Source organism: Viridibacillus sp. NPDC096237, assembly GCF_050278625.1.
In the GTDB taxonomy this organism is placed as follows: Bacteria; Bacillota; Bacilli; order Bacillales_A; family Planococcaceae; genus Viridibacillus.
Map to the genome: position 1 here is coordinate 1 of NZ_JBNNTI010000002.1, position 89,624 is coordinate 89,624.

Sequence of the window (89,624 nt, forward strand, 5' to 3'; positions counted from 1 at the left end):
TATTCGGTCGCACAGCAAACTAGGCTATCAAAGTCCGGTCGCTTATAAAAACTTAGCCCTTAAAAAAGTTGTTTGATTTAGTGTTGACATACCATTCTTCATAGTGTCCAAGTGTGTGAAGTATTTCATCTCGTTGTTTTACACTTAACTTGCTGAATACGTCGACATCATTTACAATCCCGTTAAGGTATTCTCCGTATTTGTTTAATTTTCTATAGTTTTCTAAGTAATCATCCGTACTATCTAAAATTGAATTTATGTCACCCGTATAATTAGCACTGTATAGAGCTAATGTCACACTATGTCTTTCCATATAATCAATATAATGTAACTCGGCAGGGGTGAATTTCTTTACTACATTACTACGTTTAGCGTTTCCACCGTCAGTTCACTGTGTTGGAAATTCAATTCTTTCGCATTAAAATAATATCTTGTAGTGATAGTAGTCATAAATTTTATGTTTGAACGGTCTGAATGTATTTTTGATTTTGCATAATGTAAATGACGTTCTACCTTTGTTCTATTAATTTTTTTCTTTTTTAATTCCGTCTCTATTATTTTGAATTCATCCGTTACTGGTTTTGTTGGGTATGTTTTATTTTGATTTGCAAATTTACGGTAGCTATTAGGGTAGTGTTCTTCGATATTCTTTCGTCACTCGTATTTTCACGAAACAATCATTATACCAAAGAATGTACAATCTAATTGACTAGTTTTATGTTCTACGTAACACCTTTTCAAAATACTATTCATTACAACACACTCATTTTTTTAAAACTTAATTTATCATCTTCTTCAATAAAAAAGAAAGCCCGGGTTCCCCTAAAAAATAGCGATCAATTAAAGTATTTTTATCTACTAAAATGGTTAATTTTATATAATATATCACTTTTTTTAATTATAACTAAAAAATAGAAAATTGTGTTCTATATGGTTATATCTTTTTCTAGAACAATCCAAATCATAAATATTGAACTAACCTGCACCTTGAGTTGAATAAGGAAAAAGATCCGTCTGAACAGCTCAAAGAACTTCTACTAATGCACCCCGTTAGTTGAATAACACAGTTTTATTAAATGAAATCCCGAAATAGCTATATTTTATAATAACCTGATTGATTGCTTCACTATGAAAAACACTAATCCCATAAATATCATCCTTTTTAGAAGCAGTGCCATCATCTAATTTTTTATAGGTAGCAGCAGGAGATGTGTTTGCCTTAATTGATACATCCTCTATATTCTTAAAACCATATTTTTTTGACTCATTATTATTATCCGTTATGATGAAACCTTGTAAAGCATTACTAACTTGTACTTTTGTTTTTGATGGCTTTTCATTATTATTTACTGATACTTCTATTATTTTCACTTCACGAAAGCCTTTATTACCAATTCCAATAACAACTGATTTATTACCAACAGCTGTACCAAGCGTACCTATTTCCAAAGGTGGATTAATTAACACGAAGGAATAAACACCACCAAAAGCTAATGCTAAAATTAGAACAGTAACCCAATGTTTCTTTTTCAAATTTTCTCCTCCTGCTTCCATCTGCCCCTATAGTTGAATAAAAAAAGAGCTGACTGAACAGCCCCAACAATCTTCCACTAATGCACCATTAGTTAAAGAACTTTGATAATACAAATGAGCCTCATAGCTGAAAGAAACAACCTCATAATGCCTTATAAGCTTTTTTCAACAAAACCACTCTAATTTTATGCATATGTATAATAAAGTTATGATGACGAATGAATTGAATTCAACGATTCAGCACGTTTAATACTTTCTTTCAAATAAATAGGTGCTATTGGGTGGCTTAATATCTCTTCAGTAGTTAACCATAATACTTTTTCTACCTCATCAGGACTTTTAGGAAATGCCTCACCAGAGTAATGTTCGCAAAGAAAAACAATATTTACTACATTTTCACCCGTACCAATTACAAAAGACGTACTTTGTACATAATTTAGCTTATCTTTTACTTTTACACCGACTTCTTCTAAAATTTCACGTTTCACTGTTCTTTCTAATATATCGGAGGAGTTCCCTTCTATATTTACCTCGCCTCCAACAAGAGAAAGCATACCACCAGCGTGTTCTTCTTTTTCACTTCTTTCAACTATTAGCCACTTATCCTTTTTCCTTATGGCACCTTCAACATTTACAATAAACATTTCTGAATTACCCCCAATAAATTCATTTTTCTTACTCCTTTAAAACCTACTAATTCCTGCTCTGTTTTAATCTTCTTTTGTGCTAATCTAAATCTAGCCCTTTGCTTAATAACTCCCCTTAACATTACCACTCCTACAAACAAAATACCTTATTACCCCAATATACTGCACCTTTAGTTGAACAAGGAATTGAACGCTTACAAAGGTTTAGTCAATCTCGACTTTTAATTAGACTTCCCTTTTATTAATGTTAGGATTTGATAACCATCCGAGGGAAGTCCTGCATAAGGTTTCAACCATTTAGGATAGATAATAGGAATACTCGTAAATATAAACAGGATGAGATTAAAATAAGTAATTCCATTTAAAAAGTTATTGGTTTCATAATACGTTACTTCTAAAGATGTGAGATAAGCACCCACAAATAGCAAAAAAGATACGATTGGACCACCTGCCATAAACATGATATTTTGAAATCTTGAAAGAGTATTCCTATTTTTCACGGAACAGAATCCAAAATATGCCCACTTTACATGGAAATTTATACTTCCAATTCTAAAATTTTGCTTATTTTTATCATTCGAAGCACCAAGATATACATACGACTTTCCCTTAGAAAATAGAGTGAAGCCAATAGCGTGGCCCACTTCATGTAATAGTACGGAAACAGGTATTCCTATTAAATAAACAAGAATAAATGAAATCATTTTCAATCACCTCTTAAATTTATATACGCTAAAATCTAGTTTCAGACCAATCTGTAAGTATACTCCAAGTAGCTTAGTTTTTTCTTATTCAACTAATAATACGACACCTAGTGCGTGACCTATTTCGTGAAGTAGTACAGATATAGGTATTCACAACCCACTTAGTGTTATTTTTATTACTTCGTTTATGACTCTCATTAAGCCAAGGACGTTAATTTCAAACCAACAGATGGCATATTTACCTGATTTTATAAAAATTACCTATCAATTTACTCATTCTCACTATAACATACAGTATAAATACTGGTAATTTTTTAAATAATTTGCTTCTATGAATTTAAAAAAATCGCCAATTGGACTTGGCAAAGTCTGAAAACGGTATGAAAGTTAATGCTGGAACTTAACAAAAGACATTCAGTATGTGAGCATTCCGAATGCCTTTTGTAGACAAACTGAAATCCCTAGCCTCTAAAGAGATTAGGGATTTCAGTGTACCTATTTTTAAAACTATCACGGTTTCACAATTAATTTGGAAACTGTTTTTGATTCTTGCTTTTTACCTCCTCACTATTCGTATCACTATACATTGCCGTACCTAATCCGCCAGTTTTTGCAAGCACTGCTTTTATTTCATTGTAAGACAAACCGGACTCTGCATTTTTTCTTTTTACCTCATCAATATCTGTTCCAGCAGACGTAAAATTGCCCCCGTTGTTATTATCCATAAAAACACCTCCATTTTGGTATGCCTTTATGTTCCCTCAAGGAAAGATTATTATGAGTGAAATGTATGGATCGCTGAAATCAATTGACCGTTTTTTTACTCTTGTCGATTCTATGGTATTCGGAAATTTGAATTACCCGAACAATACTTGTATGTAGCTCGTGATAGATACCTCTACTATCCGTGAACGTTACATACTGTTCTCTCTCACTTTGAATTAGTGCTTCTGCTTTTTCTTGAGATTCCACATGGATAAACCTTCTAATGTAATGCTCTTCATCAAAGAAGTACGTTATTTTGAATTCTTTCATGATTGTTTTTCTCCTCAAGTTTTTTTCACTATTATTCAATCAATTTTTATTTTTCGACTTCTTCTCTAGGTTATCCATAATGAAACACTTAACTCCATTTTTTTGTTGTTTTATTGGCTATTTTTCTATTTTAACAACATCAATCTGTCTTTTTGATTGGAAAAACGGTTAAAAAACTAATGTTAGCTAATAGTAATTTTCTTCCTGAATGGTTCATTTTCTTTTTGCATATTCTTCTTCTATTTTTTTCTTTATATTTTCATAACGTTGGCGTAAATCTTCTTTCACTACTTTATCTTTTATCTTCTCAATTAACAATTCTACATCCTTAATATCTGTTAAACCTTGTTCTAAGACATCTTTCTTAGCATTTTCCCAAGTAATTTTTTCAAATTTTATTATTTCTTCTGTTGCCTTTATTTGTGCCTCATTTTCGGCTGCTTTTAAGTCCTTTATTTTTTTGACTAAGTCATCAAGAAGTTTCTTTTCATTAGATACTTTATCTTGCGCTGCTTTTGATAATTTATCATATGCTTCTAAAGCAGCTTTCACTTCAGCTTCATTTTCAATCCCAGCTTTTTCTACAGTTAATGCTAGTGCTTTTGCATGTGCTTCACGAAAAACTTTTACAGCTGCTGTCGCTTCTGCTTCTGTATCTTGTGCTACTTTATAGCGATTAATTTCCTTTTTTTGCGCTGCTAAATTTGCAAGGTTTGCAAAATCAGCTTCTGTCGCACCTTTTGCTATAGCTGCTTTTACTGCTGTGTCTGCTGCATTATATTGTGTTTCTGCTTTTTCTAACTTTGTTGCATCATCAATTGATTTGTCTGTATAGAATGTGAGAGCTAATAAATTTGTTGTTGCATCTTTAATAGCCGCTTTTTTCACTTCTTCGTAGCGATTTATTTCTTTTCCTTGCGCTTCTAATTTTGAATAGTTTGAGCCGAAATCTGATACTGACGCACCTTTTGCTATTGCTGCTTTTACTGCTATGTTTGCTGCATCGTATTGTGATTTAGCTATTGTTAAACTTGTCGAATCCTTTATTGATTCAACAACTGTAAATTTGAGGTTCCCTAATTCATTTACTGCTTTTGTAATTGCTACTTCTTTCGATTCTTTTGCTTCATAGCGGTCAATCTCCACTTTTTGATCTGCTAATTTCCAATAGTTCGTTCCAAAATCTGACGTTACTGCACCTTTCGCTCTTGCGGCATCTACTGCTGTTTTCGCTGCATCATATTGTAATTTAGCCGTTGTTAAATTGGTTGCATAACGAATTGAATTTACAGCTGCATATTCAAGTCTTGCTAATTCTGTCGTTGCTTTTGTAATTGTTACTTCTTTCGATTCTTTTGCTTCATAGCGGTCAATCTCTGTTTTTTGATCTGCTAATTTCCAATAGTTCGTTCCAAAATCTGACGTTACTGCACCTTTCGCTCTTGCAGCATCTACTGCTGTTTTTGCTGCATCATATTGTAATTTAGCCGTTGTTAAATTGGTTGCATAACGAATTGAATTTACAGCCGTATATTCAAGTCTTGCTAATTCATTTGTTGCTTTATTAATTGCTACTTCTTTCGTATCTCTTCCTTCATATCGGTCAATCTCTCTCCACTGAGCTGCTAATCTCCAATAATTTACACCGAATTCTGACGTTACTGCACCTCTCGCTACTGCGACATCAACTGCTACTTTTGCTTCGTTATATTGCCTTCTAGCATCTACTAAATTTGTTACATGATTAATTGTGTACACTTCATAAAATTTTAAAGCTTCTAATTTAGCTATCGCTTCGTTTACGACTGAATAATAACTACCTGGGCCTGAATTTATCGTACCTGTTTGTCTTCCGTTATCTACTATAATTATTTGTCCACCTGGTATTGTAATCGTACCGTTTGCCACTCTTTTTCCAGCGTACCATAAACCATTGTATTGGATCACACCTTCATTTAATCTTGCACCGTTGTACAAATCGCCATCGAATATTCTAAGTACTGTATTCAATGCACCATTAATGTATAAATGTCCAGTGTTCGGGTGAAGTCCTGTAAATGCCGTCCCATTTAAGTAAAATACGCCTTCATACGTACCATTCGCTTTTTTCCCATTTGAATAATATATGTCTACTACTAAACCTGTATAGGCTTTACCCTTTAAGTAGTAAGTCCCTTTATATGTGCCAGTTGCCTTAGAACCATTTTTATAGTAAATGCTGTTTGCTATACCCGAATAAATTTTACCTTTTAAATAATATCTTCCTTTATATATACCAGTTGCCTTTTTTCCATTTTTGTAATAGGTATTACCTTTTGTACCAGTGAATAACTCTCCGTTTTTATATACTTTTCCTTTATAAGTTACCGTGCCTTTTACTACTTTTTTAGTAGCTTTGAAAACTAATATTCCATTAGAAATTTTGTAATTTGTTGCCGCTGAGGCATCTTCAGCTCCACCTACTACTGCACCTGTAATAATTGCCGCGCCTAACGATAATGATATTAACGGTTTAATAAATCTCAAATTATACTTTCCCATTCTAATCTCCTCCACTTTTCAACTACGCAGAATTTAAAAGCATACAACCAATCAACATTGACCAAATACGGTATTTTATGAATCGGCGAATACAAAAATGCCTAATGTGTATATAATCATGCTCAAAGTTTAAATTAGTTTGAAAATAAGATGCAGATTGAAATTTAATTAGAATGGAATCATATTCATTTTTTAAGATTTTAAAGTCACCTTGTTAGGCAGTTTATTACAACAAAAAAACGTAGCCAGAAAAGACTAGGCCACATTTAGCACATGTCTTTTCGACTACGTATTTTAAAATGGTTAAGGTTCGCTTAGTTTGCAACCTTCATCTCGGCATAAGCACCTGGAGATTTTTTTGTTTTGCTTTTTAGGACAACATAATATTTCGTGCCAGGTTTTAACTTATCATTTGGTGTTAGTTTCAATTGTTTTTTCGATGTATTTTGAACTTTAATGGACTGTTGTTTACCACCAATTTGTAATAAAGATACTTTCGCTTTTTTCATAGTGCTCCAGTTCATCTTCGTACTACTTTTAACGGTGATCGTTTTTTGAGCTGCTGTCAGATTAATACTTGAGAGCTTGTTGTAACTTTTCAATTGGTTTTTTAAGAAATCGCTGTGGCTGTACTCTACTTCTTTACCAATTGGTGTTGTGATATTTGGTTTGATGCCTATTTTCTGTATTTTTTTGCCGTTTGGTCCTGTGAATTCCCCAACGGTCAATTTCAATTGGCTGCCGTCTTTTAAAGGAAGTACTACCTGCATAACACCTTTGCCATATGTAGTTTGGCCGTATATTGTTGCCGCTTTTTGGTCTTTTAATGATGCTACTGTCATTTCAGAAGCACTTGCTGAATAGGCATCCGTTAAAATTGATACAGGTGCGTTCCATCTTACTTTTTGCTTCACTGGATCCATAGAATAAGTGTCGACTTTGTCTTTTAACAAATAACCAACTTTGGCTTTTGGAAATAATCCTATGACATCTCCTGCTGCTGTTATATAACCGCCACCATTACTTCTTAAGTCAAAAATCCATCCCTTCATACCAGGCATTGACTTGATTGCTTTTTGAATTTCTTTGCCACTATTCTCTGCAAAACTATTAAGACGTACAAAACCAATATTACCAGCTAGTTTTTCTGTTTCAACATTTGGTATATTGATAACTTTTCGCGTTAACGTTTTATTAAATGTACTGTTAGTTGTAGAACGATATATAGTTACAGTTACTTCGGTGTTTTCTTTCCCCGTAAGTAGCCCCCATACAGTTTGAAATGCTTCCCCTTTTAAATCTTTGTCTCCCACTGCTTGTATAATATCTCCTGCTTGCAATCCTGCTTTATCAGCTGGGCCACCTTGCATAATGGAGGTAATAACCACTCCATTTGGATTTTCTTCGAACATTACTCCAATCCCTACCAACTTCATATCAATTGCATTTGCAAATTCCTCATATTCATCTTTCGTCATATAAACTGAATATGGATCTAACTGGCTTGTCATTTCTTGAATTGTCTTACTATTTAACGCTGATTTTGATACATTCGGATAATAATATTTCTTCACTAATTCCTTAGCCTCATCCAGTGGTTCCGCTGCATACGCAACAGACGTCGTAAAGAAAACAAACAAGGCAATAAGACTCAACACATAAAAGCGTAATTTTTTCATAGTATCCCTCTTATAATAGTAAATTTTATAGACTATTTTACACCTATGAAAGGAAAAAAGATACTAATATAGTATATTTTTTCTGGTTTTTAGAAATTTATCCTGTTGTAAAAATCCTAACGATCGAAAAAATTAGGAGCTAGATGTTAATACAGTTGATTCTGAGCCTCTTTTTCAACTTATCTATTACAAATGTAAAAGAGCTCTGTGTAACAACACAAAGCCCTTCCATTTAATTCAAGTGATTTCCTATCCTACTATACTTATTTCTTAACAGTGACCACTTTCGCTTTACCTACATTCCCTGCCTTGTCTTTTGAATATATAGATAACTTTGAATTGGCTTTCTGTTTTTTAATAGCTACTGAGAAAGTTCCTTTCTTAGTTACTGTCGCTAATCCAATAATCTTATTGCCAGCTTTCACATAGACTTTAGAGCCAACTTCTGCTTTCCCTGTTACCTTTGTAGACGTCGTTTTCACTACATTTATTGAAGGTGTTTTTGGTGCAGTCTTGTCTACTACTGTAATTTTCTGAGAATCACTTGTATTACCAGCATCATCTGTTGCTGTTAAAGTTAGTATGTTCCCAGCTTTTTGAGTATTGATGTTAATAGAAAATGCACCGTTTTTATCCGAATAGCCAGTACCAATAAATTTTCCACCAGCTTTAATAGTTACTTTTACTTCAGCTTCTGTTGTTCCGTTTACTTTACGATCTTTATCAGTGACTCTCTTGACAACTGGTTTAGTTGGAGGTGTTTTATCCTCAACTATAATTGTTGTTTCTGAGCTCACTTTATCAGAAGCACTTGCAGTTACATAAAGAATTGTTCCTGCTTTAATCTTCTTATTTAATGGAATAGAAAAAGTACCATCTGCTTTAGTAACGGTTTGTCCGTAGAAATTATTTTTATCCGTTACTTTTACCAAAGTACCTGCATCAGCTGCACCTTTAATTTCCATACTCTCAGATGTCACTACGTTTACTTCTGGCGCATGTGGTGTCACCGTTGGGTCTGGCACAGGTGTTGGATCCAACGGAATTTTTGGATCTGGTTTTGGTGTTGGAACTACAGGCGTTGTTGGGTTTGGATCTGGTTTCGGTTTTGGATCTACTGGATTAACTGGATCTGGTTTCGGTTTTGGGTCTACTGGATTAACTGGATCTGGTGTAGTTTTTGAAGCAACAATTTCGAAAGAATTCGTTTTTGCAGTAATACTTTTATCCTCCAAATTAACTGAAGCAGTATACATGCCTACTTTAGATTTTGAGGAATCATAACTAAAGCTATATGTGCCGTCTTTAGTAGTTTTGATTGTATTATCTGTAATAACCTTTTCTCCATCTCTTTCGATAGTAATATTAACAGTCTCACTGTCGACAGGCTTATTATCAAGTATAACTTTTCCAGTTAGTTTTACCTTTTCGCCAAGTTCATATTTAGATTTGTCACTTTGCACACTTATGCTCTTTTTGGAGACTGGATTTGTATTCGTTACTTCAAAAGTAGTGATAGCAGGGCTTGCATTTTTTGCAGTAATTTGAATCGTATAAGATCCGCTTTCGTATCTTTTAGGAAATATAATTTTAGATATATTGCCGTTCCCATCTATTTCGGAATCTTTCCATTGGTAGGTTTCAACGACTGTATCCCCTTTTTTGACTTGCATAAGAGGAGCAGTTCCCGTTCCTGCTTTCCCATCCTTTAATACCATTCCCGAAATATTTATCCTATCTCCAGAAGTATATTGTTCGGCATTAGTATTTACTGTAATCGTTACACTACTAGCTGCAAAGGCAGGGAAAACTGCATTTAAAAATAAGAAAGTAGCTATTAAACTAGTGATTAGGCTTTTTTTCAAAACATTCACTCCCATATTGGTAGATAAGAAGATGGGAGGCAATTTCTGCCTCCCCCTCTCATTCTTTTATTAGTTAACTGTAAATGATTCTAATTTGCTTGAATCGGCTAGCGGAATAGGATTGTCATCGTTATCCCATACAAACACTTCCACTGTGTATTTACCTTTATCAAATGTTTCTAGTGGGATATCTACTCCAAAACGACTTCTCGATTTGCTATTAATCTCCTTAGAATTCACTTCTTTAAAGTAAACAACTGCGCCCTCTTCATCTTTAACTTGGAAGGCAACTGTAGGATTCAATGTATTTTTCCCTTGATTTTTTAAGTTTGTTTTGATGCTGACACTGCTATCTGTTGTGAAGGAATTAGCCTTTTCACCTTTTGAATCAGTTGTTGAAATGGATTCAACGCTTACAAAATAATTTGAAACCTTAAAATTAGTTTCAAGCTTTTCACTATCAGCACTACCAGCAGCGCCAATTAATAATTTGTAATCACCTGTCTTAGACAAAATATCAGGTGTAAAAGTACCTTCATACGTTTCACCTTCATACGTTTCTAAATCTAGTACTTTTCCTTCTGGATCAATAACTTTAGCTTCCCACACAATTGATTCTGAAGCCTCCGCACGAATATTCGCAGGATTTTCAACTGTTACATCACCACCGCCATTTGAAAGTTCTAATGATTTTACAAATGGTGCATTTAAAACAGCCCCTTTATAAATTGATATAGTTTTCTTAGTCAAATGACCCGCGAGATCTGTAACTTCGAAAACAACATCATTTCTTCCCTCATCTAATACTAATTGAACTTGTTGATCGTGTGTTAAAGCTCTCATTGCATATGGCTCTTTGAAATCATTTGTATATTCTTCGCTACCATTTACTAATAAGCGTAGCTCATCAAAGTTATCTGCAACTGTTACTGTGACAATTGGATCCACACCTTTTGTTGTTTCATTAGGTTTTTCACTTTCAGTTGTTCCATTAGGCTCTTTACTTCCTGGTTCTTCCTTAGGTTTTTCACTCTCAGTTGCATCATTAGGTTTTTTACTTCCTGCTTCTTCATTAGATTTTTCACCTTCAGAAGGGACAACAGGATCTTTACTCTCAGTACCTTCTTTAGGTTCTTTATTTTCATTAGATTCTTTATTTTCTTTAGGATCTTTACTTTCTGGTTTCTTAATAGAACCTTCATCACCAGTAGCAACAAAATTATTAGCTGGTAGGTTACTTACAGAAAGTGTAGGTGCTTGTGTATCTATCATTACTTGTCTTCTAAATTCAATTTTATTGCCAACTTTATCTGCCCCTTCAATATAAATATCATGGACACCATCTTCTGTGAATGTAATATGTGTGGCAAATTCATGCTTTTTTGTCACTTCGTTGTACTTTGTTTTTACATCTTGTGAAGTAGGATTTAATTTTTCGCCCTTGATTTTCAAGTAATCTACTTGAGATGCATCTGTTACATAACCAGAGAAAGGTACTTCACGAGTATCATAAACACCTTGTGCTTCTGGTGTATCAGATATGATAAATGGAATTGTGTTATCTCCAGGACCTGATATATCTTGTCCACTATGATTATTCGCATAGTCATATGCTACAACTTTGATTTTCCCTTCACCCTCAATTTTCCCTACGTTCAATTTAAATTCACTACTTGTACCAGGATTTACTGAACCTGAGAGTTTACCATCTACATAAACTTCAATATATTGTAATCCACTACCTTTATCAGTAGCATTGAAAGAAAGAGTACCCGTTTTTTTGCTGAAAGATAGTTTTGAAACAACCGGTGCTGTGTTATCAACAATGACAGGAATTTTAGTTACTTGTTGTTCTTTACCGCCAAAATCGACCTGTGTTTTTACTTGATAATAATATGTTCCATCAGCAGCCACTTTGTTACTCAGTTTTCCATCCCATTCTGTATAGCTTGGTTTATATGAATAGATAGAGCTAGCTGATTTACCATTGTGATAATTTTTGCGCTGTTCTTTATCAGTTCGAAGCTTGCGTAATATTTTACCAGTTTCATCAGTAATAGCGTATTCAACAGTTTTACTATTCCGCAAGAAAGAAAGAACTGGAGCTACCGCTTCATTTTTGCCATCTCCATTTGGAGAAATAGCAATTAAGCTTTTACTATATTTTTTAGTAAATGGATTGTATCCAAGATAATAACCTTCTTGATCTAACATTCCTGATTTTTTATAATAAGAACCCGTGTCAAAGATCATTTGATCTAATACTGGTGGCTTATTCCAATCGCCTTTAAAGCCTAGGTAAGGAACAGATAAGTCCGGGAATACTATGTCCTGTGATTTATTTGTAAGCGTGATAAATCCTTCAACGAAGTAACCGTTCTTTTGAATGTTTTCTAATGCTGTATTAGCCTTACTAAGATCTACTTCAACAGTAATATCTTTAGATTTCCCAGCAAATAATGTAACCTGCGGCGTATCAATCGTTACTACTGCGTCTTTAATAACTTGTTCCTTTATAGCATTGCTTGCTGTTTCTTCTGAACCTGAAGTCGCATCAGTTAAAACAGAGGCGTCTACATTATAAGTAACTTTTTCATCGCTAAAGTTTGTAGCCGTAACAGTCATGCTGAACTTGTCCTTGCCAATTTCCTTCAGTTCAATTTTACCTTCTTTTGTATCCTTCGCTTCAACATATACTGGAGTTGTAACTGCAGCATTCAATTGCATTAACCCCGCACCTTGTAAACGCGGTGAGTAAGCAATATTATCATTTGATGCATCCGTTACAATTTTAGCGGTATTCATCAGTAATGTTTTCGCACGTTTCACTTTTTCTACACCTTTTAAACCTGGGAACAATTCTTGAACCTTTTCCAAGACAAGTGCTGCACCACCTGATACATGTGGAGCTGCCATCGATGTCCCACTCATGACACCATACTTATCATCATTTAAAGTCGAGTAGATTTGTCCGCCTGGAGCAGTAATCTCAGGTTTCATCTCAAGGCCGGGTGAGACGCCCCAAGAACTAAAGTTCGACATTTTCCCAGCAGAGCCATTGATGACTGTAGTCATTTTTCCACTAAACTCCACTTTACCGACTCCACCTGCTGCTTTAAGTTTTGTTTCCAAAGTGGTACCATCTGCTACACTTAAAGTAACGAATGGAATAGTTGGATTATTTAACGCCATACTGACATAATCACCATGTGCTGCGGTTCCTCTAATAATGACACCTGCTGCACCTGCTTTTTCAGCTTGTAGTTGAATTTCTCCATAATTAGGATTTGCAGCTGATCTGACTGCGAATACCACTTTCCCTTTTACATTTTTACCAGTATATTGAGCTTGACCGCCATCACCAACGTAGATAACATCTTTTCCAACACCTTTGCCAAATACTTCAAGAGGCAATGGGGAAGATTGCTTTTTATAAGCAATTGGAAAAGTTTCAGAACCAATTTTCAGTGACATCTGATCCAAAGTAAGCTTGTCATTCTCAAGAGATGCAACCGATATTGAACTAGGTGCAAGACTAGGAGCTCCAACAAGTCCAATATCAGGATTTGTTGCTAAGGGATTTTCTGTATAATTAGCTCCAAACTGACTTGAATTACCGGCAGAAATGGACATTAATACACCATTCTCTACTGCTCTTTCAACGGCTTTTTGTTCTAGACTATCTGAATCAGCAAAGCCTGCTGTTGAGCCTAAACTCATATTCAAGACATCTGCACCAAGAATAATTCCATCATCAATAGCTTTGATATAAATATCTCCAAATGTTGATGGCATCGCTGGGTCATTACCGAACACTTTAAGTGCCAATAACTGAGCCTGTGGTGCTATCCCTTTAATACCATTTCCATTTTCATCGCCGTTTGCTCCTACAGTACCTCCTACATGCATACCATGCATTGAGGCATCAGGACCAAGATCTAGAATTTCACTGTTTTTATCGGCATAGTTATAGCCGTAAGGGACCTTAACATTGTAAAATTGCCCAGGAAGTTTACCTGCTTGAACTAGGCCACTCACTTTTGTTTTAGTTAATTTATGTTTGGTATCATCCTGTAATTGCATATCTTTATGTTCATAGTCAATTCCTGTATCAATAATACCTACAACCATGCCTTTCCCATCATAACCAGCATTCCAAGTTTGAATTGCTTCTACCATATCTTTACTCGAGAGCATGGTAGGTTTTTCAGTCGGTCTTTTGTATTCATTTACAATGCTCACCGCTTCAACATTCGGCAGTTTTTCAAGCTCTTCAATTTGACTATATTCAATTTCTCCACTGACTCCATTGACAACAGTAGTGAATGTATTTTCCACTTCAAATTCAATTTTTTCTTCTTTTACATCCGAGATAAATTCAGAATGCTCTTCCTTCACATCTTTTTGCAATTCTGTTTTCTTCTCTGTCTCTAAATCTTTATATCTAATACCCCTTTTAGTAGAGTAGTTGATAGCTGGGTCTCCTTCTAACTCAACGATTACCCTTACAATATCACTATCCTTATAATCATAAGAGACATCTTCAATTTTTTTGTCGGATTTTTGGATTTTAACTAACTTGTCGATTTCACTCGTTTCAGCTTTTGTAATATTAGTACCAAAAGCAACATTAGAAACCGTTAATAGAGAAACCAAACCAATTACTACACTCTTTCTAAATCTTCGAATTTTCTTCATTCGCTTCTCCCCTTTTTCAAATAATGGAATAATGAACCCCTCCGCTCCTCTCTACTAAAATAAACCTAGCAATTTAATTTCAACTATTTTACTAGGTATACAAAATGTAGCATTACAAATTTAGCTAGTAAATAGCGAAATTTGTAATATTTTGAATATTCCAAAATATATTTACATTCATTAAAATATTTCTTTTACATTTATTTTCTTTATAAATTCAAATTGTTCAATAATGCATTATATTAATTACTTTAAAAAGAAAATATCAGAAGGCTATCACAGAAAATATGAGAATATTAGAGGATTTTCTACTTTTTTCGCTATTTTTCTACATTAAAAATAGCCATGACTTAATCGACATGACTACAGATATTTCATAACTATTTAATTGACTTAATCGCTTCTTTTTTTGATTTCTGTTATATGGTTAACCGACAAAATAGCTGTTTCATAATTTCTAGCGGATGTGCTATTGAAGCAGTCTGATTTAGATGCACATTAATTGAATTTCTTGCCAATATTTGTAGTTATTGTTACGATGGATAGGGCATTAAAAGACAACTATTTCAATGGTTTTGAAGGAGGAAAACGATTAATGAATGCAACCAAAATATGTACCGGCGTTATGGCAGCGGGACTGGCAATTTCTCTATTACTGTCGCCGGTAAATGTCTCTGCTACCTCGCAGAAGAACACAGAACTGAAGCAAAATATTCGAGAAATTAAATCTCTAACGTCAAAGGATTACAAGGATTTAGAGTTTCTAAAACCTTTACTGAAGGATAAAACCGTCGTTAGCCTCGGTGAAAACTTCCATCGCGTCGCAGAATACAGCAGTATCAAAACAAGACTGATCAAATATTTGCATGAAGAGCTTGATTTTGATGTCATTGCTTTTGAGGCAGGGCTTGGCGATTCCTTTGCCGCTTATGAGAATGCCAATTCTTTGACTTCTAAAGAAATGATGGAGCGCTCTATTTTTCCGATATGGCATTCCAAAGAGACGCTTGGTTTATTCGATTATATTAAGAAGCAGCGGGAATCAGACAAGCCCTTATACCTTGCCGGTTATGATATGCAGTTTACGTCGGGGCATTTAACGCAATTTATTGGGAATTGGATTTCCAAGGTAGATAAAGATCAAGGGAAAAATTATGTAGAATTTGAAATGCAAGGGCTAACCGATTTCTATACAGTCTTCAACAAATATGGCATGGATAACGATAATAATCCTCAAGCCAAGAAGGAAATTAAGAAAGTGAAAGATGAATACGAACCGAAATACGAGGCATTGATTCAGTTCATAAAAGATAACAAGGAACAGCTTGCTGCGGCATATCCTAAAAATCCTCAAATGGTTAATATCGCAGTGAAAACGCTGGAAGATCGCATCAAGTTTATCGAAATGGGGATGTACAGTACTAAGGAAAGTTATGAATTCAGAGATCGTATCATGGCTGACAACGTAGAGTGGTTAATGAAAGTAATGTACCCAGGTAAAAAGGTAATTTTATGGGCGCATAACGACCATCTTGCGAAGAATACTTCCAAGATAACTACGAAAGAACAGGGAAAATGGATAAACAGCTTCACTAGTATGGGAGAACTGCTTCACAAAAAGCTAAAAGATAAGGAATATGTGATGGGTCTGTATATGAATAGCGGAAAGGCAAGTACGATTACGACTCAGAAACTCTTCAATATCAAGCCGATGCCTAAGGGAAGCTTAGAACATCTGATGATGCAGAGTGGCTATAAGGTTGCATTCGCCGATCTATCCACGCACAAATCATCGAATAAAAATAACGCTTGGATGTTCAATCCAATTTATGCTGCTGAGGACGGAATGACATCCGAGATTGTTAAGCCGATGTCGATGAGGTTTGTTCCTAAAGAACAGTATGACGGCATTATCGTCTTTGATAAAGTGAAAGAGCCGACTACGAAGTACTAACGATATAGAACTCAATTGCTTTAGTCCGAAGCTATAAATTAGGTAAAGGTTAAACAGCGATTGATACAAGTAATATGATGGATTTAGCTGCATATTTTAATGGATTCTAGTAACAAATAAAAATAGTCGAATATGAAGTGAGTTTTAAAAAGTTAGATTGAACTGTTCCTTTATAAATGGACAGTTTAATAAAAGCTATTTACGCTGATTAAATCCCCATTTATTGACTCCGGTATTGTGCCGGAGTCATTTTCTTTAAACTTAACTGTGGCACTGATTGATTTGGGTTATGGTACCGATTGATTCTTATGATTAAGAAATTTTTTTCTTTTGATCCTTTTTGAAAGGACTGTCGTGAGTTTCCCTACCCAAATCATTGAGTCACTTCTTCAATTATTTCTCCATTTTTCATCCAAACAGTACTCAATTATTCAGAATTTTCATACAATATAATATCAATCATTAAGTACTCACCACCTTTTTTATCTACACAATTAGCAGATGATACGAGAGCTTCAAAAAGTAAGTTCTTCATTGCATTCGCTGGTATTAAGTCCGTATCCAATTCATCCCGATACAATTCTACTGTTTCATACCAATATCCTTTAAACCTACTTCTTCCTTAGTAACCTTTTCTAGAGCTAGCAAAAAGCGTCCTAGAGTCGTCACCTTATTCACCTTCCCTTTCAATCACATTTTGTTTTTGAAGCTCTTTTCCCTTCAATTCATTCCTCCTCCAATAAAAATAGCCTTAATACCAATGGTATTAAGGCTACTGCTTCAATCATGATTATGATATATATTTGAAATCTCACTTATTACGGCAAACAGAAAATCCCCAATCTCCGAAGAGATTAGGGGATAATTTGTATCAATTGTTCAAACTAACACGTTAGTTTGATGACACCTATTGATAATTATTATTTTGGTAGGTTAGTAACAACATCTTGAACTTCTGCTACTGTTAAGTCTTTACCATTATTTAATGATTTTTTAAGTGCTACTGCTGCTTTTACTTTGTCAAAGTTATAAATATCAACACCAGTAACTCCTGCAGCGTTATAGTCATTTATAGTTGCTGAACCATCATTGATTTTTTTAAGTGAAGCAACAGAAGCAAGTTTATCAACTTCAGTTTGGATATCTGTTTTTGTTAAATCTTTGCCAGTTGCTTTTTTTGCTGCTTCTACTGCTGCGTTTACTGCTGCTACAGTTTGACCTTTTAAATCAACACCTGCTTTAGAGTAATCTGCTGCTACTGCTGTACCTTTATTGATAGTTACGATTGCTGCAGCTTCAACAAGTTTATCAACTTCAGCTTGGATTTGAGCTTTTGTTAAGTCAGCACCTGTACCTTTTGCTGCAACTACTGCTACGTTTACTGCTGCTACAGTTTGACCTTTTAAATCAACACCTGCTTTAGTGTAATCTGCTGCTTCTGCTTTACCAGCATTGATAGTTTTGATTGCTGCTGTTTCACTTGCTGCTCCAGCAAGTTTATTAATTTCAGCTTGGATTTGAGCTTTTGTTAAGTCAGCACCTGCACCTTTTGCTGCTTTTACTGCTGCGTTTACATCCGCTACTTCTTGACCTTTTAAATCAATACCTGCTTTAGTGTAATCTGCTGCTTCTGCTTTATCAGCATTAATTTTTGTGATTACTGCTGCGAATTCTGTTTTAGCTGTATTAATTGTAGTAGATACAAAGATAGAGCTTACAGTTTTATTAGTATTACGCTCAGCAAAGATAGTATTTAAAACATATGCTTGTTCATCAACTGATAATGTTCTGTAGTTATCTACTTCTTCAAGTGCGTCTTCGATTCCATCTTTATTTGTAGCAGCATTGATTTTAGCTAGTACTTCTGAACTTACATAAGCACCTTCATCTAATCCTTTGATGAATTGGATAGACTCTGAAACATTTCCAATACTTACTTGTGAAGCAGATGCATTAACTGTTACGTCAGCTGATAAATCACCTTTAGATTTCACAGTAATTTTAGCCGATCCATCAGCCTCTGCTTTGATAGTGATTGACTTAGTAGAACCTTGTGGTACAGTTGTACCGTTTACTTCTACATCAGCATATCTAGCAGCAACTTCGAATGTTACGTCGAATCTACCAGTTAAACCGTTATAAGAAAGTGCATATGGGAAACCATTTTGGTCAACTGATTGGAAAGTAAATACTGCAGGTTTGTTTGCAGCTACTTTTTTATCAGTATCATCAACTTTAAGTGTAGCTTTTGATACAGTTGCATTTACAAAGTAAGTAGTTTCAGCAACTTTTTGTAGATCAGCTGGATCTAATCCTGCTTTATCGCCATTTTCAATATATACAGTTGGTGTTGCATATCCATCACGTTCACCTGTAACTTTGAATGTAGCTTGACCTTTATCACCAGTTACTTTAATTGCAAATGTAGTATTTTCATTTGCAGTTGTTACATTTTCACCTTTTACAGTTGAAATATTAACTTTTTTGTCTTGGCTGTAGTTTCCTTTTACAAATGTTACATAAGCTGTAGTACCTGCTGGTGCTAATTTACCATCTTTACCAGTAATAGTTGCAGTATAAGTACGTCCACCTTTACCTGTACCGTTTGGATTAGATGTAAGAGAACTATCTGCAGCAGCATTAGCTGAATCAGCAGCTACTACATCAATTGATTGAGTATGGTTAAGAGCGAATGTTACAGGAGCTGCAGCTGCTTGTAATTCTGTAGCACCTAATTTGTTATCGCCTGACCATGTATCTTCATTAGAAGTAACATTGTTATCTTTATATTTGCCATCTGCAAATGCGATAGGAGTAACAGTACCACTTGTACCTGTTAAAGTAAATGTTGCTTCACCTTTAGAATCAAGTTTTACTTTTACATATTGTACTCCACCAGTTGTTACTTGAGATGGATACTTAGCACCATTGTTACGGATATTAGCGTCAGTAACATCTACTGTACGAACTAATTTATCTGGAGCTACATTAACGTTTTCTTTGTATGCAATGTTGATATAACCATTTGCATTTTCAGCAGAAACGATTTTGTAAACTTTTTTAGCACCGTTAGCTAAAGAATTTCCTTCAGTTACTTCTGAAAGAGTTAAACGAGCTACATTACCCCAGTAAACTTTAGCAGCAGTAGTTTTCACTGATGCGTTACCAGTTGGGTAAGCTTCTACAGTATCATCTGTACCTGCAACATATTGAGTGTAAGAGTAAGAAGCTACACCGTTAGCATCAGTAAATGCTTCAGCAGTGATTTTCTTTCCGAAGTTACCTACAGAAGTATCAGCAGAGTTAGTGATGTTGAAAGTTACAGCGATACCTTCTTTAGATTGTCCAGCTGGAACTTCCACTTGAGTTTTAACAGTTACTTCTTTACCGATAATTCCTTGTAATGAAGGAGTTTGGTTAGTAATAGCTGTTGGTAATACGTTAGATACACCTTTGAATGTACGTGATTTCACGCCATCAAGTGCTACAGTGTAAGTTTTACCGCCAGTTTGAGCAGCAGTTGTTAAAACGATAACTTTATCGTCAGTTTGTTTAACTGCAGCGTTAGTAACTTCTAAGCCTTCGATTTTGAAACGTCCAGCTGAGATATCGCTAGCTTTTTGAGCTTCTGCGAATGTTACTTCAACAGTTGTGTTGTTAATAGCTTTAGCTGCATCAACTACAGTTTTCACTACAACGCCGTCTTTGTATAATTTTTGTACGCCTTTGTAAGTTACGATACCGTTAGCGTATTTACCTTTGATAAATAGTTTACCAGAGTTTTTACCAAGACCTGTTAGTAATTTACCATCTTGGTACCATTTTTTAGAAGAACCGCTTCCTACCCAGCCGCTACCTTTTTTACCAGCTTTGTAGTATACGTTTTTGTAAAGGCCAGTGCCTTTTTTACCTGTTTTGTAATAAGTATTTTTGTAAAGACCAGTGAATTTCTTACCGTTCTTGTAAAGAATACCTTTGTAAGATTTGTAACCTTTCACCGCTTTACCTGATTTTGCAGATACCAATTTACCTTTAGAAACTTTTACAGTTGCTGCTTTTGCGAAAGCTGTATCAGCAGCACCAGATACTGCGAATGATCCTGTTAATACTGCTGCACCGATTGCTAGTGATGCGACAGGTTTTACTAATTTTAGATTGAATTTACCCATTATTAAAAAATCCTCCCTTATTGGATATGATTAGCATTTCGCTGTTTTTTTTTGTTCATCAGCTAATCATGCTTAGCCTAATTATCGTCCATAAATAAGAGAATTTCCACCCTTTTTTCTTCCATAGATTTGTAGATAATAGTGACTTTAATACTATAATGATATTTTTATCAATATTATTAGTAAAATTGAGATATATTAGCAGTTTCTTACAAGTTCTATGGTTTTATTACAATTCCAACTGTAAAGTTAGTTATATACTACCAATTGAGGTATATTTTTAATAAAATACTTAAATTTTTACCATTACCTTAACTGCCAGTTACTCTATTGTAATATACGATACATACTCCAATAGAAGCTGTCCGCCCTACTCTGCATCCTTATCGATCTCATTGCTACTATTTGAATTGAGTTTCTTCCTATTATATAGATATATTTCTAGTAATCTTCCGCATATTAGTAAGCGCTTTCACTTTATGGTTTATAATTTATATGAATCTTCTTTTAATAGCATGCCTATAATTCCATTACAAATATTACAGCCTGTATGAGATTTATTACAGGCTGTAATATTCTTTCAGCACCACTAGTGGCGCCGATTCCTACTTCATAGTATTCACTTTTATCGTATAAGGTGCTTTATCGTAATCAGATGAAGTTCCAAAATATACTCCACTTGATACATTTACATAGTACGTTCCTTTATCAACCGTTACGGTTCCTGTATGAGTTAACGTATTGTTTAATGTTTTCATCTTCAGCCCTTTGATTGTTTGTTTCTTGCCATTTTGTAGAGTAATTTTAAAAGGTGCTTTTAGTTGTTTCTTTACTGTAATTTGAAGCTTTGTCTTTTTTGGTACGATGACTTTATAGTAATCTTTCATATCATACATCTTGATGTCGGCTTTATATGTGTTTCCAAGCTTGATCGGTGTTGCAGTACTTATCGTGTTATTGTTTTCTTTTTCGTAGTTGGATGCTGCATTGAAGGATACTTTGAATTTTACTTTCTCTACATTTCCTTCTGTGAAGGCGAATACATAGTATGTACCTTTTTTGACACCGACCGAATCTGCCATGACTGATTTATTATAATGGGCTTCTTTTGAACTGATGGCGTAGCTAATAATAGGTGAATTCACTTTAGGATTTATTATACCTACGTTTTTTAAGCTACTCATCAGGAACAAAGTGAATTCTTTGTTTTTCGGGGACTCGATTTGAAGCTTTGCAACCCCATCCTTAGGTATTTTCACTTTGTACATATTCCCGCCTTCTTTGTTTTTATCCATGATTAATGTTTTTGTTAACGTTTTGTTTAGTGGGATGCTTTCATAATATTCCTCAGCATGGCTTATATTACTGTTTAGACATACAGATATAATAACCATCACCGCCATCATTACCATGTACTTCATCATTTTCATTTCTTTCATCTCCAATCTATTTTGTTCGTTTTTTATTATACTAGGAATTTGTGTTTAGACCAATATTATCCATGTTAATAATTTGGTTGGAGTTGGTGGATTGTTGCGCTATTTGCTGTGATTGTTGCACTAACTGAGGTGATTGTTGCGTTAAGTCCGACGATTGTTGCGCTAACTCGATTGATTGTTATTTAGCAGAATATTCACATCCTAATAGGTGATGATTTTACGCTAAATGAGCAACTTGCACTGTTAGGATCTACTTTTAGCAAAAAAGATTGGAAAGACGCTATTTATGTCGGCCTTTTGGGTATTTGAGCTATGGAAGGTTTTGATTGTTGGGCTAATATTGAGATTGTTGCAGTATATCCATGTCCTTTTAGTGCGTTATTTGGTGTAATTTGCGGAGTTTTGGTGGGCGAGGATGTATTTGGCTCTTTATATAATAAAAGCCCCCTTGTGATTGTAAGGGGGCTCATACATTAGAATGTTGTTAATAGGCTTCCACTGACCCATAGTTTTTTGCCTGATTTAGGGGCATAGACTTGGTACCATGTGTCTTTTCCTACTGTTTCTTTTTTCTTGTTGCCGAAAATTGTGTAAACGTGTTTAAGTGGCGCGTTATTTGGCACTACTTCTTGAATTGTATTACTTGATGTGGCACCTGCACTTGAGCGTAGGTTTGATTCGTCTTTTGTGAATGATAGATTGTCTAGCGTAATCTCGTCTGTGCGTACCCAGCCTTGTGTGCCATTGTATGAGATACGTAACCAGCGTGTGTTTTTGCCGCTGTTGTTTTTAAAGTCGCGTACATCTGTATGGTAAGCCTTTAATGTGATCACTTGTGCTTTGCCGTAAGTACCGATCTTTTTAGAATACGCGTAAGGCATATAATAGATGCTTAAGCTACTCGCTGAGACTGTTGCTGTTACTTCAGTTGGTAATTTTACGAATTGTACTGGTTGTGCTTTAGACTCTGGCAGAATATGATCATATTCTTTTGGTGCTGTCATAACTTTTGTGCTCGCTGTTTTACTGCTGTAATCAGATGAACTATAAGCTTTCATCTGTGCCATTAGATTGGCGATTTTACGACTCCATTCTTTGTCTGTCGCATATTTTACATTCATACCTAATAATGTCGGACCATTGTAATAGGCACCTGAAGTAGTTAAGTAATCACGATAGATTTTAAATGCATAGGCATTTAAGCCGTCTTTTCCTGTTGGAAAGTACTTCGCACATGTAAAGGCACATGTGTCATAAGCTTGGAAGCCAAAGTAGTTGTTTTTATACTGTGAGATGGCTGAACCGCCCCAACCTGTTTCTAATATTGCGTGAGCTAACATGAACTGTGCGTTAATACCTGCTTCATTTTGAATTTCTAAGAATGATGGTACTAGCTTGTATAGTACATTGTCTGTCGTTTTTCCTTTACTAATAAGGAATGAACGCATTTGAGTTGCTGTTAGGTCTGTTGATTTTCTTAAGTTTACTGCAATGTATGGATTTGTTTCTACGTACGCTGAATTGATCCATACTGTTTTGTTTGATAATGTTCCTTGATACCAAGTACTTGAGCCGACTTTTTCAGTGCGCGTAACTTTGAACGCTTTTGCACGGTGGTTACTTAAATTGTAGACGACGTTATTTGTTGTACCGTAAGGAATGTTATATGCACTGCTTGTCCCTGCAATGTAAGTCGTGAATTTAGTTGTATTAACTAGTGAATTATTGTAAGTATTTACATCACTTGATTCTACCCAACCGATTACAGTTGTTGTAGTACCGTTTGTGCGGCTAATTTGATAGTATTCTTGATCTTCGAATGACGCTTCTTTTTTAATATAGAATGTTTCGTTTGTGTATGTGCTATTTGCTAAGATGTAGTCTTCTTGTTTTGTGATATCTTTGTAGATTTTCACTGTTTTACTTGAGAGGCGACCAAGGTAGTTCACATCAGTTTCTTCTGGTTTTGCTGCTACTTTCACATATGCCTTTGTATATTTTGATGAAATCCATATTGTTTTTGTACCGATTTTACCTTGGTACCAATCTGTATTACCTATTCTTTCCGTTTTTGTTACGACAAATTTTGCGTTTTTATATTTTGTTAGGGTTTTGATGGCAATATCATTTGTGCCGCCCCAAATTTTCGTATAGGCTGAGCCAGTTCCTGTTAAAGAAAGGGTTTTAGATTTTGTGCTGATGGCTTTATGGTTATAAGCTTTTGCATCTGTTGATTTAATCCAGCCGATAACTCCTGATGTTGCACTTTCTTTCGTGCTTAGTAGATAGTATTTGCTACCTTTATATGTAGCTTTCTTTTTAACATATAAAACGGTGTTGATATTGCTTGTACCTGCTTTTGTATATGTTGATGCTTTAGTGATATCTTTGAAAATTTTAGCTGAACTACTATTAACTTTAGCTACGAAGCTGACGTTAGTTTCTACTGGTTTTTCTGATGGGACTGCGGAAGTATCGACAGTTGGCTTTGTTGATAGACGGCTATTGTGAATCCAAACTGTTTTACCGTTTAGCTTACCTTGGTACCATTTACTTGTTGAAGTAATCGTTGTTGTAGCTGAGAATTTAACGTTTTTATATTTTTTTAGTGATGTGTAGATAGCCTCTGTGCTTCCCCATGGGCTACCATATCCTCTACCCGTACCTTTTAAGTAGAACGTTTGGGCTTTTGTAGAAGTAACGCTGTAGTTTCGGATTTTAAGGTCTGTTGATTTTACCCAACCTAGTTGTGTTTTTTTCGTATCTCCGAATTTGTAGATGGCATAGTATGTAACACCGCTTGTTGTCGCTTTTTTATCGCTCATCATTACTTGCTTTGTTTGAGCTGTTGTTGCGGCTTTGCTTGTAGACTTCGCATCTGGTTGTTTATAGATTTTCACTTTTGTAGATTTGATAACTGAGATTTTGCTGATTGCTGTTGTTTTGTAGCTTTCCGCAGCTTGGGCGCCGTTAGCTCCCATGACGAAAATAGCTAGTAGTAATGTGCAAATGAGAGTCCATGTGTGTTTTTTTATCATTTTCTACTTCCTTTCTTTTTTCACTTTAATAGATTCATATTAACGTTAGATACTTTGGAAACGTATTGATGCTGAAGGGCAACCTATGAAGTGCTCTGTTGTCTGCATACAATGGCCGGTTTTATATAGAACAATAGACTTTTGCCTTATATAAACGAGGTTACTAGATTACATGCATTCCATTATATAGCAAATTATATTAAAATTGTGTTGTAATACTTAAATTAGTTCTTTTTCACCACATCTTATGACTTATGTAATTGTCGATATGTTTAAGAAAAGGAGATAATTTGTATCCAAATGTATTAACTTGTCTGATGTGTATATCGACCTATCAGCATTCTCGTTAAGTATAGCTTATTAATAATAGAGATTGTCTTTACGATTATGTTACAAAATTGTGGAATGGTATTTGTTGTTCATCGTTTTTTATTATTTTATGATGTTTTTTGGTTTAAAAAAAGAGCTGCCAGGGGCAACTCTTAGTTTTCTTGTGTATATAGATTGTGATTTTCATTCACAACGTCTTGTAGTAATTTTGACCACTTTTCATAGTAGCACTTCGATGTATAATCTTTTAGCACAGTGTTACGTGCTTCTTTCCCCATTTTCACTACTAAATCATGGTTATTTAATAGATGAATGATTTTCTCCGCTAATTGCTCACGGTCACCATTTGGGACAAGATAGCCATTTACACCGTCTTCGATCACTTGAGATGGACCATAGTTGATGTCATAGCTAATAACTGGTGTCTCATTTGCAAGGGATTCTAGCATCGCCAAGCTGAAACCTTCGTACGCTGAAGTAACGAGTGAAATAGATGATGCAGCTAGTACTTCATGCACTTTATTTGTGTAACCTTTAAGCTCCACACTGTTTTCTAACTTGAGGTCTTGGATCAGTTTATTTAGCGACTCCTCTTCATTGCCATTGCCATAAATGTTCAACTTCGCATCTGGGACTTGTGCTACGACTAGTGAAAAAGCTTTAATCGCTTCGTCTAATCGTTTTTCAGAGCTATAACGCGCTATCATTGACACAAGCTTGGGATCCTTTTTGACGTTCAAATCATTCACATCCACACAGTTTGGAATGACATGGATATTACCACGGTTACCAATTTCTTTGTGTAGATCAAGGCGTTGTTGCTCCGTAAGCACGACAATCGGATACCCTTTTGGAATGACATCGAGTTTTGCTTGGTACACTGATCTATATGGACTACCCAATTCGTATGGTGCCGAGAAATGATTTGAGTGTAGCATATAAATTTTGTAGACAAGTTCATCATCAATTGATGTCACTCGCGTTGTTGGTGCAGAGCCATCACAAATGATGATTGGTTTGACAACTTCTACGCGACACATTTCGTTTAGCCAGAAATCATGGAATTCTTTGCTAGACGGGAAGTATTCGACCTTATCATAATCTGGACTGAATAAGTATACTTTTTGAAGCTTGCCACTTTTGTTGTTATACCAAAGTGATAAGAAGCAAAAACCATCTTCCGTATAGAAACGCTCCTGGTTCTTTTTGTTGTTACTTGGATGATAAAGGACTTCGCGTTGAAGGAATCCCGTATGATGAAATTCTTCGCGACGTGTGCGTACTCGGTTATCATCAAAGTAATCGATAAAGTTGATTGTGCCATCTGCATGCCACTTTTTGTACTTTATATATGTACCGTTTTGGAAGTAGCGTGCGAATTCTCCACCATCTTCTACCCAATATCCTTCTTCGAATTTCTTTATTTGCTGTTCGAATTTGGCTTGCATTGCAGGTGACATCGTATTCTTCGAAAATTTTCTTCTATAGTAATCATAGATGTTTGTTATTTTTGCGCTTTTCGGAAGTTGCCCTGATAGCTTCAGTTCTTTTTCAATGATGTCATAGTTAAATTTGAAATCCATTGTTAGGAGTTCAATATCGTATTCATCATTAGCAAAAAGGCTGGCGCGCTTGAGCATAACTTTGTTGATGCCGCCTTTTTCGATGTCCATATCCCATGCTGTCATGAAGATTTTTCTTTTCATTAGGGGTTCACATCCTTTCTAGTGCTCTTATTTATTTCTTTTTTTTCGATCCATATTTACGACGGTCTGCAAGCTTTTGTTGGAAAGCCTTTTGATCTTCGTATGATAGCTTGTTGTAATGTTTGATGAAATCATTGTAGTTTTTCATAACAATGTTCGTTGGGCCGAATTCTCTTAGTTGCCCGCCTTCAATCCAAGCAATCTTGTTACAGAAGCTCGTTACTTGTCTTAAATTATGGCTGACGAAGAAGATCGTTTTACCGCGTTTTTTGTATTCATTCATCTTGGCTAGTGATTTGTCCGCGAAGGTTTGGTCTCCTACAGATAACGCTTCATCGATGACAATAATATCAGGGTCTGCTGTGACACTGATAGCGAATCCTAGTTTGGACTTCATACCACTAGAGTATTTTTTGACGGGTTGATAGATGAAGTCACCTAGTTCTGAGAATTCGACAATTTTTGGTGTTACTTCAGCAATTTTTTCTTTGCTATAGCCCATTAATAGACATTTGAATTCGATATTTTCGATTCCTGTTAGTTGGTTGTTTAAACCTGCATTAATGGCGATGACATTGACCTCACCTTTGGCAACGATTTCACCTGATGAAGGAGGAATAATACCGCCAATAATATTACTAAGGGTAGATTTACCAGAGCCATTTATACCTACTAGCCCTACTACATCTCCTGCTTCAACGGCAAATGATATGCCATCGATAGCATTGAAATCAGAGCCCATTTTCCCCGGGAAAAGTAAATCGCCGATTTGTTCTTTTTTTGATCTATACATACGATATTTTTTTGTTACATTTTTTATAATGACTGATTCTGCCATGTTTTATGTCCTCCATATTACTTTTAAATAAAGTCAGAGAAACGGTTTCTGAATTTATAGTGTGCTGATGAACCTATGATCAATAGGACGAGAATAAGTCCCCAGTTATATAACGTTAATTGCCAGTGCTCAACAACATACCAATTGTTATACAGTAGTGATGCGCGGTATCCATTTGCTAAATAAAAGAATGGATTTAACGCCAATAAACCTTGTAGCCATTCAGGGAAATTCCCACTACGGTCCCATAAGATTGGTGATAAGAAGAACATCCCTTGTAAAACGGATTGGATAAGCATCTGTACATCACGAACTACGACTGTCAGTGTTGAAGTTAATAGTGTAATACTAAATGCAAAAATATAACTCATCACTAGGAAGTAAATAAGTTGAATATAATAAATACTTGGGGCGTAACCCTTGATCCAAAAAACGACCATAATGCCGCCCACTAATGCTAAGTGACCGTAAAACTTCCCAGTAATGATGTAGCTCGGTAGCACGGATAACGGGAAGTTCATCTTGGCGACCATGGAATACTTTTGATAAATTGATTTTGACCCATTTAATATAGCTTTATTGATAAAGAACCACATTGAGATCCCTGCAAGCATCCAGTAGACATAGGGCACTCCGTCCAATGTTGATTTCCCACGTAATCCTACGCCGAAGACAACCCAGTACATGGCCATTTGTATTGCTGGATTAAGAACTTCCCAGATGAAGCCCAGATAGTTATTCTGATTATCAATCTTTAGTTGGAACTTTGCTAGTCTTTGTACCATATAAAAAGACGATATTTGTTCTTTAACGATTTTAATAAGTGCGTTCATATTGTTTTTTCCTCAATTCCTCGAATTTCATTAAGGGATGATTTTATCGCATTGTTTCGTTTAATTGATAGCTTAGGTGTTGAATTATCGATTATCAGGACGCTATTGTTTTCGAAAAGATGCTTTCCACTTTTTGGCGATACTATATTCCATCGTTATATAGCTTTTTAAAAAGTCTTAAAAGTGTATAATAACGGCATTTTATGACGCCAAATATTTTATATATTACCATAAAAACATACATCATAGTATATCATATAATAGCCTTTTATTCTGTTTTGAAAACGTAAATACTTGAGAGAATCTTACAGTTGTGTTGATGGGGTGTAAAGTTTTGTTTGGGTGGGGTTTTTTGGGGTTGGGTGCTACTCGCGGGGGCTTTGGCGCTACTCGTGCGGGCTTTGGCGCTACTCGCGCGGGCTTTGGCGCTACTCGCGGCGGCTTTGGCGCTACTCGCGGCGGCTTTGGCGCTGCTCGCGGGGGCTTTGGCGCTACTCGCGGGGTTTGGCGCTACTCGCGGCGGCTTTGGCGCTACTCGCGGCGGCTTTGGCGCTGCTCGCGCGGGGTTTGGCGCTACTCGCGGGGGCTTTGGCGCTGCTCGCGGGGGCTTTGGCGCTGCTCGCGCGGGGTTTGGCGCTACTCGCGGGGGCTTTGGCGCTGCTCGCGGGGGCTTTGGCGCTACTCAGGCTTATCTTTCCCCTTATGAATTCTAAAAGAAAATGCGAGGAGAGAATAGTAAATTTTCTCCTCGCATTTTTTATGTTTGGTGTTATTTTTTGAAGACTTGGTTGACTACGCGTTCTGAGGCTTTGCCGTCTTCCCATTCGCAGAAACGTTCTGCAAAGCGGTCGAATTGTTCTTTTGAGTGGTGGCCATCAGTTAGGGCACGTCCGATTTCAGTAAATAGCTCGTCCTGATCTTTGACGATTAGTCCTGGTGCGTCTGCTTCGATGTCGATGTAGAAGCCACGTAAGCGGTCGCGGTAATCTTCAAGATCGTACATATAGAAGATAATTGGGCGATCTAGGATAGCATAGTCAAAGAATACAGATGAATAGTCAGTGATTAAAAGGTCGCTGACTAAGTAAAGGTCTGCAATGTCATAATAGTTTGAAACGTCTTTGATGAAATCGCCGTATTGAGCAAAGTCGAAGCTCTCCGATACTAAGTAGTGCATGCGAGCAAGTAGGACGAAATCGTCGCCGTATTGCTCTTTTAGTTTTTGTATATCGAATTGGAATTCGAATTTATATTTCCCTTTTTTGAAGAACTGGTCATCACGCCATGTTGGTGCGTAAAGAACGATTTTCTTGCCTTCAGGGATGTTTAATGACTTACGGATTTTCTCGATTTTGCTTGGGTCCGTGTTTTGTAAAGCATCATTTCGTGGGTATCCTGATTCGATCACTTTGCCTTTGAAATGGAATGCACGTGCTAGAATTTCTCCTGAATACGCATTTGGCGCGATTAAGTAGTTCCAGTTTTTTGACTCAGCAATAATGTTTTTGCGATATTTATTTGTTTTAGTACCTGGCATAAATACTTCTTCAATGTCGGTACCCAGTTTTTTCAGCGGTGTACCATGCCAAGTTTGTAGATACGTCGTTTCTTTCGGTCTTGGCATCCATTTTGGTAAGCGGACGTTGTTGACCCAGTATTCTGCACGAGGAAAATTCAGTAGCCATTTTAATGAGAAACGTCTCATGTATGGAACACCCATTTCTTCAAATAGAGGTATACTGTCTTTTGTCACGCTCCAGATTAGTTTGAATTCTGGATTATTTTCTTTCATGTATTCATAAATTGCACGCGGATTATCGCTATAACGTTTTCCGTGGAAACTTTCAAATACGACTAAATTCTTCTTTCTAGATGTTCTAGATAGGAATCTAAATGCTTTTGTAATTAGCTTTTTAGTGTATTTACTTTTCTTTATTTTCTTAAACAACTGAATCCACTCTTTCTTTTCATATTTACATTCTATGTGTTTTAAGTTCATTTATCCCAAGCTATATTTTATCATTAAGCATTAGAAGAAAAAACCATTAAACGTTTTATTTTTTGCTATTCGACATAGCAATCTACCGCTTATATTATTTGTTGACATGACCTTAAACTAATTTATCTACCATTTAAGAATCAGCGTATTATATACGGTAACCATCATTGAAACAAATTTCCCTTTATTACACCTCTTTATTAAGTTCACGGCACTATTTCATATTAATATTTGTTATGTATTATTAAATTTTTTTAACAAATAATTTTGTAAATGTTCCATCTTACTTATTAATTTTTCGACATATATATACTTCTACGATAATACCATACGACAATATTATTCAGTATAATTTTTCTAGTTTTATCGATAAAACTTTCTGTGTTATACAACTATTATTTCAGTTATACTTAATAGAAGTTATTGTATATAATTTCTCAATTATAATACATCTCACATTTTGGTAATCAAACATCAATATACGAATAGTCGTACGAATGTAGAAGGATTTCTTTATGATTATACATTGAATTGTAGAAAAATAGGTGAATGAATGTTAAAGGAATTTATTATATTTATATATTTATTTTTAAATAGGATTGTCTTTGGGATTTTTAAGTTCTGTCCACAAAAGAATAAAATTGTTTTTTTATGTGACTTTGGGGATAATGCGCGATTTGTCATACGTGAGTTGCAGTCACGTGGGTTTAAAGAGGTTTATGTACTGAAGACTGGTAAATGTAAAGATGACTTCTCCGATTTAGGCTTACCTACCGGGCATGTGGTGGATTTCCATACCTCTAATATTGGTGACTATTTGAAAGGTTTATATCATTTAGCAACGGGAAGTAAGGTATTAGTTGATAATTACTTTGCCATTTTAAGTGCAACGCCGTTTCGCCAAGGTGTCGAATGTATTCAACTCTGGCATGCAGCTGGCGCGATTAAGAAATTTGCGCTTCAAGATCCAAGTATTATGTTCCGTTCACCTGCAGCTGTAAAGCGATTTGAGAAGGTTTATGGACGAATGACGAAAGTAATTATCGGTTCCGATGAAATGGTACCTATTTTCATGTCTGCGTTCGGAATGCGCCAAGATCAATTTTTGCGTTTTGGGATTCCTCGAACAGACTTTTACTTTAAACAAGAGGAAGAGACTATTGCGAGAAGTGAAATTCATGAGTTATATCCTCAGTTAGCTGGGAAAAAGGTGGTTTTATATGCACCGACTTTTCGAGATCAACAACTGTTAGAACAAAAAATTCCTTTGAATTTTGTAGAAATCTTGGATTCACTTGGAGAAGATTTTGCAATGGTGATTAAGTTACACCCAGCTGTTGCTCATAATGCTGAGTCAATTTCCCACCCTGCTATTGTTTCTATTGCTAATGATGTACCTGTTTCCAAATTGCTGTTTGTGACAGATTATTTGATCAGTGACTATTCTTCGATTCCATTTGAATTTGCTCTACTAGGTAAACCGCAAATTTTCTATCCTTATGATTTAGAAGCATATGAAATGGAACGCGGTTTCTGGACGGACTATGAACAATTGGTGCCTGGTCCAGTAGTTTCAAATGATGAAGAACTAGTTTATGTTCTATTGAATCATGAATTTAATCAAGAGCAGGTTGGGGCTTTTTCAAATGATTGGAACGCTTATTCTGATGGGCATGCTAGTGAAAGATTGGCAATTTATTTGATGAAGTAAGTATTCAGCGACGAGCTTCCTTTGGGAACCTTATTTTAGTTCTTGTCGTTTCTTATTCTATTAAGACTTTTTAAGAAGATTTTCTATGGAAATGAATTTGGCATTTCTAGTTAAATATAATATAATACCATTTAGTATTATGTATGGAGGCACACTATGAAAAAAGTAATTACGTATGGTACATTTGATTTACTTCATGTGGGACATGTTAATATTCTTCGACGTGCGAAAGCATTAGGAGATTATCTTGTTGTTGCTATTTCTTCTGATGAATTCAATGCTTTAAAAGGGAAAAAAGCTTACTATAGTTTTGAGGACCGTAAGACTATACTTGAGGCAATCAAGTATGTTGATGAAGTAATTCCGGAAGATAATTGGGAACAAAAAGTTCTAGACGTGAATGAACATAATATCGACACATTTGTTATGGGCCACGACTGGGAAGGTAAATTCGATTTCCTAAAGGATCATTGCGAAGTAATTTACTTACCTCGTACGGAAGGTATTTCTACAACTAAGATAAAAAAAGATTTAAATGCTCAAGTAACTAAATAAGTATTTCGTTTTAACAAACCACCTGCTCTGTATTGGAGAGGTGGTTTTTGTCTTGTATAGGGGAAAACAAAAAGGCCGCCTTAGCGACCTTTTAATTTTGTGATGTTATTTTATTAAAAAGGTTGGTCCATAGCTCGTATTGAAGTTCAGGCGAATATTTTGTTTGAACAGTACGGTGTGCATTTTCTCCCATTCTTTTTGCCTCGTCCTGATTTTCTAAAAGGTAGACGATCTTTTCCGCTAATTGCTCGCGGTCTTTGTTTGGGACAGCATAACCATTCTTTCCAGCTGGGGCGAATTCATCTAAATAATAGTTAGTATCGTAAATGATTACTGGTGTTTTATTAGCAAATGACTCTAATGCTACCATGCTAAAGCCTTCGTATTTTGATGTTAGGACTGTAACAGTAGCTTTTGCTAATACCTCGTCTATTTTCCTTGTATAGCCTTTTAGTTCGATATTTTTCCTTAGTTTCAATTTTCGAATTAGTGCTGCTAATGCACTTCGTTTCGAACCTTCCCCGTAGATATCGAGCTTTGCATCAGGTACCTCTTGAACAACTTTAGCAAAGGCACGAATCGCTTCTCCCACTGCTTTTCCTTCATCTAATCTTGCTACAACTGTAACTAGTAGTGGGTCTTTTTGAGCCGTATCTACCTCTCTCACTTCAATTGCATTTGGAATGACATAGATGTTGTTGTAGTCACCAAATTGCTTAATAATATCTTCTTTTTGCTTTTCGGTTAGGACAACTACAGAATCGCCATTCTCTAAATTCTCTAGCATACCTTTATGATGTTCTTTGAGCTCGCTACCGTAAATATATGGTGCCTCAAAATGATTTGTATGAATCGTATAGATACGGTTCGCTATGCCTGATTCCATGCTGCGAACTTTGCTTGCTGTGCCCGCTCCGTCGCAGATGACAATTGGCTTTTTAGGCTCATTTTTGCATAGTTCGTTTAACCAATGTACATGGAATTCTTTGTTATTGGAAAAACTTAATACTTTCTTTGATTCTGGATGGAATAGATATATTTTCTGTTGCTTACCCGTTTTATGGTTGTACCATCTCGAAAGATAACAAAAACCATCTGGTGTGTAGTAAAGCACTTGGTTAAGCTCGCTATTAGACACATGATAATAGAGTGTACGGGCAATGTAGCCATCGTTATGGAATTCATCACGTTTAATGTGAATATGTTCGGATGTGTAATAGTCGATGTGTTTCAGTTTTTGATCCTTGTCCCACGCCTTGCATTTTATATATGTACCATTTTGGAAGTAGTGCGCTTCTTCTCCGCTATCTTCTACTTGAAATCCTGGTTCAAATTTTTCGCTAGCTAGACGATAGCTTTCAATACTTTCAGCAGTTGGTTCGCTTGTTGTGTAGCTATTTTTATAGTAATCATGAATGTTCGTAATTTTAACGTTTTCGGCAAGTCTGCCTTCTTTTTTTAGTTGTACTTCTATTTCAGAATAATTATCTTTGTAGTCTAGTGTGATCAGTTCAGAGTGATAGTCAACGTTATTTAATAAGCTTGCTCGTTTGTACATGACACTATTAACGCCATATTTAGCTACGTCAATGTCCCAAACGACCATGAATATTTTTTTCATTATTTCACTACTTTCTTTTTGGGTGTGTTTGTTAAGGTCTACTATACTCTGTTTTCGACTCTGAATTCAATTATTTTCAAGTTAGCAGTATGTTTTTGCATTGCTCATGATAAATGCCAAGTGAGATAGATTCACTTGGCATTTTGGGTTTGTCGTATATTATAGTGTTTGGATGAAGGCTTCGATACGATCAAGGCCTTCTTTTAATGTTGAAGGAGCATATGCGTAAGTGATGCGAAGGTAGCCTTCACCATATGGTGTGAAAACTGAACCAGGAATGGCACCAACGCCCCCCTCTTTCATAAGACGCAATGCAAATTCTTGAGATGATAAGCCGAACTTTTTGATAGATGGGAAAATGTAAAATGCACCTGTTGGTTTTTGAACTTCAATCCCCATTGCTATTAAGCGATTATAAACGTAGTCACGACGGGCAATATACTGTTTGTTCATCTCAGCTGGAATCTCTTTGCAGTTTGTAAGTGCTTCAATAGCAGCGTGTTGGCTAGGAAGCGCTGCACAGATTGCATTGTAAGCGTGGATTTTCACGACTTCTTTTAATAACTTTGCAGATGTCATAAGGAATCCAATACGCCAGCCTGTCATTGAGTGTGATTTTGATAAGCCGTGAATTAAGAACAATTTGTCTTTTAGCTCAGGATAAGAGCCAAATGAGCGGTGTTCTCCTTCGAATGTGTTTTCACTGTAAATTTCATCTGAGATGATAAAGACGTCTTGGTTAGCCAGTACGGTTGCTAATGCGTCCATTTGATCATGGGAGATCGTTGCTCCTGTTGGATTTGACGGGAAGTTAAATAATACGGCTTTCGTTTTAGGTGTGATTAGTTTTTCTAGACGTTCTGCAGACGGTTGGAAGTTGGTGTCTGTTGTATCTAGGTAAACTGCTTTTGCACCGCAAAATTGGATAATTGGTTCGTATCCTGAGTAAATTGGTGCTGGTAGGATGATTTCATCCCCTTCTTCGAAGATTGTACGGAATACAGAATCAATTGCCTGACTTGCCCCATTGGTGATGATAATTTCGTCTGTAGCATTATAATGACAATCGTATTTTTCTTTGAAGAACGCTACTGCCGCTTCGCGAAGTTCGATGAGACCAGCGTTAAGTGAGTATGTTGTAAGGTTTTGTTCAATTGAACGGATACCCGCTTGTTTGATTGAGTCTGGAGTTGGAAAGTCTGGTTGGCCAATTGTTAAGTTGACGGCATCAGGATAGTTGACAAGTTGATTTGAGAATTGACGTATTCCGGGTAAACCACCCTTTTGAGCTTTCGGGTTAAGGAATAAAGACATTTGGTGTTCCTTCTTTCATAAGATTAGCATTTTTATTTCTTTCTCCTTATTATACTCTTATATTCTGAAAACTTAAATATCTTATTTCATATTTTGGGGATTTTTGATTTTTTAGGATGTCTTGGGAGTGGGGGGATTTGGCTACTCGCTCGGGCTTTGGCGCTACTCGGCCCGGTTTTGGCGCTACTCGGTTCGGTTTTGGCGCTATTCGGCCCGGCTTTGGCGCTACTCGGATCGGCTTTGGCGCTGCTCGGCCCGGCTTTGGCGCTACTCGGATCGGCTTTGGCGCTACTCGGCCCGGCTTTGGCGCTACTCGCTGGCTTTGGCGTTACTCGGTTCGGCTTTGGCGCTACTCGCTGGCTTTGGCGCTACTCGCTCGGGCTTTGGCGCTACTCGGATCGGCTTTGGCGCTACTCGGCCCGGCTTTGGCGCTACTCGGTTCGGTTTTAGCGCTACTCGCTGGCTTTGGCGCTACTCGGATTGGCTTTGGCGCTACTCGCTGGCTTTGGCGCTACTCGCTCGGGCTTTGGCGCTACTCGGCCCGGCTTTGGCGCTACTCGCTGGCTTTGACGCTACTCGGATTGGCTTTAGCGCTGCTCGCTCGGGCTTTGGCGCTACTCGGTTCGGTTTTAGCGCTACTTAACTAGTTAGCTTTATTTAGAAACTATTGCTTATTAGATTAATTTTCTTTGAACAATGGCTTTCTATAATCATAATGATATGTTCGAGATCTGGTATGCCCGGTGGGAGTTAGGTTCATTTGTTTTAGTAGGTTTGTTATTCGGTTTTTGTTGTCGATTTGTAGGTATTGACTACATTCTTTGTGGGTTATGCTTGATTTGAAGAGCCAGAACCAGTCTAGCATTGCTAGTTTGATTGCGTTATCGATATTTTTGCCGCAGGTTTGGCATTTCCATGTTCGTTGGGAGTAACGGCGACCTTGTCCACCACAGCTACAGATGATGCCAGTTTTTAGTTGGTCTAAAGGAATGCTATGTTTTTTTATTAGTGGAAATGCGTTGTATGGTTTGTTGCTACTCTTGATTTTATTAATAATGTGTTGAAATTGACTTGTTGAAATCACAGTAGGGCGTTTATTTAATTCTTGGAGGTAAAGTGGTACTTCTTTTGGGCCTAGTAATTTAATTTGTGTTGGTGGGATCTCGATGTGTGTGCGTTTGTTTGGTAATACGATTGCTTTAAATATTGGTAATTGAATGCCTACTTGGTGTTGCAACCAGTATTCAAAGCTGTCGACTGTTCGTAAAATTTGTTGTTGAGGACATACGTATGTGGTGCTTTTGCCATCGATTGTTTGGATTAGTTGGTAGGGGTTTTCTAAGAATTTTAATGTTCCTCTTAGATGTTTTACTTCAAGGATGCAAATATAGCTTGATGTGATTATCAAAGAGTCTATTTGAATTAGTCTGTTTGGAGATGCTTGAATTTCAACATTTGGGAGAGTTTGAAATGGGAGAGTAAAATGTGTTTCTTGGATCAATTGGTCGACTCTACATTCTCCATTGTATCCTGCTAGGATGTTGTCCCATTCTTTTTGCAAGTCTACGGTTTTCAGGAATGTTGGGAAGAGTCTCATCAGTAACCTAGGATATGCTGACAGTATTATTGGTTTTTGTCGTGGTTCAAAAATTATTATTGCTCCTTTCTTCTATGATTTTACTTACTATTATATCTTTTTGTGTAATATATTACAATTACAAGAGTATAAAAAAAGCCAGCTGCTAATGCGGCTGGCAGGATGATTAATGATTTAGGACGACTGATAGGAAGTCTTGTGCACGTTTTGAGTCTGGGTTGGTGAAGAATTTTTCTGGTGGTGCGACCTCGACGATTTTACCATCGGCCATGAAAACGATTTGGTCACAGATTTCTTTAGCGAAGCCCATTTCATGAGTTACGACTACCATTGTCATACCACCTTTCGCAAGTTTTCGGATGGCGTCGAGTACTTCTTTGACCATTTCTGGGTCAAGGGCCGATGTCGGCTCGTCAAAGAGCATGATTTGTGGATCCATTGCAAGTGCACGTGCGATCGCTACACGTTGTTGTTGGCCACCTGATAGGCGCCCAGGGTAGGCATCGAATTTGTCTCCTAGCCCTAGAGATATTAGCAGTTCTTTGCCACGTTTTTCGGCCTCAGCTTTAGAGAGACCTTTTACTTTAATTGGCGAGATTGTGACATTTTCGAGTGCTGATAAGAACGGATATAAATTGAAGCTTTGGAATACGAAGCCGATGTTCGTACGAGCTTTGTTAATGTCCGTTTTTTTGTCGTGGATAGAAGTTCCGTCCACGATTATCTCACCAGTGTCGATTGCTTCTAGGGCATTTATTGTACGGATTAAAGTTGATTTACCTGCTCCACTTGGCCCAATTAGTGCGACAACATTTGATTTTGGTACTTCTAGGTCGATGTCAGTTAGTACATGATGATTGCCGAAACTTTTATTAACATTTTTGATAGAAATCATAATTCGTATTTCCCTTCTTATTGTTCATTTTTCAGCATACGTTTTTCGATTTGACGAATGATTAAAGATAAGCTGAAAGTCATGATGAAGTAAACAAGCGCAACGAATGTCCAAATTTCTATATAACGGAATGATGTTGCGGCTAAATTTTTTGCTTTTAACGTTAAATCTACACCTGCAATAACAGAAATTAACGAAGAGTCTTTAATTAGAATGATAAATTGTGATGCCATTGGCGGTAAGATTCTTCTGAATGCTTGAGGCAATATGATGTAGCGCATTGCTTGAAAATTTGACATCCCCGCTGAACGTGCCGCTTCCATTTGACCTTTAGGAACAGCTTGGATACCAGAACGAACGATTTCAGCAAGGAATGCACCTGAGAAAGTTGCTAGACCCACGATTGAACCCCAATACGATCCTAATGAGAAAAATTGCCCTAATCCGAAGTAAATCCACATTAATAAAACTAGTAATGGTACCCCACGCATGATTTCTACATATGCACTTGATATAAAACGAATAATCGGGTTTCGTGAAATACGTCCGATTCCGAAGATTACCCCTAAAGGAATACTTAATAATAGTGAGATTGCTGATATTTCTAATGTTAGTAAGGCACCTTGTATGAAGACGTCCATATTATTTGGAATGACGCTCCAGTCTAGTTGAATGTCCATGAAAATGTCCTCCTTGATCATTTACTGTGATCGTTTTTTTCGATGAAAGACTACAACGACGTCAGCAAACACAACAGAGCAATATACTCCCCTTATGTTTAGCTACGCCGTTTGTAATGTTTCAAAGTACAGTTTTTTCTATTATTCTTTAACTGTTTTTAACCATTCGCTATTTTCGAACCATTTTGCACGAGATTCTAATTCAGCTGGGCTGTCGATGTATGAGTGTAAGAATGAGTTTAACCATTGTACTGATTCGAAATCATTTTTTTGTACTGCAAGACCCAAGTTATCTGAAGAGATGACGCCTTCAAGTTTCTTCACTTTCCCTACATGTTGGAGGTTGTAAACTTGGATAGCTGGTTCGTCATAGATTACTGCATCAACTTGTCCAGATTGAAGTGCAAGTGCTGCTGCTGGGAAGTCTTCATAATCTTTAATTTCTGCATTTTTAAACATGCTTTTTGAAATTAATGAACCAGTTGTTGCAATTTGAGCTGCAATTTTGGTTCCTTTTTTATCTAGGTCATCAAATGACTTTATATCGTTGTTTTTTGATTGAAGCATGATGCCTTGTCCTGTTTTGTAGTAAGGATTTGCAAAGCTGACTGCTAATGCACGTTCCCCTGTAATAGACATACCAGCGAAAATCATATCGATTTCACCAGTTTGAAGAGCTGGAACAAGACCGTCGAATCCGTATTGTTTTACTTCTAACTTAACACCTAAGTTATCTGCAATTGCTTGAGCAACGTCGATGTCATAACCGATGAATTTTCCTTTTGAATCGACCATCTCAAATGGGAAGTAACCAGGGTTTGTACCAATAACTAGTTTTTTTGCTTTGATAATTTTTTGAATAGTTGAGTTGTTATCGCTTTTTCCTGCAGATGACCCTGTGTCGCCACCATTGCCACATCCTGCAACTACTAACATCGTAATCATTAATAATGCCGCTAACCATTTCTTCATAATATATACCTCACTTTATTTAATTTTTAGAGTAAGCTGATAAATTGAAGTATAATTTATTTTTATTCATGTGTCTACATAAAAATTAGTATATTGTAAGTTTTTTAGACATTTTAATAGATTTATCGGATTTTTATTCATTTTTATGCAGAATGCATGTATATTACTTTATGCAATGGTTGTTAGTAGGGAGCTTGTTAATTTGGGGATTTTTTCAGGGCTTGGGGGGTTTAGCGCTTCTTGGGCTTCCTTTGGCGCTACTCACTCTCTCTTTAGCGCTACTCGCTCTCTCTTTAGCGCTACTCGCTCTCTCTTTGGCGCTACTCGCTCCCTTTAGCGCTACTCGCTCTCTCTTTGGCGCTACTCATTCTCCCTTTGGCGCTACTCACTCTCCCTTTGGCGCTACTCGGCCCCTTTAGCGCTACTCGCTCTCCCTTTAGCGCTACTCGCTCTCTCTTTGGCGCTACTTCCTCTCTCTTTGGCGCTACTCGGGCTTCCTTTAGCGCTACTCGCTCTCCCTTTGGCGCTACTCGGGCTTCCTTTAGCGCTACTCGCTCTCCCTTTGGCGCTACTCGGGCTCCCTTTGGCGCTACTCGCTCCCTTTGGCGCTACTCGCTCTCCCTTTGGCGCTACTCATTCTCCCTTTAGCGCTACTCATTCTCCCTTTGGCGCTACTCACTCTCCCTTTGGCGCTACTCGGCCCCTTTAGCGCTACTCGCTCCCTTTAGCGCTACTCGCTCTCCCTTTAGCGCTACTCGCTCTCTCTTTGGCGCTACTCGCTCTCTCTTTAGCGCTACTCGGGCTTCCTTTGGCGCTACTCGCTCTCTCTTTGGCGCTACTCGTTCCCTTTAGCGCTACTCGCTCCCTTTAGTGCTAGCGTTTTGTATTTGGTGGGCGTAGTAGTTCTAGGATGGATTGTGCTCGTTGGTTGTGTAAGCTTAAGGCGTATTGGGCTGCTTGTTGAAGTATGTTGGCTTTGACGAAGTTCATCATTTCTTTGGCCATGTCTGTATCACGGATGCGGGATTCAGCAGCGGTTAGGTTTTCTGCCATATTGACTGAGTTGTTGTAGGCGTGTTCGAGACGATTTTGATAGGCTCCTAGGCGTGAGCGCTCGCTGGATACTTTGTTGATGGCTGAGTCTAGTTTTGAGAGAGCTGAATCGGCATTTTCTCGGTTGTCGATGGATAGACCATCGATACCGAGGCTTGCACCACTCATATCGTTTATGTATATGTCGATTGTTTGACCTGAGTTGGCACCTGCTTGGATTTTCAAAGGATCAGTTGATGCGATACCGTTGAGAAGCTTTTTTGTATTGAATTCTGTGTCGGTTGATGTTCTTGAAATTTCTTTTTTTAGCTCTTGGAATTCTAGGTCCAGTTGACGACGATCTTCGTCAGTAAATGTGCCAGTTGAGGCTTGAATAGAAAGTTCTCGCATACGTTGAAGCATAGCGTGTGTTTCGTTGAGCGCTCCTTCAGCTGTTTGGATCATCCCAATTCCATCTTGAATATTCTTGCCGGCCATGTTGAGGCCGCGAATTTGGGCCCGCATTTTCTCAGAAATGGCTAGACCTGCAGGATCGTCGCCTGCTCGGTTAATACGGTAGCCTGTTGAAAGGCGTTCAAGTGCTTTACTCGCCATATTCCAGTTGTTATTCATGCTTTTTAACATCGAGAGTCCTTGTGAATACCAATCACCTATCCTCATATCCCTCAGTCCTTTTATTGTTTTCTATTTATATCGGATTTTACATTAATTCCTTTATTAGGTAATTCCGATTCTAGTTTATAAGTAGAAAGAAATAAGATGTTTAAAGTTTAAGTGATTTGACTAAGCTTTATATAAATAAATACTATCGGTATTCATCGAAAGGGGATGCAGGAAATTGAAGACTCAAAAAAATGTGAAGCTGGATTTCTATGATGTTGTTATAAATGTATTTGGGATTTTTATTGCACTATTAATTATTTTTGTATATGTGTTAACACATTGAGGGTATGTTAAAAGCACCTATCGTTTGATTGAATGATAGGTGCTTTCTATGTGGTTTGTTTATTCAATTGAAAATCCTCCGTTAGTACGATGCTATAGTTTGTTTGTTAGTATGATAAATAGGGTTTCATCTCGAACTGCGAGTGCTTGATCTATGAGACGAAGCTTGTTTTCTTGTTCAAGTTGAGTGATTAGGTCAACTACTTCCTTATTTGTACTAGTGAATTGCACTTTATTGTCCTTTTCCTTATTCAGCTCGAGGGAGTCATATATTAGTTGCAAATGATCATGAATGTTAGATACGGTCAATAACTGATATAACGGTAAGCGTATGAAACGACTACCTTTTTGGAAAACAAATACTTCTGATAAATTTTCAATTTGTAGATTATTTAGGTTGATAACGATTTCCTTGCCCTCTACTGGGACAAAATGATATAACTCTTCTTCCTTTATTATGGAGAAATATTGATAAGCAAATACTAGCTTTAGCCGATTCCCTTCTTTCTTAGTATAAAAAGGTTCCATTCTTTGTACATGTAACATGTAAGTCACTCCTTTTTATAGAATTTTCAGTTTATTCATATAGTACCATTATATGCTCATTGAGTGCATATAAAAAGCAAAAGAACAAATTTCTTTTGCTTTTATAATTTATCTTTTTTTCTTCCTTCCGTATGTAAAAAAATAAAAAGTATTCGGCTCAGCGATTACATATATAGTTGATAATATAGTTTTTAAGTTTTCCTCGCTTTGCTCATAAGGCATTGTACGTTGATATAGAAAGATGTGCTTTCTGGTTAAGTCCACACTAACTGTATCAAAAAAATGATTATCAATGTAAATGTCGTGGCGTTCTTCATAACTTCCCTCTGAAGAAATGATGACTTTTTTAGATTTATTCTTAGGTGCATAAACTAAATACCATTTAAAGGATTTAACTGAATGTATGGAAGATCTTAAATCAGGAATACGTATTAAATAACGTGCCAACTAATCACCACCCTAATTTTCTTATTTATTCCAATATTTAGTTTATATATATTCTCACATTATTCTCCAAAGAATTCAATAACATAATGAATAAGTACCCTGTTTTATTGTTTTCTTTCCTATTTTAGCTGTTTGTTTGTAATAAAATCAGACTTTCTTCACTATTTATCAATTCACACTATATGCTATTAGCAGCTTATTTTAGGTGAAAATAATATTATTCTTGTTTGATTAAGTATATAAAAAAATAAAGACTGTCCTTATGCATTTACGGATGACCTGAAATAGCCGTATAATGAAAGGAACGATTTTTTTTCAGGAGCGGAATGTATGAATACAAATATTTCAGAAATTGCCAAAAAATACGAAGAGGCTATTCGCAATAATATGGCTGCTATTGAATTAGAGCTGAATTCATCAGTTCCCGAGGATGAAGAGCTTGTCAGAAGAGCAGCTTTTTTAGCACGCCATAATTATGTGAAGATTTCTTCATATAGTGAAGCACTTAATATACTTCATTTTGTTGTACAGGATGCTACTCCTGCTACGGCAACGCTATATATAAACGATGATTTATTTACATGTGATTGTCGTAATAAGAAATGGTGCCGCCATAAATTAGCGGCAATGTTCGTGTTATATCAATATGTTGATTCACTGTCTGGTTGGCTCGAGAATTTTCGTTCTCAGAAGTTAAATCAGCTTTCTTTATTTAAAGATGAGCGCACGCCTGATAGTTGGCTTAAGCTTGTGGAGAATATTTACAAAGTAAATTTATATAATCAGCAATCATTAAACCCTTATTTAATAGAGAGTATTTTCACTGATATGCAGTCTCAGATTGCAAAATATACCCCATTAGAACGTGAATGGCGTAGTTTATATCAACTATTTACGCATATGGCACTTCTATCTCATACTTGGAAGCACCTACATCCAGCTAATGAGTCAGCCCGCTCATATATGATCAATTTTATTGAGCAAGAGAGCCAAGTATTAAAAGAGGCTATTCGTTTAACTGCTAGTAAATCCCGTCTTTTTGCTACGGATCCATTTTATGATACATTGCAGCAAATGACGCATTATTTCCTTGTCAAACAAGAAGGTTATTTTGAAGAGCGTTTGTACATTTACACATTGTTATGGGAGTCTATGTTTAATGAGAAAAAACGACGCGAGCTTGAACTTGAAATGCTTCGTGCAGAAAAGGATTTTTCAAGTGATGTAAATGTAGAAAGCATTCGAGCGATGTTCTTTCTTATGCTGAAAAAGTATGATGATTTACAACAATCATTAACACGAATTAAAGTCGATGAGTTATTAGTATGGCTTGATTTGGCTTACTTTGCTGACCGCAATGAGGATTCAGAAGCGTTACAAATGATTGTGCGTGCGATGCTTCCACTGTTAGATGAATTTATCAATAGTTGGCTATCAACACGATATCGCTCTAATTTTGTCAATACTTTTAATCGTCTTTGTTCGAAAATTGACTTGACTGATGAAGAGGCAGAGTTGCTCTTTACGGCTTCCGGGATGTATGGAATGCAACCATTTTCACATTATTTAATTGAAAAGGAACGATATTTAGAATGGGCTGCTCTTCACCATCGCTTCCCGTCTTCAATAGCTTATTTGGAGTTATGTGGTGTGAAAGATGTGTTGGAATATAAACCTGAAGTTCTACTTCCTCTTTATCATGCACTTGCATTAGAAGAAGTTTCTCAAAAATCGAGACAGCATTATAAACAAGCTGTAAGAGTTTGGAAAAAAATGAAGGCTGCTGCGAAGAAAAGTGCAAAAAATGAATATTGGAATCAATATGTCGAAACACTTCGACAACAATATAAACGATTACGAGCTTTACAAGAAGAGATCGAGAAAGGAAACTTGAAGCTATGACAACTATTTCAAACGTGCCATCTACTTTCATGAAATCCATCACGCTTGGCATTCAAACCGAATCCAATCAGTCGTTCATGTTACAAGCTTTTAAATCAGATGGACAACCAATGTATACACATGAATGGCTTCCTTTTCTCTTTTTCCACTACGAGGCTACTTTTTATGGTTTAACAGCTAATCATTCGGACGAATATGTTACGTTAACACCCCTTGAAATGGTTGAATTATTTTCTAATCAAGAGCAACATCCATTTGTTCAGTACGAAGGTGTCGACATGGCATCAGCGAAATGGCTGACTGCAGCAAATGAAGCCTCTACTTACTGGTATTCTCCTCGCCTATGGGATGCAATTTCACTCGATGAAGAAGAACAAAAGTTGGAGCTAAAGATTTCATTAGATGAAACAGCTACAAACTTACTAGAAAATGCATTAATGCAAAAAATGGTGGAGGCTGGTTTGCTTTTTGCAGATTTACCTCCATTATTACCTTTCTTCCGAAATGGTGGTTGGCCAATTACAACCAAAAATGTTCATGATGAAATTTTCGTGGCATTGCGTTTACGTGAACCAGAGGAATTGTCTGAGGATTGGGTTTTAGAAACTGTTATTCGTGGGAAGAAAAGTTCAAATTATTGGGCTCCACCTATGCGCAAGCGCGCTTTGAAAATCGAAAACGCGCTGCCTGATAAGTGGAAGCAACATGCTGATGGAATAGAAAAGCTACAAGATCAAATGTCTAATTTATTGCATATGCATGATTATATGGATAATGCAGATACAAGTTTATTCTTGTCATTAACATTAACGGATGCAGATGTTAGACAGTTTTTACGTGCAGATTTCATTCGCTTACAAGCACTTGGTTTTGAAATCATTTTACCTGCTTGGTTAAAAGATATAAAAGATTCTCGCGTGAAAGTACGAGCTAGTGCTAGCACTGCTTCAAATTATAAATCAGCTGCTGGTTTACAAGAAATCCTAACGTTTAATTGGAAATTGTCCTTGAACGGTCAAGAACTAACCATGGAGCAATTTCAACAAATGGTCAATGATAATCGTGAATTTATTCGTGCTGGTACAGAATGGGTACGGGTGGATGCGGCTTGGATGCAAGAGATCCGTAAACTAATGGATAAAGCTGAAAATGAGAATTGGACCGTTCGTGATTTGCTATTCCAGGAGTTGCCTGAAGAACTTGTTGTACCAGTGGAAGAGGATGAGGATGATTCTGTGGATGATCCATTCTTCCAATTTGAAATTCAGAAGTCATTGAAGGACTATGTGAAAAAGCTACAAGATAAAAAAGGTTTGCCGTCTGTTCCTGTATCAGACAAGCTACAAGCTTCTTTACGTCCTTATCAACAGGAAGGTTATGAATGGTTGACCTTCATGCGTGACCAGCAGTTTGGAGCTTGTTTAGCCGATGATATGGGACTTGGCAAAACGGTTCAACTTATTTCATATTTATGTCATGTCTATGAAGTTGAAAAGCCACCGACTTTAATCATTTGCCCGACTTCTGTTTTAGGTAACTGGCAAAAAGAAATTGAACGATTTGCACCTTCATTAGAAGTCTACTTACATTACGGCGCAGGTCGTTTGAAGGAAGATGCACTAGTTAATTACTTAAAAGAGCAATCCCCTCAAGTTGTGTTGACAACGTACGGAACTGTTACACAGGATGCCGATAGTCTTGAAAAATTAAATTGGGCTTGTATTGCGCTTGATGAAGCTCAAAACATTAAAAATATGCAAACAAAGCAATCTAGAGCGATTCGCAAATTGCATGGTGAGCATCATATTGCGTTAACAGGGACACCTGTTGAAAACCGTTTATCTGAGTTATGGGCTATTTTCGACTTTATATACAAAGGTTACTTAGGTAGCATTCGTCGCTTCCAAGAAGATTTTATTGCTCCAATTGAGCGTGATGATTCTGAAGCTCATAAGCAAAAATTACGTAAAAAAATTCAACCCTTCCTATTACGTCGAACAAAGCAAGATCCTGCACTTTTGCTGAACTTACCTGATAAACTTGAACAGCTTGAATACTGTCCATTAACACAGGAACAAGCTGTGCTTTACGAAAGCTTTATCCAAGAAACAATGCATAAGCTCGAAACATTAACTGGGTTTGAACGTAAAGGTTTGATTTTGAAAATGCTTAGTAAATTAAAACAGTTATGTAATCACCCCGCTCTGTATTTAAAAGAACCTTTTGATAATGCAGCTGACATGCTACCGCGTTCTGAAAAGTTAGATCGTCTTGTAACACTTGGATCTGAAATTGCCGGTAACAATGAACAATGCTTAATTTTCACTCAGTATATCGGTATGGGCCACTTACTACAACATTGTTTCTCTGAACTTTATGATATAGATGTACCGTTCTTAACAGGTAGTATGCCTAAGCAACAGCGCGATCATTTCGTCGAATCTTTCCAAAAAGGTGAATTCCCGATTTTCATCTTATCTTTAAAAGCTGGTGGAACCGGCCTAAACTTAACGGCAGCCAATCACGTTCTGCATGCGGACCGTTGGTGGAATCCCGCCGTGGAAAACCAAGCGACAGACCGCGCATACCGTATTGGACAAACTCAATTTGTACATGTTCATAAGTTCATCACGACAGGGACTATTGAAGAGAAAATAGATACCCTTTTAACAGAGAAACAAGCATTATCAGAAGATCTCATCCAATCGAGTCAATGGATTACTGAACTAAAAGATGAAGAAATTCTTGATCTACTATCTTTCAATTTTAACTAAATTTTTATCGATAAAATCCGGCTATTATTTTGATAGCCGGATTTTTTTTATCTCTCCCGTTAGATACAATCGTGATTTCTACTTCTTGCTTTCCCTTCTCAGTCAGATGAAATTTCAAAACAAACCTTCATCCGTACATTAGTCGATTTACTTAATCCGATGTTAATACCATAATATATAAAACATTTCTCCATGAGGGTGGTAGATTATTTGTAAGTTTGATAAAGAAATTATGTGCCTATTGGTGCGGTCTTTCAATAGGGATATGGATTAAACAATCGGTAATTTTTCTTTTTCAGTATTTGGAAGATGGAATTCTTTTGTGAATTCTGCTGCTACGGATGCTTGCTGTGATGCCAGACCTGCTTCTGAAGCAACTCCACCTTCCCTGTCTTTCAAAACGAGAAAACGGACTTCTTCTCCAATGACTTCCGTTATATAGGTTCTTTTGCCATCCTCCTTTTGATAAGATCGTGATTGTAAGCGGCCACTAACCCCTATTAGTGATCCTTTGCCACAATACTTCACAACATTATCTGCCAGCCTTCCCCATGCTGTACAGAAGACGAAATCAGCTTCTATTTCTCCGTTTTGATTTTTGTAGTTTCGATTAACAGCAAGAATAAAGTTAGTTTGGACCCTCCCTTCTTGTAACTTTCGTAGTTCAGGATCTTTTGTAATCCTTCCTACTAACGAAACTTGATTCAATGTACCACCTCCTTTTGCTTGAATATAAGTCCATCTTATTCGGGATAGAGTATTTGCGCAAAGTCTAAAATATAGGTTTTCGGCTATTTTTGGCATATGTAATTCGCTTTTTAAGCGTGTCAATTTAAGTTCTTTCCTGTAAACTGTTGTCTTATATAGGTTTTCTATTTTACAAAGACTGTCCAAAAGTGAAATTTGGGACATTTAGGAATATGTTATAATAGACATATTACATTACATAAAGGATGGTGATTGTTTTTAGTGAAGACGTTTAAAATGCTCTCTTTGGAATTGTTACAGGATGGCTTGTTGAAGTCATTTCCTTTAACAGATGGCATCATTATCAATCAGGAAAATAGCCATAAATCATGGATTTTGGAAATGTATATGGATCGCCGGTATAAAGCTGTATTTGAGCCTTATTTAGGAACCGACGAGATTTTAGAAGTGCGCGCAGTTATTTCTTATCCAGACAATGAACCAGCGGCCTTTAGAGTAGTAGTAAATGCTGTAAAGGAAATAGACAATCAAATTTCCGTATTAATGAAGGGAACACTTAAAACAATACGTCGTCAGTATGCGGAGCAACTACTGTCTAAGCTAATTGAGGATGGCTTTGAAGGTGAAGCTCTTTTGAATCAATTTAAAACAGATATGAAAAATAGACCACGAATAACACCATAAAAATGATAAAAACTCGGCATATATACTATGCCGAGTTTTTTGCTAATCTTTATTATCTATTGATTTTGCGATCCTCGACGATTTCTTCATCTGTTGTTACATTCTCGTCTATGACTTTCTCTTCTACGACTCCATGCTTACCTGGTACTGTTTCATTCACGCGTTCTTCATGAACGTCTGGTGTAACGTTTTCTACGCCATGACGAACATTATCCTCAACACGCTCCATCGGCGTTTCGTTTCTTAGAGGCTCGTTTGCTTTGTTAGTATTACAGCCTACGAGTAAAAGTGAACCAAGCAATATTACTGCTACAGGTTTAATCCACATAAAAAAGTTCCCTCCTTTCTGCATTGTCATATCCATCACACACTATACGTGCGATATAACATATCTTGCCCCGAAAGAAGGAAACTATCCTTGAAAAAAGTTATTTGATTTTTATTTTATGCTTTTTGCTTTGGTCCGATTGCAAATAAAATATCTGCTTCGCAAACTAGCTCGCCGTCAACTGTTGCTTTGGCATGCCCTTTTCCCATTACACCACGAAGTTTTATAAATTCAACTTCTAGACGAAGTTGATCTCCAGGGATTACTTGACGCTTAAAACGAGCATTATCAATTCCTGTTAAGAAAGCTAATCTTCCTTTGAACTCTTCAGACTTCAACAAAGCTACTCCACCAACCTGTGCAAGTGCTTCAATAATCAAAACACCTGGCATCACAGGATATCCTGGGAAATGCCCATTGAAAAATTCTTCATTGATTGAAACGTTTTTTAATCCTACCGCCCTTTTACCTTCTTCAAGTTCAAGAATACGGTCTACAAGTAAAAATGGATAACGATGAGGTAAAATCGCTTGAATTTGATTTGCAGTTAACATTTTAATCCTCCTAATATGAAAGTCGCTGTGGAAATTATGATTATTTGTCCACAACACCGTTCATAATATCAAATATATGGCGCCATGTGGAGATTTTAAATGTATCTAATGCATCGCCTTCACCAATAACACTATAACCGATCATAGCACCTGATACAGCAGCTATGACAAGCAAAATGACTACGACAAGGATTCTTATCCCGATTGGGTATAGTCGCAAGTTCGACCACCATTTCATATTAACTTCTTCTTTAACCTCTCTCTCGATTTTTGCTTCTTTACGAGTCATCGGCTTTGAAGTATTTAGTTTAGTCGTGTTTTCTTTCATATTGTTTGTCATAACTTGTTTTTCTCCTCTGTTCAGGTAGGTTGCTTTATCGAATGCCGTTAATAAGACCTAACATTTGATCCGATAAAGTAATCGTTCTAGCATTAAATTGATAAGAACGTTGCGTATTAATGAGTTCAGTCATTTCTTTAGATGTATCAACGTTCGACATTTCTAAAGAGCCGTTTTGTAAACCAATCTCAGTACGGTCTGCACCTTGTAAATTACGAAGAACTTCAGCTTCTGTCACTCCTAATTCGTTTAAGTTAGCAGGAAGCCCAATGTATGTACCAGAAATATGTTCCATTAATTGGGGACGTTGAAGCTCAGTAACAGCAAGTTCTACTGTACGTTGTGAACCGTCATCAAAAGTAATTTTCAGCTCACCATTGTCTTTCATATTAAAATCTTTTACATTTTCAGGAAAAATAATTGGATTCCCATCAGCGCCAGCAACTGGATAGCCATCTGCATTTACTAGCATGGCATTGTTATAATCATCGGTAGATATATATAAATCACCTTGGCGTGTATATACTGTACGGTCACCATTTTCACCATCTGGCATGATGATATTCAAATATTGCTTTGGCTTTGTGAAAGAAAAGTCGAGTGAGCGTTCTGTTGTTTGTATACTGCCCTGTTTCCAAACCGTCTGTGCTTGGGCTAGTTGTGCCCCAACACCCATACGAATTCCTATTGGAGATTGGCGCTCGGTCTTATCAAGCTTATCATTGTTGAATTGTTGATATAATAGTTCGCCAAACTTTGCTTCCTTAGCTTTGAAACCATGCGTATTACTATTTGCTAAGTTGTTACCAATCGTATCTAGTTGTTGTTGCAATTGTGTCATCGTGTTGGAAGCGGAAATCATTGTACGTAGCATATCATAGCCCTCCTATGTATTTCAAAAATACTGATTCTGTTACACTTTTCCAATTTCATTAACGGCTTTATCCATACTACGATCATAGGCCTGTAATACCTTCTGATTTGCTTCAAATGCACGATAAGCTGTCAGCATTTCTGTCATTGTTTTACTAGCATCAACATTTGAGCGTTCAATATAACCTTGTTTTAAATTGAAGCTGACACCATTTACTGTGTATGCAGATGGTAAATTTTCACCGTTATACGTACGATATAGTCCGTTATCTTGCTTTTGAAGTGTATCTGGCTGTGCTGCGTATGATACGCCGATACGTGCTACTTCCTGCTCTCCAGCGACGATGATACGACCGTCTTCTGTAATCTGATAGTCATCATTTTGCAACTGTATGCGCTGACCTCCATCAGATAAAACATAAAGACCTTGTGCATTTGTTAAATAGCCTTGTGGATCCAAAGTGAAATTACCGTTACGTGTATACGTTTCGCCTTCTGTTGGGTGCTCTAAACGGAAGAAAATTGCGCCTTTAGCGCCTGTTTCTGCATCTGTCGGTAATTGGTTATCAACTAAAGCGACATCAGTTGTTAAATCAGTGGCTGTAATTTGACCTTGTGAATAGTCTGGTAATGTTTCTTGCATGTATACGCCTGCATTTAATGCACCAATCTGATTGTTGGCTGTTGTATTAAGACCACTCTCTGTATTCGTACCTGACTTTGTAATACGCGACATAAGCATATCTGGGAAAGAACGAATTGTAGATTGGTCTGCTTTATAACCCGGTGTGTTGGCATTGGTAATATTATTTGACAGTAATTCAGTACGTCGCTGTTGTGCAATCATTCCTGAAGCTACTGTATAAAACCCACGAAACATTGTAATCACCCTTTCATCAATAAAATAAAGTATATGCGATTTCTATACTTTCTTTATTTCGGCTACAAATCAAATATGTTTTGATACTTTGTCCATATTGTCGAGCATAATACCTGTTCCTTCAGCAACACAGTCCATTGGATTCTCTGCAGCGATAACCGGTACTTTTAACTCGTCTGTTAATAATTGGTCCAGTCCATGTAATAATGCTCCACCACCAGTGATTATAATACCGCGATCAATAATATCCGCTGATAACTCAGGAGGCGTTTTTTCTAAAACGTTTTTAGCAGCTTGTACAATTACTGAAATGGATTCACGTAAAGACTTTTCTATTTCAGCAGAGTTAATTGTAATTGTTCTTGGTAACCCTGTCACCATGTCCCGTCCTCGAATGTCCATCTCATCTTCTCGGCCACCAGCATATACTGTACCAATTGTCATTTTGATTGATTCGGCTGTACGTTCACCAATTAGTAATTTATATTCTTTTTTAATATATTGTAAGATATCATTATCAAATACATCTCCAGCAACCTTAATGGATTCAGAAGTTACGATATCCCCCATTGAAAGTACGGCAACATCTGTAGTACCTCCACCAATATCAACAACCATATTCCCACTTGGTTGGAAAATATCCATTCCTGCTCCAATAGCAGCTACTTTTGGTTCTTCTTCTAAGTAAACATTACGACCACCAGATTTTTCTGCTGCTTCACGAATAGCTTTTTGTTCTACACTTGTAATATTTGTTGGACAACAAACTAAAATACGAGGTTTTGAGAGAAATCCTTTAACGTCTAATTTATTTATAAAATGTTTTAACATCGCTTCAGTAATATCAAAATCAGCAATTACGCCGTCTTTTAATGGTCGAATTGCAATAATATTACCTGGTGTACGTCCAACCATCTTACGTGCTTCTTCTCCAACAGCTAGCACCTTATTTGTGTTTTTATCTATCGCAACAACAGATGGTTCATTTAAAACAATCCCTTTACCTTTTACATGGATTAATACATTAGCAGTTCCTAAATCAATCCCAATATCCTTAGAAAACATGGAACTTTCCCCTTCCTTCACATAACATCATTTATCGTACGTTTTTTATATGTAATTATCTAGAATATTTTATCATATCAAAGGGGAAATTACATCCACATATTTTAGAGAGATGGCTTATAGTAACGGCTTATTAACAGTTTTCTTTCAATGTAGTTCCATGTTTTCATTTTCTTAATAACTTAAAAAGACATCGAAGCATATTGCTTACTTCGATGTCTTTTCCATAGTTGATTGTCGGGCTAACCATTTTTTCCTCGTAGCCTCTCCACCTCGTATGTGACGCACCGATTTATGGTACGCCAGAATTTCACTAACTTCCTTGGCCAACTCTTCGTTTACTTCATTGAGACGTTCTGTTAAGTCTTTATGAATAGTGCTTTTTGAATAGCCAGTAATTTGTGCCATCGCTCTTACGGTTTGCCTCGTTTCTTTCAACATAAACCCAAGTTTCAAACAGCGGTTGCGAATATGTTCGTGCACATTCTCTTCCTCTCCACAATGTTCGAACGTTTCTTCAACTTATGTTTGCTTGGGGCTTTTAAGAACTAAGCATTCCTATTTCGTTGATAAATGACAATATTCAGCTAAACTTAAAAGGGTAAGAGTTTTTTAGGGTTAATATTAACCCCTCCTTGCATAACTTCGAAGTATAAGTGATTTCCAGCTGTTGGATTCCACTCATTTTCGATTGTTTTACCAAGTACTTGTCCTTGTGAAACTTTGTCGCCCTTTTTGACTTTAATATCGCCTACAGAGCTATATTTCGTTGTTGTACCGTCAGGATGTGCAATAACGATTTCGTTACCGATGAATGGATCCATCTTTACTTCCTCAACATTACCGCTCATCACTGACAACACTTCAAATGGTTTCCCATCTACAGAAAGTGAGATACCGTTACTCGTTGTGAACGTTTGATTGAACACAAGCAATGCGCCTTCTCTCGCTTTTTCATCTGCTTCGACATCGTAAAATTCTTGTACGATTGCTACTTCATCTAAAAGATCTTGTTGGAATGGATATTTCATAGACTCTGCCTTAGCATTTGTTTCAACTGATACACCTGTCCCGCCTTTACTTGCTAAATTCGTAGCGTTGTTAGTGTCTGGGTTTGTATAAGCACTATATCCCCAAACAAGTCCTACTAACAGGATTGAAAAGCTTGCATAAATAGTAGGCCAAAACCAACGCTTTGTTGCGACACTACCTTTTTTCGGAGAAGGGTTTGGTGTTTTTTCTTCCCTCATTATCATCACCTCAACGTCATTGTGGTCAATAACGCTTCAGTTTAAACATATGTTTTCATTATTTTTTATTGAAGTGATAGAGGCTTTATTATAAAAGTGCTTTAATATGTCCTTCGCTTGTACCCCCTGCCTCGCTAAAGCCTCTGCCCCGTATTGGCTCATGCCTACCCCGTGGCCATATCCTACTGTTGTGACAGAGATTTTATTTTGCGCTGGTTTCCAATTAATTGTGAAGTCCGTAGAAGGGATATTAAGCTTTTCTCGGATCTCTCGGCCTGTCCAACTGTAACTTCCCATTTGCATCGTTTGAACACGGTTAGAGCTGTTTCTAGTTAGTTTAATAGCATTTAGTTGCTCAGTTGACCATTGGAAATTAAATGCCGCATTCCACTGTGTTATTGAGAAATCTGTGTTTTGAATGTAATTTGGAGACAATTCTTTTTCTCCTTTTACAGTAACAGTTTGTAAATAAGGGATGTCTTGTCCACTGTATTCTTCTGCACTTTCTGTTTTACCATTACTTGTTGAAAAGAACATAGCCGTGATTAATTCATCATTATAAGTGAGAATCTTACCCGCTGTAGTGGCTACAGCTTGTTGTATTTTTTTCTCGTTGTTTTTGAAATTCGCTCCCCATTTTTGCTTTCTCTGCTGTTTCGAGTGAAAGACTTGATGTGAAACGCTTGGTTCTATCGTTTTCTGGCCATTCTCCGTGACTTTAAGGACAAATGTGCGTGATGCTATAGCTTGGGCTTCAAGCGCCTCTAAATGGAAGCTAGAGGGCAATTCAGCTGCCACAACTCCAACGATATATTGTTCGAGCGGTAGGGGGTCTTTTATTCCTTCCACAGTAATGAAAATTTCACATGGCGGCTCAGTTTCTTGTTGTTTCTTCTGAGTCTGTTGTGTAGTAGTTACGTTTGTGAAATTTTTAGGATAAAAATGCATACTAACAATCGGTAGCACAAACATAAATATGACGATAAAGAGGCTGATGGGTATTAGTAAGATTTTTTTCATATGCCATTCTATGCTGGGGCATTCATCGTTATACGAAAAAAAACGTCCAAGAGCAATTAAGCTCTCAAACGTTTTAGTATTATGCTAGATTAATTTGTTTGAAATTCTACAGATGCTTTTTCAATTGTCGATACTCTCTCAATATCAGCACCTAAAGCAGCTAGCTTTTTATGGAAATTAACATATCCACGATCTAAGTGACGCAATTCAGAAACGCGAGTAATTCCTTCAGCTACTAATCCTGCAAGAATAAGTGCTGCTGCTGCTCGTAAATCTGTTGCTGCAACTTCTGCACCTTGTAATTCACATGGACCATCAATAATGACAGAACGACCATCAATTTTCGCTGAAGCATTCATACGTCGGAATTCTTCAACGTGCATAAAGCGATTTTCAAATACCGTTTCAGTAATAACACCCGTACCAGTTGCTTTCAACATTAATGCCATCAATTGTGATTGCATATCTGTTGGGAAACCTGGATGAGGCATTGTTTTAATATCCACAGCTTTTAAAGGTCCGTTTGTACGAATACGTAGACCTTCGCCTTCTTCTGTAATTTCAACACCCATTTCGCGCATTTTCGCGACTAGTGCTGTCATATGTTCAGCGATGGCATTTTCAATTAGTACATCTCCACCTGTAATCGCTGCTGCTACCATAAATGTACCAGCTTCAATACGATCAGGAATAATATAATGAGTTGTACCATATAGTTCATTAACGCCCTCTACACGGATTGTGTCAGTACCAGCGCCAACAACTTTACCACCCATCTCATTAATAAAGTTAGCTAAATCAACAATTTCTGGTTCTTTTGCAGCATTTTCGATGATTGTTGTACCATCTGCTAAAGCTGCAGCAGTTAAGATATTCTCCGTAGCACCTACGCTTGGGAAGTCTAAATAAATTTTAGCTCCGTGTAATCGTCCTGCAGTTGTTGCTTCAACATAGCCGTGTCCCATTGAGATCTTCGCACCCATAAGTTCAAAACCTTTTAGATGTTGATCAATTGGACGTGACCCGATTGCACAACCACCTGGCATTGCAACACGCGCAAAGCCATTACGTGCTAATAGAGGTCCCATTACTAATATTGAGGCTCTCATTTTACGTACATATTCAAATTGTGCTTCAGATGATAATTGTTTAGATGCATCAATTTCTACTGTGTTTGTTTCAGGTGAAAATGATAGTTCTACATTTAAACTTTTTAATACTTCATCGATTGTATACACATCGGCCAAATTTGGCACATTTTTAATAATATTTTTTCCTTTTGAGGCAAGCAATGTAGCCGCCAATATCGGTAATACAGCATTTTTTGCCCCTTCAACTCGAACGTTACCAGTTAAGGTATTACCGCCTTTAACAATGATTTTCTCCACCATTTGTCCCTCCGAACCCATGTATCCATTTATTATATATTTCAGTCGATAAATTTCTATTGTATGATGTCAATAATTAGTGAGCAAAGCATATAACATGTTACCTTTTTTTTTGCCTTATGGCAAGTATCCAACAAACTATTTAATTAAGTGATAACAATTAACTATAGACATTATACTTTACGCAAAGTTTGTGCAAATGGTGTCTGATTTTAGAAAACTGGACGCCCATTTTATATACCCAATTACTATCTAAATAAAACAAATTTCCACAAAATATTTCCTGGGTAATGATTATTCTATATGGAAAAATAATAATATATTCTCTCAGATTCAACCATAACAAATAACGAGCAATAATGAAAGCGTTCCCCTTGTAAGAGATCAAATTTTTTAGCTTATCTTGTCAAAAAGAGCAATAAACTAAAAAATATTATATTATAATTGGTTTTTACATATAAAACAAGTTACTCAAAAAGATATGGAAGCTGGCTTGACCATCCAGAAAAAGTTAAGAAAAAATTTGAAACAGATGATCCAATTGTAATACTTAATAAAATAAAGAGCAATTGTATTTGAAAAACGTGATTCTTTTTAAACACTTTTTCAAACATAATAGCTTGTAAAGCATAAAATGAGATCCCTATAAAAAATATATGTGAAATAATACTGATTAGTGCATTTTGACCAATTGTTGCTGTTATATCCACATTTCTCATCTCCTTTTAAACAAATCTTAAAAAAGCGGGCAGAAAAATTCTGCCCGCAATTCTAATTTATAAAGCTTAGATGTTACCCTCTTTAACGTTGATACGGTTCATAGCACGTTTAATTGAAAGTTCAGCGCGCTTGAAATCAATGTCATCTTGTTTACTTTGTAGTCGCTGTTCAGCACGGTTTAACGCTTCTTTTGCACGAGCAAGATCAATTGAACTTGCTGTTTCAGCTGAAGGAGATAAAATCGTTACTTTATCAGGACGAATTTCAACAAAACCGCCGCTAACTGCTACTAATTCAGTATGCTTGTCTGAAACCAGACGAACAGAACCTACTACTAGTGGCGCAACTGTAGGGATGTGACCAAGTAAAATACCCATCTCACCCGTTACAGTCTTAGCAATCACCATGTTGACTTCTGAATCGTATACTGGGCCGTCGGGAGTGACAATGTTGACTGTTATGGTCTTCATATTTTTTCCTCCTCGTCCCTAGTATTAAAGTTCAATACCCATACTTTTCGCTTTTTCGATAACTTCTTCAATACGACCAACTAGACGGAATGCATCTTCTGGTAATTTGTCATATTTACCTTCAAGAATTTCACGGAAACCTTTAACAGTTTCTTTAACAGGTACATAAGAACCTTTTTGACCAGTGAATTGTTCCGCTACGTGGAAGTTTTGAGATAAGAAGAATTGAATACGACGAGCGCGGTCAACTGTTAATTTATCTTCATCAGATAATTCATCCATACCTAAGATAGCGATGATATCTTGTAATTCGTTGTAGCGTTGTAAAGTTTGTTGAACTTGACGAGCAACTTCATAATGTTCAACACCAACGATATCTGGTGATAAAGCACGAGAAGTTGAAGCCAATGGATCAACCGCTGGGTAGATACCCATTTCAGAAAGTTTACGCTCAAGGTTAGTAGTTGCATCTAAGTGGGCAAAAGTTGTAGCCGGAGCCGGGTCAGTATAGTCATCGGCTGGTACATAAATTGCTTGGATAGAAGTTACAGAACCTTTGTTTGTTGACGTAATACGTTCTTGTAAACGACCCATTTCAGTAGCAAGAGTTGGTTGGTAACCTACGGCAGAAGGCATACGACCTAATAGCGCAGAAACCTCAGAACCTGCTTGAGTGAAACGGAAAATGTTATCGATGAATAAAAGTACGTCTTGACCTTGTTCATCACGGAAGTATTCAGCCATAGTAAGACCAGATAAAGCTACACGCATACGTGCGCCTGGTGGCTCGTTCATTTGACCGAATACCATTGCTGTTTTCTTAATAACGCCTGAGTCGCTCATTTCGAAGAATAAATCGTTACCCTCACGAGTACGTTCACCTACACCTGCGAATACGGAGATACCACCGTGTCCTTGAGCGATGTTGTTAATAAGTTCTTGGATTAATACAGTTTTACCTACACCGGCACCACCGAATAGACCGATTTTACCACCTTTAATATATGGTGCTAATAAATCTACTACTTTGATACCTGTTTCAAGGATTTCAACTTGAGTTGAAAGGTTTTCGAATGTAGGTGCTTCGCGGTGAATTGGGTCACGGCGTTCAGTTGTTGGAATTTCTTCCGCTAAATCGATTGTTTCACCAAGTACGTTGAATACACGTCCAAGAGTGATGTCACCAACTGGAACTGAGATTGGAGCACCAAGGTCTGTTACTACTGCGCCACGTTGTAAGCCATCAGAAGATGACATAGCAATCGTGCGGACAGCATTGTCTCCCAGGTGAAGTGCTACTTCAAGAGTAAGTGTTTGAGGCTCTTCACCAGGGCGTTTAATTTCTACAGTAAGCGCGTTGTAAATTTCTGGTAATGTTGAGTTGTCGAATTGAACGTCAACAACGGCACCCATTACTTGAAGAACGTGTCCTGTGTTCATACTTTTCCCCTCCTATCGTACTTGCATTACAGAAGCTGGAGAGCGCCTATTCTAAGGCCGCAGCTCCACCAACGATTTCTGTAATTTCTTGTGTAATAGCCGCTTGACGTGCACGGTTATATACAAGAGTTAATGAACTAATAAGTTCGTTTGCATTATCGGTTGCACTCTTCATTGCTGTCATACGTGAAGCATGTTCACTAGCTTTACCGTCGAGCAACGCACCATAAATTAAGCTCTCTGCGTATTGTGGTAACAATACTTCAAGAATTGCTTCACCAGATGGATCGAATTCATATGATGCAGTTGTGCTTGATGTTGCGATGTCTGTAATTGGCAGTACCTTTTTCTCAGTTGGTTCATGTTGAATGGCACTGACAAAGTGGCTGTAGTACATATAAAGTTCATCATATGTACCATCAGTGAACATACCAACAGCCTTACGAGCGATTTGTTTAATGTCAGCAAATGCAGGTTGATCAGGTAGACCAACTTCTTCATCTACTACGTTATATCCACGTTTCGCAAAGAATTCACTTGCCATACGGCCGATAGCGATAACAACAAACTCATCTTTAGAGTTATGTCGTTCATCCATAGCGTTTTTAGCAGTACGAATTACGTTACTGTTATAACCACCTGCAAGTCCACGGTCAGAAGTAATGACTAAATAAGCCGTTTTCTTAACTGGACGAGATACTAACATCGGGTGTGACCCATCTGTTGTACCTGCTGCAATTGCAGCTACAACATCCTGTATTTTCTCCATATATGGAACGTAAGCTTTAGCGTTTGCTTCAGCACGTGTCATTTTAGAAGAAGAAACCATCTGCATCGCTTTCGTGATTTGACTAGTGCTTTTAGTCGATGTGATACGTTTTTTTATGTCGCGTAATGATGCCACTGGTATTTCACCACCTTACCGTTTTTTTTATATTGACGTAAAACTATCAGATCTTATTCTGATTTAGCAAAAGTTTTTTTGAAAGCATTTAAAGTTTCTGCCATGTCTTCATCAGATGGAAGTCCTTGAGTAGTACGGATATGATTTAAAACGTTTTTGTGGCTTTCGTCATTTGCATCTAACCAAGCGTATAATTCGTTTTCGAAACGAACGATATCTTGTACAGGAATATCATCTAAGAATCCTTTAGTTAGTGCATATAGAATTGTAACTTGTTTTTCAACTTTAATTGGTTTGTGAAGATCTTGTTTTAGAACTTCTACAGTACGTTTACCGCGTTCTAATTTAGCTGCAGTAGCTTTATCAAGATCAGAACCAAATTGTGCAAATGATTCAAGTTCACGGAATGCAGCTAAGTCAAGACGTAGTGTACCCGCAACTTTTTTCATTGCTTTAATTTGAGCAGAACCACCAACACGTGATACAGAAAGACCTGCGTTGATTGCTGGACGTACACCTGAGTGGAATAGATCAGATTGTAAGAAAATTTGTCCATCCGTAATAGAAATTACGTTTGTTGGAATGTAAGCTGAGATATCTCCAGCTTGTGTTTCAACGAATGGAAGTGCTGTGATTGAACCACAGTCATATTTCTCGTTCAACTTAGCAGCACGTTCTAATAAGCGGCTGTGTAAGTAGAATACATCCCCTGGGTAAGCTTCACGACCTGGAGGACGACGAAGAAGTAATGAAAGTTCACGGTAAGCAGATGCTTGTTTAGATAAATCATCATATACGATTAATACATGTTTACCTTGTAACATGAACTCTTCTGCCATTGAGATACCAGCATAAGGAGCTAGGTATAATAATGGTGATGGTTGTGATGCAGATGCAGTTACAACGATTGAGTAATCTAGAGCACCATGTTGACGAAGTGTTTCAACTACGCCACGTACAGTAGATTCTTTTTGACCGATAGCAACATAGATACAAATCATATCTTGGTCTGCTTGGTTTAAAATTGTATCGATTGCAACAGAAGTTTTACCAGTTTGACGGTCACCGATGATTAACTCACGTTGACCACGACCGATTGGAACTAATGCGTCAATCGCTTTAATACCTGTTTGTAATGGTTCGTGTACTGATTTACGATCCATTACTCCGAAAGCAGGGCTTTCGATTGGACGAGATTTTGTAGTGTTGATTGGTCCTAAACCATCAACAGGAAGACCTAGTGAATTGACAACACGACCGATCAATTCTTCACCAACTGGTACTTCCATAATACGGCCAGTACGACGCACTTCATCGCCTTCATTGATGCCTTTAGTTGGTCCAAGGATAACGATACCTACGTTGTTCGCTTCCAAGTTTTGTGCCATACCAAGTACACCAGTAGAGAACTCAAGCAATTCTCCAGCCATGACGTTGTCGAGGCCATGAGCACGAGCGATACCGTCACCAACTGTGATAACTGTACCTACCTCGCTAACTTCCATTGCAGATTGGTAATTCTCCATCTGCTGCTTAATAAGTCCACTGATTTCTTCAGCTTTGATGCCCATGTTTCTCACCTCTCAAATTCTTTATAATTAACCGATTAACGTACGTTTTAAGCCAGCTAGTTTGTGTGCAATACTACTGTCAAAAATTTGGTTACCGATTTGAAGTCGAGCTCCACCAATCAATAGTGGATCGATTTCGTTTGTAATATTAAGTGCATTTTTACCCACTTTACGAGCAAATGCTGTAGAAATGCGTTGAATTTCATCTTCTGTAAGAGGTTGAGTTGTATATACGATTGCATCTGCTACACCTTGCGTGTCATTAGCAAAACGGATAAACTCTTCAATCACACTTACTACTTCATGAATGCGCTTTTTATCAATTAAGACTTTAATTGCATTCACAATAATTGGTTGAACAGAAGCAAATACTTTAGAAACAAGTTCTTTCTTTTCTTTGTCTTCTAATTTTGGAGAATCTAAAAGTTGGAATAACTCAGAGTTCTCTTCGAAAACAACTTTCACTTCACGTAAGTCTGCACTTACTTCAGTTAGTAATTGTTTTTCTTGTGCCAATTGAAACAATGCTTTGGCATAGCGACTCGCTGCAGTCGATTGACTCATAGAGTTTCCCCTGCCTTCGCAATCGTTTCTTCAATTAGAGTACGATTCTCTTCTTCTGAGACTTGTTTTTCAAGTACTTTAGATGCAGCAAGTATTGATAGTGAAACCACTTCTCCACGAACAGCAGCAATAGCTTTCTCTTTTTCAGTCTCGATATCACGCACAGCTGATTCTTTCAAACGCAATGCTTCAGCGCGAGCAGCAGAAATAATTTCTTCTTTTTGCAAGTCGCCTTGTTTCTTCGCGTTTTCAACAATCGTTTGTGCTTCTACACGCGCTTCCTTAAGAAGGCTGCGTTGATCTTCTAAAAGTTGTTGTGATTCTTGACGGCTCTTTTCAGCTGACTCGATCTCACTAGCAACTAATTCTTCACGTTGTTGCATAATTCCCATCAATGGACCCCATGCCACTTTTTTCAAAGCGAACATTAGGAAAATGAAAACCGCTAACGTTACAAGGATATCTCCACCATTAATAAATTCAGAAGAGTTTCCTAGTACTAGATAATCTAAAAACACGATTGTTTCACTCCCTTCAAGAGCTTAGAGTTCAAATCTTATATGATTGAATCTTAGTAAGATGTATTGTCTAAAGGAATATTATGCCTTAAAGACATAAAGGAATGGCGAAGTTTTCCTTTATCGAAAAGTTTCTTCGCCATTTTTTTATAAAACAATTAAAGACGATTATTTGTTCATTACGATGAAAGCTACTACTACAGCGATGATCGGTAGGGCCTCAACTAATGCTACCCCGATGAACATTGTTGTTTGAAGAACGCCACGTGCTTCTGGTTGGCGAGCGATACCTTCTACTGTTTTTGAAACGATCATACCATTACCAATACCTGCACCAAGTGCACCTAAACCGATTGCGATTGCTGCTGCTAATAAACCAACTGAACCTACCATTGAAATTTTTCCTCCTTGGAAATATAAAGTTTTTTGTGTGTCAGCTACTTAACTTATTAAGTTAAGCATTTTATACTTAATGGTCTTCACTCACTTTGTGATTCATGTAAACCATTGTTAACATAACGAAAATAAATGATTGGATTGCACCGATAAAGATCGAGAAACCTTGCCAAATCATTGTTGGAACTACTGCTGCGAAGAAACCTAATCCTCCCCAAAGCGTCCCCATACTTGCAAGTAATCCTAAAAGAATCTCACCTGCATAGATGTTACCGTAAAGACGTAGACCAAGAGTTAACGTATTTGCGAACTCTTCAATAATTTTCAATGGGAATAAGAAAGCCATCGGTTGAGCGAAACTTCCAAGATACCCTTTGAATCCTTTCGCTTTAACACCGTAGTAGTTAGATAAAACAATTATCATAACGGCAAGTGTCATAGTAACGATTGGATCTGCTGTTGGTGATTTCCACCATAATTCGCCATAAATTACGACTGAGAATGGCAGACCAAGCATATTCGCAACGAAGATGAACATAATCAGCGTGATTCCAAGAATATGGAACTTACCACCTGTTTTCCAGTCCATGTTGCTGCCAATAATATTCTTTACGAAGTCCATAACCCACTCCATAAAGTTTTGCATGCCTGTTGGTTTTAATTTTAAGTTTCGTGTCGATATAAAAGCTATTAAGAAAACTATTAATGCCGCTACGACTAACATTAAAACATTACCTGGGTTAAAACTTAGTCCCCACAATTCAATATGTGGATTTTCATGTTGCACTTTGCATTCACCTCTCTTTCAATGCGCTTATTGGTATTTTACATGAAATACGATCCTGTCTACTAAAAGCAGAACGTATGGAATCATTAGCCCAATGACCGTGCTAATTAAGTGAAAATACTTTGGCAACATGGTAGCAACCGCTACTGCAGCAATACCTGATGCGAAGCGAAAAGCCGAACCTAGTGATGCCACTTTCTTTCCTTCGCTAATAGAGTGATCAAATCGTTCCATTCTTCGGACTAGAATCCAAAAGTTATATTGACCAAAAAGCGCACCTAATGCGAGACCAGCAAACACTGTTTCATATGGTGTAAAAGCCCATCCTAACGCACAAAATGCGAGCAAAAAAAATAGCATTCTTTTCTGCTTAGCAAAAATCTGATGCAATTCTAGCATTGGTCTTTGATCTCCTGAATCTTATTTTCGAATGACGGAAGTAATAGCTGGCCACCGGTTGGATGCCGGATAAGTAGTTGTTAAAACTACTCGCGGGGCGGAAGCCGTAATCTACTCTTATAAAGAGATGAATCGGAATCCATATTTAATGTGAGAGAAAAGCTTATAATGGAGAACCACCGCATATAAGGACATCTAAAACGATGCATAATACCGTATAAATTTACAAATTATGTCCAAACTGTAATTCTAGTAGAAACTTGATAACTCAAGTAATTGCAGAATGTTTACAGTTAAGGAACCCTTATCATTATTACCCTTAGTTAGCATACAATAGTGAATATTTCATGTCAATTGGTTAGAGTGAAAAACTTCACAAAGGTAGAAACCTTGTCAAATTGTCGACAAATTTGCAACAATATTGACTTAATTAAAATTTTCATCTTTTAACAGACAGAAATAGAACTACCTTACAAAATGCAATCTACATAATATAAGGTAGTTTTCATTCAATAGATTATTGAATTCACTGTTCCAAATAAGCCAGTAAAGCTTCGACAATTCTTTTTGAAGCAAATCCGTCACCGTATGGATTTGAAGCTTGTGCCATTGCATTATACGTAGTTTCTTCTATTAAAAGTTCTTTTGCTAAACGATAAATAGTTTCTTCTTCCGTACCTGCTAATTTTAATGTACCTGCCTCTATTCCTTCGGGACGTTCTGTTGTATTACGAAGAACAAGCACCGGCTTCCCTAGTGATGGCGCTTCTTCTTGAACCCCACCTGAGTCTGTTAAAATCATATATGATTTCGAAGCGAAATTATGGAAATCAAAAACCTCAAGTGGTTCGATCAAATGAACTTTCGCTTCGTCTCCAAGTATTTCATTGGCGATTTCGCGTACTGCTGGGTTCATATGAACGGGATAAACAACTTGTATATCACTATGCTCTGCTAACAGCCTTTTTATAGCTTTAAACATATGGCGCATTGGTTCGCCTAGATTTTCTCTGCGATGTGCAGTTAATAAAATCATACGATCTTGTCCAATTTGTTCGAGCACTGGATGACTGTAGGATGTGTTAACAGTTGTTTTTAATGCATCAATTGCAGTATTACCTGTAACTATAATAGTACTATTTGCTTTATTTTCTTTTAATAGGTTTTGTTTAGACTGCTCCGTCGGTGCAAAATGAATATCTGCCATAATACCGGTAAGCTGACGATTCATCTCTTCTGGATATGGGGAGTATTTGTCACCGGTTCGGAGTCCAGCTTCAACGTGACCTATTGCAATTTGGTTATAAAAGGCTGCTAGGCTTGCGATAAATGTTGTGGTCGTATCTCCATGAACTAATACGATGTCTGGTTTAGCCTGTTTCATCACTTGGTCTAAACCTTCTAGTCCTCTAGTTGTGACATCAACAAGTGTTTGGCGATCCTTCATGATGTTCAAATCATAATCTGGCGTAATTTTGAATGTATCCAGCACTTGGTCGAGCATTTGTCGATGTTGAGCTGTCACTGTTACAATTGTTTCGATTTGATCTGAATGCTTTTGTAATTCTAAAACGAGGGGAGCCATTTTAATAGCTTCCGGTCTTGTTCCAAAAATAGTCATCACTTTCCATTTTTTATGCAATGACCTTGCACCACCTTCACATTATTTTGTACCGAACAAACGGTCTCCAGCATCACCTAAACCAGGAATAATATAACCATGGTCGTTTAATTTTTCGTCAAGTGCTGCGATATAAATATCGATTTCTGGATGTTCATCATGAATCGCTTGTACACCTTCTGGAGCTGCGATTAAGCACATGAATTTAATGCTTTTAGCGCCACGCTTTTTCAAAGAGTTAATCGCTTCAATTGCAGAACCACCAGTCGCTAACATTGGATCAACTATGATGAAATCACGCTCTTCTACATCAGCAGGTAGTTTCGCGTAATACTCGACTGGTTTTAATGTTTGTGGATCACGATATAATCCGATATGACCTACTTTTGCTGCAGGGATAAGTTTTAATACTCCATCTACCATACCGATACCCGCACGGAGAATTGGAACAATAGCCATTTTTTTACCTGATAGTACTTTAGTTTTAGCTGTTGTTACTGGTGTATCAATTTCAATTTCTTCTAACGGTAAATCACGAGTGATTTCAAATGCCATAAGTGTTGCTACTTCATCGACAAGCTCGCGGAATTCTTTCGTTCCTGTATTTTTGTCGCGAATGTATGTTAGCTTATGCTGAATTAATGGATGGTCAAATACGTATACTTTACCCAATATGTTCCTCTCCCTACTTTTATTTATCTTGACTATTATAACAGAAAAACGCCTTTTTAATATGTGTCCGCTGCGTTTTTTTCATTTGTTACATTTTGTCGAATAATTCATCTACTTGTTCTAGTGTTAATGACTTATTAAAATAGTAACCTTGCCCAATTGCACAATCTAAATTCTTTAAAATCTCTAGTTGTTTGGAAATTCCAATTCCTTCGCACCTGGTATTTAGAGGAGGTTATCAGCTAATTAATTAGATAGTACGGACAATCGTAAAGGTACTAGGTACATAAATATTATGAGTAAAGATTCAACTTATTTTATTTTTGTGAAGAGCAAATACTTTAAGTAGCTGATTGATGAAAAGCTAACTCCAAAATCTTCAAACGGATATATCAAAATTATATGATACTAGCTCAATAATAATTGCTTTTGCTATTTTATATCCCCTCAAATTAGAAGTAAATTCTGTTGTTTTTTACAATTTATCATTAAAAAAACTACTTTTGAATGAACAAAAGTAGCTTTGATTATTATTATTTATTAATCTATTAAATTATGCGTAAAGTGGGTGTTTAGTAGTTAATGCAGCTACGCGTTTTTGTGCTTCTGCTTTAATCGCTACATCCTCTGGGTTTTTAAGAACAGATGCAATGATTGAAGCAACTTCTTTCATATCATCTTCTTTGAAGCCACGAGAAGTAACTGCAGCTGTACCTACACGAACTCCTGAAGTTACGAATGGACTCTCAGTTTCGTAAGGAATTGTGTTTTTGTTTGCTGTAATTTGTACGTCATCAAGTAATGCTTCTGCAACCTTACCAGTTAACCCCATAGAACGAACATCTAATAACAGAAGGTGGTTATCTGTTCCACCTGATACTAATTTGATGCCTTCAGCTTGAAGTGCTTCACCGAACACTTTTGCGTTTTTCACAACTTGTCCAATGTATTCTTTGAATTCTGGTTGTTGTGCTTCACCGAATGCTACCGCTTTACCAGCGATTACGTGCATTAGTGGACCACCTTGGATTCCAGGGAATATCGATTTATCGATTTTTTTGCCAAATTCTTCTTTACAAAGAATAAGCCCACCACGAGGCCCACGTAAAGTTTTGTGTGTTGTAGACGTTACGAAATCAGCATATGGAACTGGGTTCTGGTGTTCCCCAGCAGCAACTAAACCTGCGATATGCGCCATGTCTACCATGAAGTATGCGCCTACTTCGTCAGCGATTTCACGGAATTTGGCAAAGTCGATTTGACGAGGGTATGCAGATGCACCTGCAACGATTAATTTTGGTTTATGTTCAAGAGCCTTCTGACGAACGTCTTCATAGTCGATTACATTTGTATCTTCTGTTACACCATACTCTACGAAATTGTATTGTACGCCTGAGAAGTTTACAGGGCTACCATGAGTTAAGTGACCACCGTGTGATAAGTTCATACCTAATACCGTGTCGCCTTGCTCAAGGATTGTGAAGTATACAGCCATGTTAGCTTGAGCACCTGAGTGCGGTTGTACGTTAGCATATTCTGCGCCAAAAATTTCTTTTAGACGATCACGAGCGATGTTTTCTACAACATCTACATGCTCACAACCACCGTAATAGCGTTTACCTGGATAGCCTTCAGCGTATTTGTTTGTTAATACTGATCCTTGTGCTTCCATTACTGCTTCTGAAACGATATTTTCTGATGCAATCAATTCGATGTTAGCTTGTTGACGTGCCTTTTCTGCTTCCATTGCTTCAAATACCGCTGTGTCTAGTGCTGCAAGTTTTATCATTATACTTTTCCCCCTATAATCTAGTTCATTTTGTAAACTGCTCTTTCGCCACCAATTAATTTGGGACGTGTTATCGCAACTGTCACAACTGCCTCACCTATATGGGATACGGAAGTGCGAACAGGAACTGCCACTCTTTTTAAATGCATGCCAATTAATGTTTGGCCGATATCTATACCCGCATGTGCTTGTATCTCTTCCACAACAACCGGATCTGTAAGCTGACTATATACGTAAGTTGACATAGATCCACCTGCCGTTTGGACAGGAGTAACTGAAACTGGCTCAAGACGGTAGTCTTCTGCAACTTTACGTTCTAAAGTTAAAGCACGGTTGAGATGCTCACAACCTTGAAATACTAAAGATAGTCCATGATTTTCAGCAAATGCATGTAATGGTTTATAAAGTGCTTCAGCAATTTCTAAACCACCGGCTGTACCAATTTTTTGTCCTTTGACTTCTGATGTTGAACAACCAACAACAAAGAGTTGCCCCTTACGGAATGTTGCTTGTTGCTCTAGATTAGTAAGAAGCTGTTGTAGTTGATCTGTTATTTGTTGTAAGTTCATACTTTATGACCTTCTTAATCGTTTTCAATCTCAGCAACTTTTTCAACGCGACGTTCGTGACGTCCGCCTTCAAAGTCTGTAGACATCCAAGTTTGCACGATTTCAAGTGCAAGTCCTGGGCCAATCACACGTTCTCCCATTGCTAACACATTTGAATTGTTATGGCATCTAGTTGCTTTTGCACTAAATAAATCATGAACTAATGCACAACGAATACCCTTCACTTTGTTAGCTGCGATAGACATACCTATGCCTGTTCCACATATTAAAATACCTCGATCATACTTTCCACTTGCTACACCTTCAGCAACTGGTAGTGCATAGTCAGGATAATCAACTGAATCAGATGATTGTGGTCCAAAATCGTCGTAGTTTATGCCTAGCTCTTCTAGCAGTGTCATAATCTCTTTTCGTAAATTGTTGCCACCATGGTCTGATGAAATCGCAATTTTCAATGGGTTCCCTCTTTTCGATAATTTTATTCAACAATAGTTTACCACTTCTAGCTTTAGAAAGACATATTTTTCACAGTATTTAAATAAAAGAATTTAATAGAAATACGAATATTATTCCTTCTCACAGTTCTTTTTAAAGCATTTATCGACTAATTAACGAATATAAAACAGTATAATCATGTTTTAAATTCGGATATTAATGTTTTTCTCATTGTTATTCCTTTCGTTCTACAAAATCTGCAAGTGAGAGCTAGTTACTTTTGAGCTTTAAGATAGTAAGTGTTATTGCAAACTAAAATATACATCTTTCAATAATTAAAAAAACTATCACAATAGCTTCGTTCATAGCTTTTGTGATAGTCATTATGTACAAATCAATAGTTAGGAGCGGTCAAATTGCAATATCATTTTATACAGCTCTTCTGACTGCATTTTCAAATGCTTCGATAGTTGATCGATTTCCTCGATTGACCTAGCTTGCTCCTCTGTTACACTTCGAACTTCTTGTGCACCCGCTGAAGTTTCTTGCGCTATAGCTGCTACTTCTTGAGATTGATGTGCAGTCGTTTCAATGTTATGCATTTGCTTTTCCACAAATTGAGAAATTTCAACAACGGAATCTGCCATTTCATGGACGATTGATGTCATGCCTTCTACAGCGTTTGTTGTTTCAGATACTTTCTCTACTTCTTTAACCGCAAAAGCTACTTGAGACGTCATTTGTTCTACAACATTATGTACATCAGATTGCATCGTTTGGATTAATCCCGTAATACCTTGTACAGCTTCTGCACTTTGATCAGCTAATTGACGTACTTCTTCAGCAACAACCGCAAAGCCTTTACCATGCTCTCCAGCACGTGCAGCTTCAATTGAAGCATTTAATGCTAAGAGATTCGTTTGTGCTGCAATATCTCCAACCAATTGAATAATGCGTTCAACTTGTTTAGCATTACTTTCCAGTTGATGGATATTCCCAAGCGCATCTTTGTTGCCTGACACAATTTGTTTTATACCCGATACAAGATTTTCAATTTTCTTCGTAGTAAATGTTAACTCATTCATCATACGCTCTGAATGCTGTGATGATAATTCTGCACGGCCGTTAACTTCTTTAGCTATAACTCGAACATCTTCAAGTGCCTCCGCCGTTTGCTGAATAGATACCGCCGAACTCTCTGCACCTTTAGAAATATGTGCAATTGTAAGAGCGACCGCCTCTGCTTGACTAGCTGCATTTTCAGTTTCCTTTGATAAATCTAGAACTGTTTTATTTGTCGATTGGAAATTTTGGTCAATACTATTTACCATTTTACGGAGATTTTCGAGCATAGACTGAAACGCTACTGCCAGTGCTCTTATTTCGTCATTCGATCTTGGTAAATTTACATCTTCTCCTATGTAACCTTCTGCCGCACGGTTTGTAGCAGCCTCCAGATTTTGCAATGGCTTTATAATAAATGAACTAAAAGCAGCTGCCAAAATACCAGACCATAAGATACCCAATGCATACGTAATGATTTCGAATATCGATCTTTTAATATTAGGGAAAAAATGTGGTTGAATATATTCGATAAAAATGAAACTAGTTGAATAAGTGATAATCGCTAAAATTGATACAAATAATACGAGTTGTTTTCTCAATCCAAAAGAATGTTTCACACTTCGTTTATTCATCATTAGCCCTCCGATAATTTCGTTTCGAGTGCATCAATTAATTTATTTAATTCCTGGAATGTTTGACGATACAAATAGACATCGCCCCCAAATGGATCTGAAACATCATACGAACCATATGGCACAATGTATTCCTTCAATGTGAAGGTTTTATCAGAGATAGCTGGGAAAGCCTGCAAAATCATTTCTTTATGTGCTGATGTCATAGTCAAAATAAGGTTGGCCCACTGTAAATCCGCTGCTTCAATTTGTTTTGAAACATGTTCTGTAAATATATTTGCCTCAGATAACACAACTTTAGCATTCTCTGAAATTTCACCACCAGGCATGGCGAAGATACCTGCTGAACGAACTTCCAAACCATCTAATTTCTTTGCATTTAATATAGCTTCTGCCATCGGACTTCTACAAGTGTTTCCAGTACATATAAAATAAATATTCATTACGCACCCTCATTCCTCATTATATATCATAGTAGTAATAATGTTCCATATAATTATTAAATTATAGATAATAACCCTATTAAAAGTAATGCAACACCTGCCATAACCTGAAACATTATACCTAAATTTACTGGTGTTTTTCTTTTTACCGATAAAGCAACGTACGAAAAGATAAATGTTGTTATACCTGTACTCATAATAAATAAACCTTTATGTAATTGAAGCATACCAAAAGATACGCTAACTGAAAAGGTATCAAGACTGGCAGTAACTGCTAATAGTACCGGAGATAGATTAGGAGTTTCTCTAACTCTAGCTGATAATAGAAGTTGGAGACCTATCATACTGAGCAATGCACCTGAGAGCATTTTAGCAACTGTCATTATATGTTGAGCAGCCCATTCACCTACATAGAAACCGATTAGCGGAAAAAGGACATGGAGTCCGGCTGTCCAACATGAAAGGGCCAATCGAAAACGAACTTTCGGTAAAATGAGATATAGGGCGAATACATCTAATGCTGTAATAACGCCTGCTATTATTTCCTGCACGTTGTCCCCCCTTGTTCTTTTGCATATCTCTTTACGATATGCAAGGGGTGTCCGGCTTTATGCTAGGTTTCAAATGTGTCTCTTCACTTGTAAATATAATGATGTAAGAAGCATCTTACCTATATTTTAATTTGCACTATCATCTAAGAACGAAAAAACTGTTCTCTCTTTTATATAGAAAGAACAGCTTATTTGCCGAGTACAATTAATGTCGTTCACCAGATAAATTCTACTTTAGTTAAAGCTGAATATCTGCTGAATACCATTTGCCCCCTGCTGACTTCTCGAGGCGATTCATAATTGCTGCACCTACACCTTCTGTTGAAGTAGTTGTAGCAAGAACAAGATCCGCTTTAGTTGCATCGCATGATCGCAAAGCATGGTATAGATTAACTGCCATCTCTTCATTTGTATCCTTTTGACCAAACGTAAAAAACCAATCAGCTGCAAGGTGACTTAAATTTTCTGGTGCTAGTAACGCTACTTTAACCCCTCTATCATGTAGAGTCTCAAGAGCCTTAGCAATAGTTTTTTCTTCTTTATCTATTAAATAGACCGGAGCATTTGGGGCGTAGTGAGTATACTTCATACCCGGTGCTTTTGGCGCTTTGCCACTATTTTGTTCTGTATGTGACGGTTGAGAAACAGGACCAATGACAATTTCTAGCATCTCTTTAGTGACACCACCTGGACGTAAAATAACAGGCGTGTCCAATGTTAGATCTAGTACGGTTGACTCGACACCAATACCTGTAGAGCCTCCATCCAAAATCAAAGGGATACTTCCATTTAAATCTTCTTCAACATGGATACCTTCAGTCGGACTAGGCTTACCACTACGATTCGCACTAGGTGCAGCTACTGGCTTACCTAATTGTCGAAGTAAATGTAATGCAACTGCATGATCAGGCATACGAATACCCACTGTGTCTAAATTTGCTGTAACGCTATCTGCAAGGACATTTGGTTTTACTTTGAAAATCATCGTTAAAGGTCCTGGCCAAAATGCTTCCATACAAAGTTTTGCTTTTGGTGAAATATGATCAACGTAATTTTCTATTTCTTCAAAAGTACCAATATGAACGATAAGTGGATTATCGGAAGGCCGACCTTTTGCTTGAAAGATTTTCTTCACTGCCACTTCATCCGTAGCAACTGCACCTAAACCATATACGGTTTCGGTAGGGAAAGCGACCACCTCTCCATTATTCAACAAATCCACAGCTTGTGAATAACTTTTTTCACTATCCACATGAATGTCCACATTTAGACGTTTAGTTTTCATCTCTGTATCTCCCTTCTTGAAAGAGTTTTCAGAAAGTTATACACAATTCGTTGATAACATTGTGTATATTGTGGACAATTTTACAAATATTGTGCATAACTTTTTTTATGAGAAGACATCTTTCAACCATTCCCATACGAAAAACTTCTGTGTTTCCTCTTCAGACTCTTTTGTTTCTTTCGTTTCTTTTGTTTCTTTTGGTTCTTTTGTTTCCTTCGTTTCTTTTGGTTCTTTTGTTTCCTTCGTTTCTTTTGGTTCTTTTGTTTCCTTCGTTTCTTTTGGTTCTTTTGTTTCCTTCGTTTCTTTCGGTTCTTTCGGTTCTTTCGGTTCTTTCGGTTCTTCTCCGCGGTAGCATACTTTAGGAAATAAAGCACACCACCAATTATCCCCCTTGCCACTGCCAATCGTCACGACAAGTGCATCATAGTAATTTTGTGGATATAAAAATCCTTCATAACGTTTAGCTGGGAATAATTCTTGTTTTCTAGTAACCTGAACCGATTGTTGACTGAATTTTGCAGATAACTTATCTTGAATTTCTCGCTCTACAAGTGCTAAATTCTGTTCCATTTCTGTTCCATTTGTTTGGACAGCTAGCTGTTTAATAATAGGTTCTATTTCTTTTAACATATTGTGTTTTATAAGTTGATCTTGTGTTGAGTTGCTATTCGCAACAATACGGAATCGCATTTGCTCAGTATTTGCAATTGGTGAAGTATCTTCCGTAAACCACTGTGGTAGTAAGAATAAAAGTGTTTGTATAAAAAGCAGAGCTGCAATAAATTGTAGCACTGGAATCATCTTTGTCTTTGTTTCTTGTTTAGGCATTTCAATAGTCTTGTAATCTGGTATCATCTTAATCCCTCCCTGTCACAAGGATAGACAGGGTTCAGATGTTTTATTCACTAATCTCGCAAAAAATCATTCTATCTTTTTGATTAATATCTTTCACTACTTCTACTTTGGCTTGTGGAAATTTTTCTTTGAAAAATTTCGCTACTGCCTCTCCTTGTTTATAACCAATCTCTACACCGATGAAACTGGGTTTTTTCATAAGAGTTGGCAAATTTTCAGCGAGCTTTCGGTATAAAGCTAGTCCGCTTTCTTCTGCAAATAATGCACTATGTGGTTCATGTTCTAAAACGATATCAGACATTTCCTCCGCTTCATCAAATGCTATATAAGGTGGGTTAGATAACACAACATCCCATTGTTCATGCACTAGGGGTTCGGTTAAATCTCCTTCTCTGAAGTTTATTTCGGCATCTAATTGCTTAGCGTTATTCTTGGCTGTCGTAAGTGCTATTGGGGAAATATCTGTTGCGATTACAGTTGCTTGAGGCACTTCTTTTTTCATCGTTATAGCAATCGCGCCACTTCCCGTTCCGATATCTGCTATTTGAATAGATGCTGTAGCTGCAAATAGTTTCTTGATGCGTTTTAGTGCTTCCACTATTAACTCTTCTGTTTCAGGACGAGGAATTAGAACTGATTCATCTACTTTAAATGTACGGCCGTAAAACTCTTCTGAGCCCGTAATATACTGAATAGGGCGACCACTTTTATGTTCCTCTATCATATTAAAATAGTTTTCCCACTGCGCGTCCGTCATTTCATCTCGCATAATCATCATTAATCCTGTATAGGATGTATTTAATGCATGCTGTAAAAGTAAACGTGCTGCACCTTCTTCTCGACCGTTTTCTTGTAAAAAAGAAGAAGCCCGGTTGAGGGCCTCATATACTTGTCTTGTCATATTAATCATTTAAGCTTTCAAGTTTATTTGCTTGCTCTTCTAATATTAATGCATCGAAGATTTCATCTATCTTACCTTCAATAATTTGATCAAGCTTTTGAATCGTTAAACCGATACGGTGATCTGTTACACGATTTTGTGGGAAGTTATAAGTACGGATACGTTCTGAACGGTCCCCTGTACCAACTGCAGATTTACGTTCTGCATTATATTCATCTTGTGCTTCTTGTTGTAATTTATCGTATACACGAGCACGTAATACTTTCATCGCTTTATCACGGTTTTTTAATTGAGAACGTTCATCTTGCATTGCAACAACAACACCTGTTGGAATATGTGTCATACGAACAGCAGAGGCTGTTTTGTTGACGTGCTGTCCGCCTGCACCACTTGCATGATAAATATCTACACGTATATCTTTATCAGCTATGTCTAACTCTACTTCTTCAGCTTCAGGCATTACAACTACTGTTGATGTTGAAGTATGCACGCGACCTTGTGATTCTGTTTCTGGTACACGTTGTACACGATGTGCGCCACTTTCAAATTTGAATTTTGAGTATGCACCTTGACCGTTAATCATGAAGACGATTTCTTTATAGCCACCAAGTTCTGTTGGGTTAGCGTTCATGACTTCAATTTTCCAGCCTTGCGTTTCAGCATAACGACTATACATACGGAATAATGTATTCGCGAATAGAGCAGCTTCATCACCTCCGGCTGCACCGCGGATTTCCATAATAACGTTTTTATTGTCGTTCGGGTCTTTTGGAATTAATAGAAGACGTAGATGGTCTTCTAATTTTGCAATTTGTTCTTCTAATTCAGTTACTTCTTCTTTTACTAACTCACGCATTTCAGGATCTAGTTTATCCTCAAACATTTCTTTCGCTTCTTGATACTGTTGTTTCACTTCTTTATATTCTCTATAAACTTCTACTGTTTCACTTATATCAGACTGTTCTTTTGAAAACTTCGCTAATTTTTTTGAGTCATTGACAATCTCAGGGTCGCTAAGTAATTCATTTAATCGATCGTAACGATCTTCAACGGCTTGTAGGCGATCAAACATTTCTTTCACCTTGACCTTTCTTTTGGAAATTTTATTTAAATCAGCTTGTGATTAGCTATTTGTCGAAATATGCTCCTTCAATAGTATAATGAAAAAGAACAGCTATCGCTACTCTTTTGAAGATTGAACATTATTTTTTCTTCAAATATTGGTCAATACCGTCAGCTATACTATTTGTGATGCTTTTTAAATACCTTGAATCCGCCAATTTTTTGTCTTCCTCCCTATTCGTCATATAACCCAATTCTATCAACGTACCAGGTACCTTCGACCAATTTGCTCCTGATAAGTCATCTCGATAAATAATACCTTTTATATCTTCAACTTTTTTATTCTTTTCTATCTTTTGTATAATTTCATTTGAAATTACTAGACTCTTTTTATAGACATTTTTTGATATGTATGGATTTTTAGCTGATGTAGTTAAAATTGAAAAACCTTTCTCTTTTTTATTGATGGACCCGTCAGTATGTATACGTAAAAAAACGTCTGCATTGCTTTTGTTAGCGATATCGGCACGTTCACGATTACTTATATTGACATTTTATTTTGTACGTGTATATATCACTTTAAAGCCAAGCTTCTTTAATGTATTGCCGAGCATTTTAGACGCTTTCAATGTAAGGATGGATTCTTTTTTGTTTGTATAAGGGCTGTACGTCCCATCCGTCACTTTATACTTCGTTTTCAGTGCACCTGGGCCAATGGGTTCAACATCAATATTTGCATACTGCTGATGGCCTGGGTCGATAACAATTATTTTTTTGCTTGATTTCTTTATTGCCGTTTTTGCAGTTACTGGCGCTATTGAGAAAACAGAAATTAGAGCAATACACGAAAATAATAAACGTATGATCTTCCCCATATGTTCTCCCTTCTAAAATAGATTTACTATATTCAATACTAGCATATCTCAATACATTAATATCCAATTTAGGATAAATTGATTGTTTTATGTAAATCAACTACCATTGACCCACAAAAAAAGAGCAGCTTCTAAGCTGCTCTTACTGATGAATTGATTTTCCTACTGGCACTTCATGGTGATGTCTACAGCGGGGTTCATACGCTTCAGATGCGCCTACTAATATAACCGGGTCATCAATTCCTGCAGGTTGCCCATTAATTAAGCGCTGTGTACGACTCGATGGTGATCCGCACACACTACATACTGCCTGTAATTTTGTTACTAGCTCTGCAATTGCCATTAACTTCGGCATCGGGCCGAATGGAACTCCTTTGAAATCCTGATCAAGTCCCGCTAATATTACACGGAATCCGTGATTAGCTAATTGCTGAACAATTTCTACAATATCATCTTCAAAAAATTGTGCTTCATCAATTGCAATTACATCGAAATCATCTGAAATGTGATCCCATATTTCTTTAGGTGATTTGATAGGTCTTGCTATTACCGTAGTGCCATTGTGGCTTACAACTGCTTCTTCACTATAACGATTATCAATTTCAGGCTTAAAAACTGCAATTTTCTGCTTCGCAAATTGAGATCTACGAACGCGGCGAATTAGTTCTTCAGATTTCCCCGAAAACATACTTCCGCATATTACTTCAATCCAACCGTTTTGAGTCATTACGTACATGAATTAGACTCCTTTCAAAACTTATATCCATCATCATAACGAAAAAATAGAAAGAATACTTCTCTTTTTTTTATATAAAAACTATGTTATGTAATCCTCTTACATAGCTTTTTATTTTAAACGAACGAGATTTATACTACACGAAAAAGTATTTTGGCGCAAGAAAAATACCTGCCTAGCAATTACTTGCCGGGCAGGTATTTTGTGTATACGGGTTAAATTATTTAATACCGTATTTTTTGTTGAAACGATCAACACGTCCGTCAGCAGACGCGAATTTTTGACGGCCAGTATAGAATGGGTGACATTCGTTGCAGAATTCTACTACGATTTTTTCTTTTACTGAACCAGTTTTGAAAGTGTTACCACAAGAACAGCTTACTGTTGCTTCTTTGTGTTCTGGATGAATACCTTGTTTCATGTGTATGATCTCCTTTCGCCCTGAACCATCTGGAACAGAGTTTATCGAACTGTTGCCTTACACGACCCAGATTAGTTGCCGCATATGCAACACGTTTCTTGCAATACTTTATGAATTATATCAAAAACTATTTAGTGATGCAAGCAAAGAAGTTATATACTTATAAATTATAGTAGAAAATAACTTTACTTTTACAGTAACCCTTTACCGTTTCGAGCAGCCTTCATATCTGAATTTAGCTGTTCAAAAAACTCATCATTCGTTTTTGTTTGACGTAATTTTTTAAGGAATCGTTCCGCAAAATCGGAGGAATCTGAGAATGTTTTACGAATCGCCCACAGTTTATCAAGTTGGTCTTTTGGAATTAGTAATTCTTCCTTACGAGTTCCTGAACGACGAATATCAATAGCTGGGAAGATACGACGTTCTGCTAAACTACGATCTAAATGAAGCTCTAAGTTACCTGTCCCTTTGAATTCTTCGTAAATTACTTCATCCATACGAGAGCCTGTATCGATTAATGCAGTAGCTAATATGGTTAAACTACCGCCTTCTTCAATATTACGCGCCGCACCGAAGAAACGTTTAGGACGGTGGAATGCAGCTGGATCAATACCACCTGATAAAGTTCGTCCACTTGGAGGTATAACAAGGTTATATGCACGTGCAAGTCGGGTAATAGAGTCCATTAAAATAATAACATCACGCTTATGCTCTACTAATCGCATAGCACGTTCTAATACTAACTCTGCCACTTTGACGTGATTTTCAGGCAATTCATCAAACGTTGAGCTAACTACGTCTGCCGCTACTGAGCGTTCAATATCCGTTACTTCCTCAGGACGTTCATCTATTAACAGTACAATAAGTTCAGATTCAGGATATTTCTCGGTAATCGCATTTGCAACTTCTTTTAAAAGTAATGTTTTACCCGCTTTTGGAGGAGCCACAATAAGTCCACGTTGACCAAAGCCTACTGGTGCCACTAAATCCATAATACGTGTAGATAATTTTGTTGGTGTTGTTTCAAGTTTAATATGACGATCCGGATATAGCGGTGTCAATGCCGGGAAATGTACACGTTCTTTTGCAGTTTCAGGATCTTCTCCATTTACTGCTTCTACATGTAATAAACCATAATAGCGCTCATTTTCTTTTGGCGGGCGCACTTTCCCCGTTACTTTATCACCATTACGTAGACTAAATCGACGGATTTGTGATGCTGAGATATAAATATCTTCAGAGCTTGGTGAATAATTTATAGGTCTTAAGAAACCAAAGCCCTCTTGTTGAATAATCTCAAGGACACCTTCCATGAAGAAATAGCCTTCTTGTTCTGCTCTTGATTTTAAAATAGCAAAAATTAATTCTTTTTTTGTCAGCTTACTATAGTATGAAATTTTATAATCTCTCGCAAGGGCATACAAATCTTTCAGTTTCATATCTTCAAGCTGAGAAATTGTCATTGTCGTCATAGACATAGCACCACTCTTATATAAGTTTTTTTGTATAGATGAATTTGGTCAACATAGATGTGTGAGAATTGCGAGTAAATGAATGAAATGTACTTTGAGAAGAAGCCCGGCAATTGCCGGGCAATTAATATTGAAGTTTAATATTCCATAAATAGATTTGGTTTTTTAGTTAAGCTATGGCGTCCTTCGATGAAACGAACAGTACCAGATTTAGCACGCATAACAACCGATTCAGTTGTACAGTGTCCACCTTTAAATTGAACACCTTTTAGTAACTCTCCATCTGTAACACCTGTTGCGGCGAAGATTGCATCATCACCTTTAACAAGGTCATCCATATATAATACTTTGTTAACTTCGATACCCATCTTTTTGCAACGTTCAATTTCTTCATCATTTGATGGAATTAATTTACCTTGGAATTCTCCACCAAGACATTTTAATGCTACTGCGGCAATTACACCTTCAGGAGCTCCACCCATTCCAAATAGAATATCTACACCTGTTTCATCAAACGCTGTGTTAATTGCTGCTGCTACATCTCCATCAGATATAAATTTAATACGAGCGCCAGCTTCACGAATTTGATCAACAATATGTTGGTGACGATCACGATTTAATAGAGTCGCTACTACGTCTTCAATATCTTTGTTTTTCGCTTTAGCCACTGCACGTAAGTTATCAATTACTGGTGCATTAATATCAATCTTCCCTGCTGCTTCTGGACCTACTGCGATCTTTTCCATGTACATATCAGGTGCATGAAGTAAGTTTCCGCGATCAGCGATTGCTAATACAGTTAGTGCGTTCCCGCTACCAGCTGCTACTATATTCGTACCTTCTAGAGGATCTACGGCGATATCGACATGAGGGCCATTTTCATCATGACCTAATTGTTCACCAATATATAACATTGGTGCTTCGTCCATTTCACCTTCACCGATTACGACTGTTCCTTGCATAGGAATGGAGTCAAATACTTGACGCATTGCTGTTGTTGCCGCGTCATCTGCTTCCATTTTCAATCCTCGGCCCATCCATCTTGCTGAGGCAATTGCTGCTGCTTCTGTAACACGTACTACTTCCATTGATAAACTGCGTTTCATTTTTAACTGTTCCTCCCGCTTTCCAGCCCATAAATGGTTGGAATCCTTTAAAACTAAATCTATTGTAGCACACAGATAATTCTGTGCGACTTTTTTTCAGTTTTATCTTTTTGTTGCTATATTTTCATGTTCTGAAGGTAGCGTTTCACGGCGAATATCTGCACCCAGAGCAAGTAGCTTCGGAACCAATGAACTATAGCCTCTTTCTATATGGAAAATGTCATGGATTTCTGTTTCACCTTTGGCTAATAAGCCTGCAATAACCAATGCTGCACCTGCTCGTAAATCTGTAGCAGTAACTGTAGCAGCTTCTAGTCTAGTCGAACCATTAATGATGGCTGTACGCCCTTCCACTTTACCATTTGCCCCCATGCGCGCTATTTCATCGATATGTTTAAAACGGGCAGAATAGATTGTATCTGTCACAACTGATGAACCTTGCGCTTGTGTTAGTAATACTGTAAAGGGTTGTTGTAAATCCGTTGGGAATCCTGGATATACAAGAGTTTTCACATCAACTGCCTGAAGTTTTTCAACTTTAGGTATGATGATTCGCTCTTCTTCCTCAATGATTTTGACACCCATTTCACGCAGTTTTGCTGTTACAGCTTCTACGTGTAATGGAATTACATTATCGATTATAATACCATCACCAATTGCTGCGGCCATGATCATAAATGTACCAGCTTCTATACGATCTGGAATAATTGTATGATTTGTACCATGTAACTCTTCAACGCCATCAATTCGAATAACGTTCGTACCTGCACCTTTAATCTTAGCTCCCATGTTCGTTAGTAACGTGGCAACATCAATAATTTCAGGTTCTTTTGCAGCATTTTCAATGACTGTACGTCCCTTTGCTTTTACTGCAGCAAGCATGATATTAATTGTAGCACCTACACTGCTAACATCTAAATAGATTTTAGCGCCTACTAACTCATCTGCTCGTAAATAGATTGCACCATGCTCATTTGTTACCTTAGCACCTAATGCTTCAAATCCTTTAATATGTTGATCAATTGGGCGTGGTCCTAAATGACAACCACCTGGTAAACCAATAACAGCCTTTTTAAAACGTCCTAACATCGCTCCCATCATATAGTAAGAAGCGCGAAGTTTTTTGACATTGCCATTTGGTAAAGGCATATCGACCATTCCTCGCGGATCTATGACCATATGACCATCAGAAAATTGTACTTCTCCACCAATTTCTTCAAGCAAGGCTTTCAATGTTGTAACGTCTAGAATTTCTGGTAAGCCTTCGATTGTGACGGGTGAATTAGCCAATATGGATGCTGGAATTAAGGCCACAGCACTATTTTTAGCACCGTTTACTTTAATTGTACCTTGCAAACGCTTGTCGCCGTTAATTTTATAAACGTCCATGTAAATCTCCTTCATCTTCGGATATTTCTATTATTATTAACCGTTTTTCTTATTCCAATCCGCTAAGAAACCTTCAATTCCTTTATCAGTTAAAGGATGTTTGAATAATTGAGCTAAAACTTTAAATGGAGTTGTGGAAATATGCGCACCAGCAAGAGCCGCTTCTGTAATATGTTGTGGGTGACGAATAGAAGCCGCAATAATTTGCGTAGGGATTTCATGAATTGCGAAGATTTCAGCGATTTGGCGTACTAACTCAATACCATCTTGACCAAGATCATCTAGTCGACCTAAGAATGGAGATACGTAAGTTGCTCCAGCACGAGCCGCTAATAGTGCTTGGTTTGCACTAAAGATTAATGTTACGTTTGTTTTAATACCTTTTTTTGATAGTGTAGAGCAAGCCGTTAAACCTGCTGGTGTCATTGGTAATTTCACTGTGATATTTGGTGCGATTGCAGCAAGTTCAAGACCTTCTTTAATCATACCTTCTGCATCTAATGAAATTACTTCTCCACTAATAGAACCGTCAACTAACTCTGCGATTTCGCGTAGACGATCGTGGAATGAAATGTTTTGTTCCTTTGCCACTAATGATGGATTTGTTGTTACACCTGAGATAATTCCCCAAGAATGCGCTTCTTTTATTTCTTCAAAGTTAGCTGTATCGATAAAAAATTTCATTATTATATCCCCCTGGACGATGGAAAATAGGAGAAGGACGGATTAATATAACCGAACACTTCTCCTGTTATCATCTAATTAATTATGCTTTTTGAGCACTACCGAATTCGTGTATTTTGCCAATAACTGTCGCTTTAATAGCATCACGAGCTGGAATTAAATATTTACGTGGATCATATACTTTTGTGTCATTTGCTAGTACTTCACGAACCGCTTTAGTAGCTGCGATTTGGTTTTCAGTATTAACGTTTATTTTAGCTGTTCCTAAAGAGATTGAACGTTGAATATCTTTTAAAGGAATACCCGTACCACCGTGTAATACTAATGGTAAGTCAGCTAATTTTGAGATTTCTTCCATTTCTTTAAAACCTAGGTTTGGCTCACCTTGATAAGGACCATGAACTGAACCTAATGCAGGTGCTAGGCAATCAATATTTGTAGCTTCAACAAGTTTTTTACATTCTTGTGGATCTGCATACATAATACCACCAATTACACCATCTTCATCGCCACCAACTGTGCCAAGTTCTGCTTCTACAGAAACATCTTTAGCATGTGCATATTGAACCACTTTAGAAGTGATTTCAATATTTTCTTCAAATGAATGGTGTGAAGCATCAATCATAACTGATGTAAAACCAGCATCAATCGCTTCTTTACATTTTTCGAAGCTTGAACCGTGGTCTAAGTGAATTGCTACTGGAACTGTAATCTTGTAGCTTTCGATCAGGCCTTTTACCATGTGTACTACGGCAATAAATCCTCCCATGTATTTCCCAGCACCTTCTGAAACACCTAAAATTACTGGTGAGTTTTCTTCTTGTGCAGCAAGTAAAATAGCTTGAGTGAATTCAAGGTTATTAATGTTGAATTGACCAACTGCATAACCTTCTTTTTTACCTTTAATCAACATTTCTTTCATGGAAACCAAAGCCATTACAAAATTCCTCCTCTAGTATGAAGCACGGTATTAATGTTATTTAATATCATAACTCATAATATCAAAAACATACATGGTTGACCACTGCTCACCCTTAATCTTTCAATATTTTATTGACCACGTCTCGCACTTCGTAAATGTCGAATGGTTTAGTAAAGTAGTGCTTTGCACCGAGTGCCTCAGCTTCTTTAATCAAATCCAATTCACCATATGCTGTCATCATAAGTACAGGTAGGTCAGGCAATTGCTTATTTATACGTTTTAGAATTTCAATCCCATCCATTCCAGGGATTTTCATATCTAATAATACACAATCCATCATTATTTTATCTATATATTGCAAGGCTTCAAGACCGTTAGCTGCTAGATATGTTTCATAGCCTTCCTTCTTAAACACCTCATTGAGTAGCAAGCGAATTCCTTGTTGGTCGTCTACAATAAGTATTTTTTTCAACTTTACCATACTCCCTTTTTTTATTCCCCCGTACGTATTATTCGATAATATACCTCATTTTCCCTTTTAATACATTAAAATAATTCTATTTTGCATTTAATATGAACACTTATTATAATAAAAGCCGTGAGGTGAATATTATGTTGAAAATGTTGTCGACACAGCTTGGCGGTCTCTTACAAAGAATTTCGACTAGTCAAGAGGATGCAATAGAAGAAACTGCACGATTATTAGCGCAAGCAGGTATCGCCGAAGGAACTGTATATTTTGCTTGTTTTGATGAAATGCAAGCAATTGAAAATAATGCTTTGTATAGTGCAGAACCTTTTACAAAATTAAAACCTTGGTCTAAGGATACAAAATTAGTATCAACAGACCGTGTATGTATTTTCACTCGTCACGCAAACAATCCACAGGCTCTCGATTTAGCACGTTCATTATTTGATTTATTCATTCCATTTGCTGTAGTAGCAAGTGAAAAAGCTGAGGATAGTGGTGAGATGGCTGATTTAGCTTACACCTATGTATCTTTGGGCATCAAAAATGGATTATTGCCAAATGATGCCGGTGAACGTATTGTACTGCCATATAGTTTCGCTGCTTTGTTTGTGTATGAAGCTATGAAAATGTCTTACGACGAAATGCTATCAAATGATTAGTAATTATACCACTCTTTTTTAAGACTACTCTCTAGGTTCTTGGAGTAGTTTTTTTGTTTTCTAGATGTCTGAATGTTTATTATTGTTATAGTATGGTCTAATTTATTTATTTTCTACAAAAAAGAGACTACTCTTATAATCATGCAGAGTAGTCTCTTTGTATAAAGCTTAGTTTTTTGAGCTCTCAAACAACCTATGCTAATTACTCAATTGAATTTGGTAAATCATTTTCAATTTGAGCCTTACAATGATATTCAAGTTTTGCCACGCTAAATCAGCATTTATTTAACCGCTGCTGCGATGAATTCTCTAAATAGCGGTTGTGGGCGGTTCGGACGTGAGATAAATTCTGGGTGGAATTGAGATGCCACGAAGAATTTGTTCTCTGGTAATTCAACAATTTCAACTAAACGGCCGTCTGGGCTTGTACCTGAGAAAACGAATCCTGCTGCTTCGAATGCTTCACGGTATTCATTATTGAATTCATAGCGATGACGGTGACGTTCGTAAATAATTTCTTCACTATAAGCTTCCATAGCTTTAGAATCTGATTTTAATTTACATGGGAAAAGACCTAAACGAAGAGTTCCACCTAAATCTTCCACGTCTTTTTGTTCTGGTAAAAGATCGATAATAGGGTATTTAGTGTCTGCATCAAGTTCTGATGAGTGCGCGCCTTCTAAGTCTAGAACGTTACGTGCAAATTCAACAGTTGCTAATTGCATACCTAGGCAAATACCTAAGAATGGTACGTTATTTTCACGTGCATATTGAGTTGCTATGATTTTACCTTCAACACCACGGTCACCAAAGCCACCTGGTACAAGGATACCATCTGCATTTTTCAATAATTCTTCAACGTTTTCAGCTGTAATGTCTTCAGAATTGATCCAGTCTACATTAATATCTGCATCTACTGGGTAACCAGCGTGTTTTAACGCCTCAACTACTGATAAATAAGCATCTTGTAATTCAACGTATTTCCCAACAAGTGCAATTTTCACTGTTTTAGATAAGTTTAATACGCGATCTACTAATGCAGTCCATTCTACCATATCTGCTTGTGGTGCAGTGATACCGAAGTGTTCTAGAACGATATCATCCATACCTTGTGCTTGTAGGTTTAATGGTACTTCATATAAATGTTTTGCATCTTGACATTCGATAACGTTGCTTGCTTTTACGTCACAGAATAATGCTAATTTTTCTTTCATTTCTTGTGGTACTTCTTGTTCTGTACGTACTACAAGAAGAGTTGGTTGAATACCTAAAGAACGCAATTCTTTTACAGAGTGTTGTGTTGGCTTTGTTTTTAATTCACCAGCTGCTTTGATGTAAGGAATTAAAGTACAGTGAATGTACATTACGTTTTCCCCACCAAGATCTGATTTCATTTGACGAATAGCTTCTAGGAATGGTAGCGATTCGATATCACCTACTGTTCCGCCTACTTCTGTAATAACCACATCTGCGCTTGTTTCACGACCTGCACGTTGGATACGTTCTTTAATTTCGTTTGTAATATGTGGAATAACTTGTACAGTTCCACCGTTATAATCTCCACGACGTTCTTTTCTCAATACAGAAGAGTAAACACGTCCAGATGTTACTGTACTGTGTTTTCCTAAGTTAATATCGATGAAACGTTCATAGTGACCTAAATCTAAATCTGCCTCTGCGCCATCATCTGTTACGAAAACTTCCCCGTGTTGGTACGGACTCATTGTACCTGGGTCCAGATTGATGTATGGGTCAAATTTTTGGATTGTTACTTCTAATCCACGGTTCTTTAGTAAACGTCCAAGTGATGCAGCTGTAATACCTTTACCAAGCGATGATACAACCCCGCCTGTTACGAAAATATATTTGGTCAAAGCCAATTCCTCCTTTAAATTAAACACTTATAAAAAAATAAAAAACGCTCCTCCCGCATAATATGCAGGGGGAGCGTATAAATTATACGGTCATTCTCCTTTTAAGGAGCCCAAGTAAAAGATTATATGGAACTCAGCTAGAAGTCAAGAAATTATTCTTCTTCCTCTTCTTCTAACTCATCATCTTCTTCGTCAATTTCAAATTCATCTTCTTCTTCAAGCAAGTCTTCATCAAGGTCTTCATCGATATCATCGATTGTTACATCTTCGAATTCTTCCTCTTCATCATCATCATCATCATCATCATCAGTTGGATCTTCAACGAATTCATCGAAGTTTTCATCGAAGTCTAATTCTTCATCTTCTTCAAGTTCATCTTCATCGTCAATTACAGCTTTAGCTTTTTTCTTGCGGACTTTTACTGTTGGTGCTGTTTCTTCTTCGATTTGTTCGATTGCATACCACTCGCGAAGTCCCCAGCGGTTTTCACCTAGCACAATAAAACGACCTTCAATGTTAAGGTCTGTATAAAATTGTAATAAGCGTTCTTTTATTTCTGCATCAGTGCAACCGTTTATTCCTTGGATTTCTTTCATCAGTTCTGGGAAAGTTAATGGTTGTTTTTTTGAAACTAAAATTCCGTATGCTAAATCGATAAACGATTCTTCTGATAGTTGTTCTTTTGTCATTTCACGAAAGTTCAAATCGTGCACGTCCCTTCTTAATACATAAACATAATATCCATTATATACAATCTTTCTTTGATTACGCCACAATCAATTATTCTTTTTTTGATTTCTCAATTGTCGATACCCATAAACAAAAAGATATATGGAAAAAATAAGGATGGGGATGGCCCCTAATTGCTTGTTATACAAAAAGAATATAAGTACCAGGCAAATTATGATAAATAGACAATGTAATAGGCTTTTCATATAAACAAGAACTCCTTAAAATTTGTTTTACTCCTTATTATACAAAAAATAAAAATGAAGGGGCTAATGAAATGATTAGTTCCTCCATTTTTTATTTTTTGAGTAATTTTTATCTCTTATGAGCTTGGGCCAACAGGATGTGGGTCAGATAGCCGTTGCCACAGGACGTGGCGAACTTAGGCTATTTTCCACTTGACGGGCGTTCTCAGCATTTAATCACATATCCAGCTTCAGGCCCGCACGATGCGGGTCACGCAGCCATTGCCACAGGACGTGGCGTTCTTAGACTGTGTTCCTTTGTCCAGTGCTTGTCGAAGGCCCACAGGATGTGGGTCGATAGCCGTTGCCACAGGACGTGGCGAACTTAGGCTGTGTTCCTTTGTCCAGTGCTTGTCGGAGGCCCACAGGATGTGGGTCAGATAGCCGTTGCCACAGGACGTGGCGTTCTTAGACTGTGTTCCGCTGAACGAGCGCCTTCAACATTTAGTTACATATCCAGCTTCAGGCCCGCACGATGCGGGTCACGCAGTCGTTGCCACAGGACGTGACGTTCTTAGACTGTGTTCCTTTGTCCAGTGCTTGTCGGAGGCCCACAGGACGTGGGTCAGATAGCCATTGCCACAGGACGTGGCGCTCTTAGGCTATCTTCCACTAAACGGGCCGCTTCAGCATTTAGTTACATATCCAGCTTCAGGCCCGCACGATGCGGGTCACGCAGTCGTTGCCACAGGACGTGGCGCTCTTAGGCTGTGTTCCGCTGAACGAGCACCTTCAGCATTTAGTTACATATCCAGCTTCGGGCCCGCACGATGCGGGTCACGCAGCCATTGCCACAGGACGTGGCGCTCTTAGGCTGTGTTCCGCTGAACGAGCGCCTTCAGCATTTAGTTACATATCCAGCTTCAGGCCCGCACGATGCGGGTCACGCAGTCGTTGCCACAGGACGTGGCGAACTTAGGCTGTGTTCCACTGAACGGGCCGCTTTAGAATTTAGTTACATATCCAGCTTCAGCGGCCAGCCCCTCGAGGTCACTTCAGTCTCTCGGTCAAGGCATAAAACGCCTTGATTCGAGCCTTCCAGTGCTTGTCGGGGCTGAACGGGCCGCTTCAGCATTTAGTTACATATCCAGCTTCGGGCCCGCACAATGCGGGTCACACAGTCGTTGCCACAGGACGTGGCGTTCTTAGACTGTGTTCCGCTGAACGAGGCCGCTTCAGCATTTAGTTACATATCCAGCTTCAGCGGCCAGCCCCTCGAGGTCACTTCAGTCTCTCGGTCAAGGCATAAAACGCCTTGATTCGAGCCTTCCAGTGCTT

At 37.3% G+C, this 89,624-nt stretch carries 79 protein-coding genes; 7 read left to right on the forward strand and 72 right to left on the reverse strand.

Annotation, left to right across the window (positions count from 1 at the left end):
* Window positions 1-52 precede the first annotated feature (52 nt).
* The 10 genes from ACQKMD_RS02905 to ACQKMD_RS02950 all read right to left on the reverse strand — a co-directional run bounded on the left by ACQKMD_RS02905 (window position 53) and on the right by ACQKMD_RS02950 (window position 14,702).
* Window positions 53-298 carry a hypothetical protein gene (locus ACQKMD_RS02905; RefSeq protein WP_427749321.1) on the reverse strand — a complete coding sequence of 82 codons (246 nt, stop codon included), beginning with the start codon at window positions 296-298 and terminating at the stop codon, window positions 53-55.
* Between the two features lie 752 nt (window positions 299-1,050).
* Entirely contained in the window at window positions 1,051-1,533 is a 483-nt protein-coding gene (locus ACQKMD_RS02910; protein WP_427749323.1) for a hypothetical protein, read from the reverse strand.
* A 206-nt stretch (window positions 1,534-1,739) separates the two neighbouring features.
* Window positions 1,740-2,177 (reverse strand): NUDIX hydrolase, encoded by a 438-nt coding sequence (locus ACQKMD_RS02915; RefSeq protein ID WP_427749324.1) that lies wholly within the window; start codon window positions 2,175-2,177, stop codon window positions 1,740-1,742.
* A 224-nt stretch (window positions 2,178-2,401) separates the two neighbouring features.
* A complete protein-coding gene (locus tag ACQKMD_RS02920; protein WP_427749326.1) occupies window positions 2,402-2,884 on the reverse strand; it encodes a hypothetical protein in 483 nt (160 codons plus the stop codon).
* Window positions 2,885-3,408: 524 nt separating this feature from the next.
* Complete coding sequence (locus tag ACQKMD_RS02925; protein WP_427749328.1) at window positions 3,409-3,609, reverse strand: gamma-type small acid-soluble spore protein; 201 nt, start codon at window positions 3,607-3,609, stop codon at window positions 3,409-3,411.
* Window positions 3,610-3,688: 79 nt separating this feature from the next.
* Window positions 3,689-3,919, reverse strand: a complete 231-nt coding sequence (locus ACQKMD_RS02930) for a hypothetical protein (RefSeq protein WP_427749330.1) — start codon at window positions 3,917-3,919, stop codon at window positions 3,689-3,691.
* Window positions 3,920-4,132: 213 nt separating this feature from the next.
* Window positions 4,133-6,460 (reverse strand): hypothetical protein, encoded by a 2,328-nt coding sequence (locus ACQKMD_RS02935; RefSeq protein ID WP_427749331.1) that lies wholly within the window; start codon window positions 6,458-6,460, stop codon window positions 4,133-4,135.
* A gap of 314 nt (window positions 6,461-6,774) precedes the next feature.
* Window positions 6,775-8,139: a S41 family peptidase gene (locus tag ACQKMD_RS02940; RefSeq protein WP_427749333.1), complete on the reverse strand. Its 1,365-nt coding sequence runs from the start codon at window positions 8,137-8,139 to the stop codon at window positions 6,775-6,777.
* 263 nt (window positions 8,140-8,402) lie between these two features.
* Window positions 8,403-10,004 (reverse strand): Ig-like domain-containing protein, encoded by a 1,602-nt coding sequence (locus ACQKMD_RS02945; RefSeq protein WP_427749335.1) that lies wholly within the window; start codon window positions 10,002-10,004, stop codon window positions 8,403-8,405.
* 69 nt (window positions 10,005-10,073) lie between these two features.
* Window positions 10,074-14,702, reverse strand: a complete 4,629-nt coding sequence (locus ACQKMD_RS02950) for a S8 family serine peptidase (RefSeq protein ID WP_427749337.1) — start codon at window positions 14,700-14,702, stop codon at window positions 10,074-10,076.
* Between the two features lie 595 nt (window positions 14,703-15,297).
* Here ACQKMD_RS02950 and ACQKMD_RS02955 point away from each other — a divergent pair.
* The gene (locus ACQKMD_RS02955; RefSeq protein ID WP_427749338.1) at window positions 15,298-16,656 is read left to right on the forward strand and encodes an erythromycin esterase family protein; all 1,359 of its coding nucleotides are present in this window, start codon (window positions 15,298-15,300) and stop codon (window positions 16,654-16,656) included.
* Between the two features lie 427 nt (window positions 16,657-17,083).
* On the opposite strand, the gene ACQKMD_RS02960 is transcribed toward ACQKMD_RS02955, so the two are convergent.
* The 8 genes from ACQKMD_RS02960 to ACQKMD_RS02995 all read right to left on the reverse strand — a co-directional run bounded on the left by ACQKMD_RS02960 (window position 17,084) and on the right by ACQKMD_RS02995 (window position 30,957).
* Window positions 17,084-17,221 (reverse strand): hypothetical protein, encoded by a 138-nt coding sequence (locus ACQKMD_RS02960; protein WP_427749340.1) that lies wholly within the window; start codon window positions 17,219-17,221, stop codon window positions 17,084-17,086.
* A 355-nt stretch (window positions 17,222-17,576) separates the two neighbouring features.
* Entirely contained in the window at window positions 17,577-20,825 is a 3,249-nt protein-coding gene (locus tag ACQKMD_RS02965) for an S-layer homology domain-containing protein (protein WP_427749341.1), read from the reverse strand.
* Window positions 20,826-21,430: 605 nt separating this feature from the next.
* Window positions 21,431-22,255, reverse strand: coding sequence for a hypothetical protein (locus ACQKMD_RS02970; protein WP_427749343.1), 825 nt, complete (start codon window positions 22,253-22,255; stop codon window positions 21,431-21,433).
* A 482-nt stretch (window positions 22,256-22,737) separates the two neighbouring features.
* Window positions 22,738-25,302, reverse strand: a complete 2,565-nt coding sequence (locus ACQKMD_RS02975) for a GW dipeptide domain-containing protein (RefSeq protein ID WP_427749345.1) — start codon at window positions 25,300-25,302, stop codon at window positions 22,738-22,740.
* 482 nt (window positions 25,303-25,784) lie between these two features.
* Window positions 25,785-27,338: a glycosyltransferase gene (locus ACQKMD_RS02980; RefSeq protein WP_427749347.1), complete on the reverse strand. Its 1,554-nt coding sequence runs from the start codon at window positions 27,336-27,338 to the stop codon at window positions 25,785-25,787.
* 31 nt (window positions 27,339-27,369) lie between these two features.
* Window positions 27,370-28,176: a teichoic acids export ABC transporter ATP-binding subunit TagH gene (tagH, locus tag ACQKMD_RS02985; RefSeq protein ID WP_427749348.1), complete on the reverse strand. Its 807-nt coding sequence runs from the start codon at window positions 28,174-28,176 to the stop codon at window positions 27,370-27,372.
* 23 nt (window positions 28,177-28,199) lie between these two features.
* The gene (locus ACQKMD_RS02990; protein WP_427749350.1) at window positions 28,200-29,009 is read right to left on the reverse strand and encodes an ABC transporter permease; all 810 of its coding nucleotides are present in this window, start codon (window positions 29,007-29,009) and stop codon (window positions 28,200-28,202) included.
* A gap of 769 nt (window positions 29,010-29,778) precedes the next feature.
* The gene (locus ACQKMD_RS02995; protein WP_427749352.1) at window positions 29,779-30,957 is read right to left on the reverse strand and encodes a CDP-glycerol glycerophosphotransferase family protein; all 1,179 of its coding nucleotides are present in this window, start codon (window positions 30,955-30,957) and stop codon (window positions 29,779-29,781) included.
* Window positions 30,958-31,561: 604 nt separating this feature from the next.
* Between ACQKMD_RS02995 and ACQKMD_RS03000 the strand changes: the two genes are divergently transcribed.
* Window positions 31,562-32,719: a CDP-glycerol glycerophosphotransferase family protein gene (locus tag ACQKMD_RS03000; RefSeq protein ID WP_427749354.1), complete on the forward strand. Its 1,158-nt coding sequence runs from the start codon at window positions 31,562-31,564 to the stop codon at window positions 32,717-32,719.
* Between the two features lie 156 nt (window positions 32,720-32,875).
* Window positions 32,876-33,274 carry a glycerol-3-phosphate cytidylyltransferase gene (tagD, locus tag ACQKMD_RS03005; protein WP_427749355.1) on the forward strand — a complete coding sequence of 133 codons (399 nt, stop codon included), beginning with the start codon at window positions 32,876-32,878 and terminating at the stop codon, window positions 33,272-33,274.
* Between the two features lie 91 nt (window positions 33,275-33,365).
* Here the strand turns inward: tagD and ACQKMD_RS03010 are convergent, their stop codons facing one another.
* The 9 genes from ACQKMD_RS03010 to ACQKMD_RS03050 form a co-directional block, all read right to left on the reverse strand.
* Window positions 33,366-34,895 (reverse strand): glycosyltransferase, encoded by a 1,530-nt coding sequence (locus ACQKMD_RS03010; protein ID WP_427749357.1) that lies wholly within the window; start codon window positions 34,893-34,895, stop codon window positions 33,366-33,368.
* 159 nt (window positions 34,896-35,054) lie between these two features.
* Entirely contained in the window at window positions 35,055-36,209 is a 1,155-nt protein-coding gene (locus ACQKMD_RS03015) for an aminotransferase class I/II-fold pyridoxal phosphate-dependent enzyme (protein WP_427749359.1), read from the reverse strand.
* A gap of 679 nt (window positions 36,210-36,888) precedes the next feature.
* Window positions 36,889-37,806, reverse strand: coding sequence for a nuclease-related domain-containing protein (locus ACQKMD_RS03020; RefSeq protein WP_427749360.1), 918 nt, complete (start codon window positions 37,804-37,806; stop codon window positions 36,889-36,891).
* Window positions 37,807-37,972: 166 nt separating this feature from the next.
* Entirely contained in the window at window positions 37,973-38,701 is a 729-nt protein-coding gene (locus tag ACQKMD_RS03025) for an amino acid ABC transporter ATP-binding protein (RefSeq protein WP_427749362.1), read from the reverse strand.
* Between the two features lie 17 nt (window positions 38,702-38,718).
* A complete protein-coding gene (locus ACQKMD_RS03030; RefSeq protein WP_193738370.1) occupies window positions 38,719-39,381 on the reverse strand; it encodes an amino acid ABC transporter permease in 663 nt (220 codons plus the stop codon).
* Between the two features lie 141 nt (window positions 39,382-39,522).
* Window positions 39,523-40,353: a transporter substrate-binding domain-containing protein gene (locus ACQKMD_RS03035; protein ID WP_427749364.1), complete on the reverse strand. Its 831-nt coding sequence runs from the start codon at window positions 40,351-40,353 to the stop codon at window positions 39,523-39,525.
* An 873-nt stretch (window positions 40,354-41,226) separates the two neighbouring features.
* Window positions 41,227-42,066 carry a flagellin gene (locus ACQKMD_RS03040; protein ID WP_427749365.1) on the reverse strand — a complete coding sequence of 280 codons (840 nt, stop codon included), beginning with the start codon at window positions 42,064-42,066 and terminating at the stop codon, window positions 41,227-41,229.
* A 378-nt stretch (window positions 42,067-42,444) separates the two neighbouring features.
* Window positions 42,445-42,897, reverse strand: coding sequence for a transcriptional regulator (locus ACQKMD_RS03045; protein WP_427749367.1), 453 nt, complete (start codon window positions 42,895-42,897; stop codon window positions 42,445-42,447).
* Between the two features lie 108 nt (window positions 42,898-43,005).
* On the reverse strand, window positions 43,006-43,344 hold the full coding sequence (locus tag ACQKMD_RS03050; RefSeq protein ID WP_427749369.1) for a hypothetical protein: 339 nt from the start codon (window positions 43,342-43,344) through the stop codon (window positions 43,006-43,008).
* Window positions 43,345-43,674: 330 nt separating this feature from the next.
* Here ACQKMD_RS03050 and ACQKMD_RS03055 point away from each other — a divergent pair, with 330 nt between their 5' ends.
* Window positions 43,675-45,246 carry a hypothetical protein gene (locus tag ACQKMD_RS03055; protein WP_427749371.1) on the forward strand — a complete coding sequence of 524 codons (1,572 nt, stop codon included), beginning with the start codon at window positions 43,675-43,677 and terminating at the stop codon, window positions 45,244-45,246.
* The gene (locus ACQKMD_RS03060) at window positions 45,243-48,020 is read left to right on the forward strand and encodes a DEAD/DEAH box helicase (RefSeq protein ID WP_427749372.1); all 2,778 of its coding nucleotides are present in this window, start codon (window positions 45,243-45,245) and stop codon (window positions 48,018-48,020) included. Before ACQKMD_RS03055 ends, ACQKMD_RS03060 begins: the two co-directional genes overlap by 4 nt.
* Window positions 48,021-48,290: 270 nt before the next feature.
* Here the strand turns inward: ACQKMD_RS03060 and ACQKMD_RS03065 are convergent, their stop codons facing one another.
* On the reverse strand, window positions 48,291-48,728 hold the full coding sequence (locus ACQKMD_RS03065; RefSeq protein ID WP_427749373.1) for a single-stranded DNA-binding protein: 438 nt from the start codon (window positions 48,726-48,728) through the stop codon (window positions 48,291-48,293).
* A gap of 261 nt (window positions 48,729-48,989) precedes the next feature.
* Here ACQKMD_RS03065 and ACQKMD_RS03070 point away from each other — a divergent pair, with 261 nt between their 5' ends.
* A complete protein-coding gene (locus tag ACQKMD_RS03070) occupies window positions 48,990-49,412 on the forward strand; it encodes a YwpF family protein (RefSeq protein ID WP_427749375.1) in 423 nt (140 codons plus the stop codon).
* 52 nt (window positions 49,413-49,464) lie between these two features.
* Here ACQKMD_RS03070 and ACQKMD_RS03075 read toward each other — a convergent pair whose 3' ends face one another.
* The 42 genes from ACQKMD_RS03075 to ACQKMD_RS03280 form a co-directional block, all read right to left on the reverse strand.
* Complete coding sequence (locus tag ACQKMD_RS03075; RefSeq protein WP_427749377.1) at window positions 49,465-49,740, reverse strand: hypothetical protein; 276 nt, start codon at window positions 49,738-49,740, stop codon at window positions 49,465-49,467.
* Between the two features lie 116 nt (window positions 49,741-49,856).
* Window positions 49,857-50,294, reverse strand: coding sequence for a 3-hydroxyacyl-ACP dehydratase FabZ (gene fabZ / locus ACQKMD_RS03080; RefSeq protein ID WP_427749379.1), 438 nt, complete (start codon window positions 50,292-50,294; stop codon window positions 49,857-49,859).
* A gap of 40 nt (window positions 50,295-50,334) precedes the next feature.
* Window positions 50,335-50,634, reverse strand: a complete 300-nt coding sequence (locus ACQKMD_RS03085) for a DNA-directed RNA polymerase subunit beta (RefSeq protein ID WP_427749380.1) — start codon at window positions 50,632-50,634, stop codon at window positions 50,335-50,337.
* Between the two features lie 34 nt (window positions 50,635-50,668).
* Window positions 50,669-51,508: a flagellar hook-basal body protein gene (locus ACQKMD_RS03090; RefSeq protein WP_427749382.1), complete on the reverse strand. Its 840-nt coding sequence runs from the start codon at window positions 51,506-51,508 to the stop codon at window positions 50,669-50,671.
* Between the two features lie 39 nt (window positions 51,509-51,547).
* Entirely contained in the window at window positions 51,548-52,387 is an 840-nt protein-coding gene (locus ACQKMD_RS03095) for a flagellar hook-basal body protein (RefSeq protein WP_427749384.1), read from the reverse strand.
* Window positions 52,388-52,456: 69 nt separating this feature from the next.
* Complete coding sequence (locus ACQKMD_RS03100) at window positions 52,457-53,452, reverse strand: rod shape-determining protein (protein ID WP_427749386.1); 996 nt, start codon at window positions 53,450-53,452, stop codon at window positions 52,457-52,459.
* Window positions 53,453-53,659: 207 nt separating this feature from the next.
* Window positions 53,660-53,935 carry a sporulation transcriptional regulator SpoIIID gene (locus tag ACQKMD_RS03105; RefSeq protein ID WP_427749387.1) on the reverse strand — a complete coding sequence of 92 codons (276 nt, stop codon included), beginning with the start codon at window positions 53,933-53,935 and terminating at the stop codon, window positions 53,660-53,662.
* A 110-nt stretch (window positions 53,936-54,045) separates the two neighbouring features.
* On the reverse strand, window positions 54,046-54,702 hold the full coding sequence (locus tag ACQKMD_RS03110; protein ID WP_427749389.1) for a peptidoglycan DD-metalloendopeptidase family protein: 657 nt from the start codon (window positions 54,700-54,702) through the stop codon (window positions 54,046-54,048).
* Window positions 54,703-54,738: 36 nt separating this feature from the next.
* Complete coding sequence (gene spoIID, locus ACQKMD_RS03115; protein WP_427749391.1) at window positions 54,739-55,722, reverse strand: stage II sporulation protein D; 984 nt, start codon at window positions 55,720-55,722, stop codon at window positions 54,739-54,741.
* Between the two features lie 89 nt (window positions 55,723-55,811).
* Complete coding sequence (gene murA, locus ACQKMD_RS03120; protein ID WP_427749619.1) at window positions 55,812-57,110, reverse strand: UDP-N-acetylglucosamine 1-carboxyvinyltransferase; 1,299 nt, start codon at window positions 57,108-57,110, stop codon at window positions 55,812-55,814.
* Window positions 57,111-57,577: 467 nt separating this feature from the next.
* Window positions 57,578-57,814, reverse strand: a complete 237-nt coding sequence (locus ACQKMD_RS03125) for a DUF1146 family protein (protein ID WP_427749621.1) — start codon at window positions 57,812-57,814, stop codon at window positions 57,578-57,580.
* A gap of 81 nt (window positions 57,815-57,895) precedes the next feature.
* Entirely contained in the window at window positions 57,896-58,300 is a 405-nt protein-coding gene (locus ACQKMD_RS03130) for a F0F1 ATP synthase subunit epsilon (protein ID WP_427749392.1), read from the reverse strand.
* A gap of 24 nt (window positions 58,301-58,324) precedes the next feature.
* Window positions 58,325-59,740 (reverse strand): F0F1 ATP synthase subunit beta, encoded by a 1,416-nt coding sequence (gene atpD, locus ACQKMD_RS03135; protein ID WP_427749394.1) that lies wholly within the window; start codon window positions 59,738-59,740, stop codon window positions 58,325-58,327.
* Window positions 59,741-59,786: 46 nt separating this feature from the next.
* Window positions 59,787-60,644 carry an ATP synthase F1 subunit gamma gene (gene atpG / locus ACQKMD_RS03140; protein ID WP_427749396.1) on the reverse strand — a complete coding sequence of 286 codons (858 nt, stop codon included), beginning with the start codon at window positions 60,642-60,644 and terminating at the stop codon, window positions 59,787-59,789.
* Window positions 60,645-60,697: 53 nt separating this feature from the next.
* Window positions 60,698-62,215 (reverse strand): F0F1 ATP synthase subunit alpha, encoded by a 1,518-nt coding sequence (gene atpA / locus ACQKMD_RS03145; RefSeq protein ID WP_427749398.1) that lies wholly within the window; start codon window positions 62,213-62,215, stop codon window positions 60,698-60,700.
* 27 nt (window positions 62,216-62,242) lie between these two features.
* A complete protein-coding gene (locus tag ACQKMD_RS03150) occupies window positions 62,243-62,779 on the reverse strand; it encodes a F0F1 ATP synthase subunit delta (RefSeq protein WP_427749400.1) in 537 nt (178 codons plus the stop codon).
* Complete coding sequence (gene atpF, locus ACQKMD_RS03155; protein WP_427749401.1) at window positions 62,776-63,297, reverse strand: F0F1 ATP synthase subunit B; 522 nt, start codon at window positions 63,295-63,297, stop codon at window positions 62,776-62,778. Before atpF ends, ACQKMD_RS03150 begins: the two co-directional genes overlap by 4 nt.
* Window positions 63,298-63,465: 168 nt before the next feature.
* Window positions 63,466-63,690 carry a F0F1 ATP synthase subunit C gene (gene atpE / locus ACQKMD_RS03160; protein ID WP_038180035.1) on the reverse strand — a complete coding sequence of 75 codons (225 nt, stop codon included), beginning with the start codon at window positions 63,688-63,690 and terminating at the stop codon, window positions 63,466-63,468.
* Window positions 63,691-63,766: 76 nt separating this feature from the next.
* The gene (atpB, locus tag ACQKMD_RS03165) at window positions 63,767-64,480 is read right to left on the reverse strand and encodes a F0F1 ATP synthase subunit A (RefSeq protein WP_427749403.1); all 714 of its coding nucleotides are present in this window, start codon (window positions 64,478-64,480) and stop codon (window positions 63,767-63,769) included.
* 27 nt (window positions 64,481-64,507) lie between these two features.
* Complete coding sequence (locus ACQKMD_RS03170; protein ID WP_427749405.1) at window positions 64,508-64,879, reverse strand: ATP synthase subunit I; 372 nt, start codon at window positions 64,877-64,879, stop codon at window positions 64,508-64,510.
* 526 nt (window positions 64,880-65,405) lie between these two features.
* Entirely contained in the window at window positions 65,406-66,521 is a 1,116-nt protein-coding gene (gene wecB, locus ACQKMD_RS03175) for a non-hydrolyzing UDP-N-acetylglucosamine 2-epimerase (RefSeq protein WP_427749407.1), read from the reverse strand.
* 21 nt (window positions 66,522-66,542) lie between these two features.
* A complete protein-coding gene (gene upp, locus ACQKMD_RS03180; protein ID WP_427749409.1) occupies window positions 66,543-67,172 on the reverse strand; it encodes a uracil phosphoribosyltransferase in 630 nt (209 codons plus the stop codon).
* 553 nt (window positions 67,173-67,725) lie between these two features.
* Window positions 67,726-68,961: a serine hydroxymethyltransferase gene (glyA, locus tag ACQKMD_RS03185; protein ID WP_427749411.1), complete on the reverse strand. Its 1,236-nt coding sequence runs from the start codon at window positions 68,959-68,961 to the stop codon at window positions 67,726-67,728.
* 20 nt (window positions 68,962-68,981) lie between these two features.
* Window positions 68,982-69,530: a TIGR01440 family protein gene (locus tag ACQKMD_RS03190; RefSeq protein ID WP_427749413.1), complete on the reverse strand. Its 549-nt coding sequence runs from the start codon at window positions 69,528-69,530 to the stop codon at window positions 68,982-68,984.
* 14 nt (window positions 69,531-69,544) lie between these two features.
* Entirely contained in the window at window positions 69,545-69,985 is a 441-nt protein-coding gene (gene rpiB, locus ACQKMD_RS03195) for a ribose 5-phosphate isomerase B (protein WP_427749415.1), read from the reverse strand.
* A 381-nt stretch (window positions 69,986-70,366) separates the two neighbouring features.
* Complete coding sequence (locus ACQKMD_RS03200) at window positions 70,367-71,662, reverse strand: methyl-accepting chemotaxis protein (RefSeq protein WP_427749417.1); 1,296 nt, start codon at window positions 71,660-71,662, stop codon at window positions 70,367-70,369.
* 2 nt (window positions 71,663-71,664) lie between these two features.
* Window positions 71,665-72,105, reverse strand: coding sequence for a low molecular weight protein arginine phosphatase (locus tag ACQKMD_RS03205; protein WP_427749419.1), 441 nt, complete (start codon window positions 72,103-72,105; stop codon window positions 71,665-71,667).
* Window positions 72,106-72,161: 56 nt separating this feature from the next.
* Entirely contained in the window at window positions 72,162-72,656 is a 495-nt protein-coding gene (locus tag ACQKMD_RS03210) for a manganese efflux pump (RefSeq protein WP_427749421.1), read from the reverse strand.
* A 238-nt stretch (window positions 72,657-72,894) separates the two neighbouring features.
* Complete coding sequence (locus tag ACQKMD_RS03215; RefSeq protein ID WP_427749423.1) at window positions 72,895-73,941, reverse strand: L-threonylcarbamoyladenylate synthase; 1,047 nt, start codon at window positions 73,939-73,941, stop codon at window positions 72,895-72,897.
* Window positions 73,942-74,046: 105 nt separating this feature from the next.
* Entirely contained in the window at window positions 74,047-74,796 is a 750-nt protein-coding gene (locus tag ACQKMD_RS03220) for a stage II sporulation protein R (protein WP_427749425.1), read from the reverse strand.
* Between the two features lie 43 nt (window positions 74,797-74,839).
* On the reverse strand, window positions 74,840-75,706 hold the full coding sequence (gene prmC, locus ACQKMD_RS03225; RefSeq protein WP_427749426.1) for a peptide chain release factor N(5)-glutamine methyltransferase: 867 nt from the start codon (window positions 75,704-75,706) through the stop codon (window positions 74,840-74,842).
* The gene (prfA, locus tag ACQKMD_RS03230; protein ID WP_427749428.1) at window positions 75,699-76,769 is read right to left on the reverse strand and encodes a peptide chain release factor 1; all 1,071 of its coding nucleotides are present in this window, start codon (window positions 76,767-76,769) and stop codon (window positions 75,699-75,701) included. Before prfA ends, prmC begins: the two co-directional genes overlap by 8 nt.
* Before the next feature lie 130 nt (window positions 76,770-76,899).
* Window positions 76,900-77,304, reverse strand: coding sequence for an N-acetylmuramoyl-L-alanine amidase family protein (locus ACQKMD_RS03235; protein ID WP_427749623.1), 405 nt, complete (start codon window positions 77,302-77,304; stop codon window positions 76,900-76,902).
* 9 nt (window positions 77,305-77,313) lie between these two features.
* The gene (locus tag ACQKMD_RS03240; RefSeq protein WP_427749430.1) at window positions 77,314-77,634 is read right to left on the reverse strand and encodes a hypothetical protein; all 321 of its coding nucleotides are present in this window, start codon (window positions 77,632-77,634) and stop codon (window positions 77,314-77,316) included.
* Between the two features lie 142 nt (window positions 77,635-77,776).
* Entirely contained in the window at window positions 77,777-78,370 is a 594-nt protein-coding gene (locus ACQKMD_RS03245) for a thymidine kinase (protein WP_427749432.1), read from the reverse strand.
* 220 nt (window positions 78,371-78,590) lie between these two features.
* The gene (gene rpmE / locus ACQKMD_RS03250; protein WP_427749434.1) at window positions 78,591-78,791 is read right to left on the reverse strand and encodes a 50S ribosomal protein L31; all 201 of its coding nucleotides are present in this window, start codon (window positions 78,789-78,791) and stop codon (window positions 78,591-78,593) included.
* Between the two features lie 191 nt (window positions 78,792-78,982).
* Window positions 78,983-80,266, reverse strand: coding sequence for a transcription termination factor Rho (rho, locus tag ACQKMD_RS03255; protein ID WP_427749625.1), 1,284 nt, complete (start codon window positions 80,264-80,266; stop codon window positions 78,983-78,985).
* 137 nt (window positions 80,267-80,403) lie between these two features.
* Window positions 80,404-81,372, reverse strand: coding sequence for a class II fructose-bisphosphatase (gene glpX, locus ACQKMD_RS03260; protein ID WP_427731604.1), 969 nt, complete (start codon window positions 81,370-81,372; stop codon window positions 80,404-80,406).
* 102 nt (window positions 81,373-81,474) lie between these two features.
* Window positions 81,475-82,761 carry a UDP-N-acetylglucosamine 1-carboxyvinyltransferase gene (locus ACQKMD_RS03265; protein WP_427749436.1) on the reverse strand — a complete coding sequence of 429 codons (1,287 nt, stop codon included), beginning with the start codon at window positions 82,759-82,761 and terminating at the stop codon, window positions 81,475-81,477.
* A 36-nt stretch (window positions 82,762-82,797) separates the two neighbouring features.
* Window positions 82,798-83,445: a fructose-6-phosphate aldolase gene (gene fsa / locus ACQKMD_RS03270; protein ID WP_038180078.1), complete on the reverse strand. Its 648-nt coding sequence runs from the start codon at window positions 83,443-83,445 to the stop codon at window positions 82,798-82,800.
* Window positions 83,446-83,527: 82 nt separating this feature from the next.
* Complete coding sequence (locus ACQKMD_RS03275) at window positions 83,528-84,382, reverse strand: class II fructose-bisphosphate aldolase (protein WP_427749438.1); 855 nt, start codon at window positions 84,380-84,382, stop codon at window positions 83,528-83,530.
* A gap of 97 nt (window positions 84,383-84,479) precedes the next feature.
* Window positions 84,480-84,839 (reverse strand): response regulator, encoded by a 360-nt coding sequence (locus tag ACQKMD_RS03280; RefSeq protein ID WP_038180081.1) that lies wholly within the window; start codon window positions 84,837-84,839, stop codon window positions 84,480-84,482.
* A 140-nt stretch (window positions 84,840-84,979) separates the two neighbouring features.
* On the opposite strand from ACQKMD_RS03280, the gene ACQKMD_RS03285 reads away from it, so the two are divergent.
* Window positions 84,980-85,498 carry a DUF2529 family protein gene (locus tag ACQKMD_RS03285; protein ID WP_427749439.1) on the forward strand — a complete coding sequence of 173 codons (519 nt, stop codon included), beginning with the start codon at window positions 84,980-84,982 and terminating at the stop codon, window positions 85,496-85,498.
* 281 nt (window positions 85,499-85,779) lie between these two features.
* Here ACQKMD_RS03285 and ACQKMD_RS03290 read toward each other — a convergent pair whose 3' ends face one another.
* Complete coding sequence (locus ACQKMD_RS03290) at window positions 85,780-87,372, reverse strand: CTP synthase (protein WP_427749441.1); 1,593 nt, start codon at window positions 87,370-87,372, stop codon at window positions 85,780-85,782.
* 152 nt (window positions 87,373-87,524) lie between these two features.
* Window positions 87,525-88,085, reverse strand: coding sequence for a DNA-directed RNA polymerase subunit delta (gene rpoE, locus ACQKMD_RS03295; protein ID WP_427749627.1), 561 nt, complete (start codon window positions 88,083-88,085; stop codon window positions 87,525-87,527).
* Window positions 88,086-89,624: the final 1,539 nt, after the last annotated feature.

What these genes read in the sequence shown, in the direction of transcription:
- ACQKMD_RS03045 (WP_427749367.1), bottom strand. Translation starts at nt 42,897, where the DNA reads ATGTTACATGTACAAAGAATGGAACCTTTTTATACTAAGAAAGAAGGG.
- ACQKMD_RS03275 (WP_427749438.1), bottom strand. Translation starts at nt 84,382, where the DNA reads ATGGCTTTGGTTTCCATGAAAGAAATGTTGATTAAAGGTAAAAAAGAA.
- ACQKMD_RS03150 (WP_427749400.1), bottom strand. Translation starts at nt 62,779, where the DNA reads ATGAGTCAATCGACTGCAGCGAGTCGCTATGCCAAAGCATTGTTTCAA.
- ACQKMD_RS03030 (WP_193738370.1), bottom strand. Translation starts at nt 39,381, where the DNA reads ATGGACATTCAACTAGACTGGAGCGTCATTCCAAATAATATGGACGTC.
- ACQKMD_RS02915 (WP_427749324.1), bottom strand. Translation starts at nt 2,177, where the DNA reads ATGTTTATTGTAAATGTTGAAGGTGCCATAAGGAAAAAGGATAAGTGG.
- ACQKMD_RS03220 (WP_427749425.1), bottom strand. Translation starts at nt 74,796, where the DNA reads ATGATACCAGATTACAAGACTATTGAAATGCCTAAACAAGAAACAAAG.
- ACQKMD_RS03035 (WP_427749364.1), bottom strand. Translation starts at nt 40,353, where the DNA reads ATGAAGAAATGGTTAGCGGCATTATTAATGATTACGATGTTAGTAGTT.
- ACQKMD_RS03060 (WP_427749372.1), top strand. Translation starts at nt 45,243, where the DNA reads ATGACAACTATTTCAAACGTGCCATCTACTTTCATGAAATCCATCACG.
- rho (WP_427749625.1), bottom strand. Translation starts at nt 80,266, where the DNA reads ATGACGACAATGACAATTTCTCAGCTTGAAGATATGAAACTGAAAGAT.
- ACQKMD_RS02930 (WP_427749330.1), bottom strand. Translation starts at nt 3,919, where the DNA reads ATGAAAGAATTCAAAATAACGTACTTCTTTGATGAAGAGCATTACATT.
- ACQKMD_RS03020 (WP_427749360.1), bottom strand. Translation starts at nt 37,806, where the DNA reads ATGAGACTCTTCCCAACATTCCTGAAAACCGTAGACTTGCAAAAAGAA.
- fsa (WP_038180078.1), bottom strand. Translation starts at nt 83,445, where the DNA reads ATGAAATTTTTTATCGATACAGCTAACTTTGAAGAAATAAAAGAAGCG.
- ACQKMD_RS03095 (WP_427749384.1), bottom strand. Translation starts at nt 52,387, where the DNA reads ATGTTTCGTGGGTTTTATACAGTAGCTTCAGGAATGATTGCACAACAG.
- ACQKMD_RS03130 (WP_427749392.1), bottom strand. Translation starts at nt 58,300, where the DNA reads ATGAAGACCATAACAGTCAACATTGTCACTCCCGACGGCCCAGTATAC.
- glyA (WP_427749411.1), bottom strand. Translation starts at nt 68,961, where the DNA reads ATGATAAAACTTGCAGCACTAGACACAGCGGTATTTGAAGCAATGGAA.
- ACQKMD_RS02920 (WP_427749326.1), bottom strand. Translation starts at nt 2,884, where the DNA reads ATGATTTCATTTATTCTTGTTTATTTAATAGGAATACCTGTTTCCGTA.
- ACQKMD_RS03015 (WP_427749359.1), bottom strand. Translation starts at nt 36,209, where the DNA reads ATGTCTTTATTCCTTAACCCGAAAGCTCAAAAGGGTGGTTTACCCGGA.
- ACQKMD_RS03170 (WP_427749405.1), bottom strand. Translation starts at nt 64,879, where the DNA reads ATGCTAGAATTGCATCAGATTTTTGCTAAGCAGAAAAGAATGCTATTT.
- ACQKMD_RS03010 (WP_427749357.1), bottom strand. Translation starts at nt 34,895, where the DNA reads ATGAAAAAAATATTCATGGTCGTTTGGGACATTGACGTAGCTAAATAT.
- ACQKMD_RS03085 (WP_427749380.1), bottom strand. Translation starts at nt 50,634, where the DNA reads ATGACAAACAATATGAAAGAAAACACGACTAAACTAAATACTTCAAAG.
- ACQKMD_RS03090 (WP_427749382.1), bottom strand. Translation starts at nt 51,508, where the DNA reads ATGCTACGTACAATGATTTCCGCTTCCAACACGATGACACAATTGCAA.
- atpA (WP_427749398.1), bottom strand. Translation starts at nt 62,215, where the DNA reads ATGGGCATCAAAGCTGAAGAAATCAGTGGACTTATTAAGCAGCAGATG.
- atpE (WP_038180035.1), bottom strand. Translation starts at nt 63,690, where the DNA reads ATGGTAGGTTCAGTTGGTTTATTAGCAGCAGCAATCGCAATCGGTTTA.
- ACQKMD_RS03245 (WP_427749432.1), bottom strand. Translation starts at nt 78,370, where the DNA reads ATGTACGTAATGACTCAAAACGGTTGGATTGAAGTAATATGCGGAAGT.
- ACQKMD_RS03265 (WP_427749436.1), bottom strand. Translation starts at nt 82,761, where the DNA reads ATGGACGTTTATAAAATTAACGGCGACAAGCGTTTGCAAGGTACAATT.
- spoIID (WP_427749391.1), bottom strand. Translation starts at nt 55,722, where the DNA reads ATGAAAAAAATCTTACTAATACCCATCAGCCTCTTTATCGTCATATTT.
- ACQKMD_RS03040 (WP_427749365.1), bottom strand. Translation starts at nt 42,066, where the DNA reads ATGAGGATAGGTGATTGGTATTCACAAGGACTCTCGATGTTAAAAAGC.
- ACQKMD_RS02980 (WP_427749347.1), bottom strand. Translation starts at nt 27,338, where the DNA reads ATGAAAAGAAAAATCTTCATGACAGCATGGGATATGGACATCGAAAAA.
- ACQKMD_RS02935 (WP_427749331.1), bottom strand. Translation starts at nt 6,460, where the DNA reads ATGGGAAAGTATAATTTGAGATTTATTAAACCGTTAATATCATTATCG.
- ACQKMD_RS02925 (WP_427749328.1), bottom strand. Translation starts at nt 3,609, where the DNA reads ATGGATAATAACAACGGGGGCAATTTTACGTCTGCTGGAACAGATATT.
- prmC (WP_427749426.1), bottom strand. Translation starts at nt 75,706, where the DNA reads ATGATTAATATGACAAGACAAGTATATGAGGCCCTCAACCGGGCTTCT.
- ACQKMD_RS03100 (WP_427749386.1), bottom strand. Translation starts at nt 53,452, where the DNA reads ATGTTTTCTAAGGATATTGGGATTGATTTAGGAACTGCTAATGTATTA.
- ACQKMD_RS03055 (WP_427749371.1), top strand. Translation starts at nt 43,675, where the DNA reads ATGAATACAAATATTTCAGAAATTGCCAAAAAATACGAAGAGGCTATT.
- ACQKMD_RS03215 (WP_427749423.1), bottom strand. Translation starts at nt 73,941, where the DNA reads ATGAAAACTAAACGTCTAAATGTGGACATTCATGTGGATAGTGAAAAA.
- ACQKMD_RS02950 (WP_427749337.1), bottom strand. Translation starts at nt 14,702, where the DNA reads ATGAAGAAAATTCGAAGATTTAGAAAGAGTGTAGTAATTGGTTTGGTT.
- ACQKMD_RS02955 (WP_427749338.1), top strand. Translation starts at nt 15,298, where the DNA reads ATGAATGCAACCAAAATATGTACCGGCGTTATGGCAGCGGGACTGGCA.
- ACQKMD_RS02940 (WP_427749333.1), bottom strand. Translation starts at nt 8,139, where the DNA reads ATGAAAAAATTACGCTTTTATGTGTTGAGTCTTATTGCCTTGTTTGTT.
- ACQKMD_RS02975 (WP_427749345.1), bottom strand. Translation starts at nt 25,302, where the DNA reads ATGATAAAAAAACACACATGGACTCTCATTTGCACATTACTACTAGCT.
- tagD (WP_427749355.1), top strand. Translation starts at nt 32,876, where the DNA reads ATGAAAAAAGTAATTACGTATGGTACATTTGATTTACTTCATGTGGGA.
- ACQKMD_RS03110 (WP_427749389.1), bottom strand. Translation starts at nt 54,702, where the DNA reads ATGAGGGAAGAAAAAACACCAAACCCTTCTCCGAAAAAAGGTAGTGTC.
- prfA (WP_427749428.1), bottom strand. Translation starts at nt 76,769, where the DNA reads ATGTTTGATCGCCTACAAGCCGTTGAAGATCGTTACGATCGATTAAAT.
- fabZ (WP_427749379.1), bottom strand. Translation starts at nt 50,294, where the DNA reads ATGTTAACTGCAAATCAAATTCAAGCGATTTTACCTCATCGTTATCCA.
- ACQKMD_RS03285 (WP_427749439.1), top strand. Translation starts at nt 84,980, where the DNA reads ATGTTGAAAATGTTGTCGACACAGCTTGGCGGTCTCTTACAAAGAATT.
- ACQKMD_RS02990 (WP_427749350.1), bottom strand. Translation starts at nt 29,009, where the DNA reads ATGAACGCACTTATTAAAATCGTTAAAGAACAAATATCGTCTTTTTAT.
- ACQKMD_RS03075 (WP_427749377.1), bottom strand. Translation starts at nt 49,740, where the DNA reads ATGTGGATTAAACCTGTAGCAGTAATATTGCTTGGTTCACTTTTACTC.
- ACQKMD_RS02970 (WP_427749343.1), bottom strand. Translation starts at nt 22,255, where the DNA reads ATGAAAATGATGAAGTACATGGTAATGATGGCGGTGATGGTTATTATA.
- glpX (WP_427731604.1), bottom strand. Translation starts at nt 81,372, where the DNA reads ATGAAACGCAGTTTATCAATGGAAGTAGTACGTGTTACAGAAGCAGCA.
- ACQKMD_RS03240 (WP_427749430.1), bottom strand. Translation starts at nt 77,634, where the DNA reads ATGGGGAAGATCATACGTTTATTATTTTCGTGTATTGCTCTAATTTCT.
- ACQKMD_RS03200 (WP_427749417.1), bottom strand. Translation starts at nt 71,662, where the DNA reads ATGAATAAACGAAGTGTGAAACATTCTTTTGGATTGAGAAAACAACTC.
- ACQKMD_RS03190 (WP_427749413.1), bottom strand. Translation starts at nt 69,530, where the DNA reads ATGAACTTACAACAAATAACAGATCAACTACAACAGCTTCTTACTAAT.
- ACQKMD_RS03025 (WP_427749362.1), bottom strand. Translation starts at nt 38,701, where the DNA reads ATGATTTCTATCAAAAATGTTAATAAAAGTTTCGGCAATCATCATGTA.
- tagH (WP_427749348.1), bottom strand. Translation starts at nt 28,176, where the DNA reads ATGGCAGAATCAGTCATTATAAAAAATGTAACAAAAAAATATCGTATG.
- rpmE (WP_427749434.1), bottom strand. Translation starts at nt 78,791, where the DNA reads ATGAAACAAGGTATTCATCCAGAACACAAAGAAGCAACAGTAAGCTGT.
- ACQKMD_RS03205 (WP_427749419.1), bottom strand. Translation starts at nt 72,105, where the DNA reads ATGAATATTTATTTTATATGTACTGGAAACACTTGTAGAAGTCCGATG.
- ACQKMD_RS03000 (WP_427749354.1), top strand. Translation starts at nt 31,562, where the DNA reads ATGTTAAAGGAATTTATTATATTTATATATTTATTTTTAAATAGGATT.
- ACQKMD_RS02965 (WP_427749341.1), bottom strand. Translation starts at nt 20,825, where the DNA reads ATGGGTAAATTCAATCTAAAATTAGTAAAACCTGTCGCATCACTAGCA.
- atpD (WP_427749394.1), bottom strand. Translation starts at nt 59,740, where the DNA reads ATGAACACAGGACACGTTCTTCAAGTAATGGGTGCCGTTGTTGACGTT.